The 115,343-nt window shown below is 48.7% G+C and carries 102 protein-coding genes, 1 tRNA gene, 1 rRNA gene and 1 riboswitch (1 of these 105 running past the window's edge); of the genes, 38 read left to right on the top strand and 66 right to left on the bottom strand.

Translation table 11 applies throughout. From position 1 onward, the window contains the following. Positions 1-120 carry the 3' end of an AarF/ABC1/UbiB kinase family protein gene (locus R3187_RS09075; RefSeq protein ID WP_318966452.1) on the top strand. The gene continues 1,191 nt to the left of window position 1, outside the view, so the window shows 120 of its 1,311 coding nt (coding positions 1,192-1,311); its start codon lies off the left edge, out of view; its stop codon occupies positions 118-120. 22 nt (positions 121-142) lie between these two features. Next, complete coding sequence (locus tag R3187_RS09070; RefSeq protein WP_318966451.1) at positions 143-988, top strand: MipA/OmpV family protein; 846 nt, start codon at positions 143-145, stop codon at positions 986-988. A 4-nt stretch (positions 989-992) separates the two neighbouring features. On the opposite strand, the gene yghU is transcribed toward R3187_RS09070, so the two are convergent. Next, on the bottom strand, positions 993-1,835 hold the full coding sequence (gene yghU / locus R3187_RS09065) for a glutathione-dependent disulfide-bond oxidoreductase (protein ID WP_318966450.1): 843 nt from the start codon (positions 1,833-1,835) through the stop codon (positions 993-995). A gap of 200 nt (positions 1,836-2,035) precedes the next feature. Here yghU and R3187_RS09060 point away from each other — a divergent pair, with 200 nt between their 5' ends. Continuing rightward, complete coding sequence (locus tag R3187_RS09060) at positions 2,036-3,025, top strand: alpha/beta hydrolase (RefSeq protein ID WP_318966449.1); 990 nt, start codon at positions 2,036-2,038, stop codon at positions 3,023-3,025. Then, on the top strand, positions 2,985-4,274 hold the full coding sequence (kynU, locus tag R3187_RS09055; RefSeq protein WP_318966448.1) for a kynureninase: 1,290 nt from the start codon (positions 2,985-2,987) through the stop codon (positions 4,272-4,274). Before R3187_RS09060 ends, kynU begins: the two co-directional genes overlap by 41 nt. Positions 4,275-4,288: 14 nt before the next feature. Here the strand turns inward: kynU and R3187_RS09050 are convergent, their stop codons facing one another. The 3 genes from R3187_RS09050 to R3187_RS09040 all read right to left on the bottom strand — a co-directional run bounded on the left by R3187_RS09050 (position 4,289) and on the right by R3187_RS09040 (position 6,306). Continuing rightward, positions 4,289-4,918, bottom strand: a complete 630-nt coding sequence (locus R3187_RS09050; RefSeq protein WP_318966447.1) for a DUF938 domain-containing protein — start codon at positions 4,916-4,918, stop codon at positions 4,289-4,291. 1 nt (position 4,919) lies between these two features. After that, on the bottom strand, positions 4,920-5,534 hold the full coding sequence (locus R3187_RS09045; protein WP_318966446.1) for an outer membrane beta-barrel protein: 615 nt from the start codon (positions 5,532-5,534) through the stop codon (positions 4,920-4,922). An 85-nt stretch (positions 5,535-5,619) separates the two neighbouring features. Then, positions 5,620-6,306 carry an SGNH/GDSL hydrolase family protein gene (locus R3187_RS09040; protein ID WP_318966445.1) on the bottom strand — a complete coding sequence of 229 codons (687 nt, stop codon included), beginning with the start codon at positions 6,304-6,306 and terminating at the stop codon, positions 5,620-5,622. 380 nt (positions 6,307-6,686) lie between these two features. Here R3187_RS09040 and R3187_RS09035 point away from each other — a divergent pair, with 380 nt between their 5' ends. Next, on the top strand, positions 6,687-7,298 hold the full coding sequence (locus tag R3187_RS09035; protein WP_318966444.1) for a CIA30 family protein: 612 nt from the start codon (positions 6,687-6,689) through the stop codon (positions 7,296-7,298). Positions 7,299-7,337: 39 nt separating this feature from the next. Here the strand turns inward: R3187_RS09035 and R3187_RS09030 are convergent, their stop codons facing one another. The 10 genes from R3187_RS09030 to gyrA all read right to left on the bottom strand — a co-directional run bounded on the left by R3187_RS09030 (position 7,338) and on the right by gyrA (position 19,343). After that, positions 7,338-9,062, bottom strand: coding sequence for a potassium/proton antiporter (locus R3187_RS09030; RefSeq protein ID WP_318966442.1), 1,725 nt, complete (start codon positions 9,060-9,062; stop codon positions 7,338-7,340). Between the two features lie 25 nt (positions 9,063-9,087). After that, positions 9,088-9,798, bottom strand: a complete 711-nt coding sequence (pyrF, locus tag R3187_RS09025; protein ID WP_318966441.1) for an orotidine-5'-phosphate decarboxylase — start codon at positions 9,796-9,798, stop codon at positions 9,088-9,090. 27 nt (positions 9,799-9,825) lie between these two features. Continuing rightward, complete coding sequence (locus R3187_RS09020; protein WP_318966439.1) at positions 9,826-10,902, bottom strand: N-acetylglucosaminyl transferase; 1,077 nt, start codon at positions 10,900-10,902, stop codon at positions 9,826-9,828. A gap of 58 nt (positions 10,903-10,960) precedes the next feature. After that, positions 10,961-11,203 (bottom strand): DUF1049 domain-containing protein, encoded by a 243-nt coding sequence (locus R3187_RS09015; RefSeq protein WP_318966438.1) that lies wholly within the window; start codon positions 11,201-11,203, stop codon positions 10,961-10,963. Between the two features lie 37 nt (positions 11,204-11,240). Then, positions 11,241-11,525: an integration host factor subunit beta gene (gene ihfB, locus R3187_RS09010; RefSeq protein ID WP_217669596.1), complete on the bottom strand. Its 285-nt coding sequence runs from the start codon at positions 11,523-11,525 to the stop codon at positions 11,241-11,243. A gap of 62 nt (positions 11,526-11,587) precedes the next feature. Beyond that, entirely contained in the window at positions 11,588-13,267 is a 1,680-nt protein-coding gene (gene rpsA / locus R3187_RS09005) for a 30S ribosomal protein S1 (RefSeq protein WP_290616024.1), read from the bottom strand. A 107-nt stretch (positions 13,268-13,374) separates the two neighbouring features. Continuing rightward, complete coding sequence (gene cmk, locus R3187_RS09000) at positions 13,375-14,067, bottom strand: (d)CMP kinase (RefSeq protein ID WP_318966435.1); 693 nt, start codon at positions 14,065-14,067, stop codon at positions 13,375-13,377. A 149-nt stretch (positions 14,068-14,216) separates the two neighbouring features. Then, a complete protein-coding gene (gene aroA, locus R3187_RS08995; protein ID WP_318966434.1) occupies positions 14,217-15,497 on the bottom strand; it encodes a 3-phosphoshikimate 1-carboxyvinyltransferase in 1,281 nt (426 codons plus the stop codon). Then, on the bottom strand, positions 15,494-16,594 hold the full coding sequence (gene serC / locus R3187_RS08990; RefSeq protein ID WP_413229020.1) for a 3-phosphoserine/phosphohydroxythreonine transaminase: 1,101 nt from the start codon (positions 16,592-16,594) through the stop codon (positions 15,494-15,496). The genes aroA and serC overlap by 4 nt, the downstream gene beginning before the upstream one ends. 97 nt (positions 16,595-16,691) lie before the next feature. Then, positions 16,692-19,343, bottom strand: a complete 2,652-nt coding sequence (gene gyrA, locus R3187_RS08985) for a DNA topoisomerase (ATP-hydrolyzing) subunit A (protein ID WP_318966430.1) — start codon at positions 19,341-19,343, stop codon at positions 16,692-16,694. Positions 19,344-19,531: 188 nt separating this feature from the next. Between gyrA and ubiG the strand changes: the two genes are divergently transcribed. From ubiG to R3187_RS08960, 5 genes are all read left to right on the top strand, one after another. Further along, positions 19,532-20,248, top strand: a complete 717-nt coding sequence (ubiG, locus tag R3187_RS08980) for a bifunctional 2-polyprenyl-6-hydroxyphenol methylase/3-demethylubiquinol 3-O-methyltransferase UbiG (RefSeq protein ID WP_318966429.1) — start codon at positions 19,532-19,534, stop codon at positions 20,246-20,248. Positions 20,249-20,630: 382 nt separating this feature from the next. Next, on the top strand, positions 20,631-22,916 hold the full coding sequence (nrdA, locus tag R3187_RS08975) for a class 1a ribonucleoside-diphosphate reductase subunit alpha (protein WP_318966426.1): 2,286 nt from the start codon (positions 20,631-20,633) through the stop codon (positions 22,914-22,916). A gap of 71 nt (positions 22,917-22,987) precedes the next feature. Further along, complete coding sequence (nrdB, locus tag R3187_RS08970; protein ID WP_318966424.1) at positions 22,988-24,118, top strand: class Ia ribonucleoside-diphosphate reductase subunit beta; 1,131 nt, start codon at positions 22,988-22,990, stop codon at positions 24,116-24,118. 6 nt (positions 24,119-24,124) lie between these two features. Continuing rightward, positions 24,125-24,376, top strand: a complete 252-nt coding sequence (yfaE, locus tag R3187_RS08965) for a class I ribonucleotide reductase maintenance protein YfaE (protein ID WP_318966422.1) — start codon at positions 24,125-24,127, stop codon at positions 24,374-24,376. Then, positions 24,363-25,424, top strand: a complete 1,062-nt coding sequence (locus R3187_RS08960) for a hypothetical protein (RefSeq protein WP_318966420.1) — start codon at positions 24,363-24,365, stop codon at positions 25,422-25,424. Before yfaE ends, R3187_RS08960 begins: the two co-directional genes overlap by 14 nt. A gap of 50 nt (positions 25,425-25,474) precedes the next feature. Here R3187_RS08960 and R3187_RS08955 read toward each other — a convergent pair whose 3' ends face one another. The 6 genes from R3187_RS08955 to R3187_RS08930 form a co-directional block, all read right to left on the bottom strand. Beyond that, positions 25,475-26,044 (bottom strand): YceI family protein, encoded by a 570-nt coding sequence (locus R3187_RS08955; RefSeq protein ID WP_318966418.1) that lies wholly within the window; start codon positions 26,042-26,044, stop codon positions 25,475-25,477. 27 nt (positions 26,045-26,071) lie between these two features. Next, positions 26,072-26,623, bottom strand: a complete 552-nt coding sequence (locus tag R3187_RS08950) for a cytochrome b (RefSeq protein WP_318966416.1) — start codon at positions 26,621-26,623, stop codon at positions 26,072-26,074. Between the two features lie 104 nt (positions 26,624-26,727). Further along, positions 26,728-27,645, bottom strand: coding sequence for a rhodanese-related sulfurtransferase (locus R3187_RS08945; protein ID WP_318966415.1), 918 nt, complete (start codon positions 27,643-27,645; stop codon positions 26,728-26,730). Between the two features lie 102 nt (positions 27,646-27,747). After that, complete coding sequence (locus R3187_RS08940; RefSeq protein ID WP_318966413.1) at positions 27,748-28,395, bottom strand: LysE family translocator; 648 nt, start codon at positions 28,393-28,395, stop codon at positions 27,748-27,750. Positions 28,396-28,468: 73 nt separating this feature from the next. Further along, complete coding sequence (locus R3187_RS08935) at positions 28,469-29,803, bottom strand: FAD-binding oxidoreductase (protein ID WP_318966411.1); 1,335 nt, start codon at positions 29,801-29,803, stop codon at positions 28,469-28,471. Next, positions 29,803-30,372 carry a GNAT family N-acetyltransferase gene (locus tag R3187_RS08930; protein WP_318966410.1) on the bottom strand — a complete coding sequence of 190 codons (570 nt, stop codon included), beginning with the start codon at positions 30,370-30,372 and terminating at the stop codon, positions 29,803-29,805. The genes R3187_RS08935 and R3187_RS08930 overlap by 1 nt, the downstream gene beginning before the upstream one ends. 179 nt (positions 30,373-30,551) lie before the next feature. Here R3187_RS08930 and R3187_RS08925 point away from each other — a divergent pair, with 179 nt between their 5' ends. Then, on the top strand, positions 30,552-33,161 hold the full coding sequence (locus tag R3187_RS08925; protein WP_318966408.1) for a TonB-dependent receptor plug domain-containing protein: 2,610 nt from the start codon (positions 30,552-30,554) through the stop codon (positions 33,159-33,161). A gap of 62 nt (positions 33,162-33,223) precedes the next feature. On the opposite strand, the gene R3187_RS08920 is transcribed toward R3187_RS08925, so the two are convergent. Together R3187_RS08920 and ribA are read right to left on the bottom strand one after the other, a co-directional pair. After that, on the bottom strand, positions 33,224-36,262 hold the full coding sequence (locus R3187_RS08920; protein ID WP_318966407.1) for an FAD-binding and (Fe-S)-binding domain-containing protein: 3,039 nt from the start codon (positions 36,260-36,262) through the stop codon (positions 33,224-33,226). 10 nt (positions 36,263-36,272) lie between these two features. Then, positions 36,273-36,854 (bottom strand): GTP cyclohydrolase II, encoded by a 582-nt coding sequence (gene ribA, locus R3187_RS08915; RefSeq protein ID WP_318966405.1) that lies wholly within the window; start codon positions 36,852-36,854, stop codon positions 36,273-36,275. 269 nt (positions 36,855-37,123) lie between these two features. Between ribA and R3187_RS08910 the strand changes: the two genes are divergently transcribed. Next, positions 37,124-38,971: an ABC transporter ATP-binding protein gene (locus tag R3187_RS08910; RefSeq protein ID WP_318966404.1), complete on the top strand. Its 1,848-nt coding sequence runs from the start codon at positions 37,124-37,126 to the stop codon at positions 38,969-38,971. Between the two features lie 22 nt (positions 38,972-38,993). On the opposite strand, the gene R3187_RS08905 is transcribed toward R3187_RS08910, so the two are convergent. The 3 genes from R3187_RS08905 to ppsA form a co-directional block, all read right to left on the bottom strand. Then, complete coding sequence (locus tag R3187_RS08905; RefSeq protein ID WP_318966403.1) at positions 38,994-39,365, bottom strand: BON domain-containing protein; 372 nt, start codon at positions 39,363-39,365, stop codon at positions 38,994-38,996. A 158-nt stretch (positions 39,366-39,523) separates the two neighbouring features. Next, positions 39,524-41,041 carry an alanine/glycine:cation symporter family protein gene (locus R3187_RS08900; RefSeq protein ID WP_318966402.1) on the bottom strand — a complete coding sequence of 506 codons (1,518 nt, stop codon included), beginning with the start codon at positions 41,039-41,041 and terminating at the stop codon, positions 39,524-39,526. A gap of 203 nt (positions 41,042-41,244) precedes the next feature. Continuing rightward, positions 41,245-43,623 (bottom strand): phosphoenolpyruvate synthase, encoded by a 2,379-nt coding sequence (gene ppsA / locus R3187_RS08895; protein ID WP_318966401.1) that lies wholly within the window; start codon positions 43,621-43,623, stop codon positions 41,245-41,247. 137 nt (positions 43,624-43,760) lie between these two features. On the opposite strand from ppsA, the gene R3187_RS08890 reads away from it, so the two are divergent. Beyond that, positions 43,761-44,570 (top strand): pyruvate, water dikinase regulatory protein, encoded by an 810-nt coding sequence (locus R3187_RS08890; protein ID WP_318966399.1) that lies wholly within the window; start codon positions 43,761-43,763, stop codon positions 44,568-44,570. Positions 44,571-44,619: 49 nt separating this feature from the next. Here the strand turns inward: R3187_RS08890 and R3187_RS08885 are convergent, their stop codons facing one another. Both R3187_RS08885 and R3187_RS08880 read right to left on the bottom strand, forming a co-directional pair. Next, positions 44,620-45,969, bottom strand: a complete 1,350-nt coding sequence (locus tag R3187_RS08885; protein WP_413229019.1) for a class II 3-deoxy-7-phosphoheptulonate synthase — start codon at positions 45,967-45,969, stop codon at positions 44,620-44,622. A 128-nt stretch (positions 45,970-46,097) separates the two neighbouring features. Continuing rightward, positions 46,098-46,574: a low molecular weight protein-tyrosine-phosphatase gene (locus tag R3187_RS08880; protein WP_318966398.1), complete on the bottom strand. Its 477-nt coding sequence runs from the start codon at positions 46,572-46,574 to the stop codon at positions 46,098-46,100. Positions 46,575-46,885: 311 nt separating this feature from the next. On the opposite strand from R3187_RS08880, the gene R3187_RS08875 reads away from it, so the two are divergent. Continuing rightward, positions 46,886-47,449 carry a response regulator transcription factor gene (locus R3187_RS08875; RefSeq protein ID WP_318966395.1) on the top strand — a complete coding sequence of 188 codons (564 nt, stop codon included), beginning with the start codon at positions 46,886-46,888 and terminating at the stop codon, positions 47,447-47,449. On the opposite strand, the gene R3187_RS08870 is transcribed toward R3187_RS08875, so the two are convergent. The 5 genes from R3187_RS08870 to R3187_RS08850 are packed head-to-tail and all read right to left on the bottom strand — an operon-like array spanning position 47,422 to position 50,926. Beyond that, positions 47,422-48,201 (bottom strand): CsgG/HfaB family protein, encoded by a 780-nt coding sequence (locus R3187_RS08870; protein WP_318966394.1) that lies wholly within the window; start codon positions 48,199-48,201, stop codon positions 47,422-47,424. The two genes, R3187_RS08875 and R3187_RS08870, sit on opposite strands and share 28 nt — an antisense overlap. Before the next feature lie 2 nt (positions 48,202-48,203). Next, complete coding sequence (locus tag R3187_RS08865; RefSeq protein ID WP_318966393.1) at positions 48,204-48,590, bottom strand: curli assembly protein CsgF; 387 nt, start codon at positions 48,588-48,590, stop codon at positions 48,204-48,206. An 11-nt stretch (positions 48,591-48,601) separates the two neighbouring features. Then, positions 48,602-48,979 carry a curli production assembly/transport protein CsgE gene (locus tag R3187_RS08860; protein ID WP_318966392.1) on the bottom strand — a complete coding sequence of 126 codons (378 nt, stop codon included), beginning with the start codon at positions 48,977-48,979 and terminating at the stop codon, positions 48,602-48,604. A 32-nt stretch (positions 48,980-49,011) separates the two neighbouring features. Further along, positions 49,012-50,499: a hypothetical protein gene (locus R3187_RS08855; RefSeq protein WP_318966390.1), complete on the bottom strand. Its 1,488-nt coding sequence runs from the start codon at positions 50,497-50,499 to the stop codon at positions 49,012-49,014. Positions 50,500-50,521: 22 nt separating this feature from the next. After that, the gene (locus R3187_RS08850) at positions 50,522-50,926 is read right to left on the bottom strand and encodes a curlin subunit CsgB (protein WP_318966389.1); all 405 of its coding nucleotides are present in this window, start codon (positions 50,924-50,926) and stop codon (positions 50,522-50,524) included. 287 nt (positions 50,927-51,213) lie between these two features. On the opposite strand from R3187_RS08850, the gene R3187_RS08845 reads away from it, so the two are divergent. The 4 genes from R3187_RS08845 (at position 51,214) to R3187_RS08830 (ending at position 57,674) form a co-directional block, all read left to right on the top strand. Continuing rightward, positions 51,214-53,715 carry a S8 family serine peptidase gene (locus R3187_RS08845; RefSeq protein WP_318966388.1) on the top strand — a complete coding sequence of 834 codons (2,502 nt, stop codon included), beginning with the start codon at positions 51,214-51,216 and terminating at the stop codon, positions 53,713-53,715. 193 nt (positions 53,716-53,908) lie between these two features. After that, the gene (locus tag R3187_RS08840; RefSeq protein WP_318966387.1) at positions 53,909-54,817 is read left to right on the top strand and encodes a MoxR family ATPase; all 909 of its coding nucleotides are present in this window, start codon (positions 53,909-53,911) and stop codon (positions 54,815-54,817) included. Then, positions 54,814-55,746, top strand: coding sequence for a DUF58 domain-containing protein (locus R3187_RS08835; protein ID WP_318966385.1), 933 nt, complete (start codon positions 54,814-54,816; stop codon positions 55,744-55,746). The genes R3187_RS08840 and R3187_RS08835 overlap by 4 nt, the downstream gene beginning before the upstream one ends. Then, complete coding sequence (locus tag R3187_RS08830) at positions 55,740-57,674, top strand: DUF3488 and transglutaminase-like domain-containing protein (RefSeq protein ID WP_318966384.1); 1,935 nt, start codon at positions 55,740-55,742, stop codon at positions 57,672-57,674. Before R3187_RS08835 ends, R3187_RS08830 begins: the two co-directional genes overlap by 7 nt. A gap of 33 nt (positions 57,675-57,707) precedes the next feature. On the opposite strand, the gene R3187_RS08825 is transcribed toward R3187_RS08830, so the two are convergent. Continuing rightward, entirely contained in the window at positions 57,708-57,944 is a 237-nt protein-coding gene (locus R3187_RS08825) for a TIGR02647 family protein (RefSeq protein ID WP_318966382.1), read from the bottom strand. 99 nt (positions 57,945-58,043) lie between these two features. Next, positions 58,044-59,129 carry an alanine--glyoxylate aminotransferase family protein gene (locus R3187_RS08820; RefSeq protein WP_318966786.1) on the bottom strand — a complete coding sequence of 362 codons (1,086 nt, stop codon included), beginning with the start codon at positions 59,127-59,129 and terminating at the stop codon, positions 58,044-58,046. A gap of 289 nt (positions 59,130-59,418) precedes the next feature. Between R3187_RS08820 and R3187_RS08815 the strand changes: the two genes are divergently transcribed. Further along, on the top strand, positions 59,419-59,760 hold the full coding sequence (locus R3187_RS08815) for a zinc ribbon domain-containing protein YjdM (RefSeq protein WP_318966381.1): 342 nt from the start codon (positions 59,419-59,421) through the stop codon (positions 59,758-59,760). A 65-nt stretch (positions 59,761-59,825) separates the two neighbouring features. Here the strand turns inward: R3187_RS08815 and htpX are convergent, their stop codons facing one another. Then, entirely contained in the window at positions 59,826-60,686 is an 861-nt protein-coding gene (gene htpX / locus R3187_RS08810; RefSeq protein WP_318966380.1) for a protease HtpX, read from the bottom strand. 167 nt (positions 60,687-60,853) lie between these two features. Here htpX and pepE point away from each other — a divergent pair, with 167 nt between their 5' ends. Beyond that, a complete protein-coding gene (gene pepE / locus R3187_RS08805; protein ID WP_318966378.1) occupies positions 60,854-61,606 on the top strand; it encodes a dipeptidase PepE in 753 nt (250 codons plus the stop codon). A gap of 25 nt (positions 61,607-61,631) precedes the next feature. Here pepE and bioD read toward each other — a convergent pair whose 3' ends face one another. Genes bioD through bioB form a run of 4 tightly spaced genes read right to left on the bottom strand, consistent with a single transcriptional unit; the run spans position 61,632 to position 65,338 of the window. Next, positions 61,632-62,312: a dethiobiotin synthase gene (gene bioD / locus R3187_RS08800; RefSeq protein WP_318966376.1), complete on the bottom strand. Its 681-nt coding sequence runs from the start codon at positions 62,310-62,312 to the stop codon at positions 61,632-61,634. Next, positions 62,302-63,123, bottom strand: coding sequence for a malonyl-ACP O-methyltransferase BioC (gene bioC / locus R3187_RS08795; RefSeq protein WP_318966375.1), 822 nt, complete (start codon positions 63,121-63,123; stop codon positions 62,302-62,304). The genes bioD and bioC overlap by 11 nt, the downstream gene beginning before the upstream one ends. Beyond that, positions 63,120-64,283, bottom strand: a complete 1,164-nt coding sequence (gene bioF / locus R3187_RS08790; protein ID WP_318966374.1) for an 8-amino-7-oxononanoate synthase — start codon at positions 64,281-64,283, stop codon at positions 63,120-63,122. The genes bioC and bioF overlap by 4 nt, the downstream gene beginning before the upstream one ends. 2 nt (positions 64,284-64,285) lie before the next feature. Then, complete coding sequence (gene bioB / locus R3187_RS08785; protein WP_318966373.1) at positions 64,286-65,338, bottom strand: biotin synthase BioB; 1,053 nt, start codon at positions 65,336-65,338, stop codon at positions 64,286-64,288. A 114-nt stretch (positions 65,339-65,452) separates the two neighbouring features. On the opposite strand from bioB, the gene bioA reads away from it, so the two are divergent. Beyond that, positions 65,453-66,727 carry an adenosylmethionine--8-amino-7-oxononanoate transaminase gene (bioA, locus tag R3187_RS08780; RefSeq protein WP_318966372.1) on the top strand — a complete coding sequence of 425 codons (1,275 nt, stop codon included), beginning with the start codon at positions 65,453-65,455 and terminating at the stop codon, positions 66,725-66,727. An 18-nt stretch (positions 66,728-66,745) separates the two neighbouring features. On the opposite strand, the gene R3187_RS08775 is transcribed toward bioA, so the two are convergent. Beyond that, entirely contained in the window at positions 66,746-67,129 is a 384-nt protein-coding gene (locus R3187_RS08775; RefSeq protein ID WP_318966371.1) for a hypothetical protein, read from the bottom strand. Positions 67,130-67,232: 103 nt separating this feature from the next. On the opposite strand from R3187_RS08775, the gene asnS reads away from it, so the two are divergent. Next, positions 67,233-68,633 (top strand): asparagine--tRNA ligase, encoded by a 1,401-nt coding sequence (gene asnS, locus R3187_RS08770; protein WP_318966370.1) that lies wholly within the window; start codon positions 67,233-67,235, stop codon positions 68,631-68,633. Positions 68,634-68,714: 81 nt separating this feature from the next. On the opposite strand, the gene R3187_RS08765 is transcribed toward asnS, so the two are convergent. The 5 genes from R3187_RS08765 to R3187_RS08745 form a co-directional block, all read right to left on the bottom strand. After that, the gene (locus R3187_RS08765; protein ID WP_318966369.1) at positions 68,715-69,272 is read right to left on the bottom strand and encodes an NAD(P)H nitroreductase; all 558 of its coding nucleotides are present in this window, start codon (positions 69,270-69,272) and stop codon (positions 68,715-68,717) included. A 147-nt stretch (positions 69,273-69,419) separates the two neighbouring features. Beyond that, complete coding sequence (locus R3187_RS08760; RefSeq protein ID WP_318966368.1) at positions 69,420-70,835, bottom strand: glycogen synthase; 1,416 nt, start codon at positions 70,833-70,835, stop codon at positions 69,420-69,422. Between the two features lie 19 nt (positions 70,836-70,854). Continuing rightward, a complete protein-coding gene (gene glgC / locus R3187_RS08755; RefSeq protein ID WP_318966367.1) occupies positions 70,855-72,093 on the bottom strand; it encodes a glucose-1-phosphate adenylyltransferase in 1,239 nt (412 codons plus the stop codon). Between the two features lie 279 nt (positions 72,094-72,372). After that, on the bottom strand, positions 72,373-73,209 hold the full coding sequence (locus R3187_RS08750; RefSeq protein ID WP_318966366.1) for a hypothetical protein: 837 nt from the start codon (positions 73,207-73,209) through the stop codon (positions 72,373-72,375). Between the two features lie 201 nt (positions 73,210-73,410). Beyond that, positions 73,411-75,429 carry an NADPH-dependent 2,4-dienoyl-CoA reductase gene (locus tag R3187_RS08745; RefSeq protein WP_318966365.1) on the bottom strand — a complete coding sequence of 673 codons (2,019 nt, stop codon included), beginning with the start codon at positions 75,427-75,429 and terminating at the stop codon, positions 73,411-73,413. A 178-nt stretch (positions 75,430-75,607) separates the two neighbouring features. Here R3187_RS08745 and sppA point away from each other — a divergent pair, with 178 nt between their 5' ends. Together sppA and ansA are read left to right on the top strand one after the other, a co-directional pair. Continuing rightward, positions 75,608-77,488, top strand: coding sequence for a signal peptide peptidase SppA (sppA, locus tag R3187_RS08740; protein ID WP_318966364.1), 1,881 nt, complete (start codon positions 75,608-75,610; stop codon positions 77,486-77,488). Between the two features lie 98 nt (positions 77,489-77,586). After that, positions 77,587-78,612 carry an asparaginase gene (ansA, locus tag R3187_RS08735; protein ID WP_318966363.1) on the top strand — a complete coding sequence of 342 codons (1,026 nt, stop codon included), beginning with the start codon at positions 77,587-77,589 and terminating at the stop codon, positions 78,610-78,612. Between the two features lie 61 nt (positions 78,613-78,673). On the opposite strand, the gene R3187_RS08730 is transcribed toward ansA, so the two are convergent. From R3187_RS08730 to R3187_RS08695, 8 genes are all read right to left on the bottom strand, one after another. Then, a complete protein-coding gene (locus R3187_RS08730; protein ID WP_318966362.1) occupies positions 78,674-81,409 on the bottom strand; it encodes a DUF349 domain-containing protein in 2,736 nt (911 codons plus the stop codon). Beyond that, the gene (locus R3187_RS08725) at positions 81,399-81,680 is read right to left on the bottom strand and encodes a YeaC family protein (protein WP_318966360.1); all 282 of its coding nucleotides are present in this window, start codon (positions 81,678-81,680) and stop codon (positions 81,399-81,401) included. The genes R3187_RS08730 and R3187_RS08725 overlap by 11 nt, the downstream gene beginning before the upstream one ends. Before the next feature lie 4 nt (positions 81,681-81,684). Beyond that, positions 81,685-82,008: a zinc ribbon domain-containing protein gene (locus R3187_RS08720; protein ID WP_318966359.1), complete on the bottom strand. Its 324-nt coding sequence runs from the start codon at positions 82,006-82,008 to the stop codon at positions 81,685-81,687. A 53-nt stretch (positions 82,009-82,061) separates the two neighbouring features. Further along, positions 82,062-83,189, bottom strand: a complete 1,128-nt coding sequence (locus R3187_RS08715; protein ID WP_318966358.1) for a M14-type cytosolic carboxypeptidase — start codon at positions 83,187-83,189, stop codon at positions 82,062-82,064. Positions 83,190-83,253: 64 nt separating this feature from the next. Then, positions 83,254-83,499 carry a DUF2960 domain-containing protein gene (locus R3187_RS08710; protein WP_318966357.1) on the bottom strand — a complete coding sequence of 82 codons (246 nt, stop codon included), beginning with the start codon at positions 83,497-83,499 and terminating at the stop codon, positions 83,254-83,256. Continuing rightward, the gene (locus R3187_RS08705) at positions 83,500-84,351 is read right to left on the bottom strand and encodes an EamA family transporter (protein WP_318966356.1); all 852 of its coding nucleotides are present in this window, start codon (positions 84,349-84,351) and stop codon (positions 83,500-83,502) included. After that, the gene (locus tag R3187_RS08700) at positions 84,351-85,463 is read right to left on the bottom strand and encodes a 1-acyl-sn-glycerol-3-phosphate acyltransferase (protein ID WP_318966355.1); all 1,113 of its coding nucleotides are present in this window, start codon (positions 85,461-85,463) and stop codon (positions 84,351-84,353) included. The genes R3187_RS08705 and R3187_RS08700 overlap by 1 nt, the downstream gene beginning before the upstream one ends. 119 nt (positions 85,464-85,582) lie before the next feature. Then, positions 85,583-86,455: a DMT family transporter gene (locus tag R3187_RS08695; RefSeq protein WP_318966354.1), complete on the bottom strand. Its 873-nt coding sequence runs from the start codon at positions 86,453-86,455 to the stop codon at positions 85,583-85,585. 224 nt (positions 86,456-86,679) lie between these two features. On the opposite strand from R3187_RS08695, the gene R3187_RS08690 reads away from it, so the two are divergent. Continuing rightward, positions 86,680-86,756, top strand: a tRNA-Pro gene (locus R3187_RS08690). Positions 86,757-86,850: 94 nt separating this feature from the next. Here R3187_RS08690 and R3187_RS08685 read toward each other — a convergent pair. Further along, complete coding sequence (locus R3187_RS08685) at positions 86,851-87,333, bottom strand: DUF4124 domain-containing protein (protein WP_318966352.1); 483 nt, start codon at positions 87,331-87,333, stop codon at positions 86,851-86,853. 269 nt (positions 87,334-87,602) lie between these two features. On the opposite strand from R3187_RS08685, the gene R3187_RS08680 reads away from it, so the two are divergent. Together R3187_RS08680 and R3187_RS08675 are read left to right on the top strand one after the other, a co-directional pair. Beyond that, a complete protein-coding gene (locus R3187_RS08680; protein WP_318966351.1) occupies positions 87,603-88,295 on the top strand; it encodes a superoxide dismutase in 693 nt (230 codons plus the stop codon). Between the two features lie 82 nt (positions 88,296-88,377). After that, on the top strand, positions 88,378-88,935 hold the full coding sequence (locus R3187_RS08675; protein ID WP_318966350.1) for a YaeQ family protein: 558 nt from the start codon (positions 88,378-88,380) through the stop codon (positions 88,933-88,935). Between the two features lie 43 nt (positions 88,936-88,978). Here the strand turns inward: R3187_RS08675 and R3187_RS08670 are convergent, their stop codons facing one another. The 4 genes from R3187_RS08670 to apbC all read right to left on the bottom strand — a co-directional run bounded on the left by R3187_RS08670 (position 88,979) and on the right by apbC (position 92,156). Next, a complete protein-coding gene (locus R3187_RS08670; protein WP_318966348.1) occupies positions 88,979-89,554 on the bottom strand; it encodes a glutathione S-transferase family protein in 576 nt (191 codons plus the stop codon). Then, positions 89,551-90,450, bottom strand: coding sequence for a DMT family transporter (locus R3187_RS08665; protein WP_318966347.1), 900 nt, complete (start codon positions 90,448-90,450; stop codon positions 89,551-89,553). The genes R3187_RS08670 and R3187_RS08665 overlap by 4 nt, the downstream gene beginning before the upstream one ends. A gap of 180 nt (positions 90,451-90,630) precedes the next feature. Continuing rightward, positions 90,631-91,221, bottom strand: coding sequence for a dCTP deaminase (dcd, locus tag R3187_RS08660; RefSeq protein ID WP_318966345.1), 591 nt, complete (start codon positions 91,219-91,221; stop codon positions 90,631-90,633). Between the two features lie 2 nt (positions 91,222-91,223). Next, complete coding sequence (gene apbC / locus R3187_RS08655; RefSeq protein ID WP_318966344.1) at positions 91,224-92,156, bottom strand: iron-sulfur cluster carrier protein ApbC; 933 nt, start codon at positions 92,154-92,156, stop codon at positions 91,224-91,226. A gap of 150 nt (positions 92,157-92,306) precedes the next feature. On the opposite strand from apbC, the gene metG reads away from it, so the two are divergent. Both metG and R3187_RS08645 read left to right on the top strand, forming a co-directional pair. Next, positions 92,307-94,367: a methionine--tRNA ligase gene (gene metG, locus R3187_RS08650; RefSeq protein ID WP_318966342.1), complete on the top strand. Its 2,061-nt coding sequence runs from the start codon at positions 92,307-92,309 to the stop codon at positions 94,365-94,367. 4 nt (positions 94,368-94,371) lie between these two features. Then, positions 94,372-95,769, top strand: coding sequence for an MFS transporter (locus tag R3187_RS08645; RefSeq protein ID WP_318966341.1), 1,398 nt, complete (start codon positions 94,372-94,374; stop codon positions 95,767-95,769). Between the two features lie 3 nt (positions 95,770-95,772). On the opposite strand, the gene R3187_RS08640 is transcribed toward R3187_RS08645, so the two are convergent. Together R3187_RS08640 and R3187_RS08635 are read right to left on the bottom strand one after the other, a co-directional pair. After that, on the bottom strand, positions 95,773-97,239 hold the full coding sequence (locus R3187_RS08640; protein ID WP_318966340.1) for a hypothetical protein: 1,467 nt from the start codon (positions 97,237-97,239) through the stop codon (positions 95,773-95,775). A gap of 64 nt (positions 97,240-97,303) precedes the next feature. After that, positions 97,304-98,281, bottom strand: a complete 978-nt coding sequence (locus R3187_RS08635) for an NAD(P)H-quinone oxidoreductase (protein ID WP_318966784.1) — start codon at positions 98,279-98,281, stop codon at positions 97,304-97,306. A 119-nt stretch (positions 98,282-98,400) separates the two neighbouring features. On the opposite strand from R3187_RS08635, the gene R3187_RS08630 reads away from it, so the two are divergent. Beyond that, complete coding sequence (locus R3187_RS08630; protein ID WP_318966339.1) at positions 98,401-99,606, top strand: class I SAM-dependent rRNA methyltransferase; 1,206 nt, start codon at positions 98,401-98,403, stop codon at positions 99,604-99,606. Positions 99,607-99,688: 82 nt separating this feature from the next. Here R3187_RS08630 and R3187_RS08625 read toward each other — a convergent pair whose 3' ends face one another. The 4 genes from R3187_RS08625 to R3187_RS08610 form a co-directional block, all read right to left on the bottom strand. Further along, positions 99,689-99,988, bottom strand: a complete 300-nt coding sequence (locus R3187_RS08625; protein WP_318966338.1) for a PilZ domain-containing protein — start codon at positions 99,986-99,988, stop codon at positions 99,689-99,691. A 99-nt stretch (positions 99,989-100,087) separates the two neighbouring features. Then, positions 100,088-103,984, bottom strand: coding sequence for an ATP-dependent RNA helicase HrpA (gene hrpA / locus R3187_RS08620; RefSeq protein WP_318966337.1), 3,897 nt, complete (start codon positions 103,982-103,984; stop codon positions 100,088-100,090). A 62-nt stretch (positions 103,985-104,046) separates the two neighbouring features. Then, complete coding sequence (locus R3187_RS08615) at positions 104,047-104,466, bottom strand: CBS domain-containing protein (protein ID WP_318966336.1); 420 nt, start codon at positions 104,464-104,466, stop codon at positions 104,047-104,049. Between the two features lie 61 nt (positions 104,467-104,527). Next, a complete protein-coding gene (locus R3187_RS08610; RefSeq protein WP_318966335.1) occupies positions 104,528-105,544 on the bottom strand; it encodes an isoaspartyl peptidase/L-asparaginase in 1,017 nt (338 codons plus the stop codon). A gap of 164 nt (positions 105,545-105,708) precedes the next feature. Between R3187_RS08610 and R3187_RS08605 the strand changes: the two genes are divergently transcribed. The 3 genes from R3187_RS08605 to sbcB all read left to right on the top strand — a co-directional run bounded on the left by R3187_RS08605 (position 105,709) and on the right by sbcB (position 108,673). Continuing rightward, positions 105,709-106,893 (top strand): tetratricopeptide repeat protein, encoded by a 1,185-nt coding sequence (locus R3187_RS08605; RefSeq protein WP_318966334.1) that lies wholly within the window; start codon positions 105,709-105,711, stop codon positions 106,891-106,893. Between the two features lie 86 nt (positions 106,894-106,979). Beyond that, positions 106,980-107,162: a hypothetical protein gene (locus R3187_RS08600; protein ID WP_318966333.1), complete on the top strand. Its 183-nt coding sequence runs from the start codon at positions 106,980-106,982 to the stop codon at positions 107,160-107,162. Between the two features lie 77 nt (positions 107,163-107,239). Further along, entirely contained in the window at positions 107,240-108,673 is a 1,434-nt protein-coding gene (sbcB, locus tag R3187_RS08595; RefSeq protein ID WP_318966332.1) for an exodeoxyribonuclease I, read from the top strand. A 50-nt stretch (positions 108,674-108,723) separates the two neighbouring features. On the opposite strand, the gene R3187_RS08590 is transcribed toward sbcB, so the two are convergent. Beyond that, entirely contained in the window at positions 108,724-108,963 is a 240-nt protein-coding gene (locus tag R3187_RS08590) for a DUF4282 domain-containing protein (RefSeq protein WP_217669748.1), read from the bottom strand. Positions 108,964-109,113: 150 nt separating this feature from the next. Beyond that, positions 109,114-109,224: riboswitch (TPP riboswitch) on the top strand. A gap of 98 nt (positions 109,225-109,322) precedes the next feature. Here R3187_RS08590 and thiC point away from each other — a divergent pair. The 5 genes from thiC to thiH are packed head-to-tail and all read left to right on the top strand — an operon-like array spanning position 109,323 to position 114,714. Beyond that, positions 109,323-111,107 (top strand): phosphomethylpyrimidine synthase ThiC, encoded by a 1,785-nt coding sequence (gene thiC / locus R3187_RS08585; RefSeq protein WP_318966331.1) that lies wholly within the window; start codon positions 109,323-109,325, stop codon positions 111,105-111,107. Then, on the top strand, positions 111,100-112,629 hold the full coding sequence (gene thiE, locus R3187_RS08580; protein WP_318966330.1) for a thiamine phosphate synthase: 1,530 nt from the start codon (positions 111,100-111,102) through the stop codon (positions 112,627-112,629). The genes thiC and thiE overlap by 8 nt, the downstream gene beginning before the upstream one ends. Next, positions 112,610-112,810: a sulfur carrier protein ThiS gene (thiS, locus tag R3187_RS08575; protein WP_318966329.1), complete on the top strand. Its 201-nt coding sequence runs from the start codon at positions 112,610-112,612 to the stop codon at positions 112,808-112,810. Before thiE ends, thiS begins: the two co-directional genes overlap by 20 nt. Before the next feature lies 1 nt (position 112,811). Next, positions 112,812-113,579: a thiazole synthase gene (locus R3187_RS08570; RefSeq protein WP_318966328.1), complete on the top strand. Its 768-nt coding sequence runs from the start codon at positions 112,812-112,814 to the stop codon at positions 113,577-113,579. A gap of 10 nt (positions 113,580-113,589) precedes the next feature. Beyond that, on the top strand, positions 113,590-114,714 hold the full coding sequence (gene thiH, locus R3187_RS08565) for a 2-iminoacetate synthase ThiH (protein ID WP_318966327.1): 1,125 nt from the start codon (positions 113,590-113,592) through the stop codon (positions 114,712-114,714). A gap of 540 nt (positions 114,715-115,254) precedes the next feature. Here thiH and rrf read toward each other — a convergent pair. Next, a 5S ribosomal RNA gene (rrf, locus tag R3187_RS08560) occupies positions 115,255-115,343 on the bottom strand; the annotation flags it as partial.

The following is a 115,343-nucleotide window of genomic DNA, read 5'->3' as shown; positions in this document are numbered from 1 at the left end:
CACAGCCCGCCGGCCGATGCGCTGTTTTTACATCGTAAAATTGCCGGTTTATATTTACTGGCAGCGAGAATTGGCGCCCGGGTTAATGTACGCCAGTTGCTCGAGCCTTATCTTCATTAGACGGTTACTGAACAGGAAACTTATGCTTAATAAGTGGATTACATCGTTATTACTGCTTGGCACTGCAACAACAGCAGCTTTCTGTACTGCCAGGGTAAGCGCGGAGCCGGCAACCGACCTACCGCTATGGGAGGCCGGTGTCGTCGGCCTTGGTATTGAACAGCTGGCTTATCCGGGGTCGGATAAGCAGGTGCAGCGCAATTTTGTGCTGCCTTACCTGATTTACCGCGGCGAATTGTTTCGTGCTGATCGGGACAATGTTGGCCTGCGCGCCTATAAAAGTGACACTCTGGAGCTGGATATCGGTTTTGCTGCTGCGCTGGGCTCAACAGAAAGTGATGTTCCAGAGCGCGACCAAATGCCAGAGCTGGGTACGCTGGTTGAAGCGGGCCCACGCCTGCGCTGGACTATCAGTGATAATGTCTGGGGTAGCCGGCTGCGCCTGGATTTACCAGTACGGGCGGTTTTCGATATTGAAGATAGTATGCGTTACAGTGGTATCAGCTTTGAGCCTGCGCTGTTCGCAGATGTGACTACCGACGATAAGCTCAGTTATACCGTTGGCGTTAGTGCGCTGTTTGGCAGTGAGAAACTAACCGATCGGTTTTATCAGGTTGCGGCCCGCTACGCGACAGATCTGAGGCCAGAATTTGACGCCAGGCCAGGCTTAATTGCCTTGCGGCTTTCCGGTGCCATCAGTAAAAAGTTTTCAGCAAAATGGCGTGGCTTTGGCTTTGCCCGCTATGAGACAGTAACGGGCACAAAAAACCGCCAAAGCCCTTTAGTTGTGGCGGATGGCGGCTGGTCGGTTGGCCTGGGTGTTACCTACATCTTCGCAACCTCAACCCAGACAGTCAGTGGCTGGTAGCGCGTCAGCTGTTAGTTACCTTGGCAAAATCAGCACTGCTGTGACGCTCTGGCAGCTGCGGGCCGTCGCCCCAGGTGCGATTCACCATTCTGCCACGTTTTACTGCAGGGCGCTCATCCAGTTCTCTGGCCCAGCGCTGCAGGTTGGGGTAGTCGTCAATCTGTAAAAACTCTGCCGCATCATACAGGCGCCCTAATGCCAGCGCGCCATACCACGGCCAGATGGCCATATCAGCAATCGTATATTCATCACCGGCAATATACTGATGTTTTGCCAGTTGTTTATCTAACACGTCAAGTTGCCGTTTCGCTTCCATCGTAAAACGGTTGATGGGGTATTCTAATTTTTCGGGCGCATAATTGTAAAAATGGCCAAAACCGCCGCCAAGATAAGGGGCACTGCCCACTTGCCAGAACAGCCAGCTCAGCGTTTCCGTGCGCTTAGCCGGCTCGGCCGGAATAAAGGCGCCATACTTCTCAGCCAGGTATAGCAGGATTGAACCGGATTCAAATAACCGGATATCTGTAGTGGTATCAAACAGTGCCGGAATTTTTGAATTAGGATTGAGCGCAACAAAACCGCTGCCAAACTGGTCGCCTTCTTTGATATCGATAAGCCAGGCATCGTACTCCGCCTTTTTAATGCCCGCTTCCAGTAATTCCTCAAGTAAGACTGTCACCTTTACCCCATTCGGGGTTGCCATGGAATATAACTGCAATGGCTGTTTGCCCTTTGGCAGCTCTTTATCATGGGTGGCGCCTGATACCGGACGGTTAATGTTGGCAAACTGGCCGCCGCTTTCTTTATCAGCGCGCCAGACTTTTGGTGGGGTATAGCTGTTACTCATAACTGCCTCCGGATAAAAGTTGATGTTAAAACATTGCCTGTTAAAAATATATTGGCCTGCAGTAGCACTAAAACAAGTAATAACATGCCGTTGCAAAAGAGAATTTGGTACTAAGCCAGATTAAATTTGAATATGATGATTGCGATTAGGCTAATACACTGACTACACAACACGAATAAGCTTAGCGCCTGACTAACAGCATGAATAAAATAATAATAGCCTTTTTAGCCGGAAGTACAGTGTTGCTTGGCGGCTGTGCCCGGCAGCAACTCAACCCGGATATGATAATGGACCAGGCAGAGCAACCGGAGCTTACTAACGTCAGCTACGCCAGCCTTGCCAGTTTGCCCTATACCGATAACAGCATAAAACTGCATTACGGCGCGGATACCCTGCAATATGGCCGCTTGTATTTGCCGCCAACAGCGCAAAACCAACCACAGACGAAAACACCGCTGCTGGTGTTTATTCACGGCGGCTGCTGGTTAAATGCGTATGATATCAGCCATAGCCGGGCGTTTAGTCAGGCAGTAGCATCAGCAGGCTTCGCTGTCTGGTCTGTTGAATACCGGCGCACCGGTGATGAGGGCGGCGGCTGGCCGGGCACCTTTGACGACATCTTACAGGCATTACACTATAGCCAGATCGCATTTGACGCTTATGCCGTAGACAGCAAAAATATTGCCCTTGCCGGCCACTCAGCCGGTGGCCAGCTCGCTTTACTCGCGGCGGGGCGCAGTTATCTTCAATACGACTATCTTCAAAACGCAAATGTTCAAAACGGAAATCTGCACCGAGAAACAGACCCTTTACCGCAAATAAAAGGGGTGATTGGTCTGGCTGCCATTACCGATATACTGGCTTATGCTGAAGGCGCCAACAGCTGTCAGCGCGCAACCCGGCAGTTTCTCGGAGGTACAGCAACAGAGCAGCTTGCCAGTTATCAGCAGGCAAACCCCCGCCAGCAAATAATGCATCCGGCAACTTTGCTTTTACATGGTAGTGTCGATACCATTGTGCCCCTTGCTCAGGCCACTACCAGCGATATGCCATATAAGCTGGTTGCTGATGCCGGCCATTTTGATTGGATCCATCCCCATACCCGGGCGTATAAGCAGTTTATTGCATCCTTGCAGGAGCTTTTGCATAGTGACAACTCTGAGCCATTTATTAAAAAACAATCAGACTGAAATAAGCCTGCCGTTCTTACAGCAGCTAGATAGTCAGGATCCGCTTGCGGCCAAGCGCGATGCGTTTGTCTTGCCGGAAAACACCGTTTATCTGGATGGCAACTCGCTTGGCGCCATGCCAAAGTTAGCGGCAGAGCGGGCGCAGCAGGTACTGCTGCAGCAGTGGTCTCAGGATTTAATTAAAAGCTGGAACAGTCATAGCTGGATTGATTTACCGGCAATTGCGGGCGAGAAAATAAGCCAATTGGTTGGCGCGGCCAGTGGCCAGCTTATTTGCTGCGACTCCACCTCTGTTAACTTATTTAAAGTGTTAAGCAGTGCCATGCTAATGCAACCGGGCCGTAACGTCGTGTTATCGCAGGCCGGTAATTTTCCAACCGATCTTTATATGGTTGAGGGCCTGGCCAGTTTACTGGGCGAACAGGATTGTCAGTTAAAACTGATTGCAGAAAATGCCAGTGACGAATTGCTTGAGCAAAGTTTAACCGAACAGGTTGCCGTATTGCTGCTGACTCAGGTCGACTTTCGCAGTGGCCGGTTGCTGGATATGCAAAGGCTTACTGAGCTAGCCCATGCCAAAGGCATTCTGGTGATCTGGGATTTGGCCCATAGTGCCGGCGCACTGCCGATTGAGCTCGATGCCTGCAATGTCGATTTTGCGGTAGGCTGCGGCTATAAATACCTGAATGGCGGCCCCGGTGCACCGGCATTTGTTTATGTCGCTGCGCGACACCACAGCGCTGTGCATCAGCCATTATCTGGCTGGATGGGCCACAGCGCGCCTTTTAGTTTTGACAAGTCTTATCAGAAAGCACCGGGTATTAGCCAGTTTTTAACCGGCACGCCGCCAATACTGTCGATGAGCGTATTGGACGCCGCCCTGGAGGTGTTTAACGATGTTGATATGAGCCAGTTGCGACAAAAGTCGTTAACGCTTAGTCACTGCTTTCACCAGTTGCTGCAACAGCATGACTGTTTACAGCAACTGCAACTGTTAACGCCGCTAAAGCCGGCAGAGCGGGGCAGTCAGCTGGCTTATCGGCACCCTGATGCCTATGCCTTATGCCAGGCGCTTATTGCGCATGGCGTGGTGGCGGATTTCAGAGCGCCGGATATTCTGCGACTGGGCTTTACGCCTCTCTACTTACGCTATGTCGATATCTGGCAGGCGGTAACGACACTGGCCAGGCTGGTAGCAAGCGGCGAATACTTAAAGCCGCAATATGCGATAAAGAATAAAGTGACCTGATTCGCTAAGATTGGCTAAGATTGGCTAAGATTATGTTTAGTAAACCAGAGTAAGCGGTTGTTGGCGGGCATCGGATAATCATGTTTTAAATAAAAACCCTGCTGTTGCGCCAGTTCGAGGATCTGTTCACTGTCGCGGATCCCCATTGCCGGGTCACGGCTTTTTAAACTGGCATCAAATGCCTGATTACTGGCACTGGTAAACTGGCCATGATAATTAAAGGGGCCATAAATACATAAACTGGCCCGGGCTGCTGTCAGCTCGTTTAAACGGCCAAAAAAATGCTTAACCACCGGCCAGGGCATAATATGCAACGTATTGGCTGTAAATAAGCCATCTGCTGCCGTTGCAGGTTTTGGATCGATACAGATATCCAGTTGCAGCGGCGCAGGTAAATTAGCTAACGCAGCACGGCGAATACGCTCTGTTAACGCCGGCAGATAGACCGGCTGATCTGACGCCTGCCAGCGTAAATGCGGTAACTGCTCAGCAAAATGCACCGCATGCTGGCCAGTGCCGCTACCGACTTCAAGCACGTTGCTGTAATCGGCAAAAGCCTGCTGCAGCACAGTTAAAATAGCTGCTTTATTGTTTTCACAAGCCTGCGAAAACGGTAAATCGGCGTATCTGTTTTCAGATGTCATGTCAGAAGTTTAATACCACACCAGTGCCCAGTAACGATGCATCACTGTCAAACTGATAATTGGCGTACAAATCAAACATCGGCGTAATCCTGTAACGCACCTCAATATCGCCAAAGGTGCTGTTTTCTGCGTCAGAACCATTGTTATAGCGCACTGCAGCAGATAGTTCCAGAGTGTGCACTATGCGATATCGGAAACCCGCTGCTGCCTGAAGGCCATTAAAACTATCTTGTTCAAAGCCAACCAAGCCTATATCAGAGCGGATATATCCCGCTTCAAAAAACGAATCAATATTTTTTGCAACTGCCTGACGCACGCCCAGGCCTATCTTATATGTAGTATCTTCCAGTTCCAGACCAAGAATATCTCCTACGATAGTGTCACCCGATACATGCTGGTAATTTGCATTTATATACAAATAATCAGATAACAAATAACTGGCGCCAAGCTGGTAGCCGCTCATTGTAATGTCATCACTAGCAATATTTTTGATATTAGCTTTGGCATATCCAACACTCAGATAATTCCAGCTGATATCAGGTGATGTCGCTGCTGTTACAGAAAAGGTAGTGCATCCAACGCATACTAATGCTAAACCTGTAGCAAGTAATTTCATAAAACCTCTGTAGGGATATAGGGAAAATAATCGCCAGCATAGTAACAGAGTTGCACCAAAAGTGTATATCGTTGTTATTTATGTTTTATTTATATGAAATTAAGCTACGTTCAATAGCATCAAAAACCAGCTTAGCCCAAACTTTACAACCTGATTCAGAGGGATGAAAACCATCATCAGCAAGCATATCTGCTGTTAAGGCCAGGTTACTGTATACCAGCTGCGCTTTGGGCCAATTGCTTAACTCAGTTGCCAAAGCCTGATTAAGCAACGCGGCTTTTAAACCTAACCAGTAATTAAGCGGCGAGGGTAAAGCTGTGAGGTGTTGCATCGGGGGTATAGCGCTGAATAACACAAAAGGGTCCGTAAAATCCGTGGCCAGTCTGTTTAGCAAAGCTCTGATTTGCTGTTGAAACTCAGCAGTGCTTCGGCGCGCGGTAACGTCATTTACACCAATTGAAACCACGACTATATCCAGCCGGTAAACCGCATTGTTATGAGAATACAGCTGTTGCAATAAGCTGTTTAAACCAGCGCTATCCAGTCCTGTTTTGGCGGCAAGTTGCCAGTTTATCTGATAGCGCTCGCTTAACAGTGTTATCAATTGCCCGGAAAAGGCCAGTTGCTGCTCTGCTATACCAACGCCCGCAGCCGCCGAATCACCACAAATCAGTAAACGAAGCGGTTCGCCATTACCCAGCATGCCGCTACGCCGCCCGGCGGCCTCCGGTAAACGTAAAGCGCGTTTTCTTGCGCGTTTTGCTTGCAACAACAGGAGCGGCCAGCAGAGCAAAGTAACAAGGAACAATCGTATCGACATAGCTTAAAATTCAGCTTGGTAAAAACGAACATGTTACAACAGATTAGACGACGCTATTACCAGTTTTATCAGCAGGAGCGACTGAAAACATGATGGTTGCTTGCTACATATGAAATTCCAAATGATTAAACGGTAGATAATTCGATTTAACATAATATACATTAGTGGCTATTAAGTATTTGTGGATGGTAGGGTTATAAACTACCTTAATTTATAATGTGAACACTGATAATGTTGGCCGATTTTTGCAATACGATCTGAAAAGTGACACTGGCCGTACAGTTTACTGAGACCTTAACGTAAACTACTGGTGCTGTGCAGCGAAAATCATTATGAAAATTTTACTAACCTATGTTTTATTTATCTTATCCGGGCTTAGTACCATGAATGCTAAATCTGAATCCTTGACTAAGTCAGCCAATGAACTGCCTGGCACTGTAATGCTCGAATTTTATAATCCTGAGGATTTTAGTTCGGTACAGCTAATTCACGATACCGTTATGGGTGGACGCTCAACCGGCGGTATCAAACCAGTATCGGAACCTGCAGGCCTGCGCTTTTTTGGTAATTTGTCACTGGCCAATAATGGTGGCTTTGCTTCTGCAGAATTTAAACTTGCCGCAGCGTTACCTTCGCCCATTTATCGCAGCATTAAATTGCACATCGCCGCTGATGGCAGACAATATCAGTTACGGCTAAAAACGCCGTTTCTTGCGCAAGGTGTGGCTTATGTCGCCGAGTTTAACAGTGCTATAGATATGCAAAATTACTATTTTAAACCTGCTGACTTTTCTGGCCGTTATCGCGGCCGGCTGGTCGCTAACCTGCCGGCGCTTAGTCTGGCCGATGTCAGTCATATCAGTGTAATGCTGGCGGACGGTCAAAGTGGAACTTTCAGTATAATCCTGTACTCACTCAGTTTATCATCAGCGCAAACTATATAGCCCAGCCCGTTTAAACCCTAGCATTGTTAAATTAACCGGTCAGGCTTCTACCGCCTTAATACCAACCTGGGTTATCAGGCCATTTTCGTCCAGCTCCCGCACTGTCAGTACCAGCTGATCAAGCCGAACCTGATCACCGATAACCACCCGCCGGTGAAACCGTTCGCTGATATAGGATGACAAGCTTTGCTGTTTATTCTGATCTGCCATATTGATGGTATAAAATGCATCTAAATCGGCAAGGCTGACTTCGCCATTTAATACAAAATCACCAAAGAAATTGCTGTTACTTAAACCAGAAGTATCTGCTTCGCTGGCCAGCACTTCACTTATTTTTTTCACGTCTTTCAATTTGGCCAGTACCATCACGGTATCGCGGCTGTTAAATACCGGTTCTTTATCGGGTAATTGCCATTCACCGTCACGAATAATCCCCAGAAACTGCACCGCCACACTGAATTTTAAGTCATGCCAGCAAACGCCGCGGATTGGAGATTGCTCCTCAACGTTAAAAGCCAACACTTCCATCACGTCTTTGCTGGGAATTGCATCAAGCGGCATTGCCTGATCCGGCTCTACTTCACCCGGTACTTCCAGTTTTAACCAGCGGGCTACCGGTACCAGGGTCCAGCCTTGCAGGACCAAAGATACAATAACCACGACAAAGGCTACATCGAAATACAAATGCTCATTCGGAACACCGGCCAGCCAGGGAAACAGAGCCAGAATAATCGGCACCGCGCCACGTAAACCAACCCAACTGATAAATATTTGATCTTTTATCGGAAATCGAAATGGAATTAAACTTACTAGTACCGCTAAAGGCCTGGCAATAAAAATCAGAATACCTGCCAGTATTAATGCATCGACCAAATGTTCTTTTAAGTTAGTCGGCACGACCAACAAACCCAGCATCAGAAACATACTAATCTGACTTATCCAGGCCAAGCCATCGTGCATTCTGAGAATATGAATAATTTGCGGCAACCTGGCATTACCGACCAGATAGCCCATCAAATATACCGCCAGAAAACCACTACCGCCAAAACTGTTGGTAATAGCATAAATAAAAATGCTGCTGGCAACGGCCAGCAACGGAAAAAATGCGAAACTAAGTGGCAGTTTGCGACATAAAAAAACGAACACCCGCCCTGCTCCATATCCCATAGCGCCGCCAACCACCGCCTGCTGTAAAAATGACAACAGCACCAGCCAGTCCAGTTTGGCATCCTGCGCCAGTACACTAACCAGCGTCAGGGTCAGCATTACCGCCATCGGATCATTACTACCGGACTCAATTTCCAGGGTAGAAGCAACCCGTTGTTTAATTCTGAGCCGTTGTGACTGGAATATCGAAAATACCGCAGCAGCATCGGTAGAGCTTAAAATGGCACCTAACAGCAGGCCTTCAATAATAGAGAGATTTAACAGGTATGCGGCTGACAGCCCCACTACCCCGCAGGTAATAACAACACCTAAGGTGGCCAGCATTGATGCCGGTGCCAGAGCCACCCGGAATCGTTCCGGATGAGTGCGCATCCCGCCGTCAAACAGAATAATTACCAGGGCTATAGAACCGATCAGAAAGGCCGTTTGCGGATCATCAAACTGGATGCCGACAATACCATCTTCACCGGCAATCATGCCTATGATAAGAAATATCAATAGCATAGGCGCACCGAGGCGCGCCGATATCAGTGTAGCAATAATACTGACGAAAAATAATAACCCGCCAATTAAAATAGAGAGGTTTATCGCATCCAAAAAAACCTCCTGTTATTTTTAAATACTAAGTTCTGGCGTTAATAATTTCGTTAACCACGGCTTGTAATGCCACCAGCGGCGACGTGGCCTGAGTGATTGGCCGGCCAATTACCAGATAATCAACGCCAGCTTTAACCGCTGCAGCCGGCGTCATTATACGCTTCTGATCATCCGCACTGCTGCTGGCAGGACGAATGCCGGGAGTAACTAATTGAAAATTATTACCAAATTGCTGTTTTAATGCAACCGCTTCCTGCGCAGAGCATACTACGCCATCTAAGCCACTTGCTGCAGCCAGTGCTGCCAGTTTGGTAACCTGCTGCGCCGGGCTCAGGTTGATACCCAGTTCAGTTAAATCTTCCTGCTCCATGCTGGTCAGCACAGTCACCGCGATTAGTTTTGGTTTATTGATGCCGTAACACTGAATGGCTTCACGGGCTGCAGTCATCATTTTACTGCCGCCACTGGCATGGACATTAACCATCCACACGCCCAGATCAGCCGCAGCTTGTACAGCTTTAGCTACCGTGTGCGGAATATCATGAAACTTCAGATCGAGAAACACTTCAAACTGTCGTTGCTGCAGCTCTGTGACAAAAGCCGGCCCAAAATGAGTAAACATTTCCTTGCCGACCTTTAAGCGACACAGTGCCGGGTCTAGTTGCGCTACTAAATTAAGGGCTTCAGTCTGATTGGCATAATCAAGCGCAACGACAACAGGGGTTTTACAAGACATCGGTGTTCCTTCTACGCAGGTAGTATACTATCGGCCGTCAATTCCGGTAATGGGCTCTACTGTTTCCCATTGCTGGCATGATGGACATAACCAGTATTGCTGACGGGTTTTAAAACCGCAATTGCGGCAACTATATAATACTTTGTTGGCAAGATACGCCTGCACCAGCTCTTCGACTGACTGCAAGGCTTCGGCGGCCGCTGTCGACTGATGTTGGCGCACCTGTAATAACTTCTGAAATAAGCGGATACTGGGTTGCTGCTGTAACTTATCCAGCAAAAACTGTTCTGCGGCTGTCGCCGACCCGTGCTCAGCCAGCCAATCAGCCAGTAAACCACTGGCTGTCACATTGTGTTGTTTATTCGCCAGCTGGCTGAGTAACTGATACCACTGATCACCGCTGAACTCACATTGCTGCAGCAGCGGTAAAACCTCGGCACTCCATTGTGGCTTTTGCTTGATAATACTAAGTAACGGAATTTTTGCCTGATCGCCCTGCTCTTTTGCCAGATAAAACTGCGCCTGAGCAAAACGCGGACGGATAGCCAGCGGGTTGTTATCTACCAACTGTTGCAGCCGTTTAATGTCGGGTTGGTCCTGCATGGCCTCGACGGCCATATTGGCCAACGCAATTTTTAACGAGCGTGACTGACTGTTACTAACGTCAGTTTCCAGTGCCAGTGCTTTATGCCAGTCATGACTGGCAGTAAAAATACTGAACAATTGTTTCAGCGCCGGTTCACGCCAGCGTGTGGTGTTTACTAAAGGAGTGGCAAGGCTTTCAGCTCTGTCGTACAGTCCGGCAGAAAAATAGTCTTTCGCAAGCTCATACTGAATTTGATGTGCTTGTGGTTTAGGCAGTTTCAGCTGATGTAATTTCTCATGAATGCGGATAGCCTTGTCCCAATCGCCTTTGCGTCTGAACAAATTTGCCAGCGCCAGATAGGTTTCAATAGTGGCGGCTTCAATATCCAGTAATTCGAGCAACTGCTCAATGGCTTTGTCTTCCTGATCTGTCAGCAAAAAGTTGAGACCAGAAGACAGGTTGCGGGTAACGCTGGCGCGATCTTTTAACTCAGTATGTTTAACGCTATTTCTGCCCATAAACCAACCGTACGCAGCGGCAACAGGCAGTAACAAAAATAGCAGTTCCAACATAAAGTCAGGTTTTCTCAGCGGTGGGTTTAAACCAGTTTTTAGTGCGCCGGGCCATACTTAACCAGGCCGCAATCAATAAGCCTAATACGACGCCGGTTATCAGGAAAATAATGGCAATATCAACCACGCGCAGTTGCAGTTTTACAACAAGAAAATGGACGTCAGTCAGCTGCTGGTTGATGGCACCAAATACAAAACCTACCACCAGAAAAGCAAAAATCAGTATCAGATACAGTAATTTGCTCAAAAGACTCTCCGTTTACTGCAATTGACCTGATTAGAGATCAGGTATTATCTTTTACCCGATCGCGTAATTCTTTACCAGGTTTAAAGTGCGGTACATGTTTACCGTCTAATTCAACTTTATCACCGGTTTTTGGATTGCGACCAATCCGGGGAGCGCGATAATGCAGTGAAAAGCTGCCAAAACCACGAATTTCGATACGTTCATTCGATGACAATGACTGGGCCATCTGTTCCAGAATTTCTTTAACAGATGCTTCGACATCCTTGACTTGAATATGCGGGAAATCGGTTGCTAATTTTTCAATCAATTCAGACTTGGTCATAGACCCTCCTGCAAAACCCAAATGATAAAGCAAGGGGCAGATGCCCCCTGCCTTGCCAGCAATTAATCCTGCTTCTGTGCAGCTTTAAATGCTTCAGCCATAGCGTTACCACCGAAGTCAGCTTCTTGCTGCTTGGTATTAACGGTATCCATAGCTTCTTTTTCTTCAGCTTCGAATTTCGCTTTGATTGACAGGCTGATAACGCGATTTTTGCGATCAACACCCATTAAACGAGCTTCAACTTCTTCGCCTACTTTCAGTACTGTCGAGGCATCTTCAATCCGCTCACGTGCGATATCAGAAACCCGGATGTAACCTTCAACGCCACCTTCTAACATTACAGCAGCGCCTTTAGCGTCAACGGCAGTAACTTCACCTTTAACGATAGCACCTTTTTTGTTGTCAGCAAGGTAACCATTGAACGGATCTTCATCCAGTTGTTTGATACCTAAAGAAATACGCTCGCGCTCAGGGTCAACTTGTAACACAACTGCGTGTACTTCGTCGCCTTTCTTGAACTCACGTACTGCCTCTTCGCCGGTAGCATTCCAGCTGATGTCAGATAAGTGAACCAGGCCATCAATGCCGCCGTCCAAGCCGATAAAGATACCGAAGTCAGTGATTGACTTGATCTTACCGCTTACGCGATCGTTTTTGTTAAAGCCTTTGGCAAACTCTTCCCACGGGTTAGCTTTACACTGTTTCAGGCCTAAAGAAATACGACGACGTTCTTCGTCAATTTCCAGTACCATTACTTCAACAGTGTCACCTAAGTTAACCACTTTAGATGGGTGAATGTTCTTGTTAGTCCAGTCCATTTCTGAAACGTGAACCAGACCTTCAACGCCTTCTTCAATTTCAACGAAGCAACCGTAGTCGGTTAAGTTGGTTACGCGACCAGTGATGCGGGCACCTTCTGGGTAACGTGAGGCAATAGCCGCCCATGGATCTTCACCCATTTGCTTCAGGCCTAATGATACACGTTGCTTCTCGCGGTCAAATTTCAGTACTTTAACTGGAATTTCATCGCCAACATTTACAATTTCACTTGGGTGCTTAACGCGCTTCCATGCCATATCAGTGATATGCAGTAAGCCGTCTACGCCACCTAAATCTACGAACGCACCGTAGTCAGTCAGGTTCTTAACGATACCTTTAACTTCCATGCCTTCTTCTAAGGTTTCTAACAGCTGATCACGTTCCTGGCTGCTTTCTGACTCAATAACCGCACGACGTGAAACAACCACGTTGTTACGTTTCTGATCCAGCTTGATAACTTTGAATTCAAGTTCTTTGTTTTCCAGGTGTAAAGTGTCACGTACCGGACGGACATCTACTAATGAACCTGGCAGGAAGGCACGAATACCGTCGACTTCAACCGTAAAACCACCTTTAACTTTACCAGTAATAACACCGATAACAGTTTCTTTATCTTCGCAAGCTTTTTCCAGGCGAACCCAGGCTTCATGGCGCTTAGCTTTTTCACGAGATAACAAGGTCTCACCGAAACCATCTTCAATAGCATCTAACGCTACGTCAATGATGTCGCCAACGCTAACTTCGATTTCACCGCTCAACGATTTGAACTGCTCAACAGGGATCGCAGCTTCTGATTTAAGACCGGCGTCAACCATAACAACGTCTTTCAGAACAGCAACAACGGTACCTTTTACAATGGCACCCGGGCGGGTTTCGATGGTCTTGAGGCTTTCCTCAAATAATTGTGCAAAATTTTCAGTCATAGTCACTTTTTCAGTTAAGTGCTCCACTTCGCATCATGCGTTATGGGGTTGCTAAGTTTACCCGCAACAATCCTTGTTACCGGCTGTCCAAAATGTTGTCGTAGTGATTAACCAGCGTTCAACAGCGGCTTGCTGTTGATATGGTTAAGTACCTCTTCCAACACTTGTTCAATGGATTTATTGGTCGAATCCAGCATATAGGCATCGGCAGCAGGCTTTAAAGGTGCTGTTGCCCGATTCATATCCCGCTCATCACGAGCCTGGATTTCGTTCAAAAGGTCGTCGATGTTAACATCCAGGCCCTTTTGTTTCAACTCTAAATATCTACGGTTGGCGCGTTCTGCAGGGTCAGCTGTTAAAAATATTTTAACTTCTGCCTGGGGAAACACCACGGTGCCCATATCGCGACCATCTGCCACCAGACCTGGTGACTCGGCAAACGCTCTCTGCCGCCGTAACAGTGCCTCGCGAACTCTTGGTAGCGAGGCAATTTTTGATGCTACATCAGCAACTTCCTGAGTGCGAATTGTATGCGATACATTTTCGCCTTCCAGCGTGACTCTGGTATTACCCTGCTCGTCTGCGCTGAACTGAACATCCAGGTGTGCAGCAAGGGGTTGTAATGCCTCTTCGTCGTCAGCAGCAATCTGATGATGCATTGCTGCCAGTGCCAGAACCCGGTAGATAGCGCCACTGTCAAGTAATTGCCACCCTAACTTCTGAGCCAGTAAACGGCTTAAGGTGCCTTTACCTGAGCCTCCCGGACCGTCTATGGTAATTACTGGTGCATGTTGCGGCATCCTACCTCCTAAAACCCATTTATTTGCTAATTCAAATTTTAAAACCGCCATATTATACAGGTTTTTGCGACAAAAGCTGTGTTTAGTTGCGATAAAGATGCAGGCTAAGGCGCAGTCAGAACGACTGCACCTTAGCCTGAGCAGAGAATTTACGCTTGCAGGCTCTGGAACAGCGCAAAATAGCCGGGAAAGGTTTTGGCAGTGCAATCAGGGTCTTCAATGGTTACCGGTGTATCGCTAAGAGCCACCAACGAAAAACACATGGCCATTCTATGGTCATTGTAAGTGGCAATACTGGCGTGTTTTAGCATCTCGGGCGGGGTTATCTTCAGATAATCATGGCCTTCTTCCACTTCGGCTCCTACTTTTCGAAGCTCGGTAGCCATCGCAGCTAACCGGTCGGTTTCTTTTACCCGCCAGTTATAGACGTTCCTTATCACAGTCGGTCCTTTGGCAAACAATGCGGTAGTGGCAATGGTCATGGCCGCATCAGGTATCGCATTGTAATCACGGTCAATGCCTGTCAGCGTGTTACGCGTTACCTTAATGTAGTCATCGGCCCATTCGACCTCAGCCCCCATTGCTTCAAGCGCATCGGCAAAGTGAATATCGCCTTGCACGGCATGTTTACCAATACCGGTAACTTTAATACTGCCACCTTTAATCGCCGCCGCCGCAAGAAAATAAGAGGCAGATGACGCATCGCCTTCAACCAACCAGCTACCGGGCGAGCGATATTGCTGAGAGCCGCCGATAATAAAGCGCTTATAATCTTCATTTTGGACTGTCACGCCAAAGCGTTGCATCAATGCCAGAGTAATATCAATGTACGGTTTGGAGACCAGCTCGCCGATGATTTCAATCTCACTGTCCCCGCTCAGCAACGGCGCTACCATTAATACGGCTGTTAAGAACTGGCTGGAGATACTGCCATCAATCTGCATGCTACCGCCCTGCAGCGGCTTGCCTTGAATCTGCAATGGCGGATACTTTTCGCTGCCAATATAACGAATATCTGCCTGCCATTGGCGCAATGCATCGACCAGATGACCAATTGGCCGCTCGTACATCCGTGGCTCGCCGGTCAGGGTTACATTGACATTGGACGCTGCCAAAGCAGCAGTTAATGGCCGCATTGCTGTGCCGGCGTTCCCCAGAAACATTGTCAGGGCATGCGGATGGTTAAAAAGCCCGCCAATACCACGTACCTCACATTTACTGCGACAATCAGATAATTTATAACTGATACCAAGTGCCGTTAAGGCATTAAGCATGTGCTTAATATCATCGCTATCGAGCAAATTAGTAATTTGGGTTGTGCCTTCTGCCAATGCGGCCAAAAGTAATACCCGGTTAGAGATGCTCTTTGAACCCGGCAGATGTACTTCACCGGCCACTTTGCTAATGGGATTAAGGGTTAACGTCTTCATCCGTTCACCCGCTCAAATTCCTGCATAAAGCTGACCAGCGTTTGTACGCCCTCCAGCGGCATTGCATTATAAATACTGGCACGCATACCGCCGACCATCCGGTGACCTTTTAAAGCCAGCAAACCATGCAACTGCGCCTGCTCGACAAACATGTCGTTCAGACGCTCATCGGCCAGGAAGAAAGGCACATTCATCCACGAGCGATACGCTTTAACGACGTCATTGCTGTAAAAATCACTTTTATCAATATAATCATAGAGTAAGCTTGCCTTTTCTTGGTTACGCGTTGCCATTTCGGTTACGCCGCCCTGTTGTTTCAGCCATTTAAACACCAGCCCCGCCAGATACCAGGCAAAAGTTGGCGGCGTATTAAACATGCTGTCGTTCTCTGCAGCCAGTCGGTAGTCCAGCACTGCCGGAATAGCCGCATTCACTTGTGGTAATAAATCCTCCCGGACTATAGCCAGGGTTAATCCCGATGGGCCGATATTTTTCTGGGCGCCGGCATAGATAACGCCATAGCGGCTGACGTCGATAGGACGCGATAAAATGGTCGATGATAGATCGGCAACAATGGGAACATTGGTTTGTGGTAGATTAGTGAACTCAACGCCATCAACCGTTTCATTCGGACAACAATGGACAAAGGCTGCTTTACTGTTAAGTTGCCAGTTAGCAGGATCAACTACACTGCGCAGGTTGTCGTCTGTTTTCTGGCGGATATCCTGCACCGCTAATTTGCCGTATTTGTGACCTTCTTCAACCGCGGCCTTAGACCAGGCGCCGGAAACGATATAATCCGCTGCATTTTTGCCGTTACTACTAGCAGCATTGAACAGATTAAGCGGCACGGCAGAGAACTGGCCGCGGCCACCGCCATGCATAAACAGTACTTTATAATTGGCGGGAATATGGAGTAAATCACGTAAATCCTGCTCGGCTTCTGCTGCTACGTTAATGAACGGCTTACTGCGATGGCTGATTTCCATCACCGAGCACCCCTGTTGCTGCCAGTTGATAAACTCCTGCTGTGCTTGCTGCATGACGGCCGCAGGTAACATGGCCGGACCGGCACAAAAATTAAAGGTGGTCATTATTAGGCTCTCAAAAATATTTATCAGTAAATACAAAAACCAGAAACGATCAATAATCCGCTAAAAAAAACGAGCGCTAATGCGCCCGTCTTTGGATGAATTATGACTGCTCAGTGTCGTTATCCTGAGCTAACTGGCTGTCCTGCAGATCAGGGCCGGCAACCTCTGCACTGGTCGGGGCTAACTCTGCACCGGCATCAGTATCTGCGGGTAAATCCTGCTCCTGAATTTCATCGACCTTCGCCACGCCAACGACTTTCTCCTGCTCCTGGGTGCGGATCAGAATAACGCCCTGGGTGTTGCGACCGACCTCGGATACTTCCTTAACACGGGTACGTACCAGGGTGCCACGGTTAGAAATCATCATAATTTCATCGGTTTCACTTACCTGCACGGCGCCAACAACCAAACCATTACGCTCTGATACTTTAATGGACACCACACCCTGGGTTGCCCGGCTTTTCGCAGGGTACTCAGTTAACGCTGTCCGTTTGCCGTAGCCATTTTCGGTGACTGTCAGTACCGCACCATCGCCTTTCGGAATGATCAGTGAGACCACGGAGCCGCCTTCACGTAAGCGGATACCACGAACACCGGTAGCAGTGCGGCCCATGCCACGAACCTGATCTTCGGTAAAGCGCACCACTTTGCCATCATCTGAGAACAGCATAATTTCATTGCTGCCATCAGTAATATCTACGCCAATCAGGTGATCGCCTTCGTTCAGGTTAACAGCAATAATGCCGTTGGCCCGCGGCCGCGAGTAATCGGTCAGCGCAGTTTTCTTAACGGTACCGTTGGCGGTAGCCATAAACACGTATTTGCCTTCTTCGTATTCACGAACCGGTAATATCGCGTTAATCCGTTCACCCTGTTCCAGTGGCAGCAGGTTGACGATGGGCTTGCCCCGCGCAGTGCGGCTGGCCAGTGGTAACTGATAAACTTTCATCCAGTACAGCCGGCCACGGTTAGAGAAGCAGAGGATAGTGTCATGGGTACTGGCAACCAGCAGCTTGTCGACAAAGTCTTCGTCTTTAACCGTAGTGGCTGCTTTTCCTTTACCGCCGCGGCGCTGCGCTTCGTAATCAGACAAAGGCTGATACTTGGCATAACCAAGGTGTGACAGGGTTACTACCACGTCCTCCTCGGTAATTAAGTCTTCCATATTGATATCCAGCATATTGTCCTGGATATCGGTGCGACGTGCGTCGCCATACTGAGCTTTGGCGGCCTCTAACTCTTCACAAATCACTTCCATTAAGCGTTCCGGACTACCCAGAATATGCAGTAATTCGGCAATCAGCTCTAACAGCTGTTTGTATTCGTCGAGGATTTTTTCATGCTCTAAGCCGGTCAGCTTATGCAGTCGTAAATCAAGAATGGCCTGCGCCTGTTGTTCTGTTAAGAAATACAGATTATCCCGAATACCAAAATGCGCTTCCAGCCACTCTGGCCGGGCTGCATCTTTGCCAGAGCGCTCTAACATGGCACTGACATCACCTAACTGCCAACCACGTTCAACTAAACCCGCTTTAGCTTCTGCCGGGCTGGCTGAGGTTTTAATCAGTTCGATAATTTCATCAATGTTGGCCAGCGCAATTGCCAGGCCTTCCAGGATATGGGCACGGTCCCGCGCTTTGCGTAAGTCGTAGACGGTACGACGGGTGACGACTTCCCGCCGATGCAATACGAAGCATTCCAGCATTTGCTTCAGGCTAAGCAATTTAGGCTGGCCATCATCCAGCGCCACCATGTTAATACCAAACACCGTTTGCATCTGGGTGTTGGAATATAACTGGTTCAGCATGACATCTGACGATTCGCCGCGTTTCAGTTCAATGACGATACGCATACCGTCTTTATCTGACTCATCACGCAGCGCAGAAATACCTTCAATTCGTTTTTCTTTAACCAGCTCCGCAATTTTTTCAATTAAACGGGCTTTGTTAACCTGATACGGTAATTCGTTGACGATAATCGTCTCGCGACCGGTTTTTTCGTCTGTTTCAATACAGGTTTTACTGCGGATATATACCTTGCCGCGGCCGGTACGGTAGGCTTCTTCAATGCCTTTGCGGCCATTGATAATAGCAGCAGTAGGGAAATCCGGACCCGGAATAAATTGCATCAGTTCATGCAGCTCAATATCCGGGTTGGCAATCAGTGCCAGACAACCATCAATGACTTCGTTCAGGTTGTGCGGCGGAATATTAGTTGCCATACCAACAGCAATACCGGAAGAGCCGTTAATCAGCAGGTTCGGGATCTTGGTTGGCAGTACAGCGGGGATTTGCTCGGTGCCATCATAGTTGGGCACAAAATCAACGGTTTCTTTATCTAAGTCGGCCAGCAATTCATGAGCAATCCGGGCCATTCTGACTTCGGTATAACGCATTGCTGCAGCAGAATCACCATCAATAGAACCGAAGTTACCCTGACCATCCACCAGCATATAACGCAATGAAAACGGCTGCGCCATCCGGACGATCGTGTCGTATACCGCACTGTCACCATGCGGGTGGTATTTACCGATAACGTCACCGACAACCCGGGCAGACTTTTTATAAGCCTTGTTCCAGTCGTTGCCCAGTTCCTTCATGGCAAACAGAACGCGACGGTGAACAGGCTTTAAACCGTCCCTTACATCGGGTAAAGCCCGGCCAACAATTACGCTCATGGCGTAATCGAGGTAGGAGTTTTTTAATTCCTCTTCGATATTAATCGGAACTATTTCTTTGGCCAGATCTGTCATAAAACGCTAATTTCCCTTAAATCAGATAGATAACTCGCTTTTTTCGATGTTATAGAGCGCGAGACAACGCAGGATTCTACCACATAAAATGGCAGTTGCCATGCCTGTTATGCATGCCAGAATCTGTCTGCTATTTGCTGAAACAGATCAAGGCTTTATAATGGCAAAAATTTTCCAAGGCCTGAACCATGACACAAAATACAAATGTTGATCCAGCTGAAATTGCGAAATTTAATGATATTGCCGCCCGCTGGTGGGATCAGGATGGTGAATTTAAACCGTTACATCTGCTAAACCCGACCCGGCTGGGTTATATCAGTGATATCGCAGGCGGCGTATTTGGTAAATCAGTAGTCGATGTTGGCTGTGGCGGCGGTATTCTGGCAGAAAGCCTGGCGCGCAGTGGTGCCGAGGTAACCGGCATTGATATGGCTGACGATGCGCTGGCGGTGGCCAGGCTGCATGCTCTGGAATCAGCGGTTAACCTTAATTATCTGCAGCACACAGCAGAAGACTTTGCCGCCACTAAGCCCGCGGCGTTTGATATCGTAACCTGCATGGAAATGCTCGAACATGTTCCTGAGCCGGCCTCAGTGGTGCAGGCCTGTGCTGATTTGGCCAAACCCGGTGGCTTACTGTTTTTCTCTACCATCAATAAAACGGTAAAAGCCTATGCCATGGCAATTGTTGGTGCCGAATATATTCTGCGCCTGGTACCCAAAGGTACCCATCAATTCAGCAAGTTTATCCGGCCCTCGCAATTAATGCGTGATATTGAGCAAGCAGGGCTGGAACTGGTCGATGCTACCGGCCTGCATTTTAACCCTTTGAACAACAGCTTTAAGACCGGTCCTGGTTTGGATGTCAATTATTTTGTGGTAGCCCGTAAACCCGCTGACGCCTAACGCTGTGACTGCCTGAAGCACGACAGGTTTCAGTTACCGGTTAAATCGCAGTCTTGCCGGTACTGATGCCTGCCAAATAGCCAGTTGCACTTAAAAGAAGCTGCTTAGAACAAATAATTTTATACCGAAGAAAAAGCTTGCTTCAGATATGCTTTTTCTATGGCAGGCGTTAACAGGTTAGTAGCTACTAACCGACCGTGATTGCGGTTTTTTTTTCAGCAGACAGCACCCTTGCAAAAGCCCCCAATCCACACTATCTTGTGATCAGTTTTTAATTTACACCTATATGTTGTGCAAAACGCCAGCAATCAGGTGCGTGTAACGGGCCGTGCGCTAACGGGCTGTCAGTTAATAATAACTATTGAAACGGAACTCTTCAGCGATGACGCAAAATCTTTTTGTCACTAAACGTGACGGACGCCGTGAACCCCTCGATTTGGATAAAATTCACCGGGTAATTACCTGGGCCGCAGAGGGCTTACATAATGTGTCAGTATCTCAGGTTGAACTGAAATCTCATATTCAGTTTTATGATGGTATTAAATCGGCGGATATTCATGAAACCATTATTAAAGCTGCAGCCGATCTGATTTCAAAAGACAGCCCGGATTATCAGTATCTGGCCGCCCGCCTTGCCGTTTTCCACTTACGTAAAAAGGCCTATGGTCAGTTTGAGCCACCGCATTTATATGATCATCTGGTGAAAATGGTTGAAGCCAAGCGCTATGATCAGCATATTCTGGCCGACTACAGCCGGGAAGAGCTGGAAACCATCAATAGTTTTATCGATCATAGCCGCGATTTAAACTTCAGTTATGCTGCTGTTAAGCAACTGGAAGGTAAATATCTGGTACAAAACCGGGTAAGCGGAGAAATATATGAAAGCGCTCAGTTTTTATATATCCTGGTGGCTGCCTGCCTGTTTGCCAATTACCCGAAGAGTACCCGCTTAGATTTTGTCCGTCGGTTTTACGATGCGACCTCAATGTTTAAATTGTCGCTGCCAACGCCGATTATGTCAGGTGTGCGTACCCCGACCCGTCAGTTCAGTTCCTGCGTATTGATCGAATGTGGTGACAGCCTGGATTCCATTAATGCCACCTCCAGTGCCATCGTTAAATATGTTTCACAGCGGGCTGGTATTGGTATCAATGCGGGCCGTATTCGCGCTCTGGGCAGCCCAATTCGTAACGGTGAAGCCTTCCATACCGGCTGTATTCCATTTTATAAGCACTTTCAGACAGCAGTAAAAAGCTGCTCACAAGGCGGCGTGCGAGGCGGTGCGGCAACCTTGTTCTTCCCGCTGTGGCATCTTGAAGTGGAATCGCTGCTGGTGCTGAAAAATAATCGTGGGGTGGAAGAGAACCGGGTGCGCCATTTAGATTACGGCGTGCAATTTAATCGGCTGATGTATACCCGGTTAATTAAAGATGATTACATTACCCTGTTCAGCCCGTCAGATGTGCCCGGCTTATATGATGCGTTTTTCCAGGATCAGGAACAGTTTGATAAGCTGTATGTCAAATACGAAGCTGACAGCAGCATTCGTAAAAAACGGATTAAGGCATTAGAGTTATTTACCTTGTTTATGCAGGAGCGGGCCAGCACCGGCCGAATCTATTTGCAGAACGTCGATCACTGTAATACCCACAGCCCGTTTAACCCGAAGCTGGCGCCAGTACGCCAGAGTAACCTGTGTCTGGAAATTGCCCTGCCGACCAAACCGCTGGAGCATGTTAACGATCCAAACGGTGAAATTGCGCTTTGTACCTTGTCAGCGTTTAACCTTGGCGCAATTACTGAGCTTAATGAGCTGGAAGAACTGGCCGAGTTGGCGGTACGCTCACTGGACAGCTTACTGGATTATCAGGACTACCCTATTCCGGCTGCCTACCACGCCTCCATCAGTCGCCGTACCCTTGGTGTCGGGGTTATTAACTATGCCTATTATCTGGCAAAAAATGGTGTTAAATATTCTGATGGCTCGGCCAATGGCTTAACTCACCGCACCTTTGAAGCCATTCAGTACTATCTGTTAAAAGCATCAAACAAACTGGCAAAGGAGCAAGGCCCCTGCCCTAAGTTTAATGAAACAACCTATGCCGAAGGTATCTTACCTATCGACAGCTACAAAAAAGATCTTGATAAAGTGTGTGCGGAACCGCTGCAGCTGGATTGGGAGCAATTACGTAAAGACATTCTGCAATTTGGTCTGCGTAACTCAACCTTATCAGCGCTAATGCCATCAGAGACGTCATCGCAAATTTCCAATGCAACCAACGGTATTGAGCCACCACGCGGTCATATCAGTGTAAAAGCCAGTAAAGACGGGATCCTGAAACAAGTGGTGCCTGAGTATGAGCGGTTAAAGCACCAGTATGAATTGCTGTGGGATATTCCATCCAATGACGGTTATCTGAGCCTAGTGGCAATAATGCAGAAGTTTGTCGATCAGACCATTTCAGCGAATACCAATTATGATCCTAATAAATATGAAGGTGGCCGGGTACCGATGAAGCTGTTACTGAAAGACCTGCTTACCGCATATAAGCTGGGGGTAAAAACCATGTATTACCACAACACCCGGGACGGTGCGGCTGATATGCAGGAAGATATTAAACCTGAGCAGGAAGACGACGGCTGTGCCGGCGGGGCCTGCAAAATTTAACACGGAACAGTCATCGCTGTGCGTCAGCACAGCGTAGTAACAACAGGTTTTTAATCAGGATATTTACAGCAATGGCGTATACCACTTTTAATCGCGAAATTAACAATCAACTGAAAGAGCCGATGTTCTTTGGTAATGCTGTCAATGTGTCACGTTATGATCAGCAAAAGTACCCTATTTTTGAGAAGCTGATTGAAAAGCAGCTGAGTTTCTTCTGGCGGCCGGAAGAAATCGACGTCAGTAAAGACCGGATAGACTTTCAAAACCTGCCTGAACATGAAAAACATATTTTCCTCAGCAATCTGAAGTATCAGACCTTGCTTGACTCAGTACAGGGTCGCTCACCGAATGTGGCATTTTTACCGATAGTGTCAATTCCTGAGCTGGAAACCTGGATTGAAACCTGGGCATTCAGCGAGACTATCCACAGTCGCAGTTATACCCATATTGTGCGCAATATTACGTCAGAGCCGCATAAAGTATTTGACGACATTATGCTTAATGAAAAAATTCTGGAGCGTGCAGATGATGTCACCCGCTACTATGACAGCCTGATCGACGGTATAAATCTTTATCAGCGCTGTGGCGAGGGCGATCATCAGATTAATGGTCAGACTGAAAGTATCACCCTGCGTGAGCTGAAAAAACGGCTGTATCTGTGCATGCTGTCGGTTAATGTGCTGGAAGCAATCCGCTTTTATGTCAGTTTTGCCTGTAGTTTTGCTTTTGCTGAGCGCGAACTGATGGAAGGCAATGCAAAAATTATAAAACTTATCGCCCGCGACGAAGCACTGCACCTTACCGGCACTCAGCACATTCTGAATATAATGGCCGCCGGAGAAGATGACCCGCAAATGGCCGAGATTGCCCGGGAATGTGAAGAGCAGGCTTATGCCATTTTTCAAAAAGCGGCAGAGCAGGAAAAAGAATGGGCCCAGTATTTATTTAAGGACGGCTCAATGATTGGCCTGAATAAGGATATTCTGTGTCAGTATGTAGAATATATTACCAATAGCAGGATGCAGGCGGTAGGTTTAAAAGCCCGCTTCAGCACCACCCAAAACCCTATTCCGTGGATTAACGCCTGGCTGGTGTCAGATAATGTCCAGGTTGCCCCGCAGGAGTCTGAAATCAGCTCCTATCTGGTTGGGCAGATAGACAATGAAGTTGATGGGACTGAGTTTGGCGACTTCGATCTCTAAGCGGTTATGCCACAGATCATAGTTGCCGATCATGCTGCCATCAATTTTGACGGCAGCCAGCCTACTATTCTGCAAAGCCTCGAACAACAACAGGATGTCAGTTACCAGTGCCGGGAAGGTTATTGCGGTGCTTGCCGCTGTAAACTGATATCAGGTCGTATCCAGTATTTGCATGAACCGCTGGCATTTGTCCGCCATGGCGAGTTTTTACCTTGTTGTAGCGTTCCTGTTACGGATATCAAAATTGAAATTCCCTGAGCTACTGGTGTTTTCTATCGTAATATCGCACACTAACCGGGTATTTAATGCCGGAAGGTTGGTTACAATGAAGATAGCGTTTTTCGGGTTGTTATTGTTCAGTTTTTCAGCTTTTTCATTAGAAGTAGAACAGCTGAACAGCTGGTTTGAACAAGCTCAATACCGGAAGATTGTTTCTGCAATGGAGCAGCAACCATCCCTTCAACAAAATCCCGATTCAGCGGCCTTTTATGTTCAGGCTATGTTTAATTTACGCCAGCGTGAAGAAGCCAATACACTGTTAAATCAGCTGATCACGGCACACCCTCTGCACAGCGAACTGCTTTATCTTGCCGGAATTAATAAAATTGTACTTGCCTCCGGCGGTAATATATTTAATGCCCGCCAGCGAACCAGTGACGGTTTGCAGCTAATGATGCAGGCAGTCACCATTGATCCCCATAATTATCCGGCACAACATGCCCTGATCAGCTTTTACCAGACAGCGCCTGCGACAGCTGGTGGCAGTAAAGAACTGGCTGCGGAACAGGCAACTATTCTGGCGGCGCTGAACCCGTTACAAGGCGCACTGGCCCGGATCCAGATCCTGATCCTGGAGGAACGGTTGAGTGAAGCGGTAGCGCTAATTGATAAACATCTGACAGCGACACCTACCCAACCAGATTTACTGGCCGTTAAAGCCAGCATTCTGGCCCGGCAGGACGCCTACCTTGTGGCTCAACAAATTTACAGTAAAACTGCTGAACACAGTATAAAGCCGAGCCAACGCTACAGTGCGCTGTATCAGGTGGGCCGTCTGGCAGTGCTAACTAATAATAACGTGTTAGAGGGGATAACGGCGCTGTCCGAATACATAGGCTATTACAATAATACTGATCAAAGCCGTTTAAACTGGGCAAAATTGCGGTTAGTGCAGTTATTTATGCTGTCCGGGAGTGAAGCAAGGGCAGAATTATTATTTGACGACATCGTTAACACAACCAGTGCGGACGAAGATTTTATGAATTTAAAAGATCAGGTTAAGCTGCAGCTGGCGACACCGTTGTAACAATAGGTCACCAGCAATCAGCTTATTTATGTTATTAAATGCAGACGCTGTTATTGGCGGATCCCTTCAACATCCAGTTCCAGATAAACTCTGGAAGATGCCGGTCCCAAATCATAATTTATACCGAAATCTTTCAGTTCAAAAGAGGTGTTACCGCTGAACCCGGTCCGAAAGCCGCCCCAGGGATCATTACCCTCTCCTATTTTCCTGGCCGAAATAACGATACCCCTGGTGATGCCATTGAGGGTCAGATCGCCGTGTAAATTAAAACTGCCGTCATCAGTGGCAACAACACGGGTACTTTTAAAAGTTGCCTGCGGGTGTTCACTGACATTTAAAAAGTCTGCACTGCGCAGATGTTTATCACGCTCAGCATGATTTGAATCAATGCTACTGGTGTCTATCACAATATTAACTTGAGAATCCGTCAGCTTGTCTGCGTCATAACTGAACTGGCCTTCAAACGTATTAAAACGGCCATGCAGCCAGCTGAAGCCTAAATGACTTATCTTAAAATGAATGAAAGCATGCGCGTTTTCGGTATCAATTTTGTAATCGGCGGCATGAATGCCAAAGCTCAACCCTAAGGTGGCAGCGACTGCGAGTATCAGTTTTTTCATATTTAAACTCCTCGTTTTGATGCGATTTTAACGGGCAGAATGCCCAAACATACGTTTCAGGGTAACGTCTTTATCAATAAAATGATGCTTCAGAGCAGCTGCGGTATGCAGCAGACTCAAACCAATTAGCGTATAAGCCAGATACTGATGAAAAACGCCTGCTATATCAGCTTGTCCGGTAAATAATTCACCGGCGCCGGGTAAGCTAAACCAGTCAAATACGGCAATGGCACGGCCATCGGCGGTAGAAATCAGATAACCGGATAACATCACTGCGACTAACAGCAGATAAAGTAACAGATGAGCAAGCCTGGCAAGACGTTGTTCCAGCAAACTATGTGTGCTGACAGGTAATGGGGTAATATTGAACGTTTTCCACAGTAGTCGCAGCATAACCACGGCAAACAGCAATACACCAATGCTTTTATGCCACCACGGTGCAAGGCGGTACCAGCTGCTGTAATAGGTAAGATCGACCATCCAGTAGCCAAGCGTAAACATGATGAAAACACTAACGGCAACCAGCCAGTGAAAAATAATACTGATTATGCCATAGCGGCTTAAGGAATTAGTTAGCATGCTACCCTCCTGATACAACAAAGGATAGCTCAACTAAAAAGAATTAAAATTGCATTTTAAGCGTTGGATGTATCTAATTAATAGAATGGTTACTAACTGATTAGCTAATTATCCAGTTTGCCATCCCGGATATGTTTATCACCACGTGCTTGCGCCAACGCCACCTGCTTTTGCCTTTCGGCAAACGCCGCTTTTTGCTCATCGGTCGTTTTATCAAAGCAATGCGGACAGCTCAGCCCTTTAATATAGTGCTCAGACTGCATTTCCGTTGCGGATAATGGCATCCGGCAGGCATAGCACTGATCATAACTGCCCTGCTCCAGGCCATGTTTAACCGCAACGCGCTGGTCAAAGACAAAACATTCGCCCTGCCATAAACTTTGCTCAGCAGGCATTTCTTCCAGATACTTTAAAATACCGCCATCCAGATGATAAACCTCTTCAAACCCCTGCTCTTTCAAAAAAGCGGTCGATTTTTCACAGCGGATACCACCGGTACAAAACATTGCAACCTTTTTATGTTTGTGTTTATCCAGGTTCTCGGCTGCCCACGCCGGAAACTCACGGAAAGTGGTGGTATCGGGGTTAACGGCATTTTTGAAGGTACCAATCGCCACTTCATAATCATTGCGGGTGTCTATCAGCAAAGTGTCCGGATCGCTAATCAGCTGATTCCAGGCCTCGCCTTTCACATAGGTACCGACAATATGGGCCGGATTAATGCCGTCGACGCCCATAGTGACAATTTCATTTTTCAGCTTTACTTTAGTGCGGTAAAACGCCGGCTCTTCAGCAAAAGATTCTTTGTAACTGAGATTAGCAAAGCGGGGATCGGCAGCAAACCACTGATTAACGGCATCAATACCCTGGCGCAAACCACAGATAGTGCCATTAATACCCTCTGCAGCCAGCAATAAAGTACCTTTAACGCCGTTATCTGCCATCACATCATATAATGGCTGGCGCAGATCCTGATAGTCAGGCAAATTGACAAATTTATATAAAGCAGCAACAACGTACATAGTTTACCTCTTGCAACGCCGGACCGTAAATCCGGAGCAAATTAACAACGGCCGGCATTATACCTATCCTCCGGCCGCGGGCAAAGTTTACTGCACGATAATTTAGCCGTTTGCCTGATTACTGAAACTGCTTAGCAGTAGCTGCACGGCCAGGGCCAGTAACAAAATTCCCATTAGCCGGTCGAACCAATAGCCTTTAAGCAATAAAAAGCCCCGCACTTTACTGTTGGTCAGCACAAACGATAGAAAACAAAACCAGGCTGCTGTCGCCGCCGCCATATATAAACCGTAAATAAGCTTATAGCTAAACGGCGTTTCTGCGGAAATGACGACAGCAAATAACGACAGAAAAAACAGCGTGGCTTTCGGGTTAAGGCCATTAGTGATAAAGCCTGCACTAAAGGCCTTCAACCCAGCCGGTCTGGCTTGCTGCTCCAGCGCAATAGCATCTTCAGCAGCAGGTGCTTTGGCACGAAGCGCCCCTTGAGCCAGATACAGCAGGTAGCAGGCTGCCAGTATGGTCAGCAATTGAAACAGCCATGGTGTGGTTTTAATTAACACTCCGATACCCACCAGCGAATAAGTTACGTGCAGTAAAATTGCAAGACCAATCCCCAGACTGGCAAATATCGCGGCGCGCCGGCCAAATCGCACAGCATAACGCAGTACAATAGCAAAATCGGGGCCGGGGCTGGCTACTGCCAGTAAATGTACCGAAGCAATGATCAGAAATTCGGGCCAGAACGACATGGTTAATCTGCCTTCTAAAAAAAGCGCCATTGTAAGCAAGCTATCAGCCTAACGCCAGTTGCCATTAACCCTGCTACAGATAATGATCTTTAAAGCGTCCCCATTGGTAATACAATTGCTGCCCCTGACGCCGAAACGCCGACATCGGAAATGCGGGTAACGCACTTTGGTAAAGCGGCAGCGCGGGTAACGCCTGACCAGCGACCAGTTGGGCTAAACGTTTGCCGGCCAATGCGCTGAATGATAATCCACTGCCGCAAAAGCCAGCCGCATAATACAGATCAGGTTCGGGTGAGTATACTCTGGGTAAATCGTCAAATGACACCCCGACCCACCCGCTCCACTGATACTGATAATTAAGTTGCTCAAGCCCTGCAAAACAGCGCTTTAACGCGGTCAGCAATCGGCGGGCGTAAACTGGATCGCCAGCATTTTTGCCACTAATGGCACCTCTGCCACCGAACAAAATACGGTTATCAGGCAGCAGGCGGTAATAATATTTAAGCGTCCGGGTATCCATCATAATGCTGTTCTGCTGCCAGTTCAGCTGGTGTAACTGCTTACTGTTAAGTGGTTCAGTCACGATCACACTGCTTAGTACCGGCAGACAACTATTGTTCAGCGCGGGATACAACCCCCTGGCGGTGTAGGCATTAGTAGCCAGCACCAGCTTTTTCGCTGTAATAACGGCCTGTGGTGTGACAACCTCAAAACCGGACGGGCCTCGTCTGAAACTGACCGCCGGGCTTTGACCATATAATGTCGCCCCCGCTTCTGTCGCCATTCTGGCATAACCCTGCGCCAGCGCTAATGGATTTAAGCCATAACAGTCGGGGAAACACAATGCTGCATGTGCCTGTTGATGGTTTACTACGTGCTGTTGCAGCTGAAATTTATCCAGATATTGTACCTGATAAGCAAACTGCTGCTGGAGCAACATTGCTTGTCGGGCCAAATCTGCAGCCATATTCGCTTTATGCGCTACTTTATAATAACCAACCGGTTGTGGCTGACAGTCAATCTTACCGGTTGCAATAAGCTGATTAACCCGGGCAACGGCTTCACCATATTCCTGATGAAACAACCGGGCCGTATCCAGACCAAATTTAGCCGCCAGCTGACTAAGCCCGAGCCTGCCAGTACCTCTGAGAACAAAGCCACCGTTACGGCCACTGCAGCCCCAGCCAGGCTGTAATGCATCAATTATTACCACATCCCGTTGATGCACCTTTGCCAGTTCATAACCACAGTTAAGCCCGGTATAGCCCGCACCAATAATCAAGGTATTGCAGTGAATATCATGTTCAAGCGCAGGATAATGCCGGTATGCCGGCGTTATTGCCTGCCAGTAGCTGGCAACATCAGGTTGACTGCTATCAAGCCGGGTATCAATGTAGGGGTCGAACATCAGCTGGACCGCCCGAACGACAATACCATTTCTGCCGCTGTACAGTGACAGCGGTTGCCACACTGCGGGCAAAGATAATTAGCTGTTTCAGACAAATGAAGCCAGCGATCCGGATGTACTTTAAGCAACCTGGCACCGGCTTTACTGAAATATCGCTGCGCGGCATTGCCGGGGCTTTGTTGCCATATATGAGCCAGCCCAGCAAGGGCCCCTTGCTGGCGTAGGGCTGCTACTGAGGCTTTAAGTAATTCCGGGCCCAGTCCCATCCCCTGTAATTCGGGAGCCACTGCCACTGATTTAAAATAGGCCATTTTGGGGGGGGCAACAGGCCATAATGGCACAGAGCACCATTGGTCCAGCGGCCATTGACCAGCCGCATAACTAAGGCGATATCCTACCACTTTGCCATCAGACAACGCGACGAAACCGGCATTTAAGCCCTCTTTAACACCCCGTGGATACAATTCCATTAGTGTTGTTAAGCTCAGGTAATTATCGCCATGAACCTGATTTGCCAGGGCCACCACATCAGCAAAGTGGTTTGGCAACATCGTTACAATCGATTTCATATCCCTCCGCTACAGCTGGCTTGCAGCTGATTTTTTTAACAATTTGTTCCCATCTGTTCGACCAATGGCTATAAAACTGCGATGGACAACCGCCTGATTTTAAAATATGGTTAATTTAGCGCTTCAGTACAATAAGCGTTGTCTAGCGATAATCAAAAAAAATAATCCAGGAAAACACTATGAAACACAACAATAAATACCATCCGGTTGCGCATGCTGTTAAGTATGCCATAGCAACCACTTTTGCGTTAGGTATAGTAAGTGGCGCAGCTGTTGCTCAGGAAGATATTGAAACATCTGCGAAAGAGCAGAATATCGAAAAAATTGCCGTTATCGGTAGCCGCTCAGCACCGCGTTCCATCGGCGACTCACCAGTACCCATCGATATTATTGGTGCTGATGAGCTGATGAAAAATGGCAGCACAGATATGCTGAACCTGATAACGACCACAGTACCGTCGCTAAACGTTCATTCTAACCCGATCAGCGACGCTGCCACGCTGGTAAGACCGATGAATTTGCGTGGCCTTTCGGCCGACAGCACGTTAATCCTGACCAACGGCAAACGCCGGCACAAATCATCTGTTATTGCTTTTTTAGGCGGTGGTATTAATGACGGGGCCCAAGGTGCCGATGTTTCTGTTATTCCCGGTATTGCCCTGAAGCAAGTTGAAATTTTGCGCGACGGCGCAGCTGCACAATACGGCTCTGACGCCATTGCCGGGGTTATTAACTTCGTACTGAAGGACAACGACAGCGGCGGCAGTTTTGAAGTTAAACATGGTGAATATTATGAAGGCGACGGCACCAGTACAGAGTTTGCCGGTAATATCGGCATGCCATTAACCGACGATGGTTTTGTTAACGCCAGCTTCCAATACAAAAATGTTGACCCAACCAGCCGCAGCGTGCAACGGCCAGATGCTCAGGCTTTTGCTGATCAGGGAAACCCGAACATTGCTCCCATCGCCCAAATTTGGGGTTCTCCTGAAATTAAAGACGATATCACTATCTTTATCAATTCCGGTTTAGATCTGGGTAACGGCCGTGAAGCCTATCTGTTTGGTAACTATTCAGAACGCGATGTCACCGGTGGATTTTACTACCGTAATCCCTATAACCGTGGTGGCGTGTTCTCAAATGATGGCGGCGAAACATTACTGATTGGCAATACTGACTTTTCAGCCGGCGCCTGTCCGACCATTAACCTGACAGATGGCAGTGGCAATAACCGCCCGTTTGACGCGGTTAATTCAGCAGTGAATGCCTTACCTGACAACTGTTTCAGCTTTTTCTCAATGTTTCCTGGCGGATTTACCCCGACCTTTGGTGGTAATGTCACCGATACATCGTTGACAGCCGGTACCAAAGGCGAGTTTAAAAGCGGCTTTGCTGAAGGCATCATGTATGATTTCAGTGGTTCGGTTGGCCGCAACGAATCAAGTTATATGATGACCAATACCATCAACGCTTCACTCGGCCTGGACTCTCCCACTGAATTTAACCCTGGTAAATACATTCAGCTGGAAAAACATTTCACTGCAGATTTTGTTAAATTTATGCCGGTCGGTCTATATGAAGATTTAACCGTGGCGTTTGGTGCCCAGTGGACTGAAGAAACATTTGAAGTTGTTGCAGGCGACCTTGCTTCATTTCAGGTTGGTGAATTTGTCGATCAGGGCTTCAGCATAGGCTCAAACGGTTTCCCTGGCTTTAAACCGGAAGATGCCGGTGTTTCATCGCGCAGAAACTATGCGTTATATACTGATCTCGAAGCGGAATTTACTGAAGCTTTACTAATGGGCTTTGCTCTGCGCTTCGAAGACTATGATACTTTTGGCTCGACGTTAAATTACAAAGTTACCGGCCAATACCGTTTGAATGATGACTGGGCGCTGCGTGCCTCTCACAGCACCGGTTTCAGAGCACCAACGGTGGGTCAGGCAAACGTAAGTAACGTTCAGACTAACCTGGAATCAGGCTTGTTGGTAGATTCAGCGTTATTGCCACCTACTAACCCTGTTTCGGTTGAGCTTGGCGGCACTGAACTGCAGCCTGAAGAGTCAACCAGTTTTGCGGCTGGGGTAGTTTATTCAGGTGCAGGCATCTTTATGACCCTGGATTACTACCGGATTGATGTTGATGACCGGATAAGTCAGTCAAGTAAGATTAACTTAACAGATGCCAACCGCGAAGCGCTCAGAGCAGCAGGTGTTAAGAACGTCGATTCTATTCAACAGGTTAGTTTTTTCACCAACGATTTTGATACCAAAACTCAGGGTATTGATTTTGTAGCCAGCTATTCAACCAACTTGTTTGACGGCCGCAGCAGCTTTAATTTCGCTTATAACTGGACCGACACTGAAGTTAAAAGTGCCACCGAGATCACCGGTCTGGATAAAGTATCACGGCTGGAAAATGATTTACCAAACCACCGGGCAACCCTGACCTGGAATCAAAGCTATGATGATTGGTCATTCTTCCTGAGATCAAACTATTATGGTGAATATCAGGGCGTGCATGTTGACTGGGTAGGTGTGCCGGGCGAACCTGGTACTGAGGTTAATGCCTCGTCGAAAATCACTTTTGATGCCGAGTTGAGTTACTTCATCAATGACAGCTTTTCAGTATCAGTTGGCGCCCAAAATCTGTTTGATACTAAACCAGAACGGCTTAATCTGAGTGCTGTCGGTGAGCCGAATAATGCTTTTGGTGCGAAATATTACGAGACATCGCCTATGGGTATTAACGGCGGTTACTATTACCTGAAAGGTGTCTACCGCTTCTGATTTGTTAACACTGAACAATATACAAAGCAAAAGCCCGGTAATTCCGGGCTTTTTTATGACATTTAAAGCTGCTGCAACAATGCCTGCAAAGGATGCTGTGGTTTATTACCCACTAAACGCTTTACCTGGCTGCGACACGAAAAGCCGGTGACCAGAATATGGTCAACGCCAAATTGCTCGACCGGCCTGCGCCAGCTCATCTCAAACAATGTTTTACTGTTATCAAGGTTCTGCGCTTCATGGCCATGGGTACCCGCCATGCCACAGCAGCCAACAGACACCGGTTTTAAACTAAGCCCGGCTTTGCTGAAAATTTGCTGCCAGGCTTGTTCCGTGGCCGGTAACGCAGTTTTTTCAGTGCAGTGAGCCAACAAGGCATAATCACCTCCAGCGTTTGCTTTAGGCAATTCTTGCTGCACCAGCCATTCATGCATCAGTTGCACCTGAAAATCACCCCGCTTATCAGCCAGGGCTTTGTTATATTCGTCGCGGTATACCAGTACTAACGAGGCATCGAGCCCCAGCATCGGCAACTTGAGCTGGTGCAGCTGGTTGAGAAGTTGAGCGGCATTAGTCGCTGTTTTCGCAAAATCCCGCAAAAACCCTTTTACATGTTGTGGTTTGCCGTTTGGTACAAAAGGCAACAAAACCGGCCGAAAACCGATCTTATCCAACAAATGCAGCGCATCGGCAACCAACTCAGCCTCGTAGAAGCTGGTAAATGGATCCTGTACCAGTAACACCGTTTTGGCTTTTTCAGCCGCTGATAACTGTTGTAATGCATCCAGATCAAACCGGTATTTTTCGCCGGTCAGTTTTGCCAGCGTTGGAACTGACAACAAGGGGGTATCAACATAACCCACCGTTGTTTTCAGCAGTGCAGCTGTTATTTTGCGTTTTAGCACAAAATTAACCAGTTTAGGTGCTTTGGCCAGCATCGGGGCGGTGCGCTCAATGTTGCCAACAATATAGTCTTTAGCGGGTCGTAAATAACGGCTATGGTACAGTTGCAGAAACCGTGAACGAAAAGAAGGCACATCCACTTTTACCGGACACTGACTAGCACAGGCTTTACAGGCCAGACAGCCTTCCATCGCCTCCATCACTTCATGTGAAAAATCCGGTTCCCCCTGATATTTGGCCAGGCTATTCTTAACTTTTTGCCATAACTGGGCAAAACTCTGTTTTTTATCTGTTAGTTGCTGCTCTGCTCCAAGCACGTCGAAGCCTTGCTGTTCAGTCAGACGTAACCATTCACGCATCAGCCCTGCCCGGCCTTTCGGGCTGTGACGGCGATCTTTAGTCACTTTACTCGATGGACACATCGGCGAGCTTTGTTCATAGTTAAAACACTGACCATTACCATTACAGTTTAAACTGCTGTCAAAGCTGGCTTTTACTGCTACCGGGATCTGGCGGTCAAACCAGGCGCGTTTCTGACCATCAACAGACACCAGTTGCGCATTGCTGGCATAAGGCGTACAAATTTTTCCGGGGTTTACTCGGTTGCGTGGATCAAAAACCGCTTTAATTTTCCGCAGCTCATTAAACAGTTCGTCGCCAAAAAAAGCCGGACCATATTCACTGCGATACCCTTTACCATGTTCACCCCACATCAGGCCGCCATACTTAGCCGTCAGCGCAACCACCTCGTCTGAAATAGTTCGCAGCAACTTTTCCTGCTCCGGGTCACATAAATCCAACGCTGGCCGTACATGTAGCACACCGGCATCAACATGGCCAAACATGCCGTAATGCAAGCCATGGCTGTCCAGCAAAGCGCGAAACTCCATAATAAAATCAGCCAGGTTTTCCGGCGGTACAGCGGTATCCTCGGCGAACGCTATAGGTTTTTGAGCACCCTTTGTATTACCCAGCAGGCCAACGGCTTTTTTGCGCATCGCATAAATATTGCTGATGGCAGCACTGTCGTATGTCAACTGGTAACCGATAATGCCATCTGTTTTGTCTGCAATGGAGCTGTCTAGCTTAGCGGTCAGAGCTGCTATTTTCTGCTCAATTTCTGCCTGGTCTTCACTGTTGTACTCGACCATGTTCAGGCCCTGCATCTCAACACCAGGTACATCAGTAATTAACTCTTTAACCTGATGCCAGATAATATCATTGCGGGCCAGATCCAGTACTTTACTATCGACGGTCTCTACCGAGGTTGCCTGTGCCGCAACTAAGAAAGGTGCATTTCTGAGCGCACTTTCAAAACTGTCGTATTTTACATTTAGCAGGCACTTAAACCGGGCAATCGGGGTGATATTCAGTTTTGCTTCTGTGACAAAACCCAATGAACCTTCAGAGCCGGTGATTATCCGGGATAAATCAAACTCGGATAAATCGTCATTAAACACATGCTCCAGATCATAGCCGGTTAGAAAACGGTTTAAGCGCGGAAATTTATCCAAAATCTGCGGTCTGAAATCACGGCAGCTGTCCAGTACCTGTCGGTAAATCCGGCCAATACTGCTGGGCATTTGTGCCCGGTGTTCGGCTTCAAACGTGGCCATTTTATGGGTTTTCAAAATATTACCGTCAATTAACACGGTTTTTAACGCCAGCACATGGTCGCTGGTTTTGCCGTACACCAGTGAGCCCTGCCCAGAGGCATCGGTATTAATCATGCCGCCAATGGTGGCACGATTAGAAGTGGACAGATCCGGTGCGAAGAAAAAGCCATAAGGTTTTAAAAAAGCATTTAACTGATCTTTAATAACACCTGCCTGCACCCTTACCCAGCGCTGCTCGACGTTTATTTCAAGAATACCCCGCATATGACGCGATAAATCTACCACTACATGTTCAGTCAGAGCCTGGCCATTGGTGCCGGTACCGCCACCACGGGGACTGAATTTTATATGGCAGAAACTGGAGGTTTGTGCCAGAGATGTCAGAATAACCAGATCATCAGTACTTCTGGGTAACAATACCGCTTGCGGCAACGCCTGATACACACTGTTATCGGTTGCTACCGCCAGGCGGCTGCCATAGCTGGTTTCAATATCGCCACTGAAGCCGGCGGCAATAAGTGCTTTACTGAACGCCACAATACTGGCGTCAAGGGATAACTCAGGCGTAAGTTTTGGGATCATAAGTGGCGACTCATTCCATGTGGCCCATTTTGGCAGCTTTGGTCGCCAGATAACGGTGACTGTGTGCGGTTGTTTTGACCCGGTGCTGCACCCGCTCCAGAATATTAACGCCAACGTCCGTCAACGCTTTTAATTTTTTAGGGTTATTAGTCAGTAAGCGGATTTGCTGCACACCTAACTGCTCAAACATTTGTGCGGCGATATCGTACTCACGCATATCCGGTAAAAAACCCAATATCTCATTGGCTTCAACTGTATCGAGCCCTTTGTCCTGCTCTGCGTAAGCCCGGATTTTATTAATCAGACCAATACCGCGCCCTTCCTGACGTAAATACAAAATACAGCCCCGGCCCAGATCGGCGATTTTGCGCATCGCGGCTTCTAACTGCGGTCCGCAATCACAGCGCAGGCTAAACAGGGCATCACCGGTTAAGCACTCGGAGTGCACCCTCGCTAATACCGGTTCACTGGTAGTGACATCGCCCAGGGTCAGGGCAACATGCTCTTTACCATTGGCAGCCAGAAAACCATGCAGCCTGAACTCGGCAAAAGGTGTGGGTAATACAGTGGAGGTGACAAGTTTAATGGTCATTGTACTTCTCAGCTTTATTGGCGCAATACTACAACGATAAGTTGCGCCGGAGCTTCATTAAAACACGTTATTTCATACGCAGATTATAACAGGCTGGTTTGACGTGGCTATAGGAATATTCTGTTATAATATAACACATTTATATTTAACGGTTGAAAGTCGCACAGTGTCCGGTTCCTGCCTGACATTTGCCGGATAAGCCTGATCTGTAGCAGAAAAATCGGGTACACTAGCGGGCGTGTTATTTCTTCTTGCATTCAGGACCTTTTATGTTGCGTTTTTTTGAACGTCTTACCAAACCATTTCCCGCAGCAGCTCCCGGCCAGCCTCCACGTGGTTTACTGGCATTTTGCCGTCATTACACTAAAGGTATGGAGCCGTCTTTAATATTAATGTCGTTATCATCGGCAATGCTGGCCATTCTTGAAGTATCATTGTTCAGTTTTATGGGGCAGCTGGTTGACTGGCTGGTCGCAAACGATCCGGAAAATTTCTTTACTGACGAACGAGCCACCCTGATTTGGATGGCACTGGTCACCTTAGTGTTATTGCCGCTGATGACGTTTGTTCACTCGGCAATAGTGCACCAGACGTTACTCGGAAACTATCCAATGTCCATTCGCTGGCTGGCACACCGCTACCTGCTTCGTCAGAGCGTCAGTTTTTATCAGAACGATTTCGCCGGCCGGATTGCCACTAAAGTAATGCAAACGGCGTTGTCGGTGCGGGAAACCGTAATGAAACTGCTCGACGTTATGGTTTATGTACTGGTGTATTTTGGTGCGATGTTGTTTTTCGTGGCAGACGCAGACATCAGACTGATAGTGCCAATGTTAGTCTGGCTGATATTCTACATCAGCCTGCAGTTTTATTTCGTACCCAGACTAAAAAGAGTATCAACCGCACAGGCTGATGCCCGCTCTGAAATGACCGGCCGGATAGTCGACAGCTACACCAACATTACCACCATCAAGCTGTTCTCCCATACCAACCGTGAAGAACGTTATGCCAAAGACAGCATGGATGTTTTTCTACAGCCTGTTTATCAGCAGATGCGACTGGCTACCGGTCTTAATGTAACGGTACAAAGCCTGAACTATTTGTTGGTGTTCAGTGTGGCGGCATTGTCATTATACTTGTGGGCAGGCAGTGCTATTACCGTTGGCGCCATAGCTATTGCTATAAGCCTGGCCTTGCGTCTTAATGGCATGGCGCAATGGATTATGTGGGAAGTCAGCTCGTTGTTTGAGAATATAGGTACTGTAGCCGACGGTATTGCGACCTTGTCCCGGCCTATTGAGGTAAAAGATCAGGATAATGCCAGTAAATTAACGGTACCCGCCGGTAAAATCGAATTTCAGCAGGTGAGTTTTAATTATGGCAAAACGGCAACAGAAGGAAGCAAAGCAGCAGTACTGCAACAGCTAAACCTCAGCATTCAACCGGGAGAAAAAGTGGGCCTTGTTGGTCGCTCTGGCGCCGGCAAATCAACTCTGGTGAACCTACTGCTGCGATTTTACGATATTGAAAGCGGCAAAATCATGATTGATGGTCAGGATATCAGCCAGGTTACCCAGGAAAGTCTGCGTCAGCATATTGCGATGGTCACCCAGGATACGTCACTATTGCACCGTTCGGTGCGCGAAAACATCGTATATGGCAAACCGGACGCCAGCGAAGCCGAACTGTTCCTGGCTGCTGAGCAAGCTGAAGCCACTGACTTTATTAATGATTTAACTGATCCTGCCGGTAACAGTGGCTTTGATGCTCAGGTTGGTGAGCGAGGTGTCAAACTATCTGGTGGACAGCGCCAGCGGATTGCTATTGCCAGAGTACTGTTGAAAAACGCACCTATTTTAATCCTGGATGAAGCCACATCGGCACTTGACTCCGAGGTCGAAGCAGCCATCCAGGCGAGTCTGAATAAGCTGATGGATGGCAAAACGGTCATCGCCATAGCCCATCGTTTATCCACTATTGCCCAGATGGACCGGCTTATTGTGCTGGACAGTGGCAACATTGTCGAACAGGGTACCCACAATGAGCTTATCGCCAGTGGCGGAATCTATGCACAGTTGTGGGCCCATCAAACCGGCGGCTTTATCGGCGTTGAGTGATCTTCAACACATGTCGCCGCAGTTATTGCGGCGGCGTGCCAATTACCTCTAAATCATTGTTAACCGCGTGCACGCCAGGAGTGGCTGCAGCAATATTTTCTGCCAGTTCACGCTGGGCCTCAGTGGCAACTTCACCACGTAGCCTGACATCACCTTTGCTGGTCTCTACCAGGATATTTAAATTATCTAAACGCTGCTCTGCTCTGATTGCGGTATGCACGGCATGAGTAATGTTGACATCATCACCGGTACCATCCTCACTTTTAATTGCCATGCCCGCTTCATCGGTCTGTGCTTCAAGGCTCTGCCGATCCCGTTCACAACCGGCCAGCAGCAAACAGCTGGCAACCAGGATGGCTATGGCTCCGGATAAAAAATTGGTGTTGTTCATCATATGTCTCCTCTGCTCAATATATTACAAGCGGCTAACAATAGTATGGTGCACCAGCGGCGATGAAGCAAAATTAAGGGCTGAAATCGGGCCAATTGTAGCAGCCACAAAAAAGCCCGACTATCTAGTCGGGCTTATCAGCGGTTGTAACATCGCTATTTTTATTTTTGTTTCTGCTGCTGGTTTGCCAATCGCTTTTCCCAGAAAGTCGCGTTTTTAATACCAAGCTTAACCGGATCAAACCGGATTGGACCGCCGGCTTTCTTTTGCTCTTCATAATCGCGTAAACACAAAATTGCCGGTTTGGCGACAAAGAAAATAGCCAGAATGCCCAGGATATTTATCCAGGCCATCAGACCTACCCCGATGTCACCTATCCCCCAGATGTAGCCGGAGCTGTTGACCATACCGTAAGCCACCATTGCCATTATGACAACTTTGACCAGCACCAATGGGATCTTGCCTTTAAAATAACGATTTAAATAAGAAACGTTAGTTTCTGCAATGTAGTAGTACGCCAGGATAGTAGTGAAAGCAAAAAAGAATATAGCAATACCAACAAACGCCTGACCAAACTGACCAAATACACTGTTAAGGGCCATCTGGGTAAATGCCGGTGAAGCAACTTCGGTTGCCGCATCGATATTTTGCAGGATCATGGCTCCACTGCCAGTTACGGCATTAAAATCTTCGGTTTGAATATTGTATTGTGACGTAAGTAAAATCATTAGTGCCGTGGCAGTGCAGACAAATAGCGTATCAACATAAACCGAAAACGCCTGAACTAAGCCTTGTTGTGCCGGGTGATCAACTTCTGCAGCGGCTGCCGCATGCGGACCAGTACCCTGACCTGCTTCGTTAGAATAAATACCTCTTTTCACGCCCCAGCCAATTGCTGCGCCCATACCTGCCTGAGCAGTAAAAGCATCAGAAATAATCAGACTGAAAATACCAGGTACTTTATCCAGATTCAGAAACACCACAATGAGGGCCATGACGATATAGCCTAGTGCCATAAACGGCACAACAATCTGGGTAAAATGGGCTATACGTCTGATACCGCCGAAAATAATAAACGCCAGCACAATCAGGATAATTGCCAGAGCCACCAGTTTCAGACTGGCAACTTCACCAAAACTGGTTACTACCATATTGCCTTCACCAAACACCTGGGTAAAAGCATTACCTACGGCATTGGCCTGCACCCCGGGAAGAAACACACCGCAGGCAACAATTGCTGATACCGCGAATAACACTGCTAACCATTTCTGACCCAGACACCGCTCAAAATAGTACGCCGGACCACCGCGATACTGACCATCTTCTTCTACTTTATACACCTGACCCAATGTCGACTCGGCATAGGCAGTGCTGGCCCCCAAAAACGCCACTACCCACATCCAGAATACGGCACCCGGGCCACCAAAACCGATTGCTGCCGCGACGCCGGCAATATTACCTACGCCAACCCGGCCCGATAATGAAACCGCCAGTGCCTGAAATGACGAAATGCCTTTATCTGATTCATTGCCACTGAGTAGCAGCTTACACATTTCCTTAAAATGCCGGACCTGGGCAAAACGGGTAATGATGGAGTAAAACAAACCTGCGCCAAGACACAGAAATATCAGTGCCGGGCTCCAGATAATACTATTGACGGTGCTGACCAAGGCTTCCATTAGCTTCCCCTGTAATTATTGTTGTTGTTTTTTCGCGTTAATTTAGCAGTAATTTGCCATAACAAGCAGCCAATAGCTACGTTTGCTACCGCCTGTGCCGGTTGTTTAACGATTTTTTAAGCGAATTAACGCTGGCAACGCAGCATATAGCCAACTTAGTTAAAAAAAACCCCGCAAAGCGGGGTTGTTAGTCAGAATAACCTTTAGTGTTTACCAAACTTTTCCGCCAGATACAGCCAGGTTTCCAGCACGGTATCCGGGTTGAGCGATACACTGTCTATGCCCTGTTGCATCAACCAGCCAGCAAAGTCTTCATGATCTGAGGGACCCTGGCCGCAAATACCAATGTATTTGCCTTTCGCTTTGCAGGTTTTAATCGCCATTTCCAACAGTTTATAAATCGCCGGATTACGTTCATCGAACAAATGCGCTATCAAACCGCTATCCCGATCTAAACCGAGGGTTAACTGAGTTAAATCATTTGAACCGATGGAAAAGCCGTCAAAATACTCCAGAAATTCCTCTGCCAGCAGAGCATTAGATGGCAATTCGCACATCATAATCACCCGTAACCCATTTTCGCCGCGCTTTAAACCATGTTCAGCCAGTAAATCGATTACTGCCGAGGCTTCTTCCAGGGTACGAACGAATGGAATCATCACTTCTACATTGGTAAATCCCATCAGATTTCGCACCCGCTTTAATGCTTCAACTTCCAGCGCAAAACAATCCCTGAAATCTTCAGAGATATAGCGCGATGCACCACGAAAACCAATCATTGGGTTTTCTTCATGTGGCTCATATTGCCGGCCACCGACCAGATTGGCATACTCATTTGATTTAAAATCAGACATCCGGACAATAACTTTTTGTGGCGCAAAGGCGCAGGCCAGAGTGGCAATACCTTCAGTTAACTTAGCAATATAAAACTCAACCGGATCGGCATAACCGGCAATCATCTCGCTGATAGTTGCTTGCAGTTCTGGTGTTTGCTTATCAAAATTAAGCAGAGCTTTAGGGTGAACCCCGATCATTCTGTTAATAATAAACTCCAGCCGGGCCAGGCCTATACCAGCATGCGGCAATTTGGCAAACGAAAACGCCCGCTCAGGGTTTCCGACATTCATCATAATTTTCAGATCAAGCGCCGGCATCTGATCAATCCGGCTGCTGAGCACCTTATATTCCAGTTTACCGTCATAGATAAAGCCGGTATCACCTTCGGCGCAGGATACTGTAACCTGCTGCCCGGTTTTGAGCTTGCTGGTGGCATCACCACAACCGACTACCGCAGGGATCCCTAATTCCCTTGCAATAATCGCCGCATGACAGGTGCGGCCCCCGCGGTTAGTGACAATAGCTGAAGCCCGCTTCATTATCGGCTCCCAGTCAGGATCGGTCATATCGGTTACCAGCACATCTCCTGGCATAATCTGATCCATCTGTTCAATGCCTTTAAGAACTTTAGCCGTACCACTGCCAATCCGCTGGCCAATCGCCCGCCCCTCAACCAGCACAGGTGCTGAACCCTGCAACTGAAAGCGCTCCATGCTATTGCTGTCTTCGCGGCTTTTAACGGTTTCCGGCCTGGCCTGTACTATATAAAGCTTGCCGTCATTACCGTCTTTCGCCCATTCAATGTCCATTGGCCGGCCATAGTGTTCAGCAATAATAACCGCTTGCTTTGCCAGCTCTTCTACTTCAGCGTCAGTTAATGAAAATTGCTGGCTGCGACTGGTGTCGATATCAATAATTTTTACCTGTTTACCATGGCTTTGCTCTGCTGAGTACACCATTTCGACTTTTTTGCTGCCGATATTGCGCTTAACCACCGCTGGCCGGCCTGCTGCCAGGGTAGGCTTATGAACATAGAACTCGTCAGGATTAACGGCGCCCTGCACTACCATTTCACCCAAACCATAAGAAGACGTGATAAAGACCACATCTTCAAAACCGGATTCAGTATCGATGCTGAACATAACACCAGAGGAGGCGATATCCGAGCGCACCATTTTTTGCACGCCGGCGGATAACGCTACGCCGCGATGGTCGTAACCCTGATGGACCCGGTATGAAATAGCCCGATCATTAAACAAAGAGGCAAAAACATGCTTAATCGCGGTAATTACCGCATCATAACCACGGACATTGAGGAAGGTTTCCTGCTGGCCGGCAAAAGAGGCGTCAGGCATGTCTTCAGCCGTAGCTGATGAGCGCACCGCAAACGAAACATCATGCGCAGGGTCGGCATGTAATTGCTGGTAAGCCTGTCGAATGGCCTCTTCCAGTTCAGGCTGAAAGGGCGTTTCAATTACCCATTGCCGGATTTGTGCACCTGCATTACTCAATGCGGTGACATCATCAACATCTAACCCATCAAGCAGCTGGTAAATACGCTCGTTAACACCGCTTTGCTCAAGAAACTGATTAAAGGCATCAGCTGTGGTGGCAAAACCACCAGGTACCTGTACTCCGGCATTGGCCAGGTTACTGATCATTTCACCCAGGGAAGCATTTTTACCCCCTACCCGATCCACATCGTGCATACCCAGTTTTTCATACCAAATCACAAATTCTTGCACAGTTCGTCTCCATTTTTTGTCGTGAGGCGTGTAAGCTTACAGCCAGCATTACATAGCACAATGATTTTACACTCTGGCCGGGCTTATTTAAAACCTTAATTTTCATGTAATTTTATAACTACAAATCGGAGTTTACGGTGCGAACAGCTTTCTATATTTCTGACGGTACAGCCATTACAGCTGAAGTATTTGGCCATGCCTTACTTACTCTTTTCCCTGCACAATTCGAACATATTACTATTCCATTCGTCGAGACCGCAGATATGGCGGAGCAGGTGAAAAACCGAATTAATGATCGATATAAAACTACGGGAGTAAAGCCTCTTATTTTTCAGACGTTTGTCGATGACAACTTACGCCACATTATTAACAGCAGTGATGGTATTTGCTATGACTTCCTCAATAGCTTTGTTGAGCCCATCCAGCGTGAACTGGGTATCGCTCCGGTACCCAAAACCCATCGTACCCACAGCATGCATGAAAAAACCTATGATTTCAGGATTGATGCAGTGAACTTTGCCCTGGCGAATGACGATGGCGCCAACATGAAAAACTTTGATCAGGCTGATATTATTCTGGTAGGAGTCAGCCGTTCAGGAAAAACCCCCACCAGTCTGTATCTGGCCCTGCAATACGGTATTAAAGCAGCTAACTATCCGTTTGTGGAAGAAGATATGGAGCGACTGCGCCTGCCAACCGAGCTGATGCGCAATAAGGATAAACTATTTGGCCTGAGTATCACTGCAGAAAGGTTAAGCCAGATCCGGCAGCAACGCCGGCCGGACAGCCGCTATGCATCTATAAGGCAATGCACAGCCGAGTTAAATGAAGTCGAAGCATTATACCGGCGGGAACAAATTCCTTTTCTGAATTCGACTCATTTATCTATAGAGGAGATTTCAGCGAAAATCATTGCCAAAACCGGGTTGAAACGGCATAAATATTAAAGAAAAGGCCCTTACGGGCCTCATACAATAACCAACCCAACCTGTGGCGTTATTTACGACTGGCACTCAAGGTGTCGGCTATCAGGAAAGCCAATTCCAGTACCTGGTCGGCATTTAATCTCGGATCGCACTGGGTAAAATACCGTTTGCTTAAATCATGCTCACTTAAGCCATAGGCGCCGCCGGTGCATTCGGTGACATGCTCGCCGGTCATTTCCAGGTGAATACCACCAGCATGGGTGCCCTCCGCCTTATGTACCGCGAAGAAATTACGGATTTCTCTTAAAATAGCTTCAAAATCCCGGGTTTTAAAATCGTTACTGGCTTTCACCGTATTACCATGCATCGGATCTGAGCTCCAGACCACCGTCCGGCCTTCGGCCTTAACCTTTCTCACCAATGCCGGCAACTTATCTGCCAGTTTATCGGCGCCCATTCTGGTAATCAGGGTTAGTCTGCCCGGCGTATTGTCCGGGTTCAGCGCATCAATCAGCCTGATTAACTCATCGGGTTGCATGCCTGGACCAACCTTAACCCCAACAGGATTATGAATGCCCCGGAAAAACTCCAGGTGGGCATGATCTAACTGCCGGGTCCGCTCTCCAATCCAGACCATATGTGCTGAGCAGTCATACCAGTCGCCGGTCAGTGAATCGCGACGGGTTAACGCCTCTTCATAATTGAGCAGCAACGCTTCATGAGAGGTATACAGTTGGGTTTCCCGGATTGATGGCGAGTTCTGGGCAGTAATACCGCAAATTTCCATAAAACGAAGCGCTTCCTGGATCCGCTGCGCGACATTATGATAGCGGTCTTTTAAAGGGTTAGACTCAACAAAGCCCATATTCCACTTACTGACCTGATGTAAATCAGCCAAGCCTCCCTGGGCAAATGCTCGGAGCAGGTTCAGGGTCGCAGCAGAATGATGATATGCCGTTACCAGTCGATTTGGATCGGGCTGTCTGGCACTCTCGGTAAACTCAAAACTATTAACAATATCACCTCGATAACTCGGTAGTGTTTGCCCATTTATCGTTTCAAGATCACTTGAGCGCGGTTTGGCATACTGCCCCGCCATTCTGGCAACTTTCACCACCGGTAAGCCACCAGCGTAAGTTAATACAACCGCCATCTGCAATAACACCTTGAAGGTATCACGAATTTTTGGCGCGTTAAAATCGTTAAAACTTTCTGCACAATCACCACCTTGCAACAAAAAGCCTTCACCTTTCGCTACCTGGCCTAACTGCGTATGCAGATCACGGGTTTCCTGAGCAAATACCAGCGGCGGATAACGATGTAACTGTTGTTCAACTTGCTTGAGCAGCTGCGTGTCCTGATAAGACGGTTGTTGTTGGATAGGCAGAGCTCGCCAGCTATCTGGCGTCCAGGTGGTCACAATGAAATTCCTATACTATGTATTTTTAAGACGCCTGCAAAGTTATAGACTTCCGGACGTAAATTCAATCTTGTTTTCAGAGTTTTTCGCACTAATCCAGCTGATAACGGCATAAGCTGGCAATAGCACTAAGCCCCCGTCAGCTCGGGTGCTATTATTAACTTATCACAGGCATGTTCAATTAAATCCAGCACCAGCTCAAATCCTTTACTGCCACTGTAATAGGGATCCGGTACTTCACTTATCGCCGGAAATTCCGGATGAAAAGCCAAAAACAATTTAATTTTGTGCGAATGCTCTGCCGGGCAACGCCGATTCAGCTCAGCCAGGTTGTCATTGTCCATCGCCAGAATAAGATCAAAGTCTGCAAAATCCTGCTCAAATACCGGACGGGAATAGATGTCTGAAAAGTTATAACCTCTGGCGCTTCCGGCTTTAATACTGCGGCTATCAGGCCGCTCTCCTCTATGCGATGCACTGGTGCCGGCAGAGTCAATTTCAATGTTGAGGCTATGCAGTTGCGCTTTATGTCTTAGCACCGCTTGTGCTGTTGGTGAGCGACAAATATTTCCTAAACATACAACCAAAACTTTCTTTGCACGCATGAGCTATCCCTGACGTTAAACTTAACATTTTGTTCTGAATCTCTGTCCTGACGCTATTTTGCAACATTTGCCTCACTTCGCCAGCTTTATTTTTATGTTACAGTCATCAATTGTTGCAATTAATCGCCACGCGGTACAGTATAACCGATGTCGTATTAGTCGAAGGTTCAGACTAAGGTCGTTTGGAGGTGAAAACAATGGAACGGTTTTCCAGGCTGATAATACTTACAGAGCGCCAGCAATCGCATAACATCACGATGTTAGCACAGTCAGTTGGTATAAAAGTCCAGCAGTGCAATAGAAATGTCTTTTTGCAACAAACTGTCAAGTCAGGTGTGCTGGTAGGTTACCAGTTTAATAGCCATGATCTGACAAAAAAAGGCATATCTGGTGAACTTGCTCAGCTGATGCAGCGCTGTCCGGTATTTATCTTTCAGGCTGAACGCGCACTTATCGATCCGGCAATGGCAGTACATAGCGGTTTGCGGGGGCTGATATATCGTGATGAGCAACTAGACCGGGTTCTGACAGCACTGAAAACGCTGATGTCTGGCCAGCTGTATTACTCCAGGACGGTTATGTCTGACGTTGTTGACCTTCTGATTAATAAACCGAAAAAATTAAACCCGGAGGTTTCGGCCGCCGCAAATGCTCAATTAACCAAGCAGGAAAAGCGGATAATCGGACTGGTTGCAGAAGGCGCTCGTAATAAAGAAATTGCCGCTACATTAAATATCAGCGCCCATACTGTAAAAGCACATCTTTCGGCAATATTCCGCAAAACTCAGGCCAGGAACAGAGTTGAATTGCTGCGCTGGTTACAGCAATCCAACCAGATAATTGAAAGTCAGCCAGCGGTTGCCAGGCTTGCCTGATCATCGGCGCGCCAGAAACCCCGTGCCAGACCAATATTTATCAGTTCCACCACCGCGCTTTCCATCGCTTGTTTAACACAGTACTGCACCGGCTCATTGGTAGAATACCCCCCTTCCATTTCTACCAGTCTGTTCAACGACACATAGCGGAACAACCCGGCACGCAGTTCCTGCGAAAATACCTTTTTAGTGGTCGAAACCGACATCAATACCTGGCCGCTGTATACGTCAATTGCCCGCAGATAAACAGTAACCTGATCTTCCCGATATAATTCCGATAGACCCAGGCCAAAATACTCTGCCCCAATACCGCCTGTCGTTAAGTTAGTTTCATAACCAATAATACCGCCTTCAAATACCAGACGTGCTTCTTTTAAGGGCGGTAAATCCGTTAGCTTCTTGTTGGATCCATGGATCTTCCGCTCAGTAAGTAAGTTTTGCAGCCCTTCCCGTTCTAACGGTGCAAACCAGCCGCTGTCCAGTAAAATCTGGGTCAGCATTGACGTTGCTCCCTGGGTAACAGCGGTAGAAAAGCTCGAGACATTGGCCTGCGGTTTATATTGCCCGGTCTGATCGCGAAATGCATATACTGACACCGGAATTTGTTGCTTTGGTTTGTTCTGCTGTTGTAACGCCAGCATTGTGCTGCTTATATTATCAACAGTAGCCGGAGTAATATTCAGTTCAGGTTTTGACACCATCGAACAGCCGGCTAAGGCCGTGATAGCGGCCAACATAATAACGACTTTCATCACTAACCTCCTATCACAGGGATGGTGATAATAGTCACTTCACCGGTATCAAGATTAGTGATGTTAACAATAACACTGCCATCTGTATCGGTAGTAATCTCTACTAAAAAATCACCGGTGTTATACACGCCATCGACCAGATCGCCATCCGCGATGCGTCTGGTCAGGGAGTTGATAATGTTACGCTCCAGTGCTTCCTGAAACTTATCAACAAAAGATAAGGTAGGCCGCTCTTCAGTGTAACCATTCTGGCTTTGTGCTTTTTGCAGTAAAAAGTTGCCATTTAATGGGTTGCCACCGAAACTCGGATTAATTGGGGTGTAAACTAATTCAGTCGCTTTAACAGAGGCGGTAGCCAGCAGGAATAGCAGTACTGCAGATCTCTTCATTATTATTCCCTTTAAAATATTTCTTGTTCCTGTTCACCCAGCAATGTTCTGGCCTGAATTTCAGCCAGTTCATTAATACTTCGTAAGATGGCTTGTTCCGCCATATCTTTTACATTATTGTAACGACGACCAAAGTAAGTTTGATAAACCCGTCGCTGATTCATCTCTACCCATAAAAACGTCCCGGCTTGCGGATAGACTTGCTCATAAATCACCACCGACACGCCTTCAGTCTCTGGCATATCCCGCCAGTAACCTGAATAATAAAACATAAAATCTTTACCGAAACGAGAAATGGTCCGGTCAATAACTAAACCACTTAATTCGATATCATTTGCTGCCACCTTTACAGGTAGCAGCAAAATGAGTAGCAGGAAAGGTATTTTCATACGACTTCGGCGGCCAGAGGCCGCCCTTCAGATTAGTTTTGGGTAACAATAGCAGTATTAAAGTCGCCCTGCTGGGTAATATTCATAATATTACCGTTGCCGTATTGCTCACCTAATACCAGGTTATCATTGCCAGTTTGACTAATAGCTACCGTTCCATTCTCACCAGCAAGTGCAAAGTAGCCATCATTGCCCGCTACCCAGTTGCCGTCACCTTCCTGCAAAATATCTGCAATATTGCCGCTGCCTTCTACCAGAATGTCTACCAGGTTTAAATCACCGCTCTGTTCAACATCAATAGTATTCATCGCCACAGCAACTTCACTGGTAATCAGTGTTTCGTTGAGGTTACCGTCCTGCTCTACGTCAATATCATTATCATCGCCCAGCACATCAATTAACGCGAAGTTTTCGTCTCCCAGCTGACGTAATTCTGCATTGTTATCTGCACCAATCAATAAGATGCCAGCATAGTTTTCGTTACCAAAGCTGTAGATGTCTCCCTGGTTGCTATCACCACCTAAAATCATTTCTGCGGTATTAACATCACCATTTTGGTAAACAGTCAGATTATGACCATCGCCATCAGTTGCAACTAAGGCGTTATTAAGGCTGCCGTCCTGGCGCATATCAATCAGGTTATCATTGCCGACCAGACCAATAGGCGCCTCAACCAAATTGCTATCGCCAGTTTGATCAATAAGCACCATATTGTCATTGCCACTTAGGGGTTCAACTAAAAATACATTATCAAAACCTTCTTGCTTGATATCGATAAAGTTATCGTTACCCGATACTCCGGTTGCAATAAATACGTTTGCAAGTCCATCTTGCTGCACATACACAGCATTGTCGTCGCCGGTTAAACCAATTACACCACCAACATTCTGATCGCCAAACTGCTCAGCTTCAAATTCATTAAAATTTCCAGCCGCATCCAGCATGCCGGCTTCGTTATCGTTACCTTCCTGAACACTGAAAAACACATTTTCATTGCCAGCGAAACTGGCATTAGCCCAGTTTGCATTACCATTCTGTTCTATTTCGGCCACATTCATGTCACCGCTCAGGGTAATAACTGCCTCGTTCAAATCGCCGGCCTGAAATACAACTGCATCATTAACATTACCACTAATTACAGCATCTGCCTGGTTAAAAAAACCATCCTGAGTTACTGTTACAATGTTTTCATCACCGACTATATCACTGTACGCGATATGCCAGTCGGCAAACTGTTCAAGCCTGACGGCATTATTGTTGCCGGTATTGTAGCTGTAACCTTCAAGCCATAAGCCATTTTGCAATACACTGCTGTAGTTCAGCTCACCGTTTTGCTCAACACGGGCGAGGTTGGCTGTACCACCAGTATTAGTTTGCGTGATTTCTGCTGTATTCCCCTCTGCCGATCCGGCAATGGAGTTCTGGATAATAATTGCTTCATTTTCTGCCATAACGTTGCCAGCAAAACATAAAGCGATAGCCATACTTAATAGATGCTTACGTGATTTAATAAGGTTCATTTGATTTTCCCTGAGTCTCTTTTTAGTATTGAATTATCGAGATTTCTGCTCCGTCACCAATTTGTTCAATAGCAAAACTGCGGTTTCCCCATTGTTCTAACTGGATAAGATTACTCTCTCCCTGCTGCAAAATATCAGCACTGTTGTTATTACCAAACTGGCGGATCTGGACTTGATTTCCATTGCCATATTGCTGCAGAAAAATCTGGTTAAGTACACCTTGCTGCAAAAGCATTGCGTAATTGCCGTTGCCATTCTGGGTAACATCAGCAACGTTCAGATCTCCCAATTGAGTGATATCAACCCCGTTAGCCAGAGCGTGACGTTCTAACAATGAAGTTAACTGCACTGAAACATCTGCAAACGAACAGCCGCTTGTTAGAAGCCCTATCAATAAGCCCATAGCTTTAGCATTTACATTACGCACAAATATTCCTTCACTTGTTATTACAATTACCAGACTAAAGACATATCAGAAAGCTACAATAGGATAAAAGTTTTATTTTTAGTTTCATTTGAATAACCATTGGGAAATTTATTTGCACCATAAAAACATAGGTATAACTATTATTTGTTTACATATTGCCGACCTAAGCTACTAACCCATTAGTACTATTTTTATTGCAAATATGAGCAGATTGTTAATAAACGTGCTAATGCTAATGGGTGCTGTAACAAAGCATACTTTACAAATAATTAAAAATAGGAACTGATATGTCCAAGCAAAAAATTCTGGCGTTAGCGATTGCCGCAGCGTTGTCTTCAGGGTCAGTATTCGCCGCAAATACTGCGGCAGTAGCTGATGATTCTATTCTTGTGATGTTTAAACCAGGTGTTTCAAAACAAGAACGTATTTCCGTTATAAAGCGCAGTGGTGCCAGCCTGCGGCAACTCGATAATCAGGGTCGTGATATAAAGATGCGCCATATTGCAGATGGACGCATAGCTAAAATTAACGTACCAAAAGGTGTCAGCCGTGACTTTTTAATTAAACAGTTGGCAACAAATCCGGCGATAGAAGTAGCAGAGCCAAACTATCTGGTAAAAGCACTGAACGTGCCGCTGGCTACCCCTAATGACCCCAGCTTCGGTGAAATGTGGGCGCTCGAAAACACCGGCCAGAATGGCGGCACTGCGGGCGCTGATATTAGTGCAACGGAAGCCTGGGATATTACGACCGGTAGTCATGATATAGTCATTGGTGTGATTGATTCCGGCATGGATTATAACCATCCGGATCTCATTCCTAACCGGTGGGAAAATGATGGTAGTTACCCGGGGCACCCTCATGGCTACTCTACTCTGAATGAAAATAACGACCCAATGGACAGCGACAGCCACGGTACCCATGTTGCCGGTACTATTGGTGCAAGCGGTGACAATGGTATAGGCATAACAGGTGTGAACTGGAATGTGACACTGCTGCCATGCCAGTTTCTTGGCCCGACAGGCGGCAGTACAGCTGGCGCTATCGAATGTATCGACTTTTTTACCGATTTAAAAACAAACTACGGTGTTAATGTAAAAGCAACCAATAACTCCTGGGGTGGCGGCGGCTTCTCAGAAACGCTCAGAGCTGCTATTCAGTCAGGAGGCGATGCTGGGATCCTGTTTATTGCGGCGTCAGGTAATGATGGTGCAGACGCAGATGTCAGCCCGATGTATCCGGCGGCTTATGATTTGGATGTGATAGTGTCAGTGGCGTCGACTGATCGGAATGACAATTTGTCTGTGTTCGCGGTTGGAGCATCAAATTATGGTGCTACGTCGGTTGATTTGGGCGCACCGGGCTCTGCTATACAGTCGACAATTCCGGGCAACAGTTATGCCGCATACTCTGGTACTTCAATGGCTTCGCCGCATGTTGCTGGTGCAGCCGCATTGCTATGGTCAATTAATCCGGAAATCACGCCGCTGGAAATGAAAACTATTCTGATGGATAGCGGCGATGAACTTGACTCTCTAGCAGGTAAAACCGTATCCGGTAAACGTTTGAACCTGGTCAATGCGCTGGCTGATGCCGACCCTACGCCAAGCTTCCGGCTAGCATTATCTCCACGCAGTCAGCAGATTATTGCCGGTGAAACTGCTGAGTTTACCCTTGATGTCGGTAATCTTGCCGACTGGATGGGCACGGTAGAACTCAGTGTCAGCAGCGATCCCAGCCTTGATGGCGTAACGTTGTCAGCAGAAACAGCTGAGCCGGGCGATACTATCACTGTCACCGTACCAACGATGGCCGATACTGCCTGGGGTGATTACTTAGTGACTGTAACCGGTATTGATGCAGCCGATCCTGAAGTGATAAAGAGCGTGTCAGCCACACTTGATGTATTACCGCAAGGTCTGGCTGATTTCAGCTTTGATAACAACACGTCTATTGATATTCCGGATAACAATGCCGATGGTATTGAGAGTGTAATTAATGTACCTAATGAAGGTACTGTGTTTAACGTAGAGGCGGGCGTTGATATCACTCACACCTGGCGGGGTGACTTACTGGTAACCCTGACATCACCTCAGGGTACTGAACATACTTTACACAATCGTGCCGGTGGCAGCGCCGACGATCTGGTTGAGAGCTGGACAGTTGACACCTTTAACGGTGAAGGTATGCAAGGCGACTGGACCTTAAATGTTTCTGATAATGCAGGGGCGGATGTTGGCACCCTGAATAGCTGGAGTCTGACGATTACTGCACTGAGCGGTGATGTTGTCGACCCGGATCCGGAAGCACCAATGGCTGACTTTAGCTTTGTGGCATCAGGTCTTGACGTCGATTTTACTGACAGCTCAACGGATGCAAATGATGATATTACCAGCTGGAGCTGGGACTTTGGTGATGGCAACGTGTCAGATCAGCAAAACCCAAGTCATAGCTATGCTGCTGCGGGTACTTATACTGTCAGCCTGACTGTTACTGATGATACCGGTTTAACTGATACGGCAAGTCAGTCGGTAACTACAGTAGAAAGTGACATCAGCCTGACGCTGCATCGTGCTATCAGGGCGCGCACGGGTTCAACCATCGTTGATCTACGCTGGACCGGTGCGACCGGCAGTCTTGACCTGTATCGTGATGGACAGTACATCGAAACAATCGAAAATGATGGCAGACATCGTGACCGGTTTAACTCCATGGCCGCCTCAGCAACGTATAGCCTGTGTCTGGAAGGCACTACCGTATGTTCAGCTGATTTGGTCGTGAATTTCTAATTCACCGCCAGTCATGTTAATAAGGCAGCTTCGGCTGCCTTATTCTTTTGTTGATCCCCTTATCAGAGCAGCTAGTATAGAGAACTGCTAGTATTAACAGTCGAAGCAAATTTTTTTGCGAAATGAACTTCATCCAATTCTACCCGGTTAAGTGGTTATGGCCGCCTGGAACGATCAGCAGTAAGGAGATGGCGTGTTAGCGCAATTACATCAAGTCGAACAAAGTCTTAACCAGGTTATACTTGGCAAACAACAGCAAATTAGGCTGGCACTGTGCTGCTTGCTGGCCGAAGGCCATTTATTACTGGAAGATCTGCCAGGATTAGGCAAAACCACCCTCGCCCATGCCTTAGCTAACAGCCTTGGTTTAAGTTACCGGCGGGTACAATTTACCAGTGATTTACTGCCCGCTGATTTAACCGGCATTAGCATTTATGATGCCCGGTCACAGCAATTTCATTTTCAAGCCGGCCCGGTGTTTTCTCAGGTGCTTCTGGCCGATGAAATTAACCGGGCCAGCCCGAAAACCCAAAGTGCATTATTAGAAGCAATGGAAGAGCGTCAGGTCACGACAGACGGTGAAACGCGTCCGTTGCCTAGTCCGTTTTTTGTAATAGCCACCCAGAATCCGCTGTTTCATGCCGGTACCTCGGCCCTGCCTGAGTCGCAACTGGATCGCTTTTTAATGCGGCTATCATTAGGTTTTCCGGAGCGTGCCGCCGAGCATCAGTTGCTGGTCGATGACAGCAAAGGGTCAAGGCTGCAATTTTTAACCCAGCAGCTGGACAGTCATACCCTTAAAAATCTGCAACACCAGCTAAGTGCCGTTAAAGTTACCGATGCGGTAATTGACTATCTGCTGAGCCTGGTTGATGCCAGCCGCAATCGCAATGATATGTTGCCGTTGTCGCCACGGGCCTCCAAAGCGTTACTGCGGGCCAGTAAAGCCCACGCCCTGCTGGCGGGCAGAGACTTTACCACTGCAGATGATGTACAGCAGGTGTTTCCATCGGTTGCCGAGCATCGGTTAGACCCGCGCTCAAGTGCTGCCAGCCACAGTCTGAGTCAGATCCTGCTGGAGCAAACTGATTGTCCGCTATGAACAACATCAGACACCAGTTCAGGAAATGGATTAATAATTGGCTGGATAATCGTCAGCCCAAAGCACGACAGGTTACTCTTACTCAGAAAATTATCTATATTCTGCCAAGCCGGTTTGGGCTCTGGTATATTTTTCTGCTGATTTTACTGTACCTGCTTGGCACTAATTATCAGAACAATCTAATTTTGTTAATGAGCTACATGCTGGTATCTGTGTTGCTGTTAGCGCTGGCGTTAGCCTGGCGTAATTTGCACGGGCTGACAGTAAGTTGTGCGCCGGTATTAAGTGCCTATGCTGAAGAAACCTTAATGGTACCCGTTACTGTGCAAAGCCATCAGCCCCGCCAGCAATTGCAATGCTATTTTAACAACAGGCTGTCAGCCGCCGTGTCTGACGATACCAGCGAGCCGCTGATGGTGCCTCTGTTAACTGAGCAGCGTGGTTTTCTGCCATTGCCCCGGCTTACCTTGCATAGTTATTATCCGTTTGGGTTGTTTAATTGCAAAAGTCTGCTGAACCTTGACTATCATTACTGGGTATTCCCCAAACCTCTGGCAACCGATACGGCAGTGGTAAGTGGCGACATCGCTGGCAGCAAACAAAGCAGCAGTGAAGATTACGACACTATCAGAAGCTATCAGGCCGGTGACAGTTTAAAACTGATGCACTGGAAACGGCTGGCCCGCGATCCCACTAACCCGGTTGTTAAGCATGCACCAAGCAGCCCGCAACCAGAACCAGACTGGATCAGCATCCCGCCAATCAGTGGCGCAGCGCTGGAAGTGGCATTGTCTAAAGCCTGTTACCTGATGTTGCATCTTGAGCAGCGCGGCAAGCATTATGGTTTACGGATTAAAGATAAAAGTATCAGCCCGTCCTGTGGCCAGCAACACCTTGAGCGCTGCCTGCGAGAGTTGGCGCTATGCTGATGTTATTAAACCGTCAGGCATTACTGTCGTTTTACGTTATTCTGGTCGCGGTTATCGTGTTGCTACATCAGGCGCTGCCTTTGTGGTACAGCGCCCTGCTACTGCTGTTATTGCTGTATCGATGGCCGTTGCAGCAAAACAGCAAAGTTAACAAACTAAAACGAATTAATATTATTGCCGCGCTTATTTTGCTGTTACTGCTTGTCAGTATCAGGCAAAGCGGTGTATTTCATTTCATGTTACAAATATTGCTGTTATCAGCGGCCAGCCGGCTGGTGCTGATCCGCCAGCGCCATGACAGCCATCAGTTGCTATGGGTATTATATTTTTTATTAGCCTGCTGCTTTATTTTTTATCAGAGCATTTTAACCAGTCTGCTTATTCTGGCGTTGTTACTGTTTACCTTGTACTGCCACTATCGGCTCTATGCCAGCAAGCAACATCAGCTGCAACTGCTGCAACTGACCAAAGCAGTTTTGATTACGTTACCAGTCTGGATTTCTTTATTTGTACTTTTCCCCCGGTTACAGCCGCTGTGGCGGATCCCGACTGCTGAAGCGGCGATAACCGGCCTGGCAGATACGCTTGACCCGGGCAGTATAGAAAATCTGGTCCAGAGCGACAAACTGGCTTTTCGGGCGATATTCAGTGATGCCATGCCGCCCAGGCAGCAATTATACTGGCGGGCCAAAGTATATGAAGATTTTGATGGCCGCAGCTGGACAGTTAATCCGCGGTTTGAGCGTCGGCAACCGGCACATCAGCAGTCAGAAAATAGTGATACCGGGCAGCTGCTAAGCTATCAGGTCATTGCTGAAGTCAGCAACCAGCGCAGTTTGTTTGCGCTGGGCCAACCGCTGGAATATTCCAGCTCAGTGCGTCCGGCTGCTGCGTATTTAGTTGAAGCCCGGCGACCGGTAAATCAACGCCTTAGTTATCAGTTAACCAGCGTATTAGCTGCAGTACCAGCAGATACGGCGCTGGAACAACAACTCAACAGCCGCACCAGCAATGCCAATCCGCAAACCAAAGCCCTGGCAGCAGAACTGGCAGGCCGCACCAGCTCCACTGCTGGATTAATCGAGCAAATCAGTGCGTTGTTTAGCCAGCAGCCTTTTTACTACAGCCTAAATCCGCCGCGACTGGGTGCTAATAGTGTCGATGCCTTCCTGTTTGATAGCCGAACCGGCTTTTGCAGTCATTACGCATCAGCAACTGCCGTGCTGCTGCGCGAGGCAGGCGTAGCCGCCAGAGTGGTGGGTGGTTATCAGGGCGGCGTCTGGCATCAAGAGCAACAATATCTGGAGGTACGGCAACGGGAAGCGCATGCCTGGGTAGAGTATTACGACAATGGCAGCTGGCAGCGTTATGACCCAACAGCGGTTATTGCACCTGAGCGGATCCTGGCCGGGCTGGATGCGGTACTTACTGCTGATGAGCAGGATCAATTGCAGGCAAACTGGCGGCGCTTTTCCGCCTTTAATTATCTGAGTCAGCAGCTGTTACATCTCGATTACTACTGGTCGGTCTGGATCCTGGGTTTTGATGAAAGCCAGCAGCATAATCTTTGGCAACAACTTAAAGCAGCCAGTAAATTGCTGGCCATTCTGGCAACGCTGTTGTTACTGGTACTACTGTTGTGGTGGTTTTTGCGATATCAGCGAAAGCCCGCCCCCTATGCCGCGCCGGTAATGCTAATTCAGCGTTACTTTGGCAAGCTGCTCAGTAATAAAACTGCCGGCCAGCATGTCAGTCAGTTTATTGTCAGTCTGAAAAACCACAATCCGGTGCATACTGGCATGCTTAATACAATAAACGATTTATATCAGCGAGCATTGTTTGCAGAGGACCCGCAAGCATTATTGCAGCTGGAGCAGTATTTAAAACAACATGCCACCAGCTTAAAAAAGCTTACCTGGCCCGATTAATCAGGCCAGGTAATGTTTAACGGCTAGCTCAGTTTAGCGGGGCGTTAAAATGCGCAAGGCAGTTTGGATATGCTCTGCACAATGCACGCCTAAATCGGTCAGATAGCCACCATCGCTTTGGGTCAGTAAGCCCTTCTGATGCAAGCGGGCAATCGCTGCCCGGGTTTCGCTATCAGCATCTTTATGTACTTTTAAGCCTTCCATCTGTGAATCGAGATTATATAAATTCAGAATTTTTATCTCAGCATTAAGCTCAGCTGTTACCGGCATAGCATACATCCTCTGTGTGAATAACCGTTTCAAGATAGCCCTAATCGATAAATATTGGCAGCCCTTTCTGCAAAAAATGCCGTATCCAACGTAAAAACATCAGCCCGATACTAGTTGTTCACTCAGGGCCTGAATACACAGTGCCACATTCTCGCGCCGGGCACCGTACCCCATTAGTCCTAAACGCCAGGCTTTGCCTGCCAGTTCGCCAAGACCAGCGCCAATTTCCAGATTATAGTCATTCAGTAAGGTAGCGCGAAGTGCGGCATCATCGACACCGGGCGGAATATAGACACTGTTTAATTGCGGTAGCCTGTAAGGTGCGGCTACCACAAACTCCAGTCCGAGCTTTGTTAAACCGTCAGCCAGTAGCTGATGCATAGCACGGTGGCGCTGCCACGCCTGCTCTAGCCCTTCAGATGCCAGCAGCCGCAAAGCTTCGTGTAAAGCATATAAACTGTTGACCGGTGCAGTGTGATGATAACTGCGCTTGCCCTGGCCGCTCCAGTAACCCATCACCAGGCTTTGATCTAAAAACCAGCTTTGTACCGGACTTTTGCGCTGCTGAATTTTAGTTACGGCGCGCGGTGAAAACGACACCGGAGATAAGCCCGGCACGCAGGACAAACATTTCTGGCTGCCGGAATAAATCGCATCAATGCCCCACTCATCAACGCGCAGCTCCACGCCGCCCAGTGATGTCACCGCATCGACGATAGACAGGCAATCATACTGCCTGGCCAACGCGCACAGGGTTTTAGCATCACTTAATGCCCCGGTTGAGGTTTCCGCATGCACGAATGCCAGAAAGCGGGCATCAGGGTGCTGCTGCAGCGCTTGCTCAACCAAGTCAGGGCTTACCGGCTCGCCCCAGGCATTGTCGACACATACCGCTATGCCACCACAGCGTTCTACATTTTGGCGCATCCGCTCACCGAACACGCCATTGCGACAAACAATGACTTTTTCGCCGGGTTCAACCAGATTAACAAAGCAGGTTTCCATGCCGGCAGAACCGGGTGCTGATACCGCTATTGTCATGGCATTTTTGGTCTGGAAAGCATACTGCAATAACTGTTTTAGTTCGTCCATCATGCCGACAAATAACGGATCCAGATGGCCTATTGTTGGCTTAGCCTGCGCAGCTAAAACCTGAGGATATACATCAGACGGACCAGGCCCCATTAATATACGTCGTGGTGGTAGAAATGCGGAAATAGCAGGTGGTTTTATCATGACAACTCCCAAGTATTATCAGCCATAAGATAACAGATTACTGGCTTCAGAACGTCAGTTCTGCACTAATAATCGCTATTCAACAGACAAATACCGGTCTGCAAGTATGCTGTCAGCGCCGTAAAACGTTGCGCACTCGCCAGACATTAACTTAATCTGCACCAGCATTACCAAAGAGGTTATAATGCGTTTTATCGCAATGACCTCGCAATACTTTTCCAAAACGTAGGAAGTTTTTATGTCTCTGATACCCGCCTGCCCCAAATGCCAATCGGTTTATACCTATGAAGATGGCGCCTTGCTGATGTGTCCAGAGTGCGGTCATGAATGGTCGGCCAGTGCCAATGAAACCAGTGACGTTAAGCAGATACGCGACAGTGCGGGCAATGTGCTGCAAGATGGTGATAGCGTTACTGTGATTAAAGATTTAAAAGTAAAAGGGTCCTCGTCTGTTGTCAAAATTGGCACCAAGGTAAAAAATATCAGGCTGGTCGAGGGTGATCATGATATTGATTGTAAAATCGAAGGCTTCGGTGCAATGAGTTTGAAGTCTGAATTTGTTAAAAAGGTTCAGGAATAATTTACGCATCAGCAAAGAGACCCCATTATCTGGGGCCTCCAACAACAAAGCGTTACCCGCGTCTATCAGAACTCGCGACGGCTGCGCAGCGCTTCAATCCGCTTTTCAAGGGGCGGATGAGTTAATAACAGCTCTGACTTCGGTTTTTTACCGGCAATACCAAACGCCATTAAACTGCCTTCCAACCGGCTTTCATGATTATGTTTCAGCCTCTCCAGCGCCGCGACCATTTTATCGGGCCCTTCCAGGCGGGCAGCACCGGCATCGGCCCGGTACTCACGCTGGCGCGAGAACCACATAACGATAATGCTGGCCAGAAAACCAAAGACAATTTCCAGCACGATAACGATACCAAAATACGCAAAGGTACCCAGTTGCTGGTTATTGTTGCGAATCGCTCCGGCGATCAGACGGGCAAAGAAAATAACAAAGGTATTCACCACGCCCTGGATCAACGTCAGGGTTACCATATCACCATTAGCGACATGAGAGACCTCATGCGCCAGTACTGCTTCCACTTCTTCCTGCTTCATATTACGCAGTAAACCCGTACTGACGGCCACCAGGGCGTCGTTCCGGTTCATGCCGGTAGCAAAGGCATTCATTTCCGGCGAATCATAAACGGCCACTTCCGGCATACCAATGCCGGCCTGTTTGGCCTGGCGGGCCACAGTAGTCATCAGCCATTGCTCGGTGGCATTACGAGGCTGGGTAATCACCACAGCACCGGTGGAGCGTTTCGCCATCCATTTCGACAACGCTAATGAGATAAAAGATCCACCAAAGCCAAAAATGGCTGCAAATACCAGCAGGCCACCGATACTGCTGTGATCAATCCCCAAAAAGCTGAAGACGATATTCAGCACAATACTCAGTACCAGAATTACCGCCAGGTTAGTTGCCAGAAACAGCAAAACTCTTTTCATATACCCATACCTCAGTGACTTAACTGCCTTTAATATATGGGCAGCAAACGTAATTTCAAATTAAGCAAACCGGAATTTTGTCAGCTAAAGTGTAAGAAAACATGTGTGACTGTGCGCTTTTCGCTACAATAGCTAACCGTTACAGCAGCTTAAAATCAGAGGTTCTTATGCAATTATTGTTACTCAGCAGCTCCCGGGCTCATAACAGCGACTATCTGGCACCTTATATGGCCTGGCTTAAAACACATTTGCACGGTATTGATGAGCTGTTATTTATTCCTTATGCCGGTGTTACCGTCAGCTATGATGATTATCTGCAACAGGTAGTCAGTGCTTTAGCGCCGCTATCGGTTAAAGTTAACAGCTTACATCAGTGCCAAAACCCACAACAAGCAATAGCCGACGCCCAGGCTATCACTGTTGGTGGCGGTAATACTTTTCAGCTACTTCATAAGTTATATCAACAGGATATCGTCCAACTTATCAGGCAACGCGTAACCAGTGGCGTACCCTATATTGGCTGGAGCGCGGGCTCCAATATCGCTGGCGCTACTATTCGTACCACCAATGATATGCCGATTGTAGAACCGGCCTCATTTGACGCCCTTAACCTGTTGCCATTGCAGTTAAACCCGCATTACAGCGACTATAAACCGGAAGGGTTTCACGGGGAAAACCGGGATATGCGTTTAGCTGAATTTATGCAGTTAAACCCGCAAACGCCGATTATTGCCCTGCCAGAAGGTACCGCCCTTAAATGCAATGGCGATGAGCTAACGTTACTGGGTAAAGATGGTGGTTATCTGTTTCAGGGCGGCGCTAAAAATGCGATTGCAGAGAACAGCGATTTATCTCATTTTTTAGATAACAACCCGCCAACATTAAAACGACGCGGAATAAACTACACAGAAAAACCTTAGTTAATCTTAGTTAATAAGGGGAAAGTTAGACTGAAGTCCTCAACAAATTCCTGGCTAAATTCAGACCTAACTGCGTTTGCTCTTCAGGGTTGTATGGTACTACGCCTAAACACGGCGCTGTAATCCGTTGCTGCAAGTCAGCAATATTCTGCTCTGCTAACGCCATATCAGGGTCAACACAATTGGCTACCCAGCCCACCAGCTGACAGCCACTGCGGGCAATTTCCCGCACCGTTAGCATGGCATGATTTAAACATCCCAGCTTCATGCCAACAACCAGTACAACCGGAAGCTGCTGTTGTGCTACCCAGTCGGCCAGATAACGCTGACGGTTAAGCGGCAACAACCAGCCACCGGCGCCTTCAATCAGCACCCATTGCAACGGCAACTGTTGCCAGTGCAGAAGCGCCTGATCAAGCTTCGCCTCACTTATTGGCAGCTGTTCGTTTATCGCGGCCAGATGCGGTGCCACTGCGGCCTGATAACAAATCGGGTTTATCAGCTGATATGGTAACGCGATACCAGAATGACGTTGCAGCAGTAACGCGTCACTGTTCTGGTTTTGCTGGTCAGCGCCCGCCGCTATTGGCTTTACGCCAACCGCCTTCTCAGAGAGCGCAGCCAAACCCTGTAACAGTAAACAACTGACAAAGGTTTTGCCGGCGTCAGTATCGGTGGCAGTAATAAACAACGATTTAACGGCCATGTTTTGCTCCGCGGATAAATAACACTTGATAAGTTGCCGGTATGCCCTGCTGGCAGCGATGTTGCTCATAAGCCGCCGCCAGTTTTTGCCAGTAACCTTTGCCGGTTAAGCCAGACGGGCGACGTCCGGCCACCTGGTTTGCACCCAGGGCTTTGAGCTCACGGGCTAAACTCTGCACATCAGGATAAAATAACCGGTAGCTGCGCTGCTCAAACTGCCAGCTTATATCGGCAAGGTTGCCGGTTGCAGCAATAAGCTGTTGCTCCGTTAAAAATGGCTGGATATGCGGGTGCTGATCAAGGGTGGCAAAGGCACCTTGCAACTCTGTTAACGTGCCTTGCACCAGGGTGCTGACAACCAGCTGGCCGCCAGGCGCCAGCACTCTGGCCATCTCGGATAATACCGCTGCGGGCTTTGGGCACCACTGCAACATTAAGCTGGAGAACAGCTTATCAAATTGCGCTGCAGCTAATGGCAATGCTGCGGCATCAGCCTGAATATAGTCAGTTGCCAGTTGCTGAGTACGCGCTTTGCTAAGCATGCCTTCACTCAGATCAACCGCAGTAAACGCAGCACAGTAACGGCTGAGCTCCGGGTGGATCCAACCCGGGCCGCAGCCAACGTCAAGTAAGCGCCCCGTAGCGTCGGTGGCGAGCAACTCCAGTGCATCTCTTGCTACCTGCTGCTGTAATCTGGCTGCCGCCAGATAGCTGTTACTGGCTTTACCAAAACTGGCAGCCACCTGCTTTAGAAATTGTGCCTCATCCTGCAGCTCAGGCAATACCGGCGTAACCAACGAAGAGGCCATCATACTGCCTGCCTTAAATGTTGCACCAGCAGCCTGATATCATCATCAGTATGCTGACTACTCAGGGTTATTCTTAAACGGGCACTACCCACAGGCACAGTGGGTGGCCGGATGGCGCTAAGCCAGATCCCGGCCTGTTTTAACTTTGTACTGGCGGTCAGCGCCCGCTCATTGCTGCCCAGTACCACACCCTGGATAGCCGTTTCAGACACCAGTAACGGCAAATCTGTCGCCAGCTGGCGAAATAACTCAATATTATGCTGCAGTTTGTCACGCCGCCAGTTGTCGTTGCGGCACAGCTCAATACTTTTCAGTACACCGGCGCACAGTGCCGGCGATAAGGCCGTACTGTAAATATAATGACGGCCAAATTGCTCCAGATAATCAATTACCGTGTTACTGGCCGCAATAAAGGCGCCGCTTGCGCCCAGTGCCTTACCAAAATTCGCCATCAGACAAAACAGCTCGCCAGAGGCAATACCTTGTGAAGCAGCGCTGCCCCGCCCCTCTGGCCCCAGCACGCCCAGGCCATGGGCATCATCCAGTAACAGTGGCGCGTCATATTGCCGGCATAAGCTAAGCAGCGCCGGCAAATCCGGGCTGTCGCCATCCATGCTAAACACGCCCTCGGTAACCACCATAGGTTGCTGCGCGCTTGGGGTTTGCTGCAGCAATAAACCGCTTAGCGCATTTAAATCGTTGTGGGCAAAGCGCTTAACGTCAGCTTTGCTATGGAGAGCGGCATCGATAAGTGAAGCGTGGCTGAGTTTATCCAGTAGCAGCAAGTCCTGTTTATCCGCCAGGGTTAACAGCATCGCCTGATTCGCCGCAAAACCGGATGAAAACAATAATGCCCGCTCAAAGCCCAGCCAGTCACACAGGGTGTCAGTTAATTGCTGATGCACTTTATGCTGACCGGTCACCAATGGTGAACCACTGCTGCCGGCGCCATAAGCTTTTGCCCCATCGGCAACAGCATGCAGCACTTCGGGTGCCTGTGCCAGCCCAAGATAATCATTGCCGGAAAAATTCAGATACTGCTTGTTACCGACCGTAATTAACCGGCCATTATAGCTATCTATGGTAACGGCTTGGCGTGATAACTGCTTTGCAGCACGCTCCTGAAGAGCATGCTGCAGCCGGCGTAATCTGGCTTGCGCCATATCTACTGCGCCGCGTGATAAAGCGGTGGGTTTGCCTGCTCATTAATGGCATCCGTTAATGCCAGCTGATGTGCTTCGTCTGATACATCAGCGCGTTGCTCCGGTTTAATGCCCAGTTTGGCAAACAGCTGCATATCTGCATTAGCTTCAGGATTATCCGTGGTCAGTAATTTGTCACCATAAAAAATCGAGTTTGCGCCGGCAAAGAAACACAGGGCCTGCATTTGCTCATTCATGCGGGAGCGCCCTGCAGACAAACGGACATGGCTTTGCGGCAACATAATGCGCGCCACGGCAATGGTGCGGATAAATTCAAAACCATCTAAATCATCGACATTTTCCAGCGGCGTGCCCTGCACTTTTACCAGCATATTAATCGGCACACTTTGCGGATGCTCCGGCAGGTTGGCCAGTTGCATCAGCAGCGCTGAGCGGTCATTGGCACTTTCGCCCATACCGACAATACCGCCACAACATACTTTCATGCCGGCGTCCCGCACGTGGCTGAGGGTATCCAGCCGGTCCTGATAAGTGCGGGTGGTAATAATTTCACCATAAAATTCCGGTGAGGTATCCAGGTTATGGTTATAGTAATCCAGTCCCGCCTGCGCCAGCGTCTTTGCCTGGCTGTTATCCAGCATCCCCAGCGTCATACAGGTTTCTAGTCCCATATCTTTTACGCCTTTGACCATTTCAATAATGTAAGGCATATCACGCTGTTTCGGGTTACTCCAGGCGGCGCCCATACAAAAGCGACTGGCGCCCTGCGCTTTGGCTGCAGCGGCCTGGGTTAATACCTTTTCAACTTCCAGCAGCCGCTCGCGCTCCAGTCCGGTATTATAATGGCCGCTTTGCGGACAATATTTACAGTCTTCAGCACAGGCGCCGGTTTTAATCGACAATAATGTGCTTATCTGTACCTCATTGGGGGTGAAAAACTGGCGATGGATGGTTTGCGCCTGAAACAGTAAATCGTTAAAAGGTAATGCATAAAGAGCATTTACCTCGGCAAGGGTCCAGTTATGACGAACCTGAGAAGTGGCAGCAGCTTGCATAAGGTGTATCCATTGTTGTTATGCGGTTTTTCGGCTAGTCTAACCGGCGGTTGTAACTTGTCAACGCTGACCACGACCAAAACTTTACCACTGGTTAATTTATGAGCATTAATTATGGCCGTTAATTTAGAATTTGATCGCGAGCATATCTGGCATCCTTATACCTCTATGCAAAATCCGCTGCCGGTATATCCGGTAAGCCGGGCTGAGGGCTGTGAGTTAATTCTGGAAAATGGCCAGCGACTGATTGATGGCACCTCGTCCTGGTGGGCCGCCGCTCACGGCTATAATCATCCGCTGTTAAACGACGCGGTAACAGCGCAGCTGCAGCAGATGGCGCATGTGATGTTTGGCGGTATTACTCATCAGCCAGCGGTCAGTTTATGTCAGCAGTTGATTGAAATAACGCCGGCGGCCTTAACCAAAGTATTCCTGGCTGACAGCGGCTCGGTAGCGGTAGAAGTGGCGATAAAAATGGCGCTGCAGTACTGGCTGGCAAGCACTACGCCTGAAAAAACCAGGTTAATCAGTCTGCGCAAGGGCTACCATGGCGATACCTTTGCCGCGATGGCCGTTTGTGACCCGGTTGATGGTATGCACGATATGTTTGCCGGCATTTTAAATCAGCATTATTTTCTGCCGCCGCCGCAAAGCAGCTTCGATTCAGCGTTTAATCCTTCGGATATGCTGCCTCTGGCGCAATTGCTTGCAAAGGAACATCAGCAGATAGCCGCCCTTATTCTGGAGCCGGTGGTTCAGGGGTATGGCGGTATGCGCTTTTATCATCCGGAATATTTACGCCAGGCTCGTATCTTATGCGATCAATATCAGGTACTGCTGATTGCCGATGAAATTGCCACCGGCTTTGGCCGGACCGGTAAATTATTTGCCTGCGAGCACGCCTCTGTCACGCCTGATATTATGTGCCTGGGCAAAGCATTAAGTGGTGGCTACATTACCCTGGCTGCTACCCTTTGCACCGATGAAGTAGCGCGGGGTATCAGCCAGAGCGCCGCCGGCGGTTTAATGCACGGCCCTACTTTTATGGCTAACCCGCTGGCCTGTGCGGTGGCCAATGCCAGCGTTAAGCTTATTCGTCAGAATAACTGGCCGGCCCAGGTAGCGTCGATTGAGCAGCAGCTAAAGCAGGAGCTTTCGCCTTGTCAGGCTCTGCCTGCAGTGAAAGATGTCAGGGTATTAGGCGCAATTGGCGTGTTGGAAATGCGGCAGAAAGTGGATGTGGCTAAGTTGCAGCAACAGTTTGTTGAGCTGGGTGTCTGGATCCGGCCATTTAATAACCTGATTTATATTATGCCGCCCTTTATTATCAGCAAAGTGCAACTCAGTAGCCTGACTGCGGCTATGTTCAAGGTTGCGTCTGCCAGCTGATAGCAGCTGACAGCAGCGTTAGCGTAGAATATAAAACAGCATGCCACTGGCACTTAACAGCAATAAAATGATATTAAAATGCAGATGATCACCGCGCCGTTTCAGGCGCATCCGGTTTAGCAGCAAACTGACAACACTGACTAAAACACAGCCCCACAGCAGATAAACTAACCAGAACGTTAAGCGGGGTTGCCAGTAGTCGCGAATATCCAGCCCCCAATAGCGCACCAGCCCCGAATCCATTTCCGGCCGGGCATAATGACTGATCACCAGCGCGGCAAAAAACAACAGCCAGGCGGCTATCGCCAGATACTTAAACGCCCGGCATAATAAATCAGGCCCTTCCCGGCGTTCAAATTCAGGCCCTCCCTTGTCTAACCCGGCTTTGTTATATGCTGTCATTTTTGGCTTCCTTCCAACTTTTACTTGTTTTCAGCTTCTGGCAAAGTATGATTACAGCTTTCATAAATATAGCCTAGTTATAACACCATCTGGAGTTTGTTGCATGACGCATGCCGTAGTTAAAGATGTGTTGGCCGGTAAGTACGACACCGGTTCACAGATCACCGTTAAAGGCTGGATCCGCACCCGCCGCGATTCCAAAGCCGGTATTTCTTTTTTAGCTGTGCATGATGGCAGCTGCTTTGATGCGGTGCAGGCCGTGGTACCGTCAGATCTGGCAAATTATGAAAATGAGATAAAGCGTTTAACCACCGCCTGTTCAGTTATCGTAAGTGGCACCGTGGCCCGCTCTGAAGGCCAGGGCCAGGCTTTTGAAATTCAGGCCCAAACCGTCACCGTAGTTGGCTGGGTGGAAAACCCCGATACCTACCCGATGGCACCAAAGCGCCACAGCATGGAATATCTGCGCGAGCATGCTCATCTGCGGCCCCGTACTAATGTTATGGGTGCCGTCACCCGGGTTCGTCACTGTTTAGCCCAGGCCGTGCACCGGTTTTTCCATGAACAGGGCTATTTCTGGATCAGTACTCCTATCATTACCGGCTCAGATACTGAGGGCGCCGGTGAAATGTTCCGGGTCAGTACCCTGGATATGGAAAACCTGCCACGCACTGATAAAGGCCAAGTAGATTACAGCGAAGATTTCTTTGGCAAGGAAACCTATCTGACCGTATCCGGCCAGTTAAACGGTGAAACGTACGCCTGCGCGATGTCCAAAATATATACCTTTGGCCCTACCTTCCGGGCTGAAAACTCCAATACCAGCCGCCACCTGGCGGAGTTCTGGATGATTGAACCGGAAGTCGCCTTTGCCGAGCTGAAAGATATCGCCCAGCTGGCTGAAGATATGCTGAAATATGTCTGTAAAGCCGTGCTGACTGAGCGCGCCGACGATATGGCGTTTTTTGCCGAGCGGATTGACCCGACTGCCGTTAGCCGGTTGCAAAAGCTGGTTGACTCGTCTTTTGTGCGGATGGATTACACTGATGCCATTGAGATTTTAAAAACCTGTGGCAAGAGCTTCCAGTATCCGGTGGAATGGGGTGTCGATTTGCAGTCTGAACACGAGCGGTACCTGGCAGAAGAGCATGTTGGCGCGCCGATTATTATGCAAAACTACCCGAAAGACATTAAAGCGTTTTATATGCGCTTAAATGACGACGGTAAAACGGTGGCCGCAATGGACGTACTGGCACCGGGTATTGGCGAAATTATTGGTGGCAGCCAGCGCGAAGAGCGGCTGGAGCAGTTCGATAAGCGCCTCGATGAAATGGGCCTGAATAAAGAAGACTACAGCTGGTATCGCGATCTGCGCCGTTATGGCACTGTGCCTCATGCCGGCTTTGGCCTGGGTTTTGAGCGCCTGGTTTCCTATGTTACCGGCGTCGGCAATGTGCGCGATGTTATTGCCTTCCCACGTACCCCTGGCAACGCTGAGTTTTAATAAACTGTTGCTGCTGTAAAACAAAACCCGCCAATGGCGGGTTTGTTTTTTATTACGTTGTCGTTTTACTGCTGGCTGCTATTAAAAGTAACTAAAAAACGCCTCCGGATCCGGATCATTACGCGCCGGTGCATTATTTGCTGCAGTTCCTAAATATAAAAAACCAACAATTTCATCGTCTTCACCGACATCAAGAGATTGCTTGACGAAATCCTGCTGTGCATAGCTGCCGGTACGCCAGATCCCGCCAAACCCCTGGGCAAAGGCGGCCTGCTGCATGGCCATCACCGCACAGGCAGCAGATTGCACCTGCTCATGAGCCGGTACTTTTGGATGCTCCGTTACTTTGGCAATACAAACAATCACCATCGGAGCCCGCAGCGGCAACTGCCTGGCACGCTCGTGCATTTCCGGGGAAATACCGGGTGCATCTTCAATGGCGGCCTCGGCAAATACGTCTCCAAGGCGGTTTAATGCCTCTTTCCCGGTAACAATAACAAAACGCCACGGACGTAAACCGCCATGATCCGGCACTTTCAGCGCCGCTTTTTTGATAAGCGCCAGTGCTTCGCCCTCAGGCGCCGGCTCGGTTAAACGCGGCGTGGAGTATCGTGTTGTTAATAATGTCAACGCATCCATAACTTAACCTCAGTAAACAACTCAGTAGACGTTTCAGTAATTATTCTGACCAACAGGCTAGCAAAGATTATCGACAATGCCCACGACAAACTAATAGCACCAGGGCTGTTTGCTCAGCCGCTGGCCATATCGCTTAAAATAGCGCCATCAGTTGGCTTGAACAGCTCCTATCGCCTGTTGATACAACGCCAGATAATGGTCAGTGGCCTCTTCCCAGCCAAAGCTCTGCGCCATAGCATGTTGCTGAACGGCCTGATACTTTTGCTTATCCTGATATAATGCCAGCGCCTGGCGTAATGCCTGCTGCAAGGCATCAACCGTTGGTTCAGCAAAACCAATGCCGGTAGCCTTTGGATCAGGCCAGGGGATCACCGTATCTTTTAAACCGCCGGTTAACCGCACCAGTGGCAAGCTGCCATAACGTAAGCTGTAAAGCTGATTTAAACCACAAGGTTCAAATAAACTTGGCATCAGAAAAAAGTCGCCCGCCGCTTCAACCTGATGGGCCAGTTGCTCATTAAAACCTTCAATAAAACGGAATTTGTCGGGAAAAGCCACCGTTAGCTGATGTAACTGCTGACAATAGTGTGCTTCGCCACTGCCAACTACGATAACCTGCAGCGGGTAATTAGCCAGCAGATGCCTAAGGGCCGGGATCAGTATATCGTAACCTTTCTGGCCGGTTACCCGGCTAACGGCAACCATTAACGGTACGCCGGCTTCGGCTAACTGGTACTGCTGCTGCAGCTGCCGTTTACACGTTGCTTTACCCGTTAAATCAGCAGCATCATAGTTTGCCGGCAAAGCTGTGTCGGTTGCCGGGTTCCACAGCTGGTAATCACAGCCATTTAAAATGCCGCTGAAATCATCCTGACGCTGCTGATACCAAGCTGCCAGGCCATTAGCTGCAGGTTCCGTTAATAACTCGTCCCGGTAACCCTGGCTGACAGTATTAATTTTCGTCGCATACTGCAGCGCTATCTGTAAAAAGTTAACGCTGTTGCCATGCAAGGGTAAATCGAGCTGCGTAGCCCAATCTGGCGAAGATTGCTGCTGATACGCGCCATTATGAATGGTAAATACAAAAGGTGTTGTCGCAAGCTCTGGGTGGTGCCGGTAGTGGTTCGCCAGATAAAACGCGGCCGGTGCAGTTTGCCAGTCGTGACCATGCAGCACATCAAATGCCGGCTGAGTGGTGCACCACTGTAGTACGGCTCTACAGAAAAACGCAAAGCGCAGCGGGTTATCCGGATAGCCCTGCGCGCCATCATCATAAGGCCGGACTCTGGCATAAAAATCATGATGCTCTACCAGATACACGGTTACCCCGGCAATCTCAGTCTGGCGCACTGCGCAGCCAAAGCTATGGCCACCAAGGTCAACAAATACTGACTGTTCGCCGCGGGTTGGCACCTGATAAAGCGAACCGTATCTGGGTATGATCACACTAACCTGATGGCCTGCCGCCAGTAAACTGCTGGCCAGGCCACGGCAGGCATCCGCCAGCCCGCCGGTTTTTATCAGGCCCTCATATTCACTACAAATAAACAGAATACGCAACACAAAATCCTTAGCTATTTACTCAGACGTCATCAAAACCAATCTTGGCCCCTTTCGGGATCACGACCACCCCACCGGGTGAGATATGAAAGCGGGCTTTATCCTGTACCGGATCTTCGCCGATAATGGTGCCCGGGGCAATTTTCACGTCTTTATCAATAATCGCCCGGCGAATCCGACAGCCACGACCAATGTCGTTATTACCCATCAGTACACACTTTTCAATATAGCTGTGGCTGTGCACATGGACGTTGTAACCGAGGATAGACTGATAGACGATAGCCCCACTGACAATACAGCCCGAGGCTACCATAGAGCTTATCGCCTGGCCGGTACGGTTAGTTTCATCATGGACGAACTTAGCCGGTGGCATTGGCGGTGTGTAGCTGCGTAGCGGCCAGTAGCGGTTATAGACATCAAACGGCGGGTTTATCGAGATTAAGTCCATATTGGCTTCATAGTAAGAATCTATGGTGCCGACATCGCGCCAATAGCCGGCACTGCTTTCCGACTCGCCGCGAATACGGTTGCTGGAAAAGTCATAGACAAAGACTTCGCCCTGCGGATACAACCCGGGAATGATATTATGGCCAAAGTCATGTTTTGAGCCATCTTGTTTAGCATCTTCTTCCAGCACATTAACCAGACAACGAGCTTCAAAAATATAATTGCCCATCGACGCCAGTACAAAATCGGGCCGGCCCGGTATAGTTTTCGGATTGCTTTTCGGTTTTTCTTCAAAGCCAATCATTTTGCCGTGTTCATCAACCTCGATAACGCCAAACTCATGGGCCTGACTGACCGGTACCGGTATCGCCGCCACGGTAAGCTTGGCTTTATTATGACGGTGAAAATCGAGCATTTGCCGCACGTCCATCTTATAAATATGGTCGCCACCAAATACACAAACGTGCTCCGGATCCAGGCCTTCAATTAAATGCAGGTTCTGATAAATGGCATCAGCAGTGCCTAAATACCAGTGTTTACCGGTTTGCATCTGCGCCGGTATCGGGTCGATAAAGCGGTTGGTTAAGCCACTTACCCGCCAGGCGCGGCCTAAGTGCTTCATTAGCGAGTGCGATTTAAACTGAGTAATCACAAAAATCTGCAACAAGTCAGAATTTACAAAGTTGTTTAAAACAAAATCGACAATCCGATAATTTCCGCCAAATGGCACGGCCGGTTTAGCGCGAATGCCGGTAAGCGGCGCCAGACGGGTCCCCTCGCCCCCGGCCAGTACCATGGTTAACACACCTGACATAAAGACTCCCTGTATTGACTTTGTATTTTATATATCTAATACCACGATAGCAGCATTAACAAATAAAGCACCAGAAAAGTGACTTGCCAATAGCAAAATCAGACTTAAGTCGATGTTCTTTCGCCATACCGTGGTCAGCAACAGATTTTAACGGCGGGAAACGAAAATTGGGTTACAGCAGGATCACAAAACAAAACCGCACCAAATTATTGGACAGGGATAGTACAACCACGGGCAAAGTATAACCAAGACACTGCGTTATGTTCTCGATTTAATAGTTTAGCCTTTTGTACTTGTTGCCCCGCTATCTGTTCCCGATTCAGCTTCTAAGCTCGGAGCTTCGACTTCACTAGTGATTTTGCTATCCATTTTATTTTTGGCTGCGTCTTCCGTTAACTGAACATTTGTTTCAGAGCTGATGAAAGGGGCTGGCGCAATAGGCATGATAACAGCGACATTGGCATGCGGAATAACTTTTACCTGTTGCTGAAAATATACAAACAGATAACTGCTGGTCCGGGCAATAACCTGTACCTGATCGTACTGCAGCGTTTTCGCTGCATCCTGCACTGGGTATATTAAGCTGACATGAAACTTCGGTTGTTTGTCATTTTTAATACTTTCAGCAAGCTTTGTAGACTCCTCTTTGGCTGCATTGTATAAAAACAACAGCGGAATGAGCACGAAAATCAAATTATACCGTTGAAATTGGACCGGGTTATAGTATTTTTCTGACCATATTGCATACCTGCGTATGCGCCGCCTTAAGTAACGATCTAACGCAAACAGCACCACAAAGAACACCAGCCAGCCAATAACATTAAGTAAAATCCATGGATGGGTTAATGCGGCCAGAATAAAGTCTGTTAATTCCAGGTAAGGCAAAATGCTGAAGTCAAAAAGGGCAAATAATCGGTAGGAAAACAACATACCCAATATACTGCAAAGTAAATAACCAACGGTTAGTATCATACTGGGATGGCGCATCATAAAATCATTAAACCGGCGTAACATTGAATCTAATTGCGCATCGTATAACTCGCCGCGCAAAGTAGCTGATGCAACTGGTGTCGAATCGTCCAGTTCTGTGGCCGTGTTCTTCTGCAATGTTGTCACCTTTTAACCTCCTGTTAAAACTCTGACTATCATCAGACATTATTTTCTGTAAGTAGACAAGTGTTCAGGAAAAAAGCAGCCTAATCGACGTATAAAAAGCGAAGTTACTAAACAACGTTACTAAAGGCAAAAAGCCGCACCAGATGGATGCGGCTGTTAGTGCCGGTTGTTTACGCTTACGTCCGTGCCTGGAAAAAAGGGTTAAATTCTCGCCGCCAGCTGTGCGCCCTGGCGGATAGCGCGTTTGGCGTCGAGCTCAGCTGCGACATCGGCGCCGCCAATCAGATGATTGGTAATGCCACGCTCAGTTAAGCCTTGTTGTAACTCCCGCAGCGGCACCTGACCGGCGCAGATAATAACATTATCGACATCCAGACAACGCTCTTCACCGCCAATTTCCAGCCACAGGCCATTATCGTCTACCCGCAGATAATTAACGCCGCCCATCGACTCGACACCTTTGTTTTTCAACGACGCCCGGTGAGTCCAGCCAGTAGTTTTACCCAGGCCGGCGCCCACTTTGCTGGTTTTACGCTGCATTAAATAAATTTTGCGCTGGGCAGGCACAGGCAGGCTATCAGGCAATAAGGCGCCACGACCGGCGTAAGTTTTATCCACGCCCCACTCTTTTAGCCAGGCGTCGGGCTGCAGAGTTAACGAATGCTCTTCGGTCAGGTACTCTGCCACATCAAAGCCGATACCACCGGCACCAATGATAGCAACATTTTTCCCCACCGCTTTATGATCGCGCAATACATCTAAGTAACTGAGTACTTTCGGGTGATCCTGGCCTGGCAAGGCAATATCACGCGGCAACACGCCGGTTGCCAGGATCACTTCATCAAAGCCAGCCTCTGCCAGGCTCTCTGCGGTTTGGACAGAATTTAAATGCAGCTTTATCGCATGCAGTTCAATCATTTTGCCAAAATAACGCAGCGTTTCATGAAACTCTTCTTTGCCCGGAATTTGTTTGGCGTAGTTAAACTGGCCACCGATTTGATGCGATTTATCAAATAAATGCACCTCGTGGCCACGCTGCGCGGCATACACACTAAAGGCTAATCCAGCAGGGCCGGCACCGACCACCGCCAGTTTTTTCGGCGTTGCGGCAGCGGTAAAATTAAGCTCGGTTTCATAACAGGCTCTGGGGTTAACCAGACAACTGGCCCTTTTGTTCTGAAACACATGATCCAGACACGCCTGATTACAGGCAATACAGGTATTAATTAAGTCGGCGTTATCAGCAGCGGCTTTATTAACAAAATCGGCATCGGCTAAAAACGGCCGTGCCATACACACCATATCGGCCTGACCGTTGGCCAGAATATCTTCAGCCACCTGTGGATCATTAATCCGGTTAGTCGCGATAACCGGAATACTCAGCTCTTTTCTAACCCGCTCAGTAATCCAGCTAAAGGCGGCGCGGGGTACCCGGGTGGTTATGGTCGGCACCCTTGCCTCATGCCAGCCAATGCCGGTGTTGATTAAGGTGGCACCGGCTTCGGCGACGGCCTTGCCCAGTTCAACAACTTCATCAAAGGTATTACCGTCTTCGACTAAGTCAAGCATCGACAAGCGGTAAATAATAATAAAATCTTTGCCACATTGTTCACGCACCGCTTTTACTGTTTCAATGGCAAAGCGGCTGCGATTGGCAAAACTACCGCCCCACTCATCCTGGCGCCGGTTAGTACGCTGACAAATAAACTGATTAATTAAATAACCTTCAGAGCCCATTACCTCAACGCCGTCGTAACCGGCTTTTTTTGCCAGCTTCGCGGCATAGGCGAAGTCTTTAATGGTGCTGGTGACTTGCCGTTTTGACATCTCAGCAGGCTTAAACGGAGTAATGGGCGATTTAATTTTGCTTGGCGCCACGTTAAACGGATGATAACCGTAGCGGCCGGCATGCAGCAGCTGCAAACAGATTTTGGCATCATGCTGATGCACCGCCGCAGTTACCTGACAATGTTTTTTAACCTGCCACCAGTGGCTGAGCTGGCTGCCAAACGGCACCAAATTACCGCGAAAGTTCGGGCTGATACCACCGGTAATAATCAGGCCCACGCCGCCTTTAGCGCGCTCAGCGTAAAAAGCCGCCAGCTTGGCGAAGCCATTCTTCTCCTCTTCCAGGCCGGTATGCATCGAGCCCATAATGACGCGGTTTTTCAGCGTCGTAAAACCTAAATCCAGTGGTTGTAATAATCGTTGGTATGCCACTGCAGCCTCTCTGGTCGTACCTGTTAAATAGGAAGAATGTAGCTGCTTTGGCTGCTGATAGCAAGAGTTAAACATTTACTTACAAATTCAATTTAGTCTTTACGGCTAAATTGGTTAGCATAGCAGTGATAAAACTATTATTTCGCTTCCGTTACAGGAACTCTTACAGGAATTTATTATGTCTGAACCGAGAAAAGGTCCTATTCGTCGCTTTTTTGGCGCAATCTGGCGGGTCTATAAAGGCTTTCGCTCTACCGTACTTAACCTGCTGTTTATTTTAATTGTCGCGTTTGTCTTAGTTGCGATGTTCAGCGGTGAAGACGAAGTTAAAATTGCCGACACTGCGGCATTAGTGCTGAACCTGAACGGCGATCTGGTAGAAGAAAAACGCTGGGTAGACCCATTTTCGGGAATAATTAATGAAGGCCTGGGCGCACCGGAAGAGTCACCGGAAATGCTGGTCTCGGATGTGGTAAAAGTGATTGAAACTGCCACAACAGATAACAGAATTCAGGCCATGGTGCTGGATGTATCCGGCTTGGGCTATGCCTCGATTGATAAAATGAAGCGGGTTGGTGCTGCCATTGAAGAGTTTAAAGCGGCCGGCAAAAAAGTATTCAGCCATGGCGCCTATTACGGCCAGACCCAGTACTACCTGGCCAGCTACGCTGATGAAATCAGCCTAAGCCCGATGGGCGCGGTGATCCTGGAAGGCTATGGCAGCTATCCAATGTATTACAAAGAAGCGCTGGAGAAACTGAAAATTAACACCCACGTATTCCGGGTGGGTACTTATAAGTCGGCAGTAGAGCCATTCCTGCGCAACGACATGTCTGACGCTGCCAAAGAAGCCAATATTGCCTGGTTGTCTGACTTATGGGCAACTTACAAACAGGATGTCAGCGGCCGCCGTGGTTTTGAGATCAGTAATTTTGATGAAACCTATGATGCAATATTCCAGAAACTGCAGGCAGCCGATGGCGACACGGCCCTATATGCTATTAACAACAATTATGCTGATAATATTGCCACCCGTGAGCAGTTCAGGCAGAAACTGATTAGCATCGTCGGTGAAAATGACAAGCATGTCTACAACCATGTTGGCTTTAACGATTACGCCAAGTACGCTATACCAAACAGCAACTTTGTTAACCCGCTAACGTCCAAAGTCGCTGTCGTGGTAGCCCGTGGCATGATAGTCGATGGCAACGCCAAGCCCGGCACTATCGGTGGCGACTCCACGGCGACCTTATTACGCCGGGCCCGCTTTGATGACAAAATTAAAGCCGTAGTACTGCGGATAGACAGTGGCGGCGGCAGTGCCTTTGCCTCAGAGGTCATTGGTCAGGAAATCACTCTGCTGCGTGAAGCAGGTAAACCGGTTATCGCCTCTATGGGTGCTGTTGCAGCCTCTGGTGGTTACTGGATAGCTGCGCCAACCAATGAAATCTGGGCAGCACCGACTACCATTACCGGCTCAATTGGTATTTTCGGTCTGTTACATACCCTGGAAAACTCATTAGATAGCCTGGGCTTAAATGTTGACGGTGTTGGCACTACTGAACTGGCTGGCTTATCTTCCGGTTTGCCGCTGTACAAAGGTTTGAACGACAAAGCCAAAGACGTGTTCCAGCTGCTGATTGAACGTGGCTACACTGAATTTTTAACCATGGTGGCCAGCAACCGTAATATGTCAATCGCTGAAGTTGATGCCGTGGCCCAGGGCCGGGTCTGGACGGGTAGCACGGCGCTGGAACTGGGTCTGGTTGATAAACTGGGTACTTTTGACGATGCGATAGCCGCAGCAGCCGCACTGGCAGGCCTGGATAACTATGATGTGCAGGTTATCACCCAGGAACTGTCACCCACTGAGCAAATGCTGAAAGAGCTGTTTGGCAGTGCAAAAGCAAATGGCTGGTTACCCCAGGTTCAGGCATCGCCTGAGCAGCGGATGCTGCAGCGGGTTAGCAAGCAACTGCGGCAGGACTTTGTGATCCTGAACCAGTTTAATGACCCTAACGGTATCTATTCATACTGTGTAACATGCACCGTTAACTGACAGTCAGCATAATCTCTATTACAATGCCCGCCATGCAGCGGGCATTTTTTATTGTCATCATGGCTTTTTATTAACTGACAAAAACTGAGCAGAACACTATGAACAGAAAACGTATTTATGTTGCTTATACCGGCGGTACTATCGGTATGCAGCAATCCAGCCAGGGTTTTGTGCCGGTGCCGGGCTTTCTGAGTGCCACAGTTAAACAGATGCCGGAGTTTTTTCATCCTGATATGCCGCTGTTCGATATTCATGAATATCATCCGGTTATCGACTCTTCCGATATGACTCCGGCGCACTGGCAACATATAGCTGATGATATTCAGCAACATTATCAGCAATATGATGGCTTTGTGGTGCTGCACGGCACCGATACCATGGCATATACCGCCTCGGCATTGTCTTTTATGCTGGAGAATCTGCAAAAACCGGTGATTATTACCGGTTCACAAATTCCACTGGCGCAGTTGCGCTCAGACGGTCAGGTTAACTTATTAAATTCACTGTATCTGGCCGCTAACTACCCTATTGCTGAAGTGGCGTTATTTTTTAATAACAAACTGTTTCGCGGTAACCGCGCCACCAAAGCTGATGCCGATGGTTTTGATGCGTTTGCTTCACCGAATTTTCTGCCGCTGCTCGAAGCCGGCATAGATATCGATCTGATTGAAGGTAAGGTAAACCCGGCACCGGCATCGGTACCCGATTTACAGGTTGCCACTATTACCCCACAGCCTATCAGTGTGGTTACCTTATATCCCGGGATCAGCACTGATGTGATCAGTAATATGCTCAAAGCCCCGGTCCGGGCACTAATCATTAAATCGTTCGGCGTAGGCAATGCCCCCCAGCGTCCGGAATTGTTAAAAGTACTGCAGGCCGCGAGTGAACGGGAGCAAATTCTGGTGAACTGCACCCAGTGCTTTAAAGGTAAAGTTAATATGGATGGTTATGCGACCGGTAATGCGCTGAAAACCAGCGGAGTGATAAGTGGTTTTGATATGACCCTGGAAGCGACACTGACCAAGCTGCATTACCTGCTGAGCCAGCAGCTGGATGCAAAACAGATCCGCCAGAAAATGCAGCAGAATTTACGGGGTGAGCTGACTAATCAGGGGGCTTAGCCCCCTATTAGTTAGTATGTTGATAGCTAGTATGTTGATCGCTAGTAGGTTGATAGCCGCGTTACTCGTTCAGAAATGCCGCTTTAAGCCGCGGCACTAATTCAAGCTCAGCGTCGCTTAACGGGCCAAATGCCAGCCAGTGCTGCAGCAGACTTTGCTTATCCGTCACTTCACCGGCATTGTGCTTCAGCGTCAGTAACGTCAGCTGCACCTGCTGCCGCTCGTTGCGCTCCAGCTCCGGACCACTGATTTCACTGATAATCTCCAGCGCCTGGGTTAACCCTTTGCGATCTAAGCCCAGCGCCCCCGCCAGTTCAGGCTGGGGCTTAAACTGTGCCGGCCAGTTGTCAGTGCTGTTGCCAGGTAATGCCAGCTGCTCAAACAACGCTCTGATATCCTGCTGCGCTGCCTGAGTGCTTTGCTGGCGAATTAACTCTGCCAGTTGCTGCTGCAAAGAATCACGTTGCTTGCGGGCACTGGCAATGACCCCGACATCCAGTTGCTGCAGCTGTTCATTAACCGCACTAAGCTCAGCGCTTTCGCTGTTCGCCGTTAACGACTGCAGCTTCTGGCCTATTTCATTTAACGCATCAGTTAAGGCTTGCTCTTGTGCCAGCTGCTGTTGCTGCTGCTCGGCAAAAGCCGCCTGACGCTGGCTGAAAAAACCATCACAAATCTGCCGGAATTGCTGCCAGAGTTGCTGATCGTGTTTTTTACCGGCAAAACCCAGTGGTTTCCAGCGCTGCTGCAACTCTTTGAGTATTTTACTGCTCTGGTTGCTGTCACTGAGCGCGACCGCAGACAACGCTTCGTTGATTAACGCTTGTTTTTGCTCTGCAACCTGTTGCTGCAATTCGCTTACCTGCGCCTTAAGCGGGCCGACAGCAGCCTGATAGCGCTGTTGCAGTGCCAGAAAATCCTGCCGCTTAACCGGTCCGGCCTGTTGCCAGGCCTGGGTTAACGATTTTAGCGCGCTGTCGAGCGTCGAGACATCAGCCTGTTCGGCCAGTTGCTCAATCTGCTCAATAATGGCTTCGCGCGCGCTCAGATTTGCGGCTTTAATCGCGTCCTGTTCGGCAAAGTACGCCCGGCAAGGGGCATAGGCCTGTTCACAGGCAAGATCAAAAGCAGCATTTAATTCAGCGTCCTGCTCTGCGGCGGCTTTGCCAAAGCTACCCCACTGCTGCCGGGCCTGTTTTACCTGCTCGGCCCGGGCCGGGATATCAGTCGGTTCGGTGCTGGCAAGTTGCTGCAACTGTGCCAGCAATTCCTGTTTACGCGGGGTGGCAATATATTCCTGCCAGTCGGCCAGCTCAGCAATTCTGTTGCTGGCATGCTCATAGTCAGCGGCCAGCTTCTGCTGCTCAGCGTCATTAAGTGTGGCGTAATCGGCACTTATTCCTTTGAACAAACCAAACAGCACTTTATAGCGGCCTTGCTGATCCAGCCGTTTAAACTCGGCTATTTTGCTGCGACACTGACGTACTGCCCGCTCGCTCTGATCACTGATTGCCGCAATTGCCTGCAGCCATTGCTGTTGTAACTGCTGTTTAGCATCAGCAAGCGAAGCCGGTACCGGCAGCGGCAAATCGGCAGTAAGGGTACGCCAGCTGGTTTTATACTGACTTAACTGCTGCTTTGCCATATCAAGCTGCGCCGGTTCCGCCGGCAATGCCTGCGCAGCCCATTCGCTGACTAAACGTGATGCCTGACTAAGCGTTTCTGCTGTTTGCGGCAAACGGCTTAACTTTGCACTCAGGGCTTGAAGCTGTTTTTGCAGATCGTTGCGCTGAGATGGATTAAGACTATCCGCAGCTAAAATCTGCTCTGACAGCAATGACAGCTGTTCAGCTATCGTCTCTGCTGCACTGATATCTACCTGCGTTAAGGCCTCGCTTAACTTGGCAGTCATTTCTGCTAACGCTGCAGATAACTGCTGATATTTCGCTGTTGCTGCAGCGTGTTGCTCTGCTTCGGCCTTTGCCTTCGCCAGTTGCTGCAACTGTGGTGCTAACCAGCTTTGCAGCTTGCTGAGCAATTGCTGATATTTCTCTTCAAAACCGGCCGCTTCTGCTGTTGGCAGACAAGCTAAATCAGTTTTTAATTGCTGCCACTGGCTTTGCAACTCAGCAAGTTGCGTCGGGATCTCCGCCGGGGCAAAACGATCGCGCAATGCGTTTAATCTGGCCAGTAGCAAGGTGATATCTTTACGCAGTTTCAGTGGCTTTTGTTTTTGCTCGGCCTGTTCAGTCAATCTAAGCTGCAACTGCGCTGCCAGTTCACCGGTTAACACTTTACTGAGTTTTTCCAGTTGTTTCTGATCGTCCAGCTGCGCCAGCAATTGCTGTTTCTGGGCAATGGTCAGCACAGAGCCGCTCAGTGCTTTAATGTTTAATTCCGCTTTGTTTAAACGTGCCAGCACGCTGAACAGGATTTCGGCATCCGTTTCCCGCTCGGCTAATTGCTCCAGTAAGGCCATGCGGTTGCACTGGGCAATAAACTGGCGTTTTTGCGGCGCCGCAATCTGCTGTTGCAATAACATTGCCAGTAACTGCTGCTCGGCGTATTGCCGCAATTTGTCACTGCTATCCTGTTTACTGGCCTGCCACCATAATGAAAAATCATTCAGGTGTTCAAGTGCGCTTTGCCGCACCATCTCGCTGCTGTCGTTAAACGCCAGTTCATGCAGAATTTGTTTATGCTCCCGCTGACCGGCAGACAAGCTGGCTATTGCCTGCTGACGCGTATTGCTGTCAGGATGTTGCCACTTTGGCTTAAACCAGTTTTTAAATATCATCGTGTCTGAACCTTGCTATTGGATCATTGTTGTCAAATTGCTTTTTAAGTTCAGCTTTCGATTTCTGGATCAGCTGACCATCGGCACCCACAGTAAATAATTCATCTGACTTCAGCACCGTGGCCTGATAGGCCATTACCAGCTGCAGCGTTTGCGCTTTTTGCTGCTCGCTAAGCGCAACGCCATCAGCCCAGCGGCCGGTGGCAACGGCATCTGTCAGTTTTTGGTAGGTTTCTGGCGCCATAGCGCTAACTAACGCTTTAAAATCCATAAGGTTACTTTCGCTTCAACATAATAATCCGGGCCCGGGTAACCACGTACCAGCAAAACCCGAAAGCAATAGCCGCATTCGACAGATACTGGTTATAGCTGTGATTAGCCGGCTGCCACCAGTACAAAATGCCAAAGCCACCCAGAAACAATACCATGGCCAGCATTGACTGGTTCATCAACGACTGCATTTTGCGGTTTTTCTTTTCCCGTTCAATGGCGGCCAGCTGCTCCGGGCTACTGCTGCTAAGATCACCACCACATTTGCTGCAGGCAGCCGCTTTATCTGAAATGCGTTGCCCGCAATACGGGCAGGATATAATTGCCATAATACTTACCTTTACATCTTATCTTATACGCGTTACCAAGCTGATAAACTGTCTTAACGCAGTTTATCAACTACCTGCAAAATGGCAGCCAGGCTATCCTGGCCCAGTTTCATTGAGCGGATATCTGACCAGCCAAAGGCCGCATCAGGTAAATCGGCATTGTCTTTAAACGGCATTTCCACGGTATAAGCCAGACATTTAAACTGCTCGGCCACCCAGGCGGTTGCAACCGTTAAATTGGCCTGACCTGGTTCATCTTTATCGTAACCATATTTCACCTGAAACTCAGGGGTAACCGCTAACAAAGCCGTTTTAAAGTCCTGCTCTAACTGCTGCATATGAGCATTGTATGACGGTACGCCTTCTGAGCCGGCAACAAAGTTATAAGGCAGGTTTTCATCACCATGAATATCTAAAAACATATCCAGGCCGGTTTCCAGCATTTTCTGGCGTACCAGATACACTTCCGGACTGCGGTCCATCGTCGGGTTCTGCCATTCGCGGTTCAGGTTGGCACCGGCGGCATTGGTCCGTAAATTACCGCGAACACTGCCATCCGGGTTCATATTAGGCACAATGTAGAACACCGCTTTGGCCAGCAGGCTGCGGGCCACGCCATCGTCTTCGTCCAGCAGCCGGTCGAGCAAGCCTTCAATAAACCATTCGGCCATGGTTTCGCCCGGATGCTGCCGCGCTGTGATCCAGATTTTCTTTTTGCTGTCATCCGGCTCACCAACGACCAGCAAACTCATATCCCGGCCATCCAGCGTTTCACCTAAATCAATCAGCTGACAGTTATAATCGTTTTGCGCCTGATGCAGCAAATCCTGATGCCGCTCGTAGCTGTAAGGTGCAAAATAAGCAAAATACACCGACTCGGCTTCCGGGTAATGATTAATAGTTAACGCCTTACCGTCGAAATCTGTTTCAACCCGGAACCAGGTTTGCCGATCATAAGAAGCAACGGCCTGATAATCCTGCCAGCCATCAGGATAGGCTGAGCCTGCCGCATTGGTAATGGTAATTTTGTGCTGCTGTGGATGCGGGCTGTTCAGCCGGAAATGAAACCACTGATAAAAATCCGACTGGTTGTCTTTGCGGATAGCCAGTTGAATGTCGGCCGGATCATCCGCTTTAATAATTTCAATATTGCCACTGTCAAAGTTACTGGTGATTTTCATAATTCAGTTCCTGTTTTTTTAATGGTCAAAGCCTAACATAGCCGCATTTGGCTGAACATGGGCTTCAGGGTTCGTCCCGCAGAAAAGTAATGTTGCTAAACCCCATGTTGGTAAAGGCTTGCTGCCGGAAATTTTTAATCGCGGCTTTATCTTTAGCCGTTTTAGCCACCTGCTGTTCCATTGCCAGAAAGCTGCTAAGGTCAATACCTTCAGCCGCCGCAACCGCTTCGTATAAATCAACAAAACGATCATAACTAAAGGCAATAATTTTAGTGGTGCCTTTAAATGTATATTGAACCTGTCTTGCCACTTAACCTCCCTGCCCGGCTGGCCTGCGGCACAACCAGATTGAAAACCCGATCATAGCGCAGCCGATGCTCAGGCGCACTAACTCCGTATCACGTTGCCAGATAATCACATTTACCAGCAGCCCGGCCGGGATCAGCGCATTATTCATCACCGCCAGCATGCCACTGGATACCAGCGTCGCCCCTTTATTCCAGCCATAATAACCAAGGCCTGAGGCAACCAGCCCCAACCACAGGATTACCGCCCAGTGCACCGTACTGCTTGGATACTGAGCGGTGCCCAGCACCAGCCAGGCAGGAATGGCAATACAGGCGGCACCGGCATAAAACCAGCCAAACAGCTGATATTGCGTTACGCCCGGGTGGCGCGCTATCAGCCTTTTATAACTTACCTGGCCAATAGCGAAGCACAGATTAGCGCCCTGCACCACGGCAAAACCGGTCCAGTAGTGGGCACTTAACGATTGATACCGCATCAGGGCTGCCGCCAACACGGCAATCAGCGCGGCCAGCAAAAACTGTGGATTAAAGCGTCTGGCCAGTACGTCATACAACAGCGTGATATATAACGGCGTAAAAATAGTAAACACCAGCACTTCTGCCACGCTAAGCAGCAAAAATGACTGATAATAAAACAGATACATCAGGCCCAGTTGCACCGCCCCTATCGCCATTACCGGTAATACCAGATTGGCTCCAAAGCGGTAACGCAGCAACAGTGGACTGAACAGCAACAATGCCAGCAAAATCCGGCTTAAAACGGCAAAGTAAGGGTCGACCTGGCCTGCCAGGTAAACGCCAATCAGGCTGAATGAAAACGCCCACAGCACAGTAACACTGATTAAGTAGATCATTATTGCTGTGTTTTAATAACTGGCGTTGCGTATAAGGTAGCCATCATGTCCTGCGCCCCCGGCGGTACGCTTTGCAACCGTTGCTGCCACTGTTCAATGGCTTTATCGGTAGCCACAGGTTCATTGCTGCCGGCAGCTAAGGCATTAATCGGGTAACAGCGGTACTGCTGCCAGATTTGCTGGTCAATAAATGCCGCTGCCGCATCGGGATCGTTGGGAACGGCCTGCAACGGCTCAGCAAAAGCGACATGCACCCGGCCTTTATAGCCAACAATACCTTTGATGATGGCATCAATATCTTCAAATTCTGTTTTCTGGTAGCTGCCTTGGGTTTTCTTCTGCCACAGCTCGTTAATTTTGTCGCTGTCACAAGGGTCGTACTCATAAGAAATACACACCGGTACAATGTTCAGGCTTTGCAGGTAGTCGTTAAAAGACAGGCCCTGTTTTTTCCCTTCCATATAAAACATTTTCAGAATTGTCGGATCAGTCTGATCATTACCGTCTTTGGCCCGGCCTTCGCGCTGGGCAATCCAGACAGAGTGCTGGCTGTCCAGTGAATGCTTAATATAGGCCGACAATTGCGACAGGTTTTTCAGCATCTCACGAGGGCCTTTGGCGCCGCGCTTTACAATAAAGCTTTTATTTAACTTCATCAGCTCGGTGGCACAGGGTTTACGCAGCAAATTGTCACCAATGGCGATGCGCACCGTGTTAAAACCCTGCTGGTGCAGGCACCAGTTTACCAGCGCCGGATCCATCGCGATGTCACGATGATTGGATAAAAACAAATAGGCTTGTTTCGGATCCAGTCGTTCAAGCCCGGAAAACGTCACTTTATCAGTGGTGTTGGCAATCATCCGATCCATAAAACCGGCCACCTGCAACTGAACAGCCTTAACCGATTTTAATCTGGCCCAGCGCCGTTTTAACCATAACCGCACCAACGGTGACAGTAACCAGCCAAAAGGCCCGGATAAACGCGGAAAACGATAATGCAAAATGGCCTGAATAAACTCGTGATCGGCAATCAGGCGCGCAATGGCTGGTGCAACTTCGTTATCATGATATGGCCGGATATCGGCGAAAGGATCCTGCTCCAATTGCTCCACTTGTACTCAGTTCGGTTAGTTAAAACAGCGGCCTATTTTACTGAGTTAGCAAAAATTCACCAGTCCAGAGTGCATTTAATTCTGGTAACAGGGCAACCACAATCAACAGCAGCGGCCTGTCAGGCCCAGATCACACAAATTGCAGCCACGACAATCAGCGCTAAACCAAGATGATCATTTCGTACTAACTTCTCTTTTAAAATAAAAGTCGAAATAAGTAACATAAACAGTATTTCAACCTGACCCAGTGTTTTAACCAGTGCCACGGATTCCAGACTCATGGCGGTAAACCAGCCCACAGAGCCGACACAACTGCAAACACTGACCAGCAGGGTTAATTTTGGTCGCTGCCAAAGTGCCAGCAAAGTTGACCGGTCTTTTAAACCTAGCCACAACAACAAAAGCACCGTTTGCAGTACGATTACCAGCAGCAACACCCAGGCAGCACCGTGTGGAAAAGGCAAGCCCAATACCAGGCTGGCCTGCCGCACCCATAACGAAGTAAGGGCGAACGCTAAACCACTCCCCAGGCCAAGTAGCATTACCGGCCAGGATAACTGGCGCAGACTGCCGCCACTTAATAACAACACCGCTCCGCCGCCAAGTGCTACGCCAAGCCAGGCCAGCGGGCTCAGTGTTTCACTGAACAATATTACGCCAAGTACTGCCGCCAATACCGCTTCGCTTTTAGCCAGGCCCGCGCCAATAGCATAGTTGCGTAACATAAACAGTTTAACCATCAGTGCAGTCGCTAAAATTTGGGCCAGCGCCGCACCAATAATAAAGCCGGCGAAACTCTCATTGAACTCGGGTAACGGAGCAGGTTGCCATTGATACAACGCCGATAAATACAGCGCTGCCAGTGGCGATGCCCAGATAAACCGCGCAAGCGTTACCCCGGCTACTTTAACTTCTTTACTTAATTGTTTTTGAAACGCATTGCGCCAAGCCTGCATAAATGCAGCCAGCAAGGTAAAAGGGATCCACAACACGGCAAGCACCAGAAGACGTAAAGACGGCCATGCTAACAAGTAAATGGCTATTTTAATAGCAGGTGGCGGCAATAATGGCCATTTTGCGTCGTGATAAAACACAGCCTTTGGCCCTCAGCAAGAATTGTCGCATTGGCTTAACCTGCACTAACTGGCGAAAATTACTGCAGTTAACTCTTCCGGCATTGCTTTCTGGTACGGAATCATTATGATACTCCCCACGTCGGTACGTAGCGCAGCTTGGTAGCGCACTTCGCTGGGGGTGAAGGGGTCGGAGGTTCGAATCCTCTCGTACCGACCATTAAATTCGATAAAAAAGCCGTTAAGTTTTGCTTAGCGGCTTTTTTGTTTTTACGACATAAAGCGCATTGTATTTTTCAATACAACATCAACCTTTAAAGACGTCTTAACTGTTTGGATAATCTGTCTATCTCGCTATCTACTGCCTGGATATCGGTATCGTATTGTGCGGCGATTGCTGCCATCTCTTTTGAGACACTTTCTTCCCACACCGCGCCGGCCAGATTGTTGTTAGCCTGAAGCTTAGATTGCCGCAATTTTGTAATTTCAATATCACGCCGGCTTTGTAACCTGGCCTTATCACCTTTCAGTTTGGTTATTTCTAACTGTAGATCCCGCTTTACTAAAGCATCGCGCACCCTTGCCAGGGTTTCTGCCGGGCTTTCAGTTTGCGCTGCCTGCTGTTGCGGATTGGTCGGGCTGCTAGCTTCATCGACAGCATATTCAGTGAGCTCAGCATCATCACTACAGGGGATCTGGCTGTAAGTCATTACGCCGTTTACCTCACATTTATAAACCGTTGCTGCTGCAGAAAGTGGTAAAATCCAGAGCAGGCTGCTGATAACGATGAGTTTCATTAACAATCCTTTTAAGTTGCTTCATTGAACCAATCATAAACGATAGAACGTAAACATCCAGCGACAGATGTCTGGAAATTGTTAAGAACTGTTTGATGCTAACTTCTAAAAGCTAACGACTCAGACCTAACTGTTGCTTGCGCTTTTAATAGCTATACCGTTGTCTTATGTTTATAGTATCTTTTCTTTTAAATTTAAGCTGTTAACTCAGAACCGCCGTTTCAATACATTATTTTCATTCTTATTTTAATGTTTAACAGGAGTTATCGATGATCGTAAAAACAGCCAAATCGTTGCTGGTTGCTACTCTTATTACACTGGGGGCAGCGGCCACAATCAACGCTGAACCCTTTACGCTGGCACCACTACCCTATGCTGCAGATGCATTGGCGCCAGTGATTGATCAAGAGACCATGCAAATTCATCATGGCCGCCACCATCAGGCCTATGTCAATAATCTGAATGCTCAGGTAGCAACCTTTCCTGAATTAGCCACACTGCCACTTGAAGCCATTATGTCACGCATATCCCGCTACAATGATGCGGTGCGCAATAATGCCGGCGGTCACTATAATCATCAGTTGTTCTGGCAGATAATGGCTCCAGCTGGCCAAAGTGGTGAGCCGTCGGTCGAGCTGTATGCGGCGATAAAGCGCGACTTTGGCTCGGTAGAAGCAATGCAAAGCGCCTTTAACAAGGCAGCAACGACCCGCTTTGGCTCTGGCTGGGCCTGGCTGATTCTGGATGAAAATAACAAGCTGGTGGTCACCTCAACCGCGAATCAGGATAACCCGCTGATGGATGTGGTTGACATACAAGGCACGCCGCTGCTGGCACTGGATATCTGGGAGCATGCCTATTACCTGCAGTATCAGAACAAACGTGGCGATTACGCTACGGCCTGGTGGCAGCTGGTAAACTGGCACAAAGTTAATGAGCTTTACGGCGCTGCCACCCTGTAACCAGAGCAGCAGCCAGTTGTTTTTAATGCGATAGCCGCAGTGCTGAGTTACACTGCGGCTTTTTTATGGCCGGAAAACCTGTATGGCACTTAAAGCGACTGTTTTTAAGGTTCAGCTGCAAATCGCAGATATGGATCGTAATTATTATCAGGACCACAGTTTAACTTTGGCCCAGCATCCGTCTGAAAACGACGAACGGATGATGGTGCGCCTGCTGGCCTTTATTATTAATGCCTCAGAAACGCTGACCTTTACCAAAGGGCTAAGTGCAGAGGAAGATCAGGCTGAGCTGTGGGATTGCGACTTAACCGGTAATATTAACCTGTGGGTTGAGTTTGGCCAGAGCGATGAAAAATGGCCGCGAAAGGCGTGCGGTAGGGCCCGTCAGGTGCAGTTATTTTGTTATGGTGGCCGCAGCGTACCGGTGTGGTGGAAAAATATCGAACCAGCCCTGCAGCGTTATCAGAACCTGCAAGTAACCGAAATACCGGAAACCGCAGTAAAAGAAATGGCCACTCTGGTTAATAGGTCGATGCAGTTACAGTGCAATATCAGCGAAGGTCAGATCTGGTTATCTGATGCTAATCAGAGTGTGCTGATTGAACCGGTTGTGCTTAAACAGGCGCAACAACCGGGGTAAGGTAGTGGTTTAAAAGATAGGGATTTAGACGCAGCGGCTGACGTTAGCTCAGCCGCGGATCAGACTCCGCCACCATCGGCTGCTGCTTATTGGCTGCAACAAATGCCAGTAGTGCCGGATAATCATCAAGCTCCAGCAACTCACGAAACATAATCCAGTCAAGCAGGGTGTATAATGCCATTGCCGGATAGCGCCAGCTGGCAAACTCAACATTAGCGGCTTGTTGTTCTAACACAAACAATGAGGTGGCAATCCGTTCGCGCTGCAGATTGTAAAACAATTTATCTTCATTGGTATCAAGACCACTGCGACTGCACTGAAACAGCATTACCAGCGAATCATTTACTGCATTAATAACCGTTAACTGATTTTCCTGATACCAGCTAAGGGCCTCAATGCCCTGCTTCGCTGCCAGATAGCGGTAGATAACGCCGGAATCAAAAATGGTTTGCTCTGCATCAATCAGCATCGGGATCCGTAAGGTCGGGTTCATCGCAGCCAGCGTTTCCCGATCGGCGCCCTCCAGAATGTTAAGCTTAATAAACTCGCAGGGTGCGTCAGCCAGTAGCAAGCGAATACGCCGGACATAGGGTGAGGTTTGTGAACCATATAGTTTCATTGTTGCTCCTTTAACACGGGTGCTGGTCGCAAAGCTTTAATACTGAAGCCGGTAACCAGCATAGTACCGCCAATAACAATACCGGCTCCTGCCAGGGTATGCCAGCCAATGGTTTCATCCAAAAACAGATGGCCCCAGATCACGCCAAATACCGGGATCAGGAAAGTAACGGTTAGCGTCGGGGTGGCGCCTAAATCCTGCACCAGCCGAAAATACAGTAAATAAGCGATACCGGTACAAACTACGCCCAACGCCAGCACTGCCAGAAAACTCGCCGTTGCCGGCTCTGCCACCGGCATCGGGATAAACCACAGTAGCGGCACCAGCCAGAGGGTGGCGCCCCACATACTACCGTGGGCATTAATAAAGGCCGGTACCGGTCTGGCCTGCCGGGTATACCAGGTCGCGATGCCGTAACAGCAGGCTGCAGCGGCTGCGGCCGCAATAGCCGGTAACGCGGCACTGTCAGCGACAACATCATCAAAGCCGACCAGAATGGCCACGCCGCAAATTCCAAGCATCAGCCCCAGCATTACCTTTAGCGTCATAACCTGGCGGAAAAACAGCCAGCCAATTAACGCGCCCCATAGCGGCGCCGTAGCGTTCAGTACTGCCAGTAACGAGGCTGTCAGGGTTTGTGCCGCATAGGCAAACAATAAAAATGGCAGCGCCGTGTTGAACAGGCTCAGCAGCATAAAATGGCCAGCGTACTGGCGAAGCGGTAAGCTGCGTTTATAAAGTAGTGCGACTAGCGCCAGTAATAACGAAGCCAGCAATACCCGGCCAAACATCAGCCACGCCGGGCCAAAATCGGCCACTGCAACGCGCATAAACAAAAAAGATGCGCCCCAGATAGCGGCCAGACTCAATAAGCGGATAATATTGCCAAGCGCCATGGCTTTGTTTCCTGCTGCAAACTTTTAACGAAAAAAATGATAAATTCAGTAAAAATTTAACGGCCTGATGTTGCCAAGCTATGCAGTTTTATTGCATAATCATCCCGCTTCATTTTTGCTTTATTGCTTTTTGACCCACGCTTGCCGTGGGTTTTTTCATTCTGCTGCGCCTAAAGCAGCTCAGCTTTTATCATCATGGCCAATCCGGCTGGCATCCGCCCCGGTTTGCTGGCGGTATTTGGCATCTGCCCGGGTGTTATAGGGCCGGTCTGCCGACGTGGTCATCAATTCAAAGTTCAGCGCGCCAATTTTCATATGTGGCCGCAGCGCCAACGGTAACTTGCCGCTGTTGTAAAATTCCAGCACGATATTACCTGACCAGCCCGGATCGATACGATGCGCCGTTACATGCACCATCAGCCCTAAACGGGCTAACGACGAACGGCCATCAAGCCAGCCAACAATATCGGCCGGCAGACGCACCGACTCCTGCGTCACCCCAAGAGCCAATTCACTCGGGTGCAAAATAAATACCTGATCATCGGGAATATATATCTCGTCACTCATTACTGAGTTCAGCGCCGCATCCACCTGCGCCCTCGGCCCGCTTAAATCGATATAAGGCGCGGCATGTGCCTGAAAAACCCTGAATTTATTGCCAAGGCGGATATCTACGCTGACGCCGCTTATCATGTCAGCATCGGGTGCCGGGGTTATGCCAATTTTACCTTCCGCCAGGTAACGTTCTATATCGCGGTCACTCAATCTCATGCTTAATCATCCGTTATTACAATTTCTACCTGTTGCGCTGGGGCGCCAGTGATATTCGTTAACATATTCCAGGCGATTGTACGGTAAATTTCAGCAATTGGCTGCAGCTTTAATACGGCGGGTTGTCCCTGATCGGCATGTTCCCGGATTTGCCGCTCCAATGGCAATTGCCCCAGCACCGGCACCTGATAGCGTTCGGCCAGCCTGACGCCGCCAGCGGTACCAAAAATATCATCGCTCTGGCCGCAATGCGGACACAGGTAATAACTCATATTTTCAATCAGCCCCAACACCGGAATTTTTACCTGATTAAACATAGTAATGGCTTTACCGGCGTCACTGAGCGCCACATCTTGTGGGGTAGTAACAATTACTGCACCACTGACCTTCAGCTTTTGCGATAAGGTCAGCTGAATATCGCCGGTACCGGGCGGCATATCGACAATCAGGATATCCAGCGCTGGCCACAGTGTTTCATTGATCAGTTGCAACAATGCCTGACTGGCCATCGGCCCGCGCCAGACCGAGGCTTTATCCGGTTCAATTAAAAAACCTATTGATTGCAGGCTTAAGCCAAATGCCTGCTTGGGGTTCAGTAATTTATTATCGGGCGAATCTGCCCTGGCGCCCTGCAGCCCCAGCATCAAAGGAATGGAAGGGCCATAAATATCAGCATCCAGTAACCCGGTGCGCAGGCCCATTTCTGCCAGGGTTGCCGCCAGATTGACCGCCGTGGTTGACTTGCCTACCCCGCCTTTGCCCGATGCCACCAGCACAATATGCTGAATATTTGCCATTACCGGCTCAGTGCTTTGCAGTAACTCAACAATGGACTCAAGATCTGCTGATAGCGGATTGTCACTGGCAGGTGTTTTATTATCTTTTTCGACTGGCGTAGCCGGTTTTGGCGCCGGCTTTTTTAACCAATTAAACATTGTTGCTCCCAACGTTGCTGCAAACAGGCATTAATTCGCTGTTATCTGCCACATTTTTGCCCCGGCAGGGCTTTGGCGGATGCGATTTTATGCTGGCTATTGTATCATTAAGCAACTTTTTTTCAGGTATTTATGCAAAGAGTCCCCCAGATGTCGCAACGGAAAATATTAATCACCAGCGCTTTACCCTATGCCAACGGCCCAATCCATCTGGGCCATCTGCTTGAATATATTCAGACTGATATCTGGTCCCGCTTTCAGAAGGCCCGCGGCCATGAATGTTATTATGTTTGTGCCGATGATGCGCATGGCACTCCGATCATGCTAAAAGCCCAGCAACAGGGTATTTCACCGGAGCAAATGATTGCTCAGACTAAAATAGAGCATGAAGCCGATTTTGCCGGCTTTGCTATAGGTTTTGATAACTACTATTCCACCCATAGTGATGAAAACCGGGAGTTTGCCAGCCTGATTTACCAGCGTCTGGACGACGCCGGCCATATCAAACGTAAAACCATCAGCCAGTTATATGATCCGCAGAAAAACATGTTTCTGCCGGATCGTTTTGTCAAAGGTGATTGCCCCAAATGTGGCGCGCTGGATCAGAATGGCGACAGCTGTGATGTCTGCGGCGCCACCTATAGCCCGACTGATGTCAAAAACCCGCGCTCTGTGGTCTCAGGTGCCACGCCAGTGTTAAAAGACTCTGAGCATTACTTTTTCGACTTACCGGCGTTCAGCCAGATGCTGCAGGACTGGACCCGCAGCGGCGCGTTGCAGGAGGAAATGGCCAATAAACTGCAGGAGTGGTTTACTGATGGCCTGCAGATGTGGGACATCAGCCGCGATGCACCTTATTTCGGCTTTGAAATACCCGGCGCACCCGGTAAGTTTTTCTATGTCTGGCTGGATGCCCCGATAGGCTATCTGGCCAGCTTTAAAAACTATTGTGATACCAATAATATCGATTTTGACAGCTTCTGGCAGCCAGACTCCAGCGCTGAGGTGTATCACTTTATCGGTAAAGACATTATTTATTTTCACAGCCTGTTCTGGCCCGCTATGCTCGAAGGTGCCGGCTTTAGAAAGCCGAATGCGGTGTATGCTCATGGCTTTGTTACCGTTAATGGCGCCAAAATGTCAAAGTCGCGCGGTACCTTTATTAAAGCCCGCACCTATCTGGATAATCTGAATCCGGAATACCTGCGTTATTACTTTGCCTCAAAACTGACCTCCGGTATTACCGATCTCGATTTAAACCTGGATGATTTCACCCAGAAAGTGAATGCCGATTTGGTTGGCAAGGTTGTCAATATTGCCAGCCGCTGTGCCGGTTTTATCAGTAAACGCTTTGATGGCAAACTTGCTGCTGAAGTGGCTGAACCCGCCCTGCTGCAGGATTTTGTCGCAGCCGGTGACAGCATTGCTGATAGTTTTGAGAAGCGAGAATTTGCCCGGGCCATACGCGATATCATGGCGCTGGCAGACAGAGCTAATCAGTACATTGATAACAAAGCCCCCTGGGTGCTGGTTAAAGATGAAGCCCGTCAGCAGGAAGCGCATGATGTGTGCTCCATGGGTCTGAATTTATTCCGGGTATTGATGCACTATTTAAAACCGGTATTGCCGGTAATGGCCGGCGAGGTTGAAGCTTTTTTAAATACTGAGCTCAGCTGGCAGAATTATCAGCAGCCGCTACTTAATCACGCCATTAACCCGTTTAAAGCATTGATGCAACGGGTCGACCCACTGAAAGTCGCTGCCATGGTTGAAGCCTCAACCGATAACCTGCAGGCAACAGCGCAAAGCCAGATCCCTGCGCCGGCTGAACACGCCAAAGCCAGTGCCAAACCGGCAGCGACTGAACGCGAGCCAATCAGTGACACCATCAGTATTGAAGATTTCGCCAAAATCGATCTACGGGTAGCAAAAATCGTAAGTGCCAGTGCAGTGGAAGGTGCTGATAAGCTGGTGCAACTGCAACTGGATATTGGCAATGGCGAAAGCCGTCAGGTATTTGCCGGTATTAAGGCTGCATATAAACCTGAAGATCTTGTCGGGCGCAGCACCGTTATGGTGGCCAATCTGGCACCGCGTAAAATGCGCTTTGGTCTGTCAGAAGGTATGGTTCTGGCGGCAGGGCCTGGTGGCAGTGAGTTATTTATCTTAAGTCCGGATGACGGTGCTATGCCGGGAATGCGGGTAAAATAAGCTGATGCTGAGTCCTTTTCGCAGTTTCTCATCGTTATTTGCCACCACGCTGATTATGGTATTGGGCGCCGGCCTGTTAACCACCTATCTGGGGTTATCGCTGGCCGCCGATGGCGTTGAGCAACTGTGGATTGGCGGCATGATGTCCGCTTATTATCTTGGCCTGGTGGTTGGCTCTAAACTGGGCCATAAACTGATTGGCCGCGTTGGCCATATCCGTACTTTTGTTGCCAGTGCCGGTATGGTAACAGCATCTGCACTCGGCCACGCCTTAACCGATGATCTGCAGATCTGGATAGCGCTGCGCTTACTGGTGGGCACCGGCATGATGTGCCAGTACATGGTGTTGGAAAGCTGGTTAAACGAGCAGGCTGAAACCAATCAGCGCGGCACCGTATTTGCCAGCTATATGATTGTGTCTTACGTGGGGATGGTCGGCGGTCAGACGGTATTATCGTTTTTCCCGGAGCTGGGCTTACAGCCTTTGCTGCTGGTTGGCATTTGTTATGCGCTTTGCATTGTCCCTATAGCCCTGACCAAACGGATCCACCCTGCACCGCTGCATCCGGCGCCGCTGAAAATTCTGCCGTTCTGGCGTCAGGTACCGCAATCACTGACGACCATTTTAATGGCCGGCGGTATTTCAGGGTCATTCTATGGTCTGGCGCCGGCCTTTGCCGCTGGTTCCGGGTTATCGACCAAAGAAATTGCTGTGTTTATGTCAGCTACCATTCTGGCGGGTTTACTGGCACAGTGGCCAATGGGTAAACTGTCTGACAAAATACCGCGCAGCCGGCTGTTGCGGACGAACAGCGCCCTGTTGGGGCTAATCGTCCTGAGTATGGCATTTTTACCCGTTAGCGGCCCGTTGTTAATAGGATTAACCTTCTGTTTTGGTATTCTGGCTTTTACGCTGTACCCGCTGGCCACCGCATTGGCCAATCAGCATATTGAACCTGATGAAAGAGTCGCGTTATCTGCGACAATTTTACTGACCTTTGGTATTGGCGCCACGATAGGCCCGTTAATTGCCTCGGGCCTGATGCAGTTACTTGGTAACAGCATGTTGTATGGCTATATGGCACTGGTCTGTTTGATTCTGTTTATCCGGCTGCAACGGGTCAATTACACTCAGAAAATGGCGAAAAGAATGTTATCGCAACAGCACTCTTCCGACTATCAGGTGGCGTCAGGTGATTTAGTATCGTCACCGCTGGCCGCAGCGCTTGACCCACGGGTTAATGAAGAGCTGGTGCAACAGCAAATGCGGGATGAGATTAACACTGAACCGGATACAGTAATTGCTGCTGAGACAACGGTTGCCCAGACAGAGCCTGAACAGGCTGATGCTGATAGTTTGTCCATGACGGAGCAGACGGATACGCCAACAAAAGCAGACTAACCGCTAATTCTGGTTTATAACTGCTTTATTCCATAAATTCTGGTTTTTGGAGTACGAAAAATACTCTTCCGGATGCCAGCACTTTGGCAACAAAGCCATACTCTTGCGCTCTTCAAAATTGGACACCAGCTTGCTTAAAATCTCCAGCAGACGCTCTTCACTGATCCGCTCCAGCTTTTTGCGGGCCTGTGGATAATATAAATTATTTTCAACGCTGACCACGCAGCCCTGTGCAGAGACGTTATAGGTCAGATTACGGGTTACCATCCGGCACACCGGCATCCGTGGATTTTCAGGATACAGGCTGGTGACAATCGCATATTCATAACGATCCAGATCCTGTCGATCAGAATCTTTGGGGATATAGGTAACGCCAAAACCCTGCGGAAAAACACCGGTAATTTGAAGTAAGCCGGCCACCGCTACCGCACTGTAAACCCCTTTCTCGACCCCTTTTTCCAGCACCAGGCCCACTTTCGGCAGCATATCATAGCTGTAGTTAGCCTTAGTGGATAACACCACTGAGGTATAAATCTGCGGGATTTTTAATAAGTTGCCTACGCCATGTTCAGGCTTAATCGCATTTTTCAGCAAAAAAACTGTAAAAGCCTGTTTTTCGCGTTCATTTTGCAGATACCAGTCGCGCTCTTGTTTCGAGTTACCCTGATATGTGCCAATGCCAATGGCCTGCACCATAAAGTTCAGACTTTCCCGGTAGCTGATTTTTAACAGCTCTGTCCTTTCATCATTTTCAAGCACCCGGAATTCATCAAGATCACCGTCAGGGCCTTTTAATATGCGCTGCGCGTCCGGATGACAACTACCGATATCCTGCAGCAGCGCTGCCATCAGCAGCGGAATTTGCACATCATCCCGAAAGGGCTGATACGGTTCTTCCGCGGCAGTATCTGCACTTGCCTGATAACGATTCAAAATATAGGGGTGGCTGATATTACCGTCCAGTAACAGCCGGTCCAGTAACCGTAAACTCAGCAACGCTTTGTACAGATGCTTACTTTTCTGATTAGACGGCGCGACATTTTTGCCCGCCGTTGGTGACATCAGTTGAATGGTACCCAGTATTTTGGCGGTCTGCAGGTTGGTCTCTGCAAAAGAGTCACTTTCAGACAGCGCCAGAATGTCTGCACATAACAGCCGCAATGATTCGTATCGGCTTTGTTGCTCCAGTTGCTGCTGCTGATTAAACCGTTCCTGCTCGCTTTGCGCCTGTTGCAGGTTCCGCTCAATCAGAGCCTGATCTCCCTTACTTGCCTGCGCCTGACGATTTTTGAATAAAAAGACCTGTTGTTCCCGTTCTGCCCGTTGTTGTTCACGTTCAGCAGACTGGCTAAACCAGAGTGCAGCCTGCTCAAATAATGAGTCAGCGACCACAGTATCGTCATAAATACGATTGAGCAGAGCTTTAACCGCTTTAGTGAAATTGGATTTACCGACATTTCCAATTGGCATGGTTCGTATTTATCCTTGTTTATCTCAAATGGCAGGAATAGTCATCAGCAACAAGTAGCAGGGGTCAGAATTCAAGTACTAATTTACCAATGTTATTGTTATTTATCATTACATTATGGGCTTGTTGGGCATGTTCCCAGTTAAAACTCTCATTGAGTACCGGCGCGAATCTGTTGTCAGCCATCGGCTGTCCAAATGCCTGGGTAAACCGGCTGGTCAGCTCTGCTTTATACTGGTTAGTTCTGTTGCGTAACGTGCTGCACACCAGCTTGCCACGTTTTTTAAACAGAGGTGCTAAATCAAATTTGTCGACCAGTCGCCCCCCCATCAGCGCATAAATGACAATAATGCCATCTTCCGCCAATATGGCAATATTGTTTTGCAGATAACTCCCTGCAACCGGATCGAGAATAATATCCGCGCCAGACGGCCAATGTGCAGCCAACTCCTCGGCAAATTGACTATTGCGATAATTTATTGCCAGCTGTGCACCCAGTTTGCGACAGGCTTCTGCTTTATCAGCCCGGCCAACAGTCACCGCAACTTTTGCGCCGCTAAGGGTTGCCAGTTGCAGCGCACTGGTGCCAACACCACTGGCCCCGGCATGCAGCAGCACCCGCTGGCCGGCGGTTAAACCGCCCAGAGCGAAAAGTAACTGATACGCGGTTAAAAAGGTTTCAGCAGCCCCGCCGGCTTGCTGCCAGCTCCAGCAATCAGGTTTGTTAATAGCATGGCCGCTGTGCAACAGCGCATATTCCGCATAGCCACCCCCTGCAACGATGCCAAATACCGCTTTACCAAGCCAGTGCTCATCAGCTTTGGCCCCTACCTGCACCACAATACCTGCTACTTCCAGCCCCAGAATATCACTTTCGCCGGGGGGCGGCGGATAATGTCCCTGGCGCTGCATTAAATCTGCCCGGTTTACCCCGGCCGCCTGGACTTTAAGCAGCAACTGGCCGGGCGCTGGCTGCGGCACAGGCCTCCTGTCAATGTGCAGGCTACTGTTTTTACCGGGTTGCAGCACAGTAATAACCCGCATTTGAGACGGAACATTTGCCATATACACCCTAATTATTACTAACTGGCAGGTTTTGCTTTAGCTTTGCTGCCAGCTTCTCTAAAATGCGGCTTTTAGTCTAGCACAGTGTAACCAAGCGTATGAGTAAGCAAACTGCAAGTCCAGCCATTATTCTAGCCCCGGGCCGGGAGAAAGCGCTGAAGCGGCAGCATCCATGGATTTTTTCTAACGCGATAAGTCAGGTTATCAGTACCCCGAATAGCGGCGATCTTGTCGATGTATTAAGCAGCAAAGGAGATTGGCTGGCCACCGCTGCCTATTCGCCCCGCTCGCAGATCAGAGCCCGGGTATGGAGTTTTGACCAGAACCAGCTTATTGATGAAGCATTTTTCTATGCCCGTTTAGCCCAGGCCTGGCAGTTAAGGCAAAGTTTGTTTGACCAGGCCACCACCAATGCGGTACGGCTGATAGCCGGCGAGTCAGACGGCCTGCCGGGGATTACTATCGACAAATATGCTGATGTCTTGGTATGTCAGCTATTGTCTGCCGGCGCAGAGGCCAGCCGTAAACCCTTGCTCAGCGCATTGATTAAACTATTCCCTGAGCACAGCATTTATGAGCGCTCTGATGTCGATGTACGTAAAAAAGAAGGATTAGAACCCACCACCGGCTGGTTACACCTGCCGCGTGACAGTGCTGAAGTGGTCATTCAGGAACACGGTATGGCGTTACTGGTCGACGTGGTAAACGGCCATAAAACCGGCTTCTATCTGGATCAGCGGGCAAGCCGACAGGCCGTTAAGCGCTATGCTGAGGGCAAAACCGTATTAAATTGCTTTAGTTACACCGGCACCTTTGCCGTGGCAGCGTTGCAGGGCGGTGCCAGTCATGTCACCAATGTTGACTTGTCTGAGTTAGCCCTGGCCACAGCAGAGCGCAATGCCGGCTTAAATAAACTGGACTTGAGCGCCCTGACTCAGGAAAAAGCAGATGTCTTTAAACTGTTGCGCCATTACCGCGAGCAAGGCCGGCAATTTGATATGGTGATCCTGGACCCGCCAAAATTTGCTGACAATAAATCGCAACTGGCTGGCGCTTGTCGCGGCTATAAAGATATCAATATGGTTGCGATGCAGTTGGTGAAACCAGGCGGTTTGCTGTTTACCTTTTCCTGTTCAGGTTTAATGGAAGACAGTTTATTTCAGAAAATAGTGGCAGACGCTGCACTTGATGCGAAACGCCAGTGTCTGTTTCTAAAAAGGTTACAGCAGGACAGTGATCATCCGGTATTGAGCACTTTTCCGGAAGGGCATTATCTTAAAGGTCTGATCTGCCAGATAGCCTAGCGGTTATCCAAAATAGCCTAGCGCTTCGGTAAACAGGCGAAGCGCTGCTAATCAGCACGGAATACCTGCTTTAGCAGGCGGGTTAGTTTAATTCCATAAATGCCAGGCCAATCTGATAGCCCTCTTCGCTTTCCTGGGTACAACGCACTACTTTTGCCGTGGCATCGAGTGGCGGAATACTGGCATTATTTGATTCCAGTCGTACTTTTATTAAGGTGCCCATCTCCAGTGGTTCATCAATATCTACCGACATGCCCGACGCACTTAAGTCACGACAAATACCATCTATCATCCGGCCTGCTTCAGGATCATTCAGTAGCAACTGTACATCAGCATTTACCATCATTCTGAAATAATGCCGTCCATCGCCCTTGGTTAACATAACTTTCCCCTGTTATTACTTCTGTGTTAGTTATAGAACTTTCCCGCCAGCGTGTAAAGTACCATACAGCTGGTCAGGACTGCCTAATCAGGCGGTTAACTACGCTGTCTTAACTTCTGCCACCGCATGCAGTACCCGTTTTACTGAAATAGGGTATGGTGTACCAAGCTGCTGGGCATGTAGTGATACCTTCAACTCCTGCAACATCCAGTAAATCGCGCTTACCTGCTGCGGCAAAACGGGGGCACCAGCAAACTTCCCCAATAAATTATCGTATGCATCGGCTGCTTTCTGATATTCATGCATCAATAAACGGTCGCGCTGCGGATCGACCAGCAGTTTTTCCAGTCTTTTTTGCATAGCCTGCAAATAACGCAGTACATCCGCGAGTTTGCCAGCACCATGACGACTGACAAAGCCTTTAAAAATTAACTCAGCTAACTGCTGCTTGATATCGCCCTGAGACTGAATATGGGCCAGGTCAACTTTTCCTTTTAACCTTTTCTGAATATCATGAGCCAGGGTTAAAATCTGTTCAACCTGCAATGCTATCGCTACCACAGTGTCACCCAGTTCGGCTCTGACTCTATCCCGCAACGCAGCGAAATCTGCAGTCGTCTCTGGTATATCATGCTGCGCAATAAGTGCATCCACCCCGGCAGCAATGCAATCATCGATCAGCTCAAGTACCCGGCCAAACGGGTTAAAATAAAGCCCTAATTTCGCTTTATTCGGTAATGACTCCTGCAGATATTTTACCGGTGATGGCACGTTCAGTAATAATAAGCGGCGTAACCCCAGTCTGGTGGTCTGCATGGCCTGCTGCGGATTGTCCAGCAGCTTTATTGCCACCGAATCTTTTTCGTCTACCAGCGCCGGGAACGCTTTAATTTCATAACCTGCCTGAATTTTTACATATTCCCGTGGTAATTTGCCAAAACTCCAGTCTGTCAACGCGGCTTGCTCTATGCCCTGCTCGGCTACCTGACTGAGGCTTTGTTGTACTTCGCCCTGCAAACCTTGTTTTAACAAGGTAAGGGAGCGGCCCTGTTGTAACGTATTACCTTTTTCATCAACCACTTTAAAATTCATGATTAAGTGAGCAGGCAAGCTGGCTAAATCCCAGGCATCGTCGGGTATGCTGACACCAGACATACGCTTTAAGCGCTGGCTTATCACCTCAAGTAACTTACCCTGCTCCGGGGCAATAAGCTGTAGCAATGCATCAGCGTAATTGGGCGCCGGTACAAAGTTGCGCCGGTATTGCTTTGGCAACGACTTAATTAACGCCACGAGCAACTCATGCCGCAGCGCCGGAATTAACCAGTCAAAACCGCTATCATCAATTTGATTCAGCAAGGCCAGCGGAATAATCACACTGACACCGTCATCCGGCTCGCCAGGGGCAAAATGATACTGCAGTGGCAGGGTTAAATTACCCTGATGCCAGCTTTCCGGAAACTTATCTGCCGTGATATCACTGGCATCACGGTTTAGCAGGCTGTCCGGGTCAAAATTTAAAAAGTCGGGCTGACTGGTGCGCTGCTTTTTCCACCACTTGGCAAAATCTATCCGGTTATTGGCCCAGACCGGAACTTTTTCGGCATAAAACGCTGCCAGCGTCTCTTCATCAACCAGGATATCCCGCCGCCGGGACTTTTCTTCGAGCGCCGTCACACCGTCAATCAGCCGCTGGTTATGGCTTAAAAATGCCTCATTGCTGCCCAGCTCCTGATTAACCAGCGCCTCGCGGATAAAAATCTGATGGCTGACCACTTCATCAATTTTGCTATACAGCACGGCGCGTTTGGGCACTATAACCAGACCATACAGCGACACCTGCTCATAAGCCACCACAGCACCACGTTTCTTTTCCCAGTGCGGCTCGCTGTAACTACGAGTGACTAAATGGGCCGCCAGCGGCTCAATCCATTCAGGTTCAATTTTCGCCAAACTGCGCGCATACAACTTGCTGGTTTCAACCCATTCAGCCGCAACCACCCATTTCGGTTTACGTTTAAATAAGTGACTGCCGGGAAAAGCGTAAAACCGGGTCTGGCGCGGACCAAGATAGTCGGCTTCGGTATCTTTAAAGCCAACCTGCCCCAATAAGCCAGTCAGTAAAGCGCTGTGCAGCTGCTGATAATCAGCCGTACCAGTATTAAATGTCATGCCCTGCTCTTTTGCCAGCTGGCTTAACTGACTGACTAAGTCCTGCCATTCTCTAACCCGCAGGTAATTTAAAAATTCCTGACGGCACAAGCGGCGAAACTGATTATTGCTAAGCTCCTGCTGCTGTTGCTGCAGGTAGGCCCAGAGTTTTAACCAACTGCTGAAATCAGAGTCGGTATCCGCAAAGCGGGCATGGCTCTCATCTGCTTTTTGCTGTTTATCCAGCGGCCGCTCACGCGGGTCCTGAATAGACAACGCCGCCACGACCACCAGCACTTCATTTAACGCGCCATTGCTGCCGGCTGCTACAACCATCCGGGCGAGCCGCGGATCTATAGGTAATCTGGCCAGCTGTTTACCCAGCACAGTTAAACTTAATTTTTGCCGGCCCCGCTGTGGTTCTATCGCACCGAGCTCTTCCAGCAACTTAATACCATCGTTGACAAAACGACTGTCCGGCCGCTGTAAAAACGGAAAAGCATCAATATCACCCAGGCCCAGCGCCAGCATTTGCATAATGACCGAGGCTAAATTGGTACGCAGAATTTCCGGATCGGTAAACTCGGGCCGGCCAGTAAAATCCTCTTCACTGTACAACCGGATACAAATACCGGCAGCGACCCGACCACAGCGGCCTTTACGCTGATTGGCACTGGCCTGACTGATTGCTTCTATTGGCAACTGCTGTACTTTTGAGCGGTAGCTGTAACGGGACAGCCTGGCAGTACCGGGATCAATAACATAGCGAATACCCGGCACAGTTAACGAGGTTTCAGCAACGTTTGTTGCCAGCACAATTCGTCTGCCGGCGTGGCTTTGAAATATCCGGTTTTGCTCAGCGGCACTTAACCTGGCATACAGCGGCAGTACTTCGGTATGCGGCAGTTTCAGCTTTTCCAGGGCGTCAGCGGTATCTCTGATCTCCCGCTCACCATTTAAAAAGATCAGAATGTCACCGCGCGGTTCCCGGTACAATTCTTCTACGGCATCAAAAATGCCCTGCAGCTGATCAGTATCTTTATCATCCTGCTCGGTATATGGCCGGTAACGGGTTTCAACCGGAAAGGTGCGACCGGACACTTCAATTACCGGCGCATCGAAAAAGTGGCGGGAAAAACGCTGCGGATCAATCGTTGCTGAGGTAATAATCAGTTTTAAGTCTGGTCGTTTTGGTAACAGCTGCTTTAAATAACCCAACAGGAAATCGATATTCAGACTACGCTCGTGAGCTTCATCAATAATAATGGTGTCGTATTGGTTTAAAAACCGGTCCTGCTGCATTTCTGCCAGCAATACGCCGTCAGTCATCAGCTTTACCAGCGTCTGACTGGTTGTGTGATCGCCAAAGCGAATTTTATAACCGACCTGCTGCCCGGGCTGACAAGCTAACTCCTCAGCTATCCGATCAGCAACGCTACGCGCCGCCAAGCGTCGTGGCTGAGTGTGCCCTATGGTGCCAGCGACACCGCGACCCAGCTCCAGACAGATTTTCGGAATTTGAGTGGTTTTACCAGAGCCGGTTTCGCCGGCAATGATCACCACCTGATTGGCGGCAATAGCGGCTTTAATATCATCCTTTTTTGCGGCGACCGGCAATTCCATCGGATAGTTGATGGTAGGAACAGCAGCCTTACGGATGTCACGCAGCGCGACTGAGCGCGAAATATCTGCGGCAATTTTCTGCAGCTGTTGTAGCTGAGCGGCTGGCGCGGTGATTTTTTTAGACTGACTCAGCCGGCGGCGCAGCCGGAACTGATCCTGCAACAGACAATCAGTTAGTTTAGAATATAAAAGTGCAGCACTTACTACAGGCTCAACAGACAAAATAACACCCTCAGCAATCAGAGGGCGTCATGCTACCAAGCTAGCAGGGGTAAGGTCTAGCGTTAAACAACGCGCCGGTAGTGCGAATGCAGCTCTTTGTCGATTGCGGCTAATACATCTGAGCGAGTAATAATACCCAGCAGATAGCCATCATCATCAACAACCGGGTATAACTTGGGTTTTATTTTCAGCATCGTTTGTGCTAAATCAATCACACCATCGTAAGGTTTTACCGTTAATACCTCGGTATTCATCACATCAGCAACCCGGGCGGCCTGCTGGTCGTGATACGTTGACATTAGCATTCGGGCCAGACAATCCTGCTCTGAGACAAAACCGACAATTTTATTGATCGCATCGACCACCGGCCCACCGGTTTGCCGGCCTTTTATCAGCCGATCAACTGCCATCTCTACCGGCATGTCTACCGTGAAAGTAACCGGATGACGATGCATATAATCAGCAACTTTTAGTAAATCCATCTATCCCTCCAAACACAGAAACTGCAACAGCTTATCCTGCTTAAGTTTAGCTAAGCTTGGTTTACTTGCCTGTTTTTTCACCCGCTTTACTGAAAATTTCCACTACGGTACCCTCATGGTTTCGTTTAGCCCGGTACATACCCGGTGTATTAAATGCCCAGCTAAGTTCGCCTTTATTATCTACCACTATTACGCCACCAGTGCCGCCGGCCTCAAGCAACTCAGCAATCACATTATCCGCTGCCACAGCAGCTGTTTTTCCCTGATATTTAACTCTGGTACAAATATCAGAGGCAACGTTATAACGAATAAAATACTCGCCATGACCGGTTCCTGATACTGCACAGCTACTGTTATCAGCAAAGGTTCCTGCACCAATTACCGGTACGTCGCCCACCCGGCCCCAACGCTTGGCTGTCATACCGCCGGTTGACGTTGCCGCGGCCAGATTACCTTGACTGTCTATAGCAACTGCGCCGACAGTACCCATTTTCCAGTTTGGATCCGGGGTTATCAGCGCCTGATGGGGTACCGGTTGTTGCGCTTGCTTGGCCCGCTTTAACGCCTCAAAGCGAAATTCAGTATTAAAATAACTGTTATCAACCAACTCCAGTTGTTGCGCGGCAGCAAATTGCTCAGCACCCTTGCCGGTTAACATGACGTGGTCTGACTTTTCCATCACGGCACGGGCCAGCAAAATAGGGTTTTTAACATTGGTTACACTGGCAACAGCACCGGCATTGCGATCCTGGCCGGTCATGATGGCAGCATCCAGTTCATGGGTTTCATCCCAGGTATAAACCGCCCCTTTGCCGGCATTAAACAGCGGCGAGTCTTCCAGCACGGTCACTGCCAGCGCAACTGCATCGAGGCTGCTGCCACCGGCGGCCAGTAATTCATAACCCTGATTTACTGCTTTTGTCAGGGTAGCTTCATAATTCTGGCGCTGCTCATCTGTCATCTTGCTGCGGTCAATCGTGCCTGCACCACCATGGATCACAATGCCAACTGGTGCTTGCGCTGCCATCACGCTGGCCGACAAGCAAAGCGGTATAGCCAGGATCAATAATCTTTTCATCGGTTTTCCTCTTAATTATAAATATGTTAGTTGTACTGGATTTATTTTCAGATCACAACCTGCTGTAAAGCTTACTGGCCACAGAAAAACCTTCAGGCTTCTGTCACACTGCTTGTTCAGTAAGCTGGTCTATAATTTAGTCAGGTAATTATCGGTGCATTAAAATGAAAAGCACAGTTTATCCTGCCGTTGTTCTAACCCTGTTGACGCTGGCTTCTTGCCAGCATATGCCATCGCAATGGGTGCTTAGCAAGCCACAGGCGCTTTTAGTTGAGGAGTCATTATTTAACGGCCAATCGTATCCGGTTGAAACCGTCAATGAGATATTTGGTTTACCGCAGCAAACCAAAAAAGAGTTAAAAACGATACTGGCCGCGCACAGCGGAATAACAGAACGCAGCACGGCCATCCTGCATTACATTCTGGCACATACCGGCGATAACTTTAATTACGACCTGCTACAAACCAGAACGGTTAAAGAAACACTGGCACAACGCCAGGCAAACTGCTTAAGCTTATCGATTCTCACCTACAGTATTGCCAGAGAAATCGGAATCGATGCCGCTTTTCAGGATATTAAAATTCCGGAATACTGGAGCAGCCAAAATAATCAAACCTGGTTAAGTGGTCACGTTAACGTAAAACTCCGGCAAAGCAACCGACTGGATTACATAACAGGTGTAGTGCAACTTGGAAACGATATTATTGTTGATTTTGACCCGAACGTGATAAGGCAACGTTTTGCTGCAGAAACCATTACGCCTGCGCGGGTTGCTGCCATGTTTTACAATAACAAGGCTGCTGAAAGCTTTGCACAGAAAAATTACGCCCAAACCTATCGCTATTACCGCGCCGCCATAGCTATTGATCCGAGTTTCGCATTAACCTGGTCAAACTTGGGTGTGCTTTACCGTCAGCAAAATTTATTGCTACTGGCAGAGCAGGTTTATCATCACAGTCTGGCGTTAGATCCTTCTTCAGCAAACACCCTTGCAAATCTGGCCGTGCTGTATCGTTTTCAGGGAAATAATTCTGCCGCTGCTGAGCTCGAACAACGGGTGCATAGAAAACGTCAAACTAATCCCTGGTATTATCTGATGTTAGGCAATGAAGCGGTAAAACGGCACAACCCGGACGCAGCAATTGGATTTTTCCAGCAATCACTTGCTATTAATGCCAGGATGCATGAGGCGCTGTTTGGCCTGGCCAGAAGTTACTTCGATTTAAATAACCACGACAAAGCCATGTATTATCTTGACAAATCCAGGCGTGTTGCGAAAACCACTGAGGATAAACAACGTTACCAGAATAAAATCAGTGCATTGAGCCGCGTTGCTAATGCCGGTTAGCGAATTAGCATTCCAGTTGAAGCGTTATTGCGTTGTAGCAGCCATTATCTATACTTCAAATACGTTTTATCAGCAAAGTTAAGTTTATGACGGGCAAAAACAACAGCTCGCAGAGCAGCAAATCCGGCGCCAAAGCCGCGGCAAAACAGCAACATCAGCCGCTCTCTCACCGTGATGCAGAAGCAGCCAGCCCGGAGGATTACTCGGTTTGCGGCGAAGAGGATCCGGGCTCTGCCCTGGAAAGCTTAGTCAATAACGATGAAAAGTAGCGCGCCTGGCCGATAGCAGTGTTATGATCCAAGCCATTCCTGAACGACCCCAGCTGTTTTAAGCTCAGAATTACATTATGTCGCAACCACATTCTTTCTATTTTCACGACTATGAAACCTGGGGCGCCGATCCAAAACGCGATCGTCCCGCACAGTTTGCCGGTATCAGAACCGATCTTGAGCTGAACGTTATCGGCGAGCCGGATGTCTGGTACTGTCAGCTGGCCAATGACTATCTGCCTCATCCGCAAGCGGCATTAATCACCGGCTTAACCCCGCAACTATGTAACAAAAAAGGACTAACCGAAACCGAGTTTATGCAGCGTATTCTGAGCCGTTTCAGCGAGCCAGGCAGCTGTGTCCTTGGGTACAACAGCTTGCGGTTTGATGATGAAGTTACGCGTTACAGCTTATACCGCAATTTTTTTGAACCTTATGGCCGTGAATGGCAACAGGGCAACAGCCGCTGGGATTTAATTGATATCGTACGGGCTTGCTATGCCCTGCGCCCTGACGGTATCAACTGGCCTATGCGGGAAGACGGCAGCCCCAGCTTCAAGCTCGAACATTTAACTAAAGCCAATGATCTCGCCCATGACCAGGCGCATGATGCGTTATCAGACGTTTATGCCACTATCGCCATTGCCAGACTGATTAAAGACAAACAACCGAAATTATTCAGCTATTTGTTTGAGCTTCGAAAAAAAGCCAAAGCAGCCGAACTGATTGATGTCGCCGGGCTGACTCCGCTGGTGCATGTATCATCTAAATTCCCGGCCAGTTCTGGTTGTGTCAGCTGGATAGTGCCGCTGGCATTTCACCCGACCAACAAAAATGCGGTTATCTGTTATAACCTGCAACAAGATCCTGGCCCGCTGCTGGCAGATGATATTGATACGCTGCAAAGCAAACTGTATACCCGGACTGCCGATCTGGCTGAAGGGGAAGAGCGGCTTGGCTTAAAATTGATTCATTTAAATAAATGCCCGGTACTGGCTAATGCAAAAACGCTTAGTGTTGAGCGCGCTGCTGAACTGGGAATTGACCGGGCACGTTGCCTCAACCATCTGGAATGGTTTAAACAACACCGGCAGTTGCAGCAAAAAGTAGTTACGCTTTATCAGCAAACCACTGACTACCCTAGTGAAACAAATCCGGATTATCAGCTGTACAGTGGCTTTATCGGTGATTCCGATAAACAAAAAATGCAGCAGTTACATCAGTTGTCAGCAGAGCAATTAGCCATTAACCCACCGCTGTTCAGCGATGAGCGGTTGAACAGCTTACTGTTTTTATACCGGGCACGGAATTATCCGCAAAGCTTAACGGACCCAGAGCAGCAAAAATGGCAGCGTTACCGTACTGATAAACTGATGCATGGCCTCGACAATCCAAATCTGACGATGGAAGACTTCAGTCTGGCACTGGAGAACCTGGCTCATGAACATGCCAGCGATGAGCAGAAAATGAAAATTTTAAAAGCGTTGTATTTATATGTGCAAAGCTTGTAACGATGGCTGAGATTAAAGAAAAAACACCGGTAAAGCACCGGTGTTTTGGTTTATTCTTTGTCGGCCAGTTTTTTCAGGTTTTCATGAATTTTAAACAGTACGATTAATAATTCACACCAAATCCGCACACCTATACTGCCAAATATTAAAATACCCAGCCCGGACCAGAAACCACCGTAACCGAATATTGAGCCGATACCACTGACTAAGACCGCTAACAACAATAACCAATAGACGAAAGTAATAATCTTCGGGGTTAGCATTGAATCAAAAAACAATACATCTCTCATTTTATTTCCTTTTTATTATGCTCCAAGTCGTAACACAGGGTTACGCTTTCAACATAAAGCACATCCCCCTGACTAACAACTCCGACTAGTAACAGCTTGCTGGTATTAATATTGGCCTTTCAATTTCAATAACCTATCTTTATACTCTACCACTACTTGTCGGAGTGCCCAGCTGTTTACAGCGGGCTGAGACCGTGAAAACGGGATCCGTTGAACCTGATCAGGCTAATACCTGCGAAGGGAAACAAGGGGAAATACAGTACATAACAAACGGCACCAATCCGCCTGGCGGTTTAGCTGCTGTTATCAGCTGCCCCCACTCCGGACAAGCAACCTCAACTTGTTAACCGGAGTTTGCTATGTCTGTTACTACTTTATCTAAACGTGATTTACGTGCCCATGCCCGCGCTTATATTCAGGCGCTACAGGGCGAAACCTTTCCAGGCTCAACCCGCCGTTACCTGCAATGCAACAACAGCAAGGTGCAGGTGCCGGTAAGAGATATCCATTTAACACCCAGTCGTTTGCCAGATGGCACAACGACGCCCAACGCCCCGTTGCCGGTTTATGACACCTCAGGCCCTTACGGCGATCCGACCCAACCATTAGATGTCTTAAAAGGTCTGCCCAAACTGCGGCTGAACTGGATTATGGACCGGGCCGATACTATGCACTCACCGCTGCCCCCTTTCGCTGACATTGCGCTGGATGAACAAATTACTGAATTTGAGCACCAGCCTCTGCAGGCAAAACCCGGTAAAACCGTCACCCAACTGCATTACGCCCGACAAGGTATTATTACCCCTGAAATGCATTTTATTGCGCTCAGAGAAAACATGGCAGCAGAGGATGGCATTCGCAGCCACGCTGGTGAAAGCTTTGGCGCTGCTATCCCCAAAAAAATTACTGCAGAATTTGTCAGGCAGGAAGTGGCTGCCGGGCGCGCCATTATTCCGGCCAATATTAATCATCCGGAAGCCGAGCCAATGATTATTGGTCGGAATTTTAAAGTAAAAGTTAATGCCAATATCGGTAACTCGTCGGTCAGTTCCAGCATTGAAGAAGAAGTCGAAAAACTGGTATGGGCGACCCGCTGGGGTGCCGATACGGTAATGGACTTATCCACTGGCCGGCGTATTCATCAAACCCGCGACTGGATCTTACGCAACTCTCCGGTGCCTATTGGCACTGTACCGATATATCAGGCGCTGGAAAAAGTAAATGGAGATGTCAGTAAACTCAACTGGCAGGTATTTTACGACACGCTGCTTGAACAGGCCGAACAAGGCGTTGACTACTTTACTATTCATGCCGGTGTATTAAAGGATTTCATCGCCTTAACCGCCAATCGCGTTACCGGTATTGTCTCACGCGGCGGCGCCATTATGGCGCAGTGGACCCGGATTTATAATCAGGAGAGCTTCCTGTATCAGCATTTTGAAGATATCTGTAAATTATGTGCCGCCTATGACATTTCGTTGTCGCTGGGTGATGGTTTACGCCCTGGCAGCATCGCTGATGCCAATGATGACGCGCAATTTGCCGAGCTGCGAACCCTGGGAGAGCTGACCAAAATTGCCTGGTGTTATGATGTCCAGGTAATGATTGAAGGGCCCGGCCATGTGCCGATGCAGCTAATTCAGGAAAATATGACCGAGCAGTTAAAGCACTGTCACGAAGCACCGTTCTATACGCTTGGCCCGCTGACTACCGATATTGCTCCAGGTTATGATCATATTACTTCTGGTATTGGCGCAGCAATGATTGGCTGGTTTGGTTGTGCCATGCTCTGTTATGTTACGCCAAAAGAGCATTTAGGCCTGCCAAATAAAGAGGATGTAAAACAAGGGCTTATTGCTTACAAAATTGCTGCTCATGCCGCTGATCTGGCTAAAGGTCACCCTGCGGCGCAGCAGCGCGATAACGCCTTGTCGAAAGCCCGCTATGAATTCCGCTGGCAGGATCAATATAATCTGGCGCTCGACCCCTTCACTGCCAAAGCTTATCACGATGAAACGCTGAGTCATGAAGGAGCAGACAGCGAACAGTTTTGTTCGATGTGCGGCCCTAAGTTTTGCTCTATGCGGCTAAATCAGCAAGTGCAGCAGCAAAAGGTAGCAAATGAGGCATTAAGTGATGTCTGAACAACCTGTCGCAAGCAAACCCGTGGTCTGGAGCATTGCCAGCTCAGACAGTGGCGGCGGCGCCGGTATTCAGGCAGACTTACTGACCTTTACCGCCCTTGACTGCCATGGCTGCAGTGCTGTCGCTGGGGTTAGCGCCCAAAATAGTATGACATTCAATGTTATAGAAGCTGTCAGTCCGGCGCTGCTGCAATCTCAGCTTGATTGTCTGCTCAGCGATATGCCGCCTGCTGCCATTAAAATGGGTCTGATCCCGGATGAGCAGTTATTGCAGCTGCTACAACAATGGCTGGAACAAAATAAACCCCGCCACTCGTTCAGGGTTATTGCCGATCCGGTACTAAGCACCAGTAGCGGCCATAACTTTGCCAGCGGCCCGCTAATTAATAGCTGGCGCAACTTGCTGCCGCTGCTGGACCTTATTACCCCTAACCTGCCGGAATTAGCCCTACTGTCCGGCATGCCGGATGCCCCCGTTGCACCTCAGGTAACGCAGCTGTTACAGCATGGCGCGACAGCTGTATTGGTAAAAGGTGGCCACAGTATTGACGACGATGTGGTTACCGATCAGTTGTTTGAAAAAGACAATTATTTCGAGCTTAAACACCAGAGAATAATAACACCTCATACCCATGGTACCGGCTGTGTGTTATCCGCAGCTATTGCTGCGGCTTGCGCTCAGGATTACCCCCTGCATGATGCGGTTATTATCGCTACAGCCTACTTGCAACAAGCGCTTAAACGCGGTTATCCGACTGGTAAAGGTGCGGGCTGCCTGCAACATCACGGCTGGCCGGCAGAGTATCGTTATTTTCCGACGCTGTACTGGCCAGAACATAGCGATAAACAGCCACAGCAGCACCGATATACAGGCTTTGCCAGCATGGATACGCCCATCGGTTTGTATCCGGTTGTTGACAGTGTGCAATGGCTAAAACGGTTATTGCCACTAAAACCCGATGTGATTCAGCTGCGCCTTAAACAGGGCACTGGAAATGAAATTGAACAACAGATTGCCGAGGCAGTGCAGCTTAGCCACACTTATAATCTGCGGCTATTTATCAATGATCATTGGCAGCTGGCAATTAAACACGCGGCATATGGGGTACATCTTGGCCAGGAAGATCTCGAACAGGCCGACCTTAATGCCATAGCACAAGCTGGCCTTCGAATTGGCATTTCCAGCCACAGCTATCTTGAACTGTTGCGGGCAAGGCAACTTAACCCTTCCTATATTGCGCTGGGTCATATTTTTGCAACCCAAACCAAACAGATGCCATCAAAGCCACAGGGGCTAAAGCGCCTTAGCCACTATGCAGCACTATGCCGCGATACACCAACGGTAGCCATTGGTGGCATTGATATGCACAGGCTGAAGGCCGTGGTTAATTGTGGCGTTGACGGGGTAGCGGTGATCTCAGCAATAACTAAAGATCCTAATCCTGAGTGCGCATTCAGCGAACTGAGCCGTCAATTTAACCAATCCAGTCTGGAGTCCTGCTATGCATATTCTGCTCAATGATCAGCTGCTGCAACTTAGCACTAACTGCTCCATTAGTGAGCTACTACAGCAGCAACAGCTGACAAGCGAAGGTCTGGCGGTAGCTATTAATAATAATGTGATCAGCAAGCGCTGCTGGCCAGAGCATCAGCTGCAAAGTAATGACAACGTGCAACTTTTCCAGATAGTTACCGGAGGCTGACATGTTACAGATTGCTGAGAAAACGTTTAATAGCCGGCTGCTGCTCGGTAGTGGTAAATTCGCAAGTAGCCAGCTGATGCAACAGGCTGTTAAAGCCAGCAACTGCCAGCTGGTTACCCTGGCAATTAAACGGCTGGAACTGAATAAGCCCCAGGATGACTTACTGACACCGTTGCGCAATATGGATATTCAGCTATTGCCCAATACATCCGGTGCTAAAACGGCCAGAGAAGCAATTTTTGCCGCAGAGCTGGCGCGTGAGGCGCTGCAAACTAACTGGCTTAAACTGGAAATTCATCCCGATCCACGCTATCTGATGCCAGATCCGATAGAAACGCTGCAGGCAGCAGAGCAACTGGTTAAACTGGGTTTTGTCGTCCTGCCTTACTGCAGTGCCGATCCGGTACTGTGTAAACGACTGGAGCAAGCCGGTTGTGCCGCAGTAATGCCGCTCGGTGCTGCTATCGGCTCAAATCAGGGCTTACAAACCCGCGCCATGCTTGAGATCATTATTGAACAGGCTCAGGTTCCGGTCATTATTGACGCAGGTCTTGGTGCACCCTCCCATGCGGCTGCCGCCATGGAGCTGGGTGCCGCGGCAGTGCTGGTCAATACGGCCATTGCCAGTAGCCCAGATCCGGTGGAAATGGCCGCGGCCTTTGCTGATACAGTCAGAGCCGGTCGCCGTGCTTATCTGGCTGGTCTAGTCTCAACTGCGCAACAGGCTGTGGGCTCCAGCCCACTCACCGACTTTCTGGCAGAGCTATGAGGCCCGGGTAATGAAAAAAGCAATGAGTTTCAGCGAGCACTGGCAACCACAACACTGGCAGAGCCTGCAACTGCAAAGCCGTAATTTTTCTGTCAGTCAGGTGCACTCGGCGTTAACTAGAGACCGGCTGACTTTAACAGATTTACAAGCGCTGCTCTCGCCTGCAGCACTGTTATTGCTGCCGCAGATAGCGACTAAGGCGCAGCAACTTACCCGGCAACGCTTTGGGTATACGGTGCAATTTTTTGCACCGCTGTATTTATCAAATTTATGTGCTAACGAATGTAGCTACTGCGGTTTTTCAATGAGCCAGCAAGTAAAACGTCGCACCTTAAATTTAGCGGAAATAGAGCAGGAATGCCTGGCAATAAAGGCACTGGGTATCGATCAGGTGTTGCTGGTAACCGGCGAGCACGAACGAAAAGTAGGTATTGAATACTTTTGTCGGGTGCTACCGGTAATAAGACGCCACTTCAGCAGTATTCAGCTTGAAGTACAACCGCTGACGACGGCTGAATACCAGCAGCTGAAAACCCTGGGTGTCGATGCCGTAATGCTGTATCAGGAAACCTATAATGCTACGGCTTATCAGCAGTATCATTTAAAAGGCAAAAAATCAGATATCAGCTGGCGGCTGGATGCACCCGACAGAGTGGGCCAAGCCGGTATTGATAAAATCGGCCTCGGCATTTTACTGGGCCTGACCGACTGGCGTACCGATGCTATTTTACTGGCGCAGCATCTTATGTATCTGCAAAAACAGTATTGGCAAAGTCGTTTTAGTTTATCAGTACCGAGGATCCGCCCCTGCAGTGGTGGCAGCAATGTCGCTTACCCTATTAGTGATCAGGAACTGATCCAGCTAATCTGTGCTTTTCGGCTATTTGCCCCTGAGCTTGAAATCAGTTTATCGACCCGTGAGTCTGCTTTATTCCGCCAGCATGTTATCCCGTTAGCAATAACCAGCATCAGTGCTGGTTCTAAAACTCAGCCCGGTGGCTACAGTGTCGATCCGGATAATTTAGAACAGTTCAGCATTGACGATACCCGTTCACCAAAACAGGTTGCAACAGCGCTTACGCATCAAGGCTTACAACCTGTATGGAAAGATTGGGATAGTTTTTTGGGAAGATAAAGCAAAAAGCCCACTCGATTGAGTGGGCTTTTTGGCTTTATTGGGAGCATTTATGCCCCTCACAGAGCTCGGGGCGTTCTGCCGGCGACAAGCCAACAGTTTGGCTTATCGAAAGACCGGCATCACTGTACTACTCTCGCATGGCGACAATTTCGTCAGGAACGAATTGGGACTGCCGCAGGCAGGCCCGAAGGGCGAAACACAGGGAAGTGTTTCGCAATGCCACCAGCGACGCGCTGTGGTTGAGACGCGCCCGGAAATAGCGAAGACATGGAGCTATTTCAGCGTCGAAAGCGAGGCCCCGGGACGGCCGAGCCGGCAAGGCGTGCCATGGATGGTACGCGGCGTGGGTATCGGCGGTGTACTACATTGCTCACCCCATCCCTGGGGTTCGCCGCTACGCGGCCAGCTGAAGCTGTCCAAAAACGTTCCGGACGTTTTTGTCGCATGGGGTCGCCCTGCTCGAGCAGTGCACCGCCAAATCTCAACCAATAAAAAAGCCCCTGCTCTTTCGAGAGGGGCTGTTTTATTGAATTGGGAGCCTGGCGGTGTACTACTCTCGCATGGCGAATGCCACACTACCATCGTCGCAGCTGCGTTTCACTTCTGAGTTCGGAATGGGATCAGGT

The sequence above is a fragment of the Arsukibacterium sp. genome, from assembly GCF_033721375.1.
GTDB lineage: Bacteria > Pseudomonadota > Gammaproteobacteria > Enterobacterales > Alteromonadaceae > Alishewanella.
The sequence above is the reverse complement of the archived record's forward strand: the minus strand, read 5'-3'. Positions and strand labels throughout refer to the sequence as shown.

Coding starts and splice junctions, on each gene's coding strand:
- R3187_RS08945 (WP_318966415.1), bottom strand. CDS start 27,645: ATGTACGTTGTTGCTGCTTTATATAAATTTGTCAATTTGCCTGACTAT.
- yfaE (WP_318966422.1), top strand. CDS start 24,125: ATGCCACAGATCATAGTTGCCGATCATGCTGCCATCAATTTTGACGGC.
- R3187_RS08865 (WP_318966393.1), bottom strand. CDS start 48,590: ATGAAGAGATCTGCAGTACTGCTATTCCTGCTGGCTACCGCCTCTGTT.
- R3187_RS08830 (WP_318966384.1), top strand. CDS start 55,740: ATGCTGATGTTATTAAACCGTCAGGCATTACTGTCGTTTTACGTTATT.
- ubiG (WP_318966429.1), top strand. CDS start 19,532: ATGACACAAAATACAAATGTTGATCCAGCTGAAATTGCGAAATTTAAT.
- pepE (WP_318966378.1), top strand. CDS start 60,854: ATGCAATTATTGTTACTCAGCAGCTCCCGGGCTCATAACAGCGACTAT.
- sbcB (WP_318966332.1), top strand. CDS start 107,240: ATGTCGCAACCACATTCTTTCTATTTTCACGACTATGAAACCTGGGGC.
- sppA (WP_318966364.1), top strand. CDS start 75,608: ATGTCTGAACCGAGAAAAGGTCCTATTCGTCGCTTTTTTGGCGCAATC.
- R3187_RS08815 (WP_318966381.1), top strand. CDS start 59,419: ATGTCTCTGATACCCGCCTGCCCCAAATGCCAATCGGTTTATACCTAT.
- nrdB (WP_318966424.1), top strand. CDS start 22,988: ATGGCGTATACCACTTTTAATCGCGAAATTAACAATCAACTGAAAGAG.
- asnS (WP_318966370.1), top strand. CDS start 67,233: ATGACGCATGCCGTAGTTAAAGATGTGTTGGCCGGTAAGTACGACACC.
- R3187_RS08855 (WP_318966390.1), bottom strand. CDS start 50,499: ATGAACCTTATTAAATCACGTAAGCATCTATTAAGTATGGCTATCGCT.
- R3187_RS08670 (WP_318966348.1), bottom strand. CDS start 89,554: ATGAAACTATATGGTTCACAAACCTCACCCTATGTCCGGCGTATTCGC.
- R3187_RS08940 (WP_318966413.1), bottom strand. CDS start 28,395: ATGTCGTTCTGGCCCGAATTTCTGATCATTGCTTCGGTACATTTACTG.
- R3187_RS08835 (WP_318966385.1), top strand. CDS start 54,814: ATGAACAACATCAGACACCAGTTCAGGAAATGGATTAATAATTGGCTG.
- R3187_RS08725 (WP_318966360.1), bottom strand. CDS start 81,680: ATGGATTTTAAAGCGTTAGTTAGCGCTATGGCGCCAGAAACCTACCAA.
- R3187_RS08600 (WP_318966333.1), top strand. CDS start 106,980: ATGACGGGCAAAAACAACAGCTCGCAGAGCAGCAAATCCGGCGCCAAA.
- R3187_RS08910 (WP_318966404.1), top strand. CDS start 37,124: ATGTTGCGTTTTTTTGAACGTCTTACCAAACCATTTCCCGCAGCAGCT.
- R3187_RS08765 (WP_318966369.1), bottom strand. CDS start 69,272: ATGGATGCGTTGACATTATTAACAACACGATACTCCACGCCGCGTTTA.
- gyrA (WP_318966430.1), bottom strand. CDS start 19,343: ATGACAGATCTGGCCAAAGAAATAGTTCCGATTAATATCGAAGAGGAA.
- R3187_RS09035 (WP_318966444.1), top strand. CDS start 6,687: ATGAAAATTTTACTAACCTATGTTTTATTTATCTTATCCGGGCTTAGT.
- R3187_RS09020 (WP_318966439.1), bottom strand. CDS start 10,902: ATGGGCAGAAATAGCGTTAAACATACTGAGTTAAAAGATCGCGCCAGC.
- R3187_RS08920 (WP_318966407.1), bottom strand. CDS start 36,262: ATGATCCCAAAACTTACGCCTGAGTTATCCCTTGACGCCAGTATTGTG.
- R3187_RS08825 (WP_318966382.1), bottom strand. CDS start 57,944: ATGCCGGTAACAGCTGAGCTTAATGCTGAGATAAAAATTCTGAATTTA.
- R3187_RS09045 (WP_318966446.1), bottom strand. CDS start 5,534: ATGAAATTACTTGCTACAGGTTTAGCATTAGTATGCGTTGGATGCACT.
- yghU (WP_318966450.1), bottom strand. CDS start 1,835: ATGAGTAACAGCTATACCCCACCAAAAGTCTGGCGCGCTGATAAAGAA.
- htpX (WP_318966380.1), bottom strand. CDS start 60,686: ATGAAAAGAGTTTTGCTGTTTCTGGCAACTAACCTGGCGGTAATTCTG.
- R3187_RS08615 (WP_318966336.1), bottom strand. CDS start 104,466: ATGGATTTACTAAAAGTTGCTGATTATATGCATCGTCATCCGGTTACT.
- bioB (WP_318966373.1), bottom strand. CDS start 65,338: ATGCAAGCTGCTGCCACTTCTCAGGTTCGTCATAACTGGACCCTTGCC.
- R3187_RS08860 (WP_318966392.1), bottom strand. CDS start 48,979: ATGAAAATACCTTTCCTGCTACTCATTTTGCTGCTACCTGTAAAGGTG.
- R3187_RS08625 (WP_318966338.1), bottom strand. CDS start 99,988: ATGTTAACCAAGGGCGATGGACGGCATTATTTCAGAATGATGGTAAAT.
- rpsA (WP_290616024.1), bottom strand. CDS start 13,267: ATGACTGAAAATTTTGCACAATTATTTGAGGAAAGCCTCAAGACCATC.
- R3187_RS08880 (WP_318966398.1), bottom strand. CDS start 46,574: ATGCGTGCAAAGAAAGTTTTGGTTGTATGTTTAGGAAATATTTGTCGC.
- aroA (WP_318966434.1), bottom strand. CDS start 15,497: ATGAAGACGTTAACCCTTAATCCCATTAGCAAAGTGGCCGGTGAAGTA.
- pyrF (WP_318966441.1), bottom strand. CDS start 9,798: ATGTCTTGTAAAACCCCTGTTGTCGTTGCGCTTGATTATGCCAATCAG.
- ihfB (WP_217669596.1), bottom strand. CDS start 11,525: ATGACCAAGTCTGAATTGATTGAAAAATTAGCAACCGATTTCCCGCAT.
- R3187_RS08950 (WP_318966416.1), bottom strand. CDS start 26,623: ATGCTAACTAATTCCTTAAGCCGCTATGGCATAATCAGTATTATTTTT.
- bioC (WP_318966375.1), bottom strand. CDS start 63,123: ATGATGGCCTCTTCGTTGGTTACGCCGGTATTGCCTGAGCTGCAGGAT.
- R3187_RS08930 (WP_318966410.1), bottom strand. CDS start 30,372: ATGAAATCGATTGTAACGATGTTGCCAAACCACTTTGCTGATGTGGTG.
- thiC (WP_318966331.1), top strand. CDS start 109,323: ATGTCTGTTACTACTTTATCTAAACGTGATTTACGTGCCCATGCCCGC.
- R3187_RS08905 (WP_318966403.1), bottom strand. CDS start 39,365: ATGATGAACAACACCAATTTTTTATCCGGAGCCATAGCCATCCTGGTT.
- bioA (WP_318966372.1), top strand. CDS start 65,453: ATGGCCGTTAATTTAGAATTTGATCGCGAGCATATCTGGCATCCTTAT.
- thiE (WP_318966330.1), top strand. CDS start 111,100: ATGTCTGAACAACCTGTCGCAAGCAAACCCGTGGTCTGGAGCATTGCC.
- nrdA (WP_318966426.1), top strand. CDS start 20,631: ATGACGCAAAATCTTTTTGTCACTAAACGTGACGGACGCCGTGAACCC.
- glgC (WP_318966367.1), bottom strand. CDS start 72,093: ATGTCAGGTGTGTTAACCATGGTACTGGCCGGGGGCGAGGGGACCCGT.
- cmk (WP_318966435.1), bottom strand. CDS start 14,067: ATGCCGCAACATGCACCAGTAATTACCATAGACGGTCCGGGAGGCTCA.
- dcd (WP_318966345.1), bottom strand. CDS start 91,221: ATGAGATTGAGTGACCGCGATATAGAACGTTACCTGGCGGAAGGTAAA.
- R3187_RS08775 (WP_318966371.1), bottom strand. CDS start 67,129: ATGACAGCATATAACAAAGCCGGGTTAGACAAGGGAGGGCCTGAATTT.
- apbC (WP_318966344.1), bottom strand. CDS start 92,156: ATGTTTAATTGGTTAAAAAAGCCGGCGCCAAAACCGGCTACGCCAGTC.
- R3187_RS08705 (WP_318966356.1), bottom strand. CDS start 84,351: ATGATCTACTTAATCAGTGTTACTGTGCTGTGGGCGTTTTCATTCAGC.
- R3187_RS08570 (WP_318966328.1), top strand. CDS start 112,812: ATGTTACAGATTGCTGAGAAAACGTTTAATAGCCGGCTGCTGCTCGGT.
- R3187_RS08610 (WP_318966335.1), bottom strand. CDS start 105,544: ATGAAAAGATTATTGATCCTGGCTATACCGCTTTGCTTGTCGGCCAGC.
- thiH (WP_318966327.1), top strand. CDS start 113,590: ATGAAAAAAGCAATGAGTTTCAGCGAGCACTGGCAACCACAACACTGG.
- R3187_RS08590 (WP_217669748.1), bottom strand. CDS start 108,963: ATGAGAGATGTATTGTTTTTTGATTCAATGCTAACCCCGAAGATTATT.
- R3187_RS08715 (WP_318966358.1), bottom strand. CDS start 83,189: ATGAAAATCACCAGTAACTTTGACAGTGGCAATATTGAAATTATTAAA.
- R3187_RS09050 (WP_318966447.1), bottom strand. CDS start 4,918: ATGACATCTGAAAACAGATACGCCGATTTACCGTTTTCGCAGGCTTGT.
- R3187_RS08820 (WP_318966786.1), bottom strand. CDS start 59,129: ATGGGGCCTGGTCCGTCTGATGTATATCCTCAGGTTTTAGCTGCGCAG.
- R3187_RS08730 (WP_318966362.1), bottom strand. CDS start 81,409: ATGATATTTAAAAACTGGTTTAAGCCAAAGTGGCAACATCCTGACAGC.
- R3187_RS08680 (WP_318966351.1), top strand. CDS start 87,603: ATGATCGTAAAAACAGCCAAATCGTTGCTGGTTGCTACTCTTATTACA.
- R3187_RS08630 (WP_318966339.1), top strand. CDS start 98,401: ATGAGTAAGCAAACTGCAAGTCCAGCCATTATTCTAGCCCCGGGCCGG.
- R3187_RS08635 (WP_318966784.1), bottom strand. CDS start 98,281: ATGCGGGTTATTACTGTGCTGCAACCCGGTAAAAACAGTAGCCTGCAC.
- bioF (WP_318966374.1), bottom strand. CDS start 64,283: ATGGCGCAAGCCAGATTACGCCGGCTGCAGCATGCTCTTCAGGAGCGT.
- R3187_RS09060 (WP_318966449.1), top strand. CDS start 2,036: ATGAATAAAATAATAATAGCCTTTTTAGCCGGAAGTACAGTGTTGCTT.
- R3187_RS08720 (WP_318966359.1), bottom strand. CDS start 82,008: ATGGCAATTATATCCTGCCCGTATTGCGGGCAACGCATTTCAGATAAA.
- R3187_RS08645 (WP_318966341.1), top strand. CDS start 94,372: ATGCTGAGTCCTTTTCGCAGTTTCTCATCGTTATTTGCCACCACGCTG.
- R3187_RS08870 (WP_318966394.1), bottom strand. CDS start 48,201: ATGAAAGTCGTTATTATGTTGGCCGCTATCACGGCCTTAGCCGGCTGT.
- R3187_RS08685 (WP_318966352.1), bottom strand. CDS start 87,333: ATGAAACTCATCGTTATCAGCAGCCTGCTCTGGATTTTACCACTTTCT.
- R3187_RS08675 (WP_318966350.1), top strand. CDS start 88,378: ATGGCACTTAAAGCGACTGTTTTTAAGGTTCAGCTGCAAATCGCAGAT.
- R3187_RS08925 (WP_318966408.1), top strand. CDS start 30,552: ATGAAACACAACAATAAATACCATCCGGTTGCGCATGCTGTTAAGTAT.
- R3187_RS08845 (WP_318966388.1), top strand. CDS start 51,214: ATGTCCAAGCAAAAAATTCTGGCGTTAGCGATTGCCGCAGCGTTGTCT.
- thiS (WP_318966329.1), top strand. CDS start 112,610: ATGCATATTCTGCTCAATGATCAGCTGCTGCAACTTAGCACTAACTGC.
- R3187_RS08605 (WP_318966334.1), top strand. CDS start 105,709: ATGAAAAGCACAGTTTATCCTGCCGTTGTTCTAACCCTGTTGACGCTG.
- ribA (WP_318966405.1), bottom strand. CDS start 36,854: ATGACCATTAAACTTGTCACCTCCACTGTATTACCCACACCTTTTGCC.
- R3187_RS09070 (WP_318966451.1), top strand. CDS start 143: ATGCTTAATAAGTGGATTACATCGTTATTACTGCTTGGCACTGCAACA.
- metG (WP_318966342.1), top strand. CDS start 92,307: ATGTCGCAACGGAAAATATTAATCACCAGCGCTTTACCCTATGCCAAC.
- R3187_RS08640 (WP_318966340.1), bottom strand. CDS start 97,239: ATGCCAATTGGAAATGTCGGTAAATCCAATTTCACTAAAGCGGTTAAA.
- R3187_RS08665 (WP_318966347.1), bottom strand. CDS start 90,450: ATGGCGCTTGGCAATATTATCCGCTTATTGAGTCTGGCCGCTATCTGG.
- R3187_RS08955 (WP_318966418.1), bottom strand. CDS start 26,044: ATGAAAAAACTGATACTCGCAGTCGCTGCCACCTTAGGGTTGAGCTTT.
- R3187_RS08935 (WP_318966411.1), bottom strand. CDS start 29,803: ATGTTCGACCCCTACATTGATACCCGGCTTGATAGCAGTCAACCTGAT.
- R3187_RS08900 (WP_318966402.1), bottom strand. CDS start 41,041: ATGGAAGCCTTGGTCAGCACCGTCAATAGTATTATCTGGAGCCCGGCA.
- ansA (WP_318966363.1), top strand. CDS start 77,587: ATGAACAGAAAACGTATTTATGTTGCTTATACCGGCGGTACTATCGGT.
- bioD (WP_318966376.1), bottom strand. CDS start 62,312: ATGGCCGTTAAATCGTTGTTTATTACTGCCACCGATACTGACGCCGGC.